At 70.8% G+C, this 111,839-nt stretch carries 114 protein-coding genes (2 of these 114 cut by a window edge); 64 read left to right on the top strand and 50 right to left on the bottom strand.

The genetic code is table 11. The features are described from left to right. Positions 1-325, bottom strand: the 5' portion of a protein-coding gene (locus ACFO6S_RS05085) for a M23 family metallopeptidase (protein WP_378414732.1). It extends 164 nt beyond the left edge of the window; 325 of the gene's 489 nt are visible here — the first part of the coding sequence; the start codon lies at positions 323-325; the stop codon falls past the left edge of the window. 287 nt (positions 326-612) lie between these two features. Here ACFO6S_RS05085 and rpsB point away from each other — a divergent pair, with 287 nt between their 5' ends. The 8 genes from rpsB (at position 613) to ACFO6S_RS05045 (ending at position 8,320) form a co-directional block, all read left to right on the top strand. After that, positions 613-1,509 (top strand): 30S ribosomal protein S2, encoded by an 897-nt coding sequence (rpsB, locus tag ACFO6S_RS05080; RefSeq protein WP_378414731.1) that lies wholly within the window; start codon positions 613-615, stop codon positions 1,507-1,509. 97 nt (positions 1,510-1,606) lie between these two features. After that, on the top strand, positions 1,607-2,431 hold the full coding sequence (gene tsf, locus ACFO6S_RS05075; RefSeq protein ID WP_378414730.1) for a translation elongation factor Ts: 825 nt from the start codon (positions 1,607-1,609) through the stop codon (positions 2,429-2,431). A gap of 204 nt (positions 2,432-2,635) precedes the next feature. Further along, positions 2,636-3,376: a UMP kinase gene (gene pyrH, locus ACFO6S_RS05070; protein ID WP_378414729.1), complete on the top strand. Its 741-nt coding sequence runs from the start codon at positions 2,636-2,638 to the stop codon at positions 3,374-3,376. A 55-nt stretch (positions 3,377-3,431) separates the two neighbouring features. Next, entirely contained in the window at positions 3,432-3,989 is a 558-nt protein-coding gene (frr, locus tag ACFO6S_RS05065; protein ID WP_378414727.1) for a ribosome recycling factor, read from the top strand. Between the two features lie 3 nt (positions 3,990-3,992). Beyond that, complete coding sequence (locus tag ACFO6S_RS05060; protein ID WP_378414725.1) at positions 3,993-4,865, top strand: phosphatidate cytidylyltransferase; 873 nt, start codon at positions 3,993-3,995, stop codon at positions 4,863-4,865. 4 nt (positions 4,866-4,869) lie between these two features. Next, the gene (locus ACFO6S_RS05055; protein ID WP_378414723.1) at positions 4,870-5,595 is read left to right on the top strand and encodes a class I SAM-dependent methyltransferase; all 726 of its coding nucleotides are present in this window, start codon (positions 4,870-4,872) and stop codon (positions 5,593-5,595) included. A 134-nt stretch (positions 5,596-5,729) separates the two neighbouring features. Then, positions 5,730-6,902 carry a glycoside hydrolase family 27 protein gene (locus ACFO6S_RS05050; RefSeq protein WP_378414722.1) on the top strand — a complete coding sequence of 391 codons (1,173 nt, stop codon included), beginning with the start codon at positions 5,730-5,732 and terminating at the stop codon, positions 6,900-6,902. Between the two features lie 32 nt (positions 6,903-6,934). Then, the gene (locus ACFO6S_RS05045) at positions 6,935-8,320 is read left to right on the top strand and encodes an MFS transporter (RefSeq protein ID WP_378414720.1); all 1,386 of its coding nucleotides are present in this window, start codon (positions 6,935-6,937) and stop codon (positions 8,318-8,320) included. A gap of 15 nt (positions 8,321-8,335) precedes the next feature. Here ACFO6S_RS05045 and ACFO6S_RS05040 read toward each other — a convergent pair whose 3' ends face one another. Beyond that, positions 8,336-8,740 carry a lipopolysaccharide assembly protein LapA domain-containing protein gene (locus tag ACFO6S_RS05040; protein ID WP_378414718.1) on the bottom strand — a complete coding sequence of 135 codons (405 nt, stop codon included), beginning with the start codon at positions 8,738-8,740 and terminating at the stop codon, positions 8,336-8,338. Between the two features lie 93 nt (positions 8,741-8,833). Between ACFO6S_RS05040 and rlmN the strand changes: the two genes are divergently transcribed. Next, positions 8,834-9,943 carry a dual-specificity RNA methyltransferase RlmN gene (gene rlmN, locus ACFO6S_RS05035; protein ID WP_378414716.1) on the top strand — a complete coding sequence of 370 codons (1,110 nt, stop codon included), beginning with the start codon at positions 8,834-8,836 and terminating at the stop codon, positions 9,941-9,943. A 91-nt stretch (positions 9,944-10,034) separates the two neighbouring features. Here the strand turns inward: rlmN and ACFO6S_RS05030 are convergent, their stop codons facing one another. Beyond that, on the bottom strand, positions 10,035-10,340 hold the full coding sequence (locus ACFO6S_RS05030; RefSeq protein ID WP_378414715.1) for a DUF2631 domain-containing protein: 306 nt from the start codon (positions 10,338-10,340) through the stop codon (positions 10,035-10,037). A gap of 36 nt (positions 10,341-10,376) precedes the next feature. After that, positions 10,377-10,730 carry a zinc ribbon domain-containing protein YjdM gene (locus tag ACFO6S_RS05025; protein WP_378414713.1) on the bottom strand — a complete coding sequence of 118 codons (354 nt, stop codon included), beginning with the start codon at positions 10,728-10,730 and terminating at the stop codon, positions 10,377-10,379. Between the two features lie 108 nt (positions 10,731-10,838). Between ACFO6S_RS05025 and dxr the strand changes: the two genes are divergently transcribed. The 6 genes from dxr (at position 10,839) to ACFO6S_RS04995 (ending at position 17,974) form a co-directional block, all read left to right on the top strand. After that, entirely contained in the window at positions 10,839-11,996 is a 1,158-nt protein-coding gene (dxr, locus tag ACFO6S_RS05020; protein WP_378414711.1) for a 1-deoxy-D-xylulose-5-phosphate reductoisomerase, read from the top strand. Between the two features lie 7 nt (positions 11,997-12,003). Beyond that, positions 12,004-13,224 carry a M50 family metallopeptidase gene (locus tag ACFO6S_RS05015; protein ID WP_378414709.1) on the top strand — a complete coding sequence of 407 codons (1,221 nt, stop codon included), beginning with the start codon at positions 12,004-12,006 and terminating at the stop codon, positions 13,222-13,224. Positions 13,225-13,269: 45 nt separating this feature from the next. Next, positions 13,270-14,427: a flavodoxin-dependent (E)-4-hydroxy-3-methylbut-2-enyl-diphosphate synthase gene (ispG, locus tag ACFO6S_RS05010; RefSeq protein WP_378414708.1), complete on the top strand. Its 1,158-nt coding sequence runs from the start codon at positions 13,270-13,272 to the stop codon at positions 14,425-14,427. Positions 14,428-14,490: 63 nt separating this feature from the next. Next, positions 14,491-15,327 (top strand): GNAT family N-acetyltransferase, encoded by an 837-nt coding sequence (locus ACFO6S_RS05005; protein WP_378414707.1) that lies wholly within the window; start codon positions 14,491-14,493, stop codon positions 15,325-15,327. A 56-nt stretch (positions 15,328-15,383) separates the two neighbouring features. Further along, on the top strand, positions 15,384-17,195 hold the full coding sequence (locus ACFO6S_RS05000; protein WP_378414705.1) for a penicillin-binding transpeptidase domain-containing protein: 1,812 nt from the start codon (positions 15,384-15,386) through the stop codon (positions 17,193-17,195). A gap of 47 nt (positions 17,196-17,242) precedes the next feature. Further along, positions 17,243-17,974 carry a hypothetical protein gene (locus ACFO6S_RS04995; RefSeq protein WP_378414703.1) on the top strand — a complete coding sequence of 244 codons (732 nt, stop codon included), beginning with the start codon at positions 17,243-17,245 and terminating at the stop codon, positions 17,972-17,974. A gap of 211 nt (positions 17,975-18,185) precedes the next feature. Here the strand turns inward: ACFO6S_RS04995 and ACFO6S_RS04990 are convergent, their stop codons facing one another. The 4 genes from ACFO6S_RS04990 to ACFO6S_RS04975 all read right to left on the bottom strand — a co-directional run bounded on the left by ACFO6S_RS04990 (position 18,186) and on the right by ACFO6S_RS04975 (position 22,968). Continuing rightward, complete coding sequence (locus ACFO6S_RS04990; protein ID WP_378414701.1) at positions 18,186-19,649, bottom strand: HNH endonuclease signature motif containing protein; 1,464 nt, start codon at positions 19,647-19,649, stop codon at positions 18,186-18,188. Between the two features lie 122 nt (positions 19,650-19,771). Next, positions 19,772-20,545 (bottom strand): transporter, encoded by a 774-nt coding sequence (locus tag ACFO6S_RS04985; protein ID WP_378414699.1) that lies wholly within the window; start codon positions 20,543-20,545, stop codon positions 19,772-19,774. A 90-nt stretch (positions 20,546-20,635) separates the two neighbouring features. Further along, positions 20,636-21,997 (bottom strand): APC family permease, encoded by a 1,362-nt coding sequence (locus ACFO6S_RS04980; protein WP_378415227.1) that lies wholly within the window; start codon positions 21,995-21,997, stop codon positions 20,636-20,638. A gap of 104 nt (positions 21,998-22,101) precedes the next feature. Continuing rightward, entirely contained in the window at positions 22,102-22,968 is an 867-nt protein-coding gene (locus ACFO6S_RS04975) for a LuxR C-terminal-related transcriptional regulator (RefSeq protein ID WP_378414697.1), read from the bottom strand. A gap of 104 nt (positions 22,969-23,072) precedes the next feature. Between ACFO6S_RS04975 and ACFO6S_RS04970 the strand changes: the two genes are divergently transcribed. Then, positions 23,073-24,698, top strand: a complete 1,626-nt coding sequence (locus ACFO6S_RS04970) for an AMP-binding protein (protein WP_378414696.1) — start codon at positions 23,073-23,075, stop codon at positions 24,696-24,698. A gap of 22 nt (positions 24,699-24,720) precedes the next feature. On the opposite strand, the gene ACFO6S_RS04965 is transcribed toward ACFO6S_RS04970, so the two are convergent. The 9 genes from ACFO6S_RS04965 to ACFO6S_RS04925 form a co-directional block, all read right to left on the bottom strand. Then, the gene (locus ACFO6S_RS04965; protein ID WP_378414694.1) at positions 24,721-25,014 is read right to left on the bottom strand and encodes an antibiotic biosynthesis monooxygenase; all 294 of its coding nucleotides are present in this window, start codon (positions 25,012-25,014) and stop codon (positions 24,721-24,723) included. Continuing rightward, positions 25,011-25,829, bottom strand: a complete 819-nt coding sequence (locus ACFO6S_RS04960) for a dienelactone hydrolase family protein (RefSeq protein ID WP_378414693.1) — start codon at positions 25,827-25,829, stop codon at positions 25,011-25,013. The genes ACFO6S_RS04965 and ACFO6S_RS04960 overlap by 4 nt, the downstream gene beginning before the upstream one ends. Before the next feature lie 120 nt (positions 25,830-25,949). Further along, positions 25,950-26,933: a GlxA family transcriptional regulator gene (locus ACFO6S_RS04955; protein WP_378414691.1), complete on the bottom strand. Its 984-nt coding sequence runs from the start codon at positions 26,931-26,933 to the stop codon at positions 25,950-25,952. A gap of 51 nt (positions 26,934-26,984) precedes the next feature. Then, complete coding sequence (locus ACFO6S_RS04950; RefSeq protein ID WP_378414689.1) at positions 26,985-27,773, bottom strand: ABC transporter permease; 789 nt, start codon at positions 27,771-27,773, stop codon at positions 26,985-26,987. Further along, positions 27,748-28,656 (bottom strand): 2-aminoethylphosphonate ABC transporter permease subunit, encoded by a 909-nt coding sequence (locus ACFO6S_RS04945; protein WP_378414687.1) that lies wholly within the window; start codon positions 28,654-28,656, stop codon positions 27,748-27,750. The genes ACFO6S_RS04950 and ACFO6S_RS04945 overlap by 26 nt, the downstream gene beginning before the upstream one ends. Then, a complete protein-coding gene (locus ACFO6S_RS04940) occupies positions 28,653-29,828 on the bottom strand; it encodes an ABC transporter ATP-binding protein (protein WP_378414685.1) in 1,176 nt (391 codons plus the stop codon). Before ACFO6S_RS04940 ends, ACFO6S_RS04945 begins: the two co-directional genes overlap by 4 nt. A 1-nt stretch (position 29,829) precedes the next feature. Next, entirely contained in the window at positions 29,830-30,876 is a 1,047-nt protein-coding gene (locus ACFO6S_RS04935; RefSeq protein ID WP_378414683.1) for a 2-aminoethylphosphonate ABC transporter substrate-binding protein, read from the bottom strand. Positions 30,877-30,942: 66 nt separating this feature from the next. Then, positions 30,943-31,623: a phosphonatase-like hydrolase gene (locus ACFO6S_RS04930; RefSeq protein ID WP_378414681.1), complete on the bottom strand. Its 681-nt coding sequence runs from the start codon at positions 31,621-31,623 to the stop codon at positions 30,943-30,945. A 49-nt stretch (positions 31,624-31,672) separates the two neighbouring features. Further along, positions 31,673-32,800 carry a TIGR03364 family FAD-dependent oxidoreductase gene (locus tag ACFO6S_RS04925; RefSeq protein ID WP_378414679.1) on the bottom strand — a complete coding sequence of 376 codons (1,128 nt, stop codon included), beginning with the start codon at positions 32,798-32,800 and terminating at the stop codon, positions 31,673-31,675. Positions 32,801-32,967: 167 nt separating this feature from the next. Between ACFO6S_RS04925 and ACFO6S_RS04920 the strand changes: the two genes are divergently transcribed. Then, complete coding sequence (locus tag ACFO6S_RS04920) at positions 32,968-33,684, top strand: GntR family transcriptional regulator (protein WP_378414677.1); 717 nt, start codon at positions 32,968-32,970, stop codon at positions 33,682-33,684. A gap of 40 nt (positions 33,685-33,724) precedes the next feature. Beyond that, entirely contained in the window at positions 33,725-34,579 is an 855-nt protein-coding gene (locus tag ACFO6S_RS04915; RefSeq protein ID WP_378414675.1) for a type 1 glutamine amidotransferase domain-containing protein, read from the top strand. Here the strand turns inward: ACFO6S_RS04915 and ACFO6S_RS04910 are convergent. Together ACFO6S_RS04910 and ACFO6S_RS04905 are read right to left on the bottom strand one after the other, a co-directional pair. Beyond that, on the bottom strand, positions 34,572-34,931 hold the full coding sequence (locus tag ACFO6S_RS04910; protein ID WP_378414673.1) for a hypothetical protein: 360 nt from the start codon (positions 34,929-34,931) through the stop codon (positions 34,572-34,574). The genes ACFO6S_RS04915 and ACFO6S_RS04910 overlap by 8 nt on opposite strands. 62 nt (positions 34,932-34,993) lie before the next feature. Continuing rightward, a complete protein-coding gene (locus ACFO6S_RS04905) occupies positions 34,994-35,446 on the bottom strand; it encodes a MarR family winged helix-turn-helix transcriptional regulator (RefSeq protein ID WP_378414671.1) in 453 nt (150 codons plus the stop codon). Positions 35,447-35,632: 186 nt separating this feature from the next. On the opposite strand from ACFO6S_RS04905, the gene ACFO6S_RS04900 reads away from it, so the two are divergent. The 3 genes from ACFO6S_RS04900 (at position 35,633) to ACFO6S_RS04890 (ending at position 39,589) form a co-directional block, all read left to right on the top strand. Continuing rightward, positions 35,633-37,081 carry an MFS transporter gene (locus ACFO6S_RS04900; RefSeq protein WP_378414669.1) on the top strand — a complete coding sequence of 483 codons (1,449 nt, stop codon included), beginning with the start codon at positions 35,633-35,635 and terminating at the stop codon, positions 37,079-37,081. A 94-nt stretch (positions 37,082-37,175) separates the two neighbouring features. After that, complete coding sequence (gene map, locus ACFO6S_RS04895) at positions 37,176-38,033, top strand: type I methionyl aminopeptidase (protein WP_378414668.1); 858 nt, start codon at positions 37,176-37,178, stop codon at positions 38,031-38,033. Further along, on the top strand, positions 38,030-39,589 hold the full coding sequence (locus ACFO6S_RS04890) for a cobyric acid synthase (RefSeq protein ID WP_378414666.1): 1,560 nt from the start codon (positions 38,030-38,032) through the stop codon (positions 39,587-39,589). Before map ends, ACFO6S_RS04890 begins: the two co-directional genes overlap by 4 nt. Here the strand turns inward: ACFO6S_RS04890 and ACFO6S_RS04885 are convergent. From ACFO6S_RS04885 to ACFO6S_RS04870, 4 genes are read right to left on the bottom strand one after another with little or no spacing between them, the layout of a single operon-like run. Beyond that, complete coding sequence (locus ACFO6S_RS04885) at positions 39,528-40,865, bottom strand: ankyrin repeat domain-containing protein (RefSeq protein WP_378414664.1); 1,338 nt, start codon at positions 40,863-40,865, stop codon at positions 39,528-39,530. The two genes, ACFO6S_RS04890 and ACFO6S_RS04885, sit on opposite strands and share 62 nt — an antisense overlap. Continuing rightward, a complete protein-coding gene (locus ACFO6S_RS04880; protein ID WP_378414662.1) occupies positions 40,862-41,605 on the bottom strand; it encodes an ABC transporter permease in 744 nt (247 codons plus the stop codon). The genes ACFO6S_RS04885 and ACFO6S_RS04880 overlap by 4 nt, the downstream gene beginning before the upstream one ends. Beyond that, positions 41,602-42,531: an ABC transporter ATP-binding protein gene (locus ACFO6S_RS04875; protein WP_378414661.1), complete on the bottom strand. Its 930-nt coding sequence runs from the start codon at positions 42,529-42,531 to the stop codon at positions 41,602-41,604. The genes ACFO6S_RS04880 and ACFO6S_RS04875 overlap by 4 nt, the downstream gene beginning before the upstream one ends. After that, on the bottom strand, positions 42,528-42,890 hold the full coding sequence (locus tag ACFO6S_RS04870) for a GntR family transcriptional regulator (protein WP_378415225.1): 363 nt from the start codon (positions 42,888-42,890) through the stop codon (positions 42,528-42,530). The genes ACFO6S_RS04875 and ACFO6S_RS04870 overlap by 4 nt, the downstream gene beginning before the upstream one ends. A 132-nt stretch (positions 42,891-43,022) precedes the next feature. Here ACFO6S_RS04870 and ACFO6S_RS04865 point away from each other — a divergent pair, with 132 nt between their 5' ends. The 6 genes from ACFO6S_RS04865 to ACFO6S_RS04840 all read left to right on the top strand — a co-directional run bounded on the left by ACFO6S_RS04865 (position 43,023) and on the right by ACFO6S_RS04840 (position 49,011). After that, positions 43,023-43,568, top strand: a complete 546-nt coding sequence (locus ACFO6S_RS04865) for an alpha/beta fold hydrolase (RefSeq protein WP_378414659.1) — start codon at positions 43,023-43,025, stop codon at positions 43,566-43,568. Positions 43,569-43,627: 59 nt separating this feature from the next. Beyond that, positions 43,628-45,121: a SulP family inorganic anion transporter gene (locus ACFO6S_RS04860; RefSeq protein ID WP_378414657.1), complete on the top strand. Its 1,494-nt coding sequence runs from the start codon at positions 43,628-43,630 to the stop codon at positions 45,119-45,121. 328 nt (positions 45,122-45,449) lie between these two features. Continuing rightward, entirely contained in the window at positions 45,450-46,448 is a 999-nt protein-coding gene (locus ACFO6S_RS04855; protein WP_378414655.1) for an isopenicillin N synthase family dioxygenase, read from the top strand. 30 nt (positions 46,449-46,478) lie between these two features. Next, a complete protein-coding gene (locus tag ACFO6S_RS04850; RefSeq protein WP_378414653.1) occupies positions 46,479-47,312 on the top strand; it encodes a MetQ/NlpA family ABC transporter substrate-binding protein in 834 nt (277 codons plus the stop codon). Beyond that, complete coding sequence (locus tag ACFO6S_RS04845) at positions 47,312-48,346, top strand: methionine ABC transporter ATP-binding protein (RefSeq protein ID WP_378414651.1); 1,035 nt, start codon at positions 47,312-47,314, stop codon at positions 48,344-48,346. Before ACFO6S_RS04850 ends, ACFO6S_RS04845 begins: the two co-directional genes overlap by 1 nt. Next, entirely contained in the window at positions 48,343-49,011 is a 669-nt protein-coding gene (locus tag ACFO6S_RS04840; RefSeq protein WP_378414649.1) for a methionine ABC transporter permease, read from the top strand. Before ACFO6S_RS04845 ends, ACFO6S_RS04840 begins: the two co-directional genes overlap by 4 nt. A 62-nt stretch (positions 49,012-49,073) precedes the next feature. Here the strand turns inward: ACFO6S_RS04840 and mtr are convergent, their stop codons facing one another. Further along, the gene (gene mtr, locus ACFO6S_RS04835) at positions 49,074-50,444 is read right to left on the bottom strand and encodes a mycothione reductase (RefSeq protein WP_378414647.1); all 1,371 of its coding nucleotides are present in this window, start codon (positions 50,442-50,444) and stop codon (positions 49,074-49,076) included. Beyond that, positions 50,441-51,442 (bottom strand): alpha/beta hydrolase, encoded by a 1,002-nt coding sequence (locus ACFO6S_RS04830; RefSeq protein ID WP_378414645.1) that lies wholly within the window; start codon positions 51,440-51,442, stop codon positions 50,441-50,443. The genes mtr and ACFO6S_RS04830 overlap by 4 nt, the downstream gene beginning before the upstream one ends. A gap of 118 nt (positions 51,443-51,560) precedes the next feature. Here ACFO6S_RS04830 and mqo point away from each other — a divergent pair, with 118 nt between their 5' ends. From mqo to ACFO6S_RS04795, 7 genes are all read left to right on the top strand, one after another. Further along, on the top strand, positions 51,561-53,096 hold the full coding sequence (mqo, locus tag ACFO6S_RS04825; RefSeq protein WP_378414643.1) for a malate dehydrogenase (quinone): 1,536 nt from the start codon (positions 51,561-51,563) through the stop codon (positions 53,094-53,096). Positions 53,097-53,370: 274 nt separating this feature from the next. Next, complete coding sequence (locus tag ACFO6S_RS04820; RefSeq protein WP_378414641.1) at positions 53,371-55,341, top strand: magnesium chelatase subunit D family protein; 1,971 nt, start codon at positions 53,371-53,373, stop codon at positions 55,339-55,341. Positions 55,342-55,374: 33 nt separating this feature from the next. After that, a complete protein-coding gene (gene cobO, locus ACFO6S_RS04815; RefSeq protein WP_378414639.1) occupies positions 55,375-55,995 on the top strand; it encodes a cob(I)yrinic acid a,c-diamide adenosyltransferase in 621 nt (206 codons plus the stop codon). Beyond that, entirely contained in the window at positions 55,989-57,374 is a 1,386-nt protein-coding gene (locus ACFO6S_RS04810; protein ID WP_378414638.1) for a cobyrinate a,c-diamide synthase, read from the top strand. The genes cobO and ACFO6S_RS04810 overlap by 7 nt, the downstream gene beginning before the upstream one ends. After that, positions 57,367-57,732, top strand: a complete 366-nt coding sequence (locus tag ACFO6S_RS04805; protein ID WP_378414636.1) for a cobalamin biosynthesis protein — start codon at positions 57,367-57,369, stop codon at positions 57,730-57,732. Before ACFO6S_RS04810 ends, ACFO6S_RS04805 begins: the two co-directional genes overlap by 8 nt. Positions 57,733-57,761: 29 nt before the next feature. After that, positions 57,762-58,988 (top strand): uroporphyrinogen-III C-methyltransferase, encoded by a 1,227-nt coding sequence (gene cobA / locus ACFO6S_RS04800; protein WP_378414634.1) that lies wholly within the window; start codon positions 57,762-57,764, stop codon positions 58,986-58,988. A gap of 86 nt (positions 58,989-59,074) precedes the next feature. Further along, positions 59,075-60,478: an MFS transporter gene (locus ACFO6S_RS04795; RefSeq protein WP_378415223.1), complete on the top strand. Its 1,404-nt coding sequence runs from the start codon at positions 59,075-59,077 to the stop codon at positions 60,476-60,478. A 75-nt stretch (positions 60,479-60,553) separates the two neighbouring features. On the opposite strand, the gene yaaA is transcribed toward ACFO6S_RS04795, so the two are convergent. The 4 genes from yaaA to ACFO6S_RS04775 form a co-directional block, all read right to left on the bottom strand. Then, entirely contained in the window at positions 60,554-61,297 is a 744-nt protein-coding gene (gene yaaA, locus ACFO6S_RS04790) for a peroxide stress protein YaaA (RefSeq protein WP_378414633.1), read from the bottom strand. 130 nt (positions 61,298-61,427) lie between these two features. Beyond that, positions 61,428-62,039, bottom strand: coding sequence for a hypothetical protein (locus ACFO6S_RS04785; protein ID WP_378414632.1), 612 nt, complete (start codon positions 62,037-62,039; stop codon positions 61,428-61,430). Between the two features lie 514 nt (positions 62,040-62,553). Next, positions 62,554-62,703, bottom strand: a complete 150-nt coding sequence (locus tag ACFO6S_RS04780) for a hypothetical protein (RefSeq protein WP_378414631.1) — start codon at positions 62,701-62,703, stop codon at positions 62,554-62,556. An 18-nt stretch (positions 62,704-62,721) separates the two neighbouring features. After that, on the bottom strand, positions 62,722-63,171 hold the full coding sequence (locus tag ACFO6S_RS04775; protein ID WP_378414630.1) for a hypothetical protein: 450 nt from the start codon (positions 63,169-63,171) through the stop codon (positions 62,722-62,724). On the opposite strand from ACFO6S_RS04775, the gene ACFO6S_RS04770 reads away from it, so the two are divergent. The 3 genes from ACFO6S_RS04770 (at position 63,161) to ACFO6S_RS04760 (ending at position 67,631) form a co-directional block, all read left to right on the top strand. After that, positions 63,161-64,717 carry a hypothetical protein gene (locus ACFO6S_RS04770; RefSeq protein WP_378414629.1) on the top strand — a complete coding sequence of 519 codons (1,557 nt, stop codon included), beginning with the start codon at positions 63,161-63,163 and terminating at the stop codon, positions 64,715-64,717. The genes ACFO6S_RS04775 and ACFO6S_RS04770 overlap by 11 nt on opposite strands. Before the next feature lie 190 nt (positions 64,718-64,907). Next, entirely contained in the window at positions 64,908-65,768 is an 861-nt protein-coding gene (locus tag ACFO6S_RS04765; RefSeq protein WP_378414627.1) for a hypothetical protein, read from the top strand. A gap of 117 nt (positions 65,769-65,885) precedes the next feature. Beyond that, complete coding sequence (locus tag ACFO6S_RS04760; protein WP_378414625.1) at positions 65,886-67,631, top strand: proline--tRNA ligase; 1,746 nt, start codon at positions 65,886-65,888, stop codon at positions 67,629-67,631. Positions 67,632-67,670: 39 nt separating this feature from the next. On the opposite strand, the gene ACFO6S_RS04755 is transcribed toward ACFO6S_RS04760, so the two are convergent. From ACFO6S_RS04755 to ACFO6S_RS04730, 6 genes are all read right to left on the bottom strand, one after another. Further along, the gene (locus ACFO6S_RS04755; protein WP_378414623.1) at positions 67,671-68,228 is read right to left on the bottom strand and encodes a hypothetical protein; all 558 of its coding nucleotides are present in this window, start codon (positions 68,226-68,228) and stop codon (positions 67,671-67,673) included. A gap of 63 nt (positions 68,229-68,291) precedes the next feature. Then, positions 68,292-69,107, bottom strand: coding sequence for an SDR family NAD(P)-dependent oxidoreductase (locus ACFO6S_RS04750; protein WP_378414621.1), 816 nt, complete (start codon positions 69,105-69,107; stop codon positions 68,292-68,294). After that, the gene (locus ACFO6S_RS04745; protein ID WP_378414619.1) at positions 69,104-70,663 is read right to left on the bottom strand and encodes a succinic semialdehyde dehydrogenase; all 1,560 of its coding nucleotides are present in this window, start codon (positions 70,661-70,663) and stop codon (positions 69,104-69,106) included. Before ACFO6S_RS04745 ends, ACFO6S_RS04750 begins: the two co-directional genes overlap by 4 nt. Before the next feature lie 28 nt (positions 70,664-70,691). After that, complete coding sequence (locus tag ACFO6S_RS04740) at positions 70,692-71,285, bottom strand: TetR/AcrR family transcriptional regulator (RefSeq protein WP_378414618.1); 594 nt, start codon at positions 71,283-71,285, stop codon at positions 70,692-70,694. A gap of 21 nt (positions 71,286-71,306) precedes the next feature. After that, positions 71,307-72,650, bottom strand: coding sequence for a cytochrome P450 (locus tag ACFO6S_RS04735; protein ID WP_378414616.1), 1,344 nt, complete (start codon positions 72,648-72,650; stop codon positions 71,307-71,309). Between the two features lie 9 nt (positions 72,651-72,659). After that, positions 72,660-73,592: an oxygenase MpaB family protein gene (locus tag ACFO6S_RS04730; protein ID WP_378414614.1), complete on the bottom strand. Its 933-nt coding sequence runs from the start codon at positions 73,590-73,592 to the stop codon at positions 72,660-72,662. 205 nt (positions 73,593-73,797) lie between these two features. On the opposite strand from ACFO6S_RS04730, the gene ACFO6S_RS04725 reads away from it, so the two are divergent. Together ACFO6S_RS04725 and ACFO6S_RS04720 are read left to right on the top strand one after the other, a co-directional pair. After that, on the top strand, positions 73,798-75,549 hold the full coding sequence (locus ACFO6S_RS04725; protein WP_378414612.1) for an acyl-CoA dehydrogenase family protein: 1,752 nt from the start codon (positions 73,798-73,800) through the stop codon (positions 75,547-75,549). Positions 75,550-75,594: 45 nt separating this feature from the next. After that, positions 75,595-76,047 (top strand): hypothetical protein, encoded by a 453-nt coding sequence (locus ACFO6S_RS04720; RefSeq protein WP_378414610.1) that lies wholly within the window; start codon positions 75,595-75,597, stop codon positions 76,045-76,047. Between the two features lie 3 nt (positions 76,048-76,050). On the opposite strand, the gene ACFO6S_RS04715 is transcribed toward ACFO6S_RS04720, so the two are convergent. Further along, positions 76,051-77,832, bottom strand: a complete 1,782-nt coding sequence (locus ACFO6S_RS04715; protein ID WP_378414608.1) for an alpha/beta hydrolase family protein — start codon at positions 77,830-77,832, stop codon at positions 76,051-76,053. A gap of 224 nt (positions 77,833-78,056) precedes the next feature. Between ACFO6S_RS04715 and ACFO6S_RS04710 the strand changes: the two genes are divergently transcribed. Then, positions 78,057-78,599 carry a YaeQ family protein gene (locus ACFO6S_RS04710; RefSeq protein WP_378414606.1) on the top strand — a complete coding sequence of 181 codons (543 nt, stop codon included), beginning with the start codon at positions 78,057-78,059 and terminating at the stop codon, positions 78,597-78,599. A gap of 89 nt (positions 78,600-78,688) precedes the next feature. Here ACFO6S_RS04710 and ACFO6S_RS04705 read toward each other — a convergent pair whose 3' ends face one another. Continuing rightward, a complete protein-coding gene (locus ACFO6S_RS04705; protein ID WP_378414604.1) occupies positions 78,689-79,186 on the bottom strand; it encodes a hypothetical protein in 498 nt (165 codons plus the stop codon). Positions 79,187-79,384: 198 nt separating this feature from the next. Between ACFO6S_RS04705 and ACFO6S_RS04700 the strand changes: the two genes are divergently transcribed. Further along, the gene (locus tag ACFO6S_RS04700) at positions 79,385-80,245 is read left to right on the top strand and encodes an LLM class F420-dependent oxidoreductase (RefSeq protein WP_378414603.1); all 861 of its coding nucleotides are present in this window, start codon (positions 79,385-79,387) and stop codon (positions 80,243-80,245) included. A 16-nt stretch (positions 80,246-80,261) separates the two neighbouring features. Here ACFO6S_RS04700 and ACFO6S_RS04695 read toward each other — a convergent pair whose 3' ends face one another. Genes ACFO6S_RS04695 through ACFO6S_RS04670 form a run of 6 tightly spaced genes read right to left on the bottom strand, consistent with a single transcriptional unit; the run spans position 80,262 to position 86,358 of the window. Continuing rightward, a complete protein-coding gene (locus ACFO6S_RS04695; protein WP_378414601.1) occupies positions 80,262-81,209 on the bottom strand; it encodes a pyridoxamine 5'-phosphate oxidase family protein in 948 nt (315 codons plus the stop codon). Positions 81,210-81,248: 39 nt separating this feature from the next. Then, positions 81,249-82,715, bottom strand: coding sequence for an FAD-dependent oxidoreductase (locus ACFO6S_RS04690; RefSeq protein ID WP_378414599.1), 1,467 nt, complete (start codon positions 82,713-82,715; stop codon positions 81,249-81,251). A gap of 57 nt (positions 82,716-82,772) precedes the next feature. Next, positions 82,773-83,210: a carboxymuconolactone decarboxylase family protein gene (locus ACFO6S_RS04685; protein WP_378414598.1), complete on the bottom strand. Its 438-nt coding sequence runs from the start codon at positions 83,208-83,210 to the stop codon at positions 82,773-82,775. Continuing rightward, positions 83,207-84,055, bottom strand: coding sequence for an NAD(P)-dependent oxidoreductase (locus ACFO6S_RS04680; protein ID WP_378415222.1), 849 nt, complete (start codon positions 84,053-84,055; stop codon positions 83,207-83,209). Before ACFO6S_RS04680 ends, ACFO6S_RS04685 begins: the two co-directional genes overlap by 4 nt. 47 nt (positions 84,056-84,102) lie before the next feature. Next, positions 84,103-84,852: an SDR family oxidoreductase gene (locus ACFO6S_RS04675; protein ID WP_378414596.1), complete on the bottom strand. Its 750-nt coding sequence runs from the start codon at positions 84,850-84,852 to the stop codon at positions 84,103-84,105. A 33-nt stretch (positions 84,853-84,885) separates the two neighbouring features. Then, positions 84,886-86,358 (bottom strand): aldehyde dehydrogenase, encoded by a 1,473-nt coding sequence (locus ACFO6S_RS04670; protein ID WP_378414594.1) that lies wholly within the window; start codon positions 86,356-86,358, stop codon positions 84,886-84,888. A 270-nt stretch (positions 86,359-86,628) separates the two neighbouring features. On the opposite strand from ACFO6S_RS04670, the gene ACFO6S_RS04665 reads away from it, so the two are divergent. The 9 genes from ACFO6S_RS04665 (at position 86,629) to ACFO6S_RS04625 (ending at position 93,529) form a co-directional block, all read left to right on the top strand. Continuing rightward, on the top strand, positions 86,629-87,486 hold the full coding sequence (locus ACFO6S_RS04665; protein ID WP_378414592.1) for a mycofactocin-coupled SDR family oxidoreductase: 858 nt from the start codon (positions 86,629-86,631) through the stop codon (positions 87,484-87,486). A gap of 102 nt (positions 87,487-87,588) precedes the next feature. Continuing rightward, positions 87,589-88,158: a TetR/AcrR family transcriptional regulator gene (locus tag ACFO6S_RS04660; RefSeq protein ID WP_378414590.1), complete on the top strand. Its 570-nt coding sequence runs from the start codon at positions 87,589-87,591 to the stop codon at positions 88,156-88,158. 4 nt (positions 88,159-88,162) lie between these two features. Further along, positions 88,163-89,380, top strand: a complete 1,218-nt coding sequence (locus ACFO6S_RS04655) for a cytochrome P450 (RefSeq protein ID WP_378414588.1) — start codon at positions 88,163-88,165, stop codon at positions 89,378-89,380. Further along, the gene (locus ACFO6S_RS04650; protein WP_378414586.1) at positions 89,380-90,186 is read left to right on the top strand and encodes an SDR family oxidoreductase; all 807 of its coding nucleotides are present in this window, start codon (positions 89,380-89,382) and stop codon (positions 90,184-90,186) included. Before ACFO6S_RS04655 ends, ACFO6S_RS04650 begins: the two co-directional genes overlap by 1 nt. Before the next feature lie 115 nt (positions 90,187-90,301). After that, entirely contained in the window at positions 90,302-90,733 is a 432-nt protein-coding gene (locus ACFO6S_RS04645; RefSeq protein WP_378414584.1) for a hypothetical protein, read from the top strand. A 264-nt stretch (positions 90,734-90,997) separates the two neighbouring features. After that, positions 90,998-91,426 carry a hypothetical protein gene (locus ACFO6S_RS04640; RefSeq protein WP_378414582.1) on the top strand — a complete coding sequence of 143 codons (429 nt, stop codon included), beginning with the start codon at positions 90,998-91,000 and terminating at the stop codon, positions 91,424-91,426. A gap of 201 nt (positions 91,427-91,627) precedes the next feature. Beyond that, positions 91,628-92,059: a hypothetical protein gene (locus ACFO6S_RS04635; protein ID WP_378414580.1), complete on the top strand. Its 432-nt coding sequence runs from the start codon at positions 91,628-91,630 to the stop codon at positions 92,057-92,059. Between the two features lie 86 nt (positions 92,060-92,145). Further along, positions 92,146-92,460 carry a hypothetical protein gene (locus ACFO6S_RS04630; protein WP_378414578.1) on the top strand — a complete coding sequence of 105 codons (315 nt, stop codon included), beginning with the start codon at positions 92,146-92,148 and terminating at the stop codon, positions 92,458-92,460. Between the two features lie 61 nt (positions 92,461-92,521). After that, entirely contained in the window at positions 92,522-93,529 is a 1,008-nt protein-coding gene (locus tag ACFO6S_RS04625) for an alpha/beta fold hydrolase (protein WP_378414576.1), read from the top strand. Here the strand turns inward: ACFO6S_RS04625 and ACFO6S_RS04620 are convergent, their stop codons facing one another. The 3 genes from ACFO6S_RS04620 to ACFO6S_RS04610 form a co-directional block, all read right to left on the bottom strand. After that, a complete protein-coding gene (locus tag ACFO6S_RS04620; protein WP_378414574.1) occupies positions 93,530-94,150 on the bottom strand; it encodes an FHA domain-containing protein in 621 nt (206 codons plus the stop codon). 92 nt (positions 94,151-94,242) lie between these two features. Next, complete coding sequence (locus ACFO6S_RS04615; RefSeq protein WP_378414572.1) at positions 94,243-95,076, bottom strand: SDR family NAD(P)-dependent oxidoreductase; 834 nt, start codon at positions 95,074-95,076, stop codon at positions 94,243-94,245. After that, positions 95,073-95,585: a nuclear transport factor 2 family protein gene (locus ACFO6S_RS04610; protein ID WP_378414570.1), complete on the bottom strand. Its 513-nt coding sequence runs from the start codon at positions 95,583-95,585 to the stop codon at positions 95,073-95,075. Before ACFO6S_RS04610 ends, ACFO6S_RS04615 begins: the two co-directional genes overlap by 4 nt. A 219-nt stretch (positions 95,586-95,804) precedes the next feature. Between ACFO6S_RS04610 and ACFO6S_RS04605 the strand changes: the two genes are divergently transcribed. Together ACFO6S_RS04605 and ACFO6S_RS04600 are read left to right on the top strand one after the other, a co-directional pair. Continuing rightward, positions 95,805-97,088 carry a PucR family transcriptional regulator gene (locus ACFO6S_RS04605; RefSeq protein ID WP_378414568.1) on the top strand — a complete coding sequence of 428 codons (1,284 nt, stop codon included), beginning with the start codon at positions 95,805-95,807 and terminating at the stop codon, positions 97,086-97,088. A 64-nt stretch (positions 97,089-97,152) separates the two neighbouring features. Next, a complete protein-coding gene (locus tag ACFO6S_RS04600) occupies positions 97,153-98,400 on the top strand; it encodes a cytochrome P450 (protein WP_378414566.1) in 1,248 nt (415 codons plus the stop codon). Between the two features lie 56 nt (positions 98,401-98,456). Here the strand turns inward: ACFO6S_RS04600 and ACFO6S_RS04595 are convergent, their stop codons facing one another. Together ACFO6S_RS04595 and ACFO6S_RS04590 are read right to left on the bottom strand one after the other, a co-directional pair. Beyond that, positions 98,457-98,918 carry a ferritin-like domain-containing protein gene (locus ACFO6S_RS04595; RefSeq protein ID WP_378414564.1) on the bottom strand — a complete coding sequence of 154 codons (462 nt, stop codon included), beginning with the start codon at positions 98,916-98,918 and terminating at the stop codon, positions 98,457-98,459. Next, positions 98,915-99,430, bottom strand: coding sequence for a hypothetical protein (locus tag ACFO6S_RS04590; protein ID WP_378414563.1), 516 nt, complete (start codon positions 99,428-99,430; stop codon positions 98,915-98,917). Before ACFO6S_RS04590 ends, ACFO6S_RS04595 begins: the two co-directional genes overlap by 4 nt. Before the next feature lie 140 nt (positions 99,431-99,570). On the opposite strand from ACFO6S_RS04590, the gene rimP reads away from it, so the two are divergent. The 12 genes from rimP to ACFO6S_RS04530 all read left to right on the top strand — a co-directional run bounded on the left by rimP (position 99,571) and on the right by ACFO6S_RS04530 (position 111,498). Next, positions 99,571-100,200, top strand: a complete 630-nt coding sequence (gene rimP / locus ACFO6S_RS04585) for a ribosome maturation factor RimP (RefSeq protein ID WP_378414561.1) — start codon at positions 99,571-99,573, stop codon at positions 100,198-100,200. Beyond that, entirely contained in the window at positions 100,197-101,228 is a 1,032-nt protein-coding gene (gene nusA / locus ACFO6S_RS04580; RefSeq protein WP_378414560.1) for a transcription termination factor NusA, read from the top strand. Before rimP ends, nusA begins: the two co-directional genes overlap by 4 nt. A 17-nt stretch (positions 101,229-101,245) precedes the next feature. Continuing rightward, positions 101,246-101,668, top strand: a complete 423-nt coding sequence (locus ACFO6S_RS04575; RefSeq protein ID WP_378414558.1) for a YlxR family protein — start codon at positions 101,246-101,248, stop codon at positions 101,666-101,668. A 69-nt stretch (positions 101,669-101,737) separates the two neighbouring features. Next, the gene (gene infB, locus ACFO6S_RS04570; protein WP_378414556.1) at positions 101,738-104,656 is read left to right on the top strand and encodes a translation initiation factor IF-2; all 2,919 of its coding nucleotides are present in this window, start codon (positions 101,738-101,740) and stop codon (positions 104,654-104,656) included. Between the two features lie 112 nt (positions 104,657-104,768). After that, positions 104,769-105,059 (top strand): DUF503 domain-containing protein, encoded by a 291-nt coding sequence (locus ACFO6S_RS04565; protein WP_378414554.1) that lies wholly within the window; start codon positions 104,769-104,771, stop codon positions 105,057-105,059. A 109-nt stretch (positions 105,060-105,168) separates the two neighbouring features. Further along, the gene (rbfA, locus tag ACFO6S_RS04560) at positions 105,169-105,663 is read left to right on the top strand and encodes a 30S ribosome-binding factor RbfA (protein WP_378414553.1); all 495 of its coding nucleotides are present in this window, start codon (positions 105,169-105,171) and stop codon (positions 105,661-105,663) included. Between the two features lie 28 nt (positions 105,664-105,691). Further along, the gene (locus tag ACFO6S_RS04555) at positions 105,692-106,681 is read left to right on the top strand and encodes a DHH family phosphoesterase (protein WP_378414551.1); all 990 of its coding nucleotides are present in this window, start codon (positions 105,692-105,694) and stop codon (positions 106,679-106,681) included. Positions 106,682-106,690: 9 nt separating this feature from the next. After that, positions 106,691-108,022 (top strand): MATE family efflux transporter, encoded by a 1,332-nt coding sequence (locus ACFO6S_RS04550; RefSeq protein ID WP_378414549.1) that lies wholly within the window; start codon positions 106,691-106,693, stop codon positions 108,020-108,022. Further along, positions 108,019-108,945 (top strand): metallophosphoesterase family protein, encoded by a 927-nt coding sequence (locus tag ACFO6S_RS04545; RefSeq protein WP_378414547.1) that lies wholly within the window; start codon positions 108,019-108,021, stop codon positions 108,943-108,945. The genes ACFO6S_RS04550 and ACFO6S_RS04545 overlap by 4 nt, the downstream gene beginning before the upstream one ends. Then, entirely contained in the window at positions 108,942-109,622 is a 681-nt protein-coding gene (npt, locus tag ACFO6S_RS04540) for a 4'-phosphopantetheinyl transferase Npt (protein WP_378414545.1), read from the top strand. The genes ACFO6S_RS04545 and npt overlap by 4 nt, the downstream gene beginning before the upstream one ends. 11 nt (positions 109,623-109,633) lie before the next feature. Further along, on the top strand, positions 109,634-110,554 hold the full coding sequence (gene truB, locus ACFO6S_RS04535) for a tRNA pseudouridine(55) synthase TruB (protein WP_378414543.1): 921 nt from the start codon (positions 109,634-109,636) through the stop codon (positions 110,552-110,554). Positions 110,555-110,691: 137 nt separating this feature from the next. Further along, positions 110,692-111,498 carry a crotonase/enoyl-CoA hydratase family protein gene (locus ACFO6S_RS04530; protein WP_378414541.1) on the top strand — a complete coding sequence of 269 codons (807 nt, stop codon included), beginning with the start codon at positions 110,692-110,694 and terminating at the stop codon, positions 111,496-111,498. On the opposite strand, the gene ACFO6S_RS04525 is transcribed toward ACFO6S_RS04530, so the two are convergent. Beyond that, entirely contained in the window at positions 111,495-111,701 is a 207-nt protein-coding gene (locus tag ACFO6S_RS04525) for a hypothetical protein (protein WP_378414539.1), read from the bottom strand. The two genes, ACFO6S_RS04530 and ACFO6S_RS04525, sit on opposite strands and share 4 nt — an antisense overlap. Beyond that, a protein-coding gene (locus tag ACFO6S_RS04520; protein WP_378414537.1) for a metal-dependent transcriptional regulator crosses the window boundary here: on the bottom strand, positions 111,698-111,839 show its end. 590 nt of this gene lie beyond the right edge of the window; 142 of the gene's 732 nt are visible here — the last part of the coding sequence; the start codon falls outside the window, past its right edge — the gene reads right to left on this strand; it ends in the stop codon at positions 111,698-111,700. Before ACFO6S_RS04520 ends, ACFO6S_RS04525 begins: the two co-directional genes overlap by 4 nt.

Below are 111,839 nucleotides of genomic sequence, written 5' to 3'. Positions count from 1 at the left end.
GCAGGCCCGGTCGCACCGTCGCCCGCACCGGTTCGTAGGTGGTGCGCAGGCCGCCGGGGTGGTCCACCGAGACCACCGGCCGGCCGGCGACGTCCCCGGCGAAGACCACCACGCCGTCGCCTGCGGCCAGCACCGGACCGCCCGGCGTGCCGACCAGGTCGACGCCGCGATGGCCGGGCAGCCAGTCCTGTTCGGGCGGGTCGAAGGCGCGGCCCAGTGCGGGGCGTGGGCTCAGCGGCCAGCCGAACGCCGCGGCGGCGGCGACGGGGTCGGGTCCGGCGAGCAGGATCAGGACCGCGAGTGCGGCGGCGGCGGGCAGGCGCATCCCTCCACGGTCGCCGGTCGTGGGCGCCTGCGGAACCCGTCCGGCGCGGCCTGTGGACGGGCGGCCGGGCTGTCCACAGGCGGCGGGGCACCGGTTATGACCCGCGGCGGGCAGGCCGTACACTTACCACGCGGTCTGTACTCGTGCAGTCCGACTTCGCGCGTCCGCGCATGAACAACCGGCCTTCGGCTGGTCCTGCATTCGTGCAGGTCCGACGGCCGTTCGGACGCCAGGGCAGGGGTCACCCGACCGCCTGCGTCAACCGGCAATGAAAGAGGTACACAGCCATGGCTGTCGTAACCATGAAGCAGATGCTCGACAGTGGTACCCACTTCGGGCACCAGACCCGTCGCTGGAACCCGAAGATGAAGCGTTTCATCTTGACGGACCGCAACGGCATCTACATCATCGACCTGCAGCAGACCCTCACGTACATCGACAAGGCGTACGAGTTCGTCAAGGAGACCGTTGCCCACGGCGGCACCGTCCTCTTCGTCGGCACCAAGAAGCAGGCGCAGGAGTCCATCGCCGCAGAGGCGACCCGCGTCGGCATGCCGTACGTGAACCAGCGCTGGCTCGGTGGCATGCTCACCAACTTCACCACCGTCCACAAGCGTCTGCTGCGCCTCAAGGATCTCGAGGCCATGGAGCAGAGCGGTGGCTTCGAGGGTCGTACCAAGAAGGAAATCCTCATGCTCACGCGTGAGATGACCAAGCTCGACCGCACCCTCGGCGGCATCCGGGACATGGCCAAGGTTCCGTCGGCCATCTGGGTCGTCGACACCAACAAGGAGCACCTCGCGGTCTCCGAGGCGCGCAAGCTGAACATCCCGGTCATCGCGATCCTGGACACCAACTGCGATCCCGACCTGGTCGACTACCCGATCCCGGGCAACGACGACGCCATCCGTTCCGCCGCGCTGCTGACCAAGGTTGTCGCGTCCGCCGTCGCCGAGGGCCTGCAGGCCCGCGCCGGCCGCAACTCCGGTGACGACGCCAAGCCCGAGGCCGGCACCGAGCCCCTCGCCGAGTGGGAGCAGGAGCTGCTCTCCTCCGCGGCCCCCGCCGCCGACGACGTCATCACCGAGGGTGGCCCCGAGTCCACCCGCGAGGCCGTCGCCGAGTCCGACGAGAAGCTCGCCGAGGCTCCCGCAGAGATCGCGGACGCCGAAAAGCAGGCCTAGTCGATCCGGCCCTGACCCGTCATCTCGACTGGGTCAGGGCCGTTTCGCCCCCTGCACCACCCCAGGCATCGAAACTCACTCAAGGAGGCTCGCCCCGATGGCGAACTACACCGCCGCTGACGTGAAGCGGCTCCGCGAGCTCACCGGCTCCGGAATGATGGACTGCAAGAACGCGCTCGTCGAGACCGAAGGCGACTTCGACAAGGCCGTCGAGCTGCTCCGCATCAAGGGCGCCAAGGACGTGGGCAAGCGCGCCGAGCGCACCACGGCCGAGGGCCTGGTCGTCGCCAAGGGCGGCGTCATGCTGGAGATCAACTGCGAGACGGACTTCGTCGCGAAGAACGCCGAGTACCAGGAGATGGCCGAGAAGGTCGTCACCGCCGCCGCCGCCGCCAAGCCGGCCGACCTCGACGCCCTCAAGGCCGTCGCGGTTGACGGCAGCACCGTCGACGAGACCGTCGCCGCCCTCTCGGCCAAGATCGGCGAGAAGCTCGAAGTTCGTCGCGTCGTGTCCTTCGACGGCCCGGTCGCGATCTACCTGCACAAGCGCAGCTCCGACCTGCCCCCCGCCGTGGGCGTGCTGGTCGAGTACACCGGTGAGGGCGAGGCCGCCGAGGCTGCCGCTCGCGCCGCCGCGATGCAGGTCGCCGCGCTCAAGGCGAAGTACGTCACCCGCGACGAGGTCCCCGCGGACATCGTCGATGCCGAGCGTCGCATCGCCGAGCAGACGGCCAAGGAGGAGGGCAAGCCGGAGGCTGCACTCCCCAAGATCGTCGAGGGTCGCGTCAACGGCTTCTACAAGGACGTCGTGCTCACCGAGCAGTCCTCCGTCTCCGACTCGAAGAAGACCGTCAAGGCGCTTCTCGACGAGGCCGGCGTGACCATCACCCGCTTCGCGCGGTTCGAGGTCGGCGCCAGCTAGTTTCGGCGCACACAGGCACCGACAGGGCCCCGTCTCCACTCGTGGAGGCGGGGCCCTGTCGCGTTCGCCGCGCCGGGTGACCCGACACCGTGTATCGGGAGCCGATAAGGCAAGATGGACAAGCAATCCATGACCATTTCGCGTCGGGAATGCCGATTCATGCTGGCCGCACCATCCCACGCGGCACAGAGACCGAGGAGAGCCATGACCGAACCCGCCCCAACCGACACGGCAAACCGCGACGGCTTCTCACGCGTCCTGCTCAAGCTCGGCGGCGAGATGTTCGGTGGTGGTGGGGTCGGCCTCGACCCGGACGTGGTGCAGACGATCGCCAAGCAGATCGCCGAGGTCGTCGCGACCGGTGCCCAGGTCGCCGTCGTCATCGGCGGTGGCAACTTCTTCCGCGGCGCCGAGCTGCAGCAGCGTGGCATGGACCGGGCCCGCTCGGACTACATGGGCATGCTCGGCACCGTGATGAACTGCCTGGCGCTGCAGGACTTCCTGGAGAAGGCCGGCGTCGACACCCGGGTGCAGACCGCCATCACCATGGGACAGGTCGCCGAGCCGTACCTGCCGCTGCGGGCGCGTCGCCACCTCGAGAAGGGCCGCGTCGTGATCTTCGGCGCCGGCATGGGCATGCCCTACTTCTCCACCGACACCACCGCCGCCCAGCGCGCCCTCGAGATCGGCGCCGAGGTGGTGCTGATGGCCAAGGCCGTCGACGGCGTCTACACCGCGGACCCCCGGGTGGACCCCACCGCCACCATGTACACCGACATCACCCACCGCGAGGTGATCGAGCAGGGCCTGAAGGTCGCCGACGCGACCGCGTTCAGCCTGTGCATGGACAACCAGATGCCGATCATGGTCTTCAACCTGCTCACCGAGGGCAACATCGCCCGCGCGGTCGCCGGTGAGAAGATCGGAACACTGGTCAAGTCGTGATTTCCGGTGACATCGTGAATGACACCGCCGTACCCGCCGAGCATGGAGGAACACCGTGATTGATGAAGCACTCTTCGACGCCGAGGAGAAGATGGAGAAGGCCGTCGCGGTGGCCAAGGAGGACCTCGGCGGCATCCGCACCGGCCGGGCGAACCCGAGCATGTTCAACCGCATCGCGATCGAGTACTACGGCTCGATCACCCCGATCACCCAGCTGGCGAGCATCAGCGTGCCCGAGGCGCGGATGGTCATCATCAAGCCGTACGAGGCCACTCAGCTGAACCCCATCGAGAACGCGATCCGCAACTCGGACCTGGGCCTGAACCCCAGCAACGACGGCAGCATCATCCGCATCTCGGTGCCGCAGCTGACCGAGGAGCGCCGCCGCGAGTTCGTCAAGCAGGCGAAGGGCAAGGGCGAGGACTCCAAGGTCGCCATCCGCAACGTGCGACGCAAGACGATGGACGAGCTCTCCCGCATCCAGAAGGACGGCGAGGCAGGCGAGGACGACGTCGCCCGTGCGGAGAAGGAGCTCGACAAGACGACGGCCAAGTACGCCGCGGTCGTCGACGAGCTCGTCAAGCACAAGGAAGCCGAATTGATGGAGGTCTAGTCGGTGTCTACCGAAGACACCGGACCCGGCCTGCAGGCGGGCGCGGTCACCGCGCCGCCGTCGAAGGCCGGCCGGAACCTGCCGGCCGCCATCGCGGTCGGAGGGGGGCTCGGGGCATTCCTGATCGCCACCCTGCTCTTCCTGCCGGATGCCTGGTTCGTCATCGTCGCCGCCGCGATGGCCGTCGCGACCTGGGAGGTCGCCAAGCGGCTGCGCGAGAGCGACATCCTGGTGCCGAGGATCCCGCTGATCCTCGGCGGGCAGGCGACGATCTGGCTCGGCTGGCCCTACGGCACCACCGGGGTACTGGCCGGCTTCGCGGGCACCGTGCTGGTGTGCATGGTGTGGCGGCTGCTGGACCAGGGCCTGCGGGCCACCCCGCAGAACTACCTGCGGGACGTCTCGATCACCGTGTTCGTCGCGGCCTGGATCCCGCTGCTGGCGTCGTTCGCGACGCTGATGGTGCAGCAGGACAACGGACCCGGACGGGTCTTCGTGCTGATGATCGGCATCGTGTGCTCGGACGTCGGCGGATACGCGGCCGGCGTGCTGTTCGGCAAGCACCCGATGGTCCCGGCGATCAGCCCGAAGAAGTCCTGGGAGGGACTCGCCGGATCGCTGGTGTTCGCGGTGATCGGCTCGATCCTGACCGTCACCCTGATCCTGGACGCGAGTCCACTGACCGGCGCCCTGCTCGGCGTGGTGCTGGTGCTGGTGGGCACCCTCGGCGACCTGATCGAGTCCCAGGTCAAGCGCGACCTCGGGATCAAGGACATGGGCACGTTGCTGCCCGGGCACGGCGGCATCATGGACCGCCTGGACTCGTTGCTGCCCGCCGCGTTCGTGACGTGGCTGGTACTCACCGCCCTGCTCTGACGCCGTGAGTCCCGCGCGCCCGGCCTCCGGACCGATCCCGAGCCCCAACATCTGGCACTGGCCGGAGATCTACGAGGTGGAGAACCGGGCGCAGGACGCGGACGGCGCGGTCTTCGCGGCGCTCCGGGACGTCGCGGACTGGTCCGACCGCGACGTCCTGGACCTCGGCTGCGGTACCGGCTTCCATCTGCAGACGTTCGCCGAGACCGCTCGCTCGGTGACCGGGGTGGAGCCGCATCCGCCGCTGGTGGCCCGGGCCCGTGACCGGGTCCGGGTGGTCACGCCGCCGATCACGGTGCTCGCCGGGTCCGCCGAGCGGATCCCGCTGCCCGACGACAGCGTCGACGTGGTGCACGCGCGCACCGCGTACTTCTTCGGCCCCGGTTGCGGCGCCGGCATCGTCGAGTCGATGCGGGTGCTGCGGCCGGGGGGCGTCCTCGCCGTGGTGGATCTCGACGCCACGGTCGGCGGCTACGGCGACTGGATGCGCGCGGACCTGCTGCACTACGACCCGGCGCGGGTGGAGGCGTTCTTCGACGCCCAGGGCTTCGACCTGGTGCGGGTGCGGACCCGCTGGGAGTTCGACAGCCGGGAGGCGATGCGGTCGGTGCTGGGCATCGAGTTCACCGAACGCACCGCGGAGCGGGCGTTCGCGCAGACCCCCGGGCTGGCGCTCGAGGTCGGCTACCGGATCCACACGCGGCGCGCGCCGGTCGGCCTGGTGCTCTGAACGCCGAGTCCGGGGAACCGACCTGACCGCAGGCAATCAGCGTCCATCGGACGCGGCGGCAGAGTCCGGTCGCTACAGTTCGGCCTGGACTCCGACGGGTCCGTCGAAAGTGTCATAGCGCCAAGGAGTCCCGCGTGAATGCTGGCAACACCGTCGGGCGGACGGCGCCGGGGAAGGACCCGGCCCTCGCGCCCACCCCGCCGATGGGCTGGAACAGCTGGAACCGCTTCCGCTGCTACGACCTGACCGAGGAGGTAGTCCTGGCGACCGCGGACGCGATGGTCGAGAGCGGGATGCGCGACGCCGGCTACCGGTACCTGGTGGTCGACGACTGCTGGCAGGCCTTCGCCCGTGGCGACGACGGCAGGCTGCGCTCGCACCCGGCACGGTTCCCGAGCGGGATGGCCGCCCTCGGCGAGCAGATCCACGCGCGCGGACTGAAGTTCGGTCTCTATCTGGCACCCGGGCGCAAGACGTGCGCGATGATCTACGACCGCTACCCGGCCCGCGACATCGGATCCTTCGGGTACGAGCAGCTGGACGCGGACACCCTCGCGGGCTGGGGCGTCGACTACCTCAAGTACGACTGGTGCCGGGCCGGTCGCGGCGGCACCGGACTCGACCACCGGGCGGCCTTCGAACGGATGGCCGCGGCCCTGGCGGCCACCGGCAGGCCGATCGTCTACAGCATCTCCGAGTACGGCAGCACCCGGCCGTGGGAATGGGCGGGGGAGTACGGGCACCTGTGGCGCACCACGCCGGACATCGGTCCGAGCTGGCGTTCGGTGCTGCGGCTCGTCGACCGCCAGCACGGGCTGGCCCGGTACGCAGGTCCCGGCGGCTGGAACGACCCCGACATGCTCGAGGTGGGCAACCGGGGGCTCGGCGAGCTGGAGTCCCGCAGCCACCTGATGCTGTGGGCGATGCTGGCGGCGCCGCTGTTCGCGGGCAACGACCTGCGCACGATGACCGAACAGACGCGTGGGCTGCTCACCCACGCCGGGGTGCTGGCGATCTCCCAGGACTCGCTCGGGCGGCAGGGGGAGCGGATCGCACGGTTCGGACGCGTCGAGGTGTGGCGTCGCGAGCTGAGCGGGGGCGTGGCGTACGGGGTGCTCAACCGGGGCCGTCGCGAGACCTCGCTCGAGGTTCGCGACGACGCGCTGGTCCTGTCCGGCGGAAAGGTGCTGTGCCCGCTCGCCGCCGACAGCGTCGACGTGTGGTCCGGGCAACCGGTCCGCGACCGGAAAGGTATGTGGCCGCTGCGCTCTCGTGAGATGGTGCTGGTTCGTTCCCCGTCCGGATGACGCGGGCACACCGTCGCCCGAAGGGACTCCCGATGCCCGTTCTCCCGCCCGAGTCCGCCGCGCCCACCGCGCCGCTGCCCGTCGCGGCACCGTCGACCGCGCCGCTGCCGGTCGCGTCGCGGTCCGTCGCGGCACCGTCCGCCCGGGCGTCCCGCGGCTGGATCGCCATGTTCACCCTCGCGTACGTGGGCATCAACATCGCGTGGTCCGGCCCGACGCAGGTGCTGATGTCGCCTCAGGTGGAGCGGCTGACGGACGGTGCGCCGTGGTTCTTCTCGGCCACCAGCAAGGAGACCAACCTCGCCGTCATCGGCTTCATCGCGGGCATCTTCGCGCTGCTGTCGACGCCGCTGTGGGGCGCCCTGTCCGATCGCACGGCATCCCGCTGGGGTCGGCGCACGCCGTGGATGGCCGGGGGCATGGTGGTGGTGGCGGCCGGGCTGGTGGCCACCGGGTTCGCGCAGTCGCTGCCGGCGGTGCTGTTGAGCTGGGTCGCGATGCAGACGGCGATCAACGCCGTCATCTCGCCGATGTCGGCCTCGGTGCCGGACCACGTTCCGGTCGCCCAGCGCGGCGTGGTCTCCGGCTGGTACGGATTCGCCTACACCCTCGCGGTCGTCGCAGGCACCGCGCTGGGCACCGTCGCGACCGCGGTGTGGGCGGGACCGACGGGGATCACGGTGGGGTACCTGCTGTGCGCGGCCGCCTGCGTCCTGGCGATGCTGCCGTTCGTCTTCTCGCGCTGGGAGACGCCGATCGCCCCGGTCGACCGGCCGCCGTTCCGGTTCGCCGAGCTGCTCGCCTGCTACTGGGTGGACGTGCGCAGGTACCCGGACTTCGGCTGGGCCTGGCTGACCCGGTTCCTCGCCACCCTGAGCACCGCGACGGCGCTGTTCTACCTCTTCTACTACCTGCAGGACGAGGTGGGGCTGACCCGCGACGACGCCGCGACCGGCGGCGGGCTCCGGGTCAGCGACGGGGTCCTGGTCCTCACCGTCGTCTACGCACTGTCGGTCTTCGTCACGGTGGTCCTGGCAGGCGTCATCTCCGACCGCGTCGGAAAGCGCCGGGTCTTCGTGTCGGCGTCGGCCCTGTTCATCTCGGTGGCGACGCTGCTGATGGCCTTCGTCCCGAGCTTCCCGGTGGTGGTGCTGGCGGCGGTGATCCTCGGTCTCGGCACCGGGGTGTTCACCTCGGTCGACTTCGCCCTGGTGACGGAGGTGCTGCCTGCGGCCGAGAGCAACGGCAAGGACATCGGCATCATCAACCTGGCGATCGCGCTGCCGAACGTGCTCTCGCCGGTGGTCGCGGCGGTCATGGTCAACTCGTTCGGCGGCTACACCGGGCTGTACCTGCTCTCCGGTGCGCTGTCGGTGCTCGCCGGGGTGCTCGTCTACCGGATCAAGGGAGTCGCCTGAGCCCAGTCCTGACGGTCAGTGCGCTGCGGAACGGGACCGTTTGGCGACGCGGCGGATCTGCACGATGCGGACCCCACCGGCGAGGGCCATGATCAGGGCGCCGGCGATGGCGGCGAGCAGCAGGCTGACCCCGAGCGGCAGCGAGAACTCCCACAGGAACAGGTTGAGCGTCACCTGGTCGAGGTTCTGCAGGATGAACACCAGCAGCAGCACCAGCACCAGTGCGCCGATGACCAGGCCCGTCCAGGTGGCGGCGGCCTTGGTGTGTCCCAGGCTCGTGTGCCGATCGAGCGCGGCCTGTTCAGGCGTCACGCCGGGCTCCCGTTCGACCACGGGCTCGGGCGTCACCGGGGCCGGGTCGGGTGTGTTGTCGGTCGGGCCGTGGCGAGGGTCCGGGCCGGGTCCTTCGGTCTGTGCCATGGCCACATCATCACGCACCGGATGTGTGATTGCACGCTCATCTCGCCCAGAATTCGCATGTCGCGGGCTTTCGATGGGACACTGGGAAACACTATGTCTGTTCCTGTCCCGCTCGTGTTCGATGCCCCGCGTCGCGGCATGCCGCCCAAGCACCTCGCCGATCTCGACGCGGAGGGCCGCCGCGCGGCCGTCAAGGAGCTCGGACTGCCCGCGTTCCGCGCCGACCAGCTGGCCCGCCACTACTACGGCCGGTTGGAGGCGGACGCCGAGAACATGACCGACCTGCCGGCCGCCGTGCGGGAGAAGGTCGGGTCCGCGCTGTTCCCGACGCTGCTGAGCCCGGTCAAGCACGTCTCCTGCGACGACGGGACCACCCGCAAGACGCTGTGGAAGGCGAACGACGGCACGCTGCTCGAGAGCGTCCTGATGCGGTACCCGGATCGCGCGACCCTGTGCATCTCGAGTCAGGCCGGCTGCGGCATGGCCTGCCCGTTCTGCGCGACCGGTCAGGCCGGGCTCACCCGGAACCTGTCCACCGCGGAGATCGTCGACCAGGTGCGGGCGGCGGCCGCCGCGATGCGCGACGGCGAGGTCGCCGGCGGCGCGGGCCGACTCTCGAACGTGGTGTTCATGGGCATGGGTGAGCCGCTGGCCAACTACAAGCGGGTCGTCGACGCGGTCCGCAAGATCACCTCGCCCGCGCCGGAGGGCCTCGGGCTCTCGCAGCGCTCGGTGACGGTCTCCACCGTCGGGCTCGCGCCCGCCATCCGCAAGCTCGCCGACGAGGGCCTGTCGGTGACGCTCGCGGTGTCCCTGCACACCCCGGACGACGAGCTGCGCGACACCCTGGTCCCGGTGAACAACCGGTGGTCGGTGGCGGAGGTGCTCGACGCCGCGAAGTACTACGCCGACCAGACCGGTCGCCGGGTGTCGATCGAGTACGCGCTGATCCGTGAGATCAACGACCAGCCGTGGCGTGCCGACCTGCTCGGCAAGAAGCTGCACAAGGCGCTCGGGTCCCGGGTGCACGTGAATCTGATCCCGCTGAACCCGACGCCGGGCAGCAAGTGGGACGCGAGCCCGAAGGACGTCGAGCGCGAGTTCGTGCGTCGGGTCCTCGCGCAGGGCGTCTCCTGCACGGTCCGCGACACCCGCGGACAGGAGATCGCCGCCGCCTGCGGTCAGCTGGCCGCCGAGAACTGACGCCGCCGACCGGCGGCACCGACAGCAACGACTGCGGCCGCGCAGTTCCCCGAGGGGAACCGCGCGGCCGCAGTCGTGTGTGTCTTGGTCGCTACCGCGGCTTGCGGCGCTGCAGGATGTCACGGACCAGCAGGAACACCATGAAGGCGGAGATGCCGACGAGCCAGAGGTCCTCGACCTTGCCCTCGTGGTTGCCGATCGTGTACACGAGCAGGAACGCGGCGAAGAACCAGCCGAGGAAACGGAACAGCCGGGGCGCCTCACCGCTCCAGCCCCACGCTGCGGACGGAACTTCTGCGGTGTCGACGTGTGCGGCGACGAGGGGCTCGTTGACGCTGGGGTCCAGCTCGGTGGCCACGGTCGATCCTCCTGCTCGTACGGGTGAAAGTGTAGGCATATCGTGGCATACGACTATGTGTCGTAGCCAGCTGGGTCAGGCCTTCCGGACCACACTCGACTTGAGCTGCATCGGGCCGATGCCGTCGACCTTGCAGTCGATGTCGTGGTCGCCGACCCCGTCGACCAGTCGGATGTTGCGCACCTTGGTGCCCGCCTTGATGCCCGTCGGGCTGCCCTTGACCTTCAGCGTCTTGATCACCGTGACCGTGTCGCCGTCGGCGAGGACGTTGCCGACGGCGTCCCGGATGACGCCGTCCTCGGCGCCGGCCGGGTCCGCGTCGGACGCCGGTGCCCACTCGTGCGCGCACTCCGGACAGACCAGGAGCGGGCCCATTTCGTAGGTGTACTCGCAGGAGCACTGGGGGCAGGGCGGCAGGGTCTCGTCCATGCCGGACATCGTAGGTCAGCGCCCCGCGCGGGCCCGCCGCGCCGACCGCGGCGTAAATCTGTGTGTACCTGTGCAATTCTCTCAGGCTTCGTCAGGAACAATGGACACGTGGCTGACAACCAACCGACTCGCGTCCTGCTGCTGGGCAGCACCGGCTCCATCGGCACCCAGGCCCTCGAGGTGATCGCCGCCAACCCCGACAAGTTCGAGGTGGTCGGCCTCGCCGCGGGCGGCGGCAACATCGACCTGCTGGCCGCGCAGATCCGCGCGACCGGCGTCACCCGGGTGGCCGTGGCCGACCCGGCCGCGGCCGCGCGGCTCGACCTGCCCGGGGTGCTCGCCGGGCCCGACGCGGTCACCGAGCTGGTCCGCGGCACCGAGGCGGACGTGGTGCTCAACGCACTGGTCGGCTCGCTCGGCCTCGCGCCGACCCTGGCCGCGCTCGAGTCCGGCGCCCGGCTGGCGCTGGCCAACAAGGAGTCGCTCGTCGCGGGCGGCCCGTTGGTGACCGCCGCCGCGGCACCCGGTCAGATCGTGCCGGTGGACTCCGAGCACTCGGCGCTGGCCCAGTGCCTGCGCGGCGGCCGCGCCGAGGAGGTGGACCGGCTGGTGCTCACCGCCTCGGGCGGTCCGTTCCGCGGCTGGAGCGCCGCGGCCCTCGAGTCGGTCACCCCGGAGCAGGCCGGCGCCCACCCGACCTGGTCGATGGGCCCGATGAACACCCTCAACTCGGCCACCATGGTCAACAAGGGCCTCGAACTGATCGAGACGCACCTGCTGTTCGGCATCGACTACGACCGCATCGACGTCACCGTGCACCCGCAGTCGATCGTGCACTCGATGGCCACCTTCACCGACGGCTCCACGCTGGCGCAGGCCAGCCCCCCGGACATGAAGCTGCCGATCGCGCTCGCCCTCGGCTGGCCGGACCGGGTGGCCGGCGCCGCCGCGGCCTGCGACTTCACCCAGGCCGCCACCTGGACCTTCGAGCCGCTGGACTCGGCGGTGTTCCCGGCCGTCGACCTGGCCCGCGCGGCAGGCAAGGCGGGTGGCTGCATGACCGCCGTCTACAACGCCGCCAACGAGGTGGCCGCCCAGTACTTCCTGGACGGCGCGCTGGCGTTCCCGGCGATCGTGCGTACCGTCGAGCGGGTCCTCACTGGTGGTGACGGGTGGACGGCGGCACCGGCTACCGTGGACGACGTGCTCGCCGCCGACGGCTGGGCGCGGGCGCGGGCACACGAGCTCGTCGAGCAGGAGGGCTAGAGCGCAGATGGTGTTCGTACTGGGAGTGGTGCTGTTCGCGCTCGGCATCACCATCTCGATCGCGCTGCACGAGGCGGGCCACATGTGGACCGCCCGGGCGCTGGGGATGAAGGTCCGCCGCTACTACATCGGCTTCGGGCCGAAGATCTTCTCGTTCCGCCGCGGCGAGACCGAGTACGGACTCAAGGCCATTCCGGCAGGCGGGTTCTGCGACATCGCCGGCATGACCATGCACGACGAGCTCGCCCCCGACGAGGTCGACCGGGCGATGTACAAGCAGAAGACCTGGAAGCGCTTGGTCGTGATGTCCGGCGGCATCGTGATGAACTTCGCGCTGGGCACCGTGCTGGTCTTCGTGCTCGCGATGGGCTGGGGGCTGCCGAATCCGGAGACCCGGGCCGTGGTGGAGGGCGTGACCTGCGTGTCCCCGACGCAGGGCACGAAGGAGCAGGACTGGGCGCTCGCGTCCTGCACTGGTGTCGGTCCGGCGCAGGCCGCCGGCATCGAGAAGGGCGACGTGGTGATCGCGGTCAACGGCACGCCCACCTCGACGTTCTCCGACGTGGTCAAGGCCACCCAGCCGCTCTCCGGCACCGCCGAGTTCACCGTCGACCGCGACGGGGAGACGGTCACCGTGCCGGTCCAGGTCCAGCAGGCCCAGCGCTGGGTGAACAACCCGGAGTCGACCGACCTGCCGCCGATCTCCAAGGAGGTCGGCGCGATCGGCATCCAGGCGCCTCCGCCGCTGGTGAAGTACTCGGCGCTGGCCGCGGTGCCCGCGGTCGCCGACTTCTCCGGCGACATCTTCGCGCGCAGCGTCGAGGGCCTGGTGCAGATGCCGAGCAAGGTCGCAGACCTCTGGACGGCCGTCACCGGCGGCGAGCGCGGCCTCGACACCCCGGTCAGCGTCGTCGGCGCGTCGGTGATCGGCGGCCAGGCGGCCGAGGCCAGCAACTGGGAGACGTTCGTGCTCCTGCTGGCGACGCTGAACTTCTTCCTCGGCATCTTCAACCTGGTGCCGTTGCTCCCGCTCGACGGCGGGCACATGGCCGTGGCGATCTACGAGAAGATCCGCAACGCGCTTCGATTCCGTCGTGGGCTGCCCGCGGGCGGGCCGGTCGACTACGCGAAGCTGATGCCGCTGACCTACGTGGTTATCGTCCTCGGTGGCGCGTTCATGCTGCTCACGCTCACGGCGGACATCGTCAACCCGATCAAGATCTTCTAGTAAAAGCTAGACTTTTCCCTGTAGCGACGAAAGAAGGCACCACCCGTGACTAGCTCCGTTGGACTGGGCATGCCGGCCGGCCCGGCCGCCGTGCTCGCCCCCCGCCGCAAGACCCGCCAGCTGATGGTCGGCAACGTCGGCGTCGGCAGCGAGTCCCCGATCTCGGTGCAGTCGATGTGCACCACCAAGACTCACGACATTAACGCGACCCTGCAGCAGATCGCCGAGCTCACCGCGTCGGGCTGCGACATGGTCCGGGTCGCGTGCCCGCGCCAGGAGGACGCCGACGCGCTGGCGACCATCGCGCGCAAGAGCCAGATCCCGGTCATCGCGGACATCCACTTCCAGCCGCGGTACATCTTCGCTGCGATCGACGCCGGCTGCGCCGCGGTGCGGGTCAACCCCGGCAACATCAAGGAGTTCGACGGCCGGGTCAAGGAGGTCGCCAAGGCGGCCGGTGACGCGGGCATCCCGATCCGGATCGGTGTGAACGCCGGTTCGCTGGACCCGCGGCTGATGGAGAAGTACGGCAAGGCCACCCCGGAGGCCCTCGTCGAGTCCGCGCTGTGGGAGGCGGGCCTGTTCGAGGAGCACGGCTTCGGCGACATCAAGATCTCGGTCAAGCACAACGACCCGGTGATCATGGTCGAGGCCTACCGCCAGCTCGCCGCCAAGTGCGACTACCCGCTGCACCTCGGCGTGACCGAGGCGGGCCCGGCCTTCCAGGGCACGATCAAGTCGGCCGTCGCGTTCGGCGCGCTGCTGGCGGAGGGTATCGGCGACACCATCCGCGTCTCGCTCTCGGCCCCGCCTGCGGAGGAGATCAAGGTCGGCACCCAGATCCTGCAGTCGTTGAACCTGCGCCCGCGCAAGCTCGAGATCGTCTCCTGCCCGTCCTGCGGGCGCGCGCAGGTGGACGTCTACACACTGGCCGACCAGGTGACCGCAGGGCTCGAGGGCATGGACATCCCGCTGCGCGTCGCGGTGATGGGCTGCGTCGTCAACGGCCCCGGTGAGGCCCGCGAGGCCGACCTGGGCGTCGCGTCGGGCAACGGCAAGGGGCAGATCTTCGTCAAGGGCAAGGTCATCAAGACGGTGCCGGAGGCGATGATCGTCGAGACGCTGATCGAGGAGGCCATGCGTATCGCCGAAGAAATGGGTGACGGTTCCGACTCGGGTGCGCCGGTCGTGACTGTCAGCTAGAACCACACCGTATGGTGGGCGTCACGTCCACTGGACATTTCGATCGGACCCGGGGGTGACAGGGTGCTCAAGCTCCTCGGTGCCAGGCAACTCGGCACGCGAGACCGCGCTGACGTGCAGGCGGTACTCGAGGCCGACCCTGTCGCGTCGTGCATGGTGGCGGCCCGGGTCGAGGATCTCGGCGTGGAGCCGCGGGCGATCAACGGCGAGCTGTGGAGCCGGGGTGGGCCGACGGAGTCGCTGTGCTTCTCCGGCGCGAACCTGGTTCCGCTGCTCGGCGGTGTCAACGACCTGAGGGCCTTCGCGGACCGGGCGTGCCGGGTGCCGCGGATGTGTTCCTCGCTGGTCGGCCGCGCCGAACTGACCATGCCGCTGTGGGAGATGCTCGAGGCGGACTGGGGCCCGGCCCGGGAGGTGCGCGCTGATCAGCCGCTGCTCGCCCTGTCGGGACCGCCCACCATCGACCCGGATGCACTGGTTCGCCCGGTGCGGATGGAGGAGCTCGACGCGTACCTGGTGGCCGCGATTGCGATGTTCATCGAGGAGGTCGGTGTCGACCCGCGGACCAGCGACGGGGGCCGCGGCTACCGCAGGCGGGTCGCCGGGCTGATCGGGTCGGGACGGGCCTGGGCCCGGTTCGACGCGGGCACCGTGGTCTTCAAGGCCGAGGTCGGCTCGTTGTCCTCGCAGGTCGGTCAGATCCAGGGGGTGTGGGTGCACCCGCGTTACCGTGGCCAGGGCCTGGGTGCCGGCGGTACCGCGGCGGTGGCCGCGGCGGTGGTCCGGACCGGACGGGTCGCGAGCCTCTACGTCAACTCGTACAACCACGCCGCCCGCAAGACCTACGAGCGGATCGGCTTCACCCAGGTCGGCACCTTCGCCACCGTCCTGCTGGACTGAGTGCCGGGCGCGCGCCTCGACCAGTCTGTCCGGGCGCGCACCTAGGATGGGCGGCGATGATCTCCCGTACCGCCCGCCGCCGCTTCCGCTCGCCCGTCGTCCTGGTCGTGACGGGCGTCCTCGCCGTGGGACTCGCGGCCTGCACCCCCAAGCCGGCCGGCCCCGATCCGGTTGCGCAGCAGTTCCTCTCCGCAGTCGCCGAGCGCGACACCGCCGCGGCCGCCGAGCTCTCGGACCGTCCGGCCGACGCTCAGGCCGCGCTCGACTCGGCCTGGGAGAACCTGCAGGCCCAGTCGCTGACCGCGTCCACCGGCGCGGTCCGGATCAACGGCGACACCGCCACCGTCGACTACACCTACGAGTGGCACCTGCCCAAGGACCGGGTGTGGACGTACACCGGCGAGCTGCAGATGGGCCGCCGCGACGGGCAGTGGGGGGTGCGGTGGAGCGCGACTGACATCCACCCCAAGCTGGGCGACACCCAGACGATGTCGCTGCGGGCCACCCCGGCGCCGCGGGCCCGGGTGAACGAGCGGGCCGGCTCGGACGTGCTGGTGCCCGGCGTGGTCCAGCGGGTCGGTTTCAACCCGCGTGAGGCCGGCAACGCGGCCGCCGTCGGTGCGGCGCTCGCCGCGGCGTTGGCGCCGTTCGACAAGACGTTGACCGCGCAGTCGCTGGTGGAGTCGGCGACCGCGGTCGGCGGCACCTACCCGGTGATGGCGCTGCGTCAGGAGGACTACGAGCCGATCGCGGCGACGTTGGCAGGGTTGCCGGGCGTCTCGGTGGTCGAGGAGGCCGACCTGGTTGCCACCGACAGGTCCTTCGCGCCGGACCTGATCGGTCAGGTCAAGAAGCGGGTCATCGACGAGGTGGACGGCAAGGCCGGCTGGAGCGTGGTGACGATGAACAAGAACGGCGTCGACATCGACGTGCTCACCGACACCAAACCCCAACCGGCGCCGTCGTTCTCGGTCACCCTGGACCGTCCCGTCCAGGTTGCAGCGCAGAACGCCGTGGACGCCCGGAGCGACCAGGCGATGATGGTCGTGGTGCAGCCGTCGACCGGCGCGATCCTGGCGGTGGCACAGAACAAGGCCGCCGACCGGGACGGGCCGGTGGCGTCGACCGGCCTGTACCCGCCGGGCTCCACCTTCAAGATCATCACCGCGGGTGCGGCAATCGACGGCGACCTGGCCCAGCCGGGGAGCATGGTCGGCTGCCCGGGCCGGATCGAGATCGGCGAACGGACGGTGCCCAACTACAACGAGTTCGCGCTGGGCACCGTCTCGATGAGCACCGCGTTCGCCCGCTCCTGCAACACCACCTTCGCCAAACTCGCCAGCGAGATGCCTGCGGACGCGTTGACGGTGGCCGCGGCCAAGTTCGGTGTCGGACCCGACTACACGGTGCCCGGGCTGCCGACCGACTCCGGTTCGGTGCCGCCTGCGTCGGACCTGGTGCAGCGCACCGAGGACGGCTTCGGCCAGGGCAAGGTGGTGGTGAGCACCTTCGGGATGGCGCTGGCCGCCGCCACGGTCGCGAACGGGTCGACGCCGGTGCCGCACCTGATCGTCGGTGAGGACACCGAGATCTCGGGTGCGCACCCGGAGATCAGCCCGGCGATGGTCGACGGCCTGCGCGGGATGATGCGGGAGGTGGTCACCAGCGGCACCGCCGAGCGGATCGCCGACCAGGGCGAGGTGTACGGCAAGACGGGGGAGGCCGAGGTCGACGGCGGATCGCACGCCTGGTTCGTCGGCTACCGCGGCGACCTCGCGTTCGCGACGCTGGTGGTGCGGGGCGGCAGCTCCGACAACGCCGTCGCAGTGACCCGGGAGATGTTCGCGGCGCTGCCGGACGGGTACTGAGCGAAACTCGTTCGACCGGAGGGGCATCGAGGGCCACACTGGTGGCCGTGTCCGATGCATTGGTACCCCGACCGGAGTCGTTCCGCGCGCTCGCGCGTTCCTCGCCGTGGCGCTGGACGATGCTCGAATTCGAGCTGGACCGGTCCGGTGAGGTCGAGCATGCGTGGATCCGGCGACCCGATCAGCTGCGGGTCGAGGACCGGTCCGGCGCGGTGCTGTACACCACCGCCGGCGTCACCACGACGGCGTCGCCGGTGGCGCGGTACTCCGACGGTGGCGGCGAGCGCGTCACGCGGGTCTGGCCGACGGACGTCGAACCCGTCTACGGTGCAGACGGATTGGTCCTCGAGCGACCCGGCGGATTCGGCATCGAGTATGACGAGCCGTTTCACGAAGACTACTTCTGGGTCGCGCTGCTCGATCCCGCAGAGTTGGCTGCGGGCGTCGAGATACGTGAGGTGACGGCGGTGGAGCACCACGGCAGGCCGGCGTGGGAGGCGACGGTATGGCCGACGGGCGAGTACGAGCCTCGGTGCTCGTGCTGTTCGTTGCTCTGCGGTGACGGTGAACCGGGTACCGGCCCGTGGCCGCGTACGGCCGAGTCGGTGGTCCGGCTCGACGTGCAGACCGGAGTGTGCGTGTCGGTCCGGCACGTCGGTGGGACCGGTGCCGGGGCCGGCCCCCAGCGGGCGGACATGCGGATTGCGACGGTGGACGCACCGATCGCCGACGAACTGTTTCGTCGGCGTCGCTGGTTCGGGCACCGCGGGGGTCGATGACGGCGACGTGCGCTGCGGGCGACGTGCGCTGTGGATGACGGAAGCTGCGGGCAAGTACCCGATCAAAGCGTGCGAGCCGGCGCTGCACCGCGCTGAAACTCACACGGGACAGCGCAGACCGGTTGCAGCCGAGGGTGTCTCGGCGCAACCGGTCCGGTTGTGGGTGGTGCAGGTCTTCGCCGGGTGACGGTGTGTGGCCTGTGCCTGCGGGTCAGGCCGTGTCGGTGGTGCGCCGGTTGTGGGCCGGCCGGGGTCTTCGCGCCGGGTCGACCCAGGCGGGTGGTGTGAACCACGGGTGGCCGTCTGCTTCGATCTTCACGGCCCAGTGGTTCTTGTGGATGATCGTGTGGTGCTTCTTGCACAGCAGCACCAGGTTCGACAGTGCGGTCTTGCCGTCGTCGGACCAGTGGATGATGTGGTGGGCGTCGGTCCAGGCGGCGGGGCGTCCGCAGCCGGGGAACGCGCATCCGCAGTCTCGTGCGACGAGTGCCTTGCGCAGGCTTGGTGTGACGAAGCGGGTGCTGCGGCCGACGTCGAGCGGGTTGCCCTCCTTGTCGACGAACACCGCGGTGACCTTCGCGTCGCAGGACAGGCGGGCGGCGATGGCGGCGGACACGGGTCCGGCCCACGGCATGCTGGCGTGCCGGACGCGGCGGTAGTGCCGAGGCGGCCGGACGTCTGAGCAGTTCTCACCGTGTGTGGATCTGGTTGCGCCGATGGGTCCGGTTGCGGCGATGGGTCCGGTTGCGTTGTCGGAGTGGTAGTCCCACCCGTTCTTCGTCCAGGCCCCGGTCGCGGGCGACTTCGCGGTCTTGGCGACAGCTTCTTTCAGTGCGTCGAGGTCGATGGTGACGGTGACGTGTGGTTGTTCGCCGCCCTCGACCGGTCCGCGGGCGTTGTCGAGGTGGCCGCGGATGATCTGCTCAAGCGCGTCGGCGCGGCGCTTGGCGGCGGAACGGGGGTCGCGGATTGGGTTTCCGTCGTCGTCGGTGCTGGGGTGCGGCTTGGACAGTCCGGAGAGTGCGGTGTTGAGGGCTTCGCCGACTTCGGCGTCGAAACTGCCCTTCACGTGCACTCGTCCGCCGAGTGTGGCGGAGGCGTGGAATTCGTTGAGTTCGGGGTTCTCTCCGTCCGGTGGGACGGTTCCGTCGAGTTGCAGGAGCAACTCCAGTGCGCGGGCGCGGCGGCGGAGGACGGTGGCGTTCTCGAGTTGGGCGGCGATGAGGAGGTAGGCCTGGCAGTCGTCCGGGCGCCCGGTTTCTGGGTCGGGGTGGTTCCAGTCCGTCTCCACCGGCGGGCCAGGCTGGCCGACGGTGAGTCGTTCGAGTCGGGCGAGGAAGTCGACGATCACCTGAACGTGGCCCAACTCGATTCGCCCGGCATCCAATGCGGCGGCCATTCGCGGGTGCAACGGCAGTTCCCGGCCGAGCCGGACGATCCTGCCAGCGTGGCCTGCGGACATGTGTGTGGTGTCGGAGAGCCAGGAGGTGGTGTCGGCGGCACCGAGGTGGTTGGGCACGCATCGCTGGTCGGCCTCGTGCACCAGCCGGACCCGCAGAGCTTCCAGCTCGAGGATCTTCGATGACAGCTCCGGAACCGTCGAAGCCAGTTCGGTTTCGTCGAGTCGCCATGCCTCGACCCCGGTGGGGTCGGTGAGTATGGCGTCGAGTTCCATACATCAAACAATACTAGAACACATATTCGATCACAATGATGTTTCGCCAGGTGAACGGCCTTTGCCTCGTGCGCGCTTGTGTTCCCGTGGGGCCGAAAGCGCGCACGAGTGCCGGAGGCGTCTCAGGCGGAGGGGGCGTACACGCGGGCGTCGATGACGCGCATGTCCTTCCGGTTCAGGTAGGCGAACAGCACGGCATGGCGACCGTCGACGGTGCAGGACGCGGTGACCGTGTCGCCGGCAGCGATGGTCTTCGTCAGGTCGGTGACGACGCGGCCGCCGAGCATCCGCAACGCCTCCTCGTTGCCGCCCGCCGCGGACTCGACGAACCGCTGCACCGCGCGCTTGCCGGGCGCGCCGACGCTGCGGACGGCGGCGCCGAACGCGAGCGAGCCGCCGAGGCCCTGCAGCCGGAGCATCCGCGCACCCATCCCGGCGCCGACCCGGAGTTTCGCGGGCGAGACCCCCGCCACCTGGGCGAACATCGGTCCGACCTCCCAGTGCGCGGCGATCCGGCGGATCCGCGGCTCGCCGTCGTCGAGGGTGGCCTCGTAGAGCAGGTGCATCGGGGCCTTCGCCGTGACGCCGCCGGCCAGCCCGGTCTCGATGGTCACGTCGCGGATCACGTTCAGCCCGTCGACGATGTCCTCGCGCTCGATGTGGAAGCGGATGTCGTTGGGGGCGATGAAGGTCTCCCAGAACCGGTCCAGGGGCGCGTTGCCGCGCTCGCCGCTGCGGCGGTCGTAGAGCCCGCCGTGCACGGGGCGCCCGCCGACCGGGTCCTCGACCACGTGGCGGTAGGCGAAGAGGTCGAGCCAGGCCTGTTTGTCCTTCGCGGCGACCGCGGCGGGGGAGGCGTGGGCCAGCGCCAGGAGGGTGTCGGTGGTCGCGGTCATGGCTCTCCCGTGGTCGGCGGTGTCGGTACCACGGAGTATGCCAGGAATGCTAGAACGTGTTCCAGAATTGCCGCCGTCTACGTTCCCGGATCAGTTCATCGGTCCGGGCGGGACGCCTTTCTCGCCGAGGTACTCCGGGTGCAGTTCCGCCTTCACGCCGAGGCGCTTGTTGACGGCCACCGTGACGAACCACAGCACCACCCCGACGGCGAGCAGTACGCCCGCGATCTTGTACTGCACCGGGTCACGGTCGGTGAGCGGGGTGGCCAGGAACGCGCAGCTCACCGCGCCGACGATCGGCAGCACCGTGGGCGCACGGAAGTGCTTGTGGTCCACCGTGTCCCGGCGCAGTACCAGGACCGCGACGTTGACCACGGTGAACACGCAGAGCAGCAACAGTGCGGTGGTGCCGCCGAGTTGGGGCACCTCACCCACCACCGTGATCAGCGCGAGCGCCAGCACCGTGGTGAAGCCGATCGCGACGTACGGGGTGCGCCGCGACGGGTGCACCCGGCCGAGCGCGGAGGGCAGCACGTGCTGGCGGGCCATGCCGTAGAGCAGGCGGCTGGCCATCAGCATGTTGATCAGCGCGGAGTTGGCGACCGCGAACATGGTGATGAAGGCGAAGATCCCCAGCGGGAACCCCGGCGCGCCCGCCTCGACCACCTTCAGCAGCGGGGTGTCGCCCTCGCCGAGTTCGTTCGTCGGCACCAACGCGACCGCGGTCACGGACACCAGGACGTAGATCAGGCCCGTCGAGACGAGGCCGATCAGCAGCACCTTCGGGAAGATCCGGCTCGGGTCCTTGCACTCCTCGGCCATGTTGACCGAGTCCTCGAATCCGACCATGGCGTAGAAGGCGAGCGTGGTCGCGGCGATCACCCCGCCGAGAGCCGAGCGGTCCCCGGTGTCGAAGGTGGCGGCGCGGGAGAAGTCGCCGTCGCCGACACCGAGCGCCCACATGCCGATGAAGATCACGATCAGCAGGCCCGACAACTCGACGCAGGTGAGCACCACGTTCAGCTTCACCGACTCGCTGACCCCGCGGAAGTTCACGGCCGCGACCGCGAGCATGAAGATGATGCCGATGACCGTGATGCCTGCGCCGGTGCGCACGTCCCAGTCGAAGGCCTCGGCGAAGTTGGAGGCGAACGCCCGGGACGCCGTCGACGCCGAGGTGATGCCCGAGCACATCACCGCGAACGTCACCATGAAGGTGAAGAACTGGATGCCGAAGGCCTTGTGCGTGTACAGCGCGGCCCCGGCCGCCTGCGGGTACTTCGTCACCAGTTCGAGGTAGCTGAACGCGGTGATCAGGGCGACCAGGAAGGCCACCAGGAACGGCAGCCACACCACACCGCCCACGTCGTTGGCGATCTGGCCGGTGAGGGCGTAGATGCCGGTGCCGAGGATGTCGCCGACGATGAACAGCAACAGCAGCCACGGGCCCATCACGCGTCGGAGGGTGGGTTCGTGCGTGCCGGCGTCCTCGGTGGGTCGCGGAGTGGTCACGTCCGGCTCCTCTCGCTGTGGGCCACCCGGTCGGTGGCGCCGAGCTACGGCAGCAGTCCCAGTCGCCGGGCGGTGACCACGGCCTCGTGGCGCGAGTGCGCGTCCAGCTTGCCCATCGCGGTGCGCAGGTAGCTCTTGACCGTCTCCGGGCGCAGCGAGAGCCGGTGGGCCACCTCGTTGTTGGTGCAGCCGAGCGCGATGTGGGCCAGCACGTCCAGCTCGCGGGGCGAGAGGGTGACCGTGTCCGGTGCCGCGGTGTCGCGCTCGCCGGCGAGCGACGCCAGCTTCTCGGCCACCGCCCGCAACCGTTGGCGCAGCGGACCCTCCGGCACCGACTGGGCGATGCCGCGCAGGTCGGCGTGCACGTCGCGAATCCCCTCGGCGACGGCGGCGTCCACGGCGGGTCCGGCGGTGTCGAGTACGGCCAGCATCCGTAGCCGGCGGTCCACCTCGTCGCGGACGGTGATCTCGGCGGCGAGCCGGCGGCCGGCCTGGATCAGCGCCTCCGCGGTGCGGTCGCCGATCGCGGTTGACTCGCGGACCGCGGCGTAGAGCACCGCCCGGGAGGCGCCGTCGACCATCACCGGCACCGCGAGCACCGAGCGCAGGCCCTCGCCGAGCACCGGGGCGTCGTAGTGGTGGGTGATGGTCCGGTCGCTGCCGTAGTCGGGCACCGCGGACGGCCGCCGCAGGTGCACGACGCGGCCGCCGAGTCCCGACGCGGGCGGGACCACCAGGCCCCGGAGGCCGTTGGTCCGGGTGCCGAGGAACTCGGTGAGGTGCAGCGCCCCGTCGTGCACCTCGCCGCCGAACAGCACCGGGACGGCCGTCAGCGCGGCGGTGTGCCGCAGCTCGGCCCGCAGCGCGTCGCCGTCTCGGGGGCGCAGGAGCGACGGCGTGCCGGGGACCATGTCGGCTACCCCTTTCCGGGGGTGGTGGAAGTGTCTTGTGAGCTAGATCATATGTCCTGACGAGGGTCCGGTCCGAACCGGACCACTGCGAGAAGGAGTTGGACATGGGCGTCGACGCCACTGCGCGGGTGCGCGAGCTGTTGGAGCGGTACGACACCCCGGAGGCCTGCGCGGCAGAGCTGTTGTGCGACCGGCACCCCGCGACCGACGTCGCGTTCACGGTGATCGAGGGCGACCTCTCGTCGCGGGACCTGACGTACGGCGAGCTGCGCGCCGAGTCCGCCCGGTTCGCCGCGGCCCTGGCGGACCTCGGCGTCCAGCCCGGCGACTGCGTGGCCACGCTGATGGGCAAGTCGGCGGAACTGGTCGTCGCGCTGCTCGGCATCTGGCGTCGCGGCGCGGTGCACGTGCCGCTGTTCACCGCGTTCGCCACGCCTGCCATCGCGTTCCGGCTCGGGGCCAGCGGCGCCAAGGCGGTCGTCTCGGACCGGGACCAGCTGGCCAAGCTGGCGCCCGGCGAGGACATCCCGGCCGACGCGTCCTGGCGGGTGATCGTCGCGGCCGGCGAACCCGAGTCCGACGACCAGCTCCGCTTTCAGGACCTGCTCGACGCGCACGCCTCCGACGACCCGGCCGGCACGGCGGTCGCGGTCGGCGGCGCCGCACCGATCGTGCAGCTGTTCACCAGCGGCACCACCGGTACCCCGAAGGGTGTGCCGGTGCCGCTGCACGCGCTCGCGTCGTTCCACGGCTACCTGGAGTTCGGGCTCGACGTCCGTGAGGACGACGTCTTCTGGAACGCCGCCGACCCGGGCTGGGCGTACGGGCTGTACTACGCGCTGCTGGGCCCGCTGGCCGCAGGCCGCCGCAGCCTGCTGCTGCACTCCGGGTTCTCGGCGCAGCTGACCTGGCAGGTCATCGAGAAGTTCGGCGTCACCAACTTCGCGGCCGCGCCGACCGTCTACCGGAGCCTGCGGGCGGACACCGGGCCGGTGCCGGAACTGACCCTGCGCCGGGCGTCGTCGGCGGGCGAGCCGCTGACCCCGGACGTGGTGGCGTGGTCGCGGGAGGTCCTCGGCTGCGAGGTCCGCGACCACTACGGCCAGACCGAGCACGGCATGTTCATCGTCAACGCGTGGGCGGACGGGCTGCGCGAGGACGTGCCGGCCGGGTCGATGGGCCGCCCGCTGCCCGGCTGGTCCTGCGCGGTGCTGCGCGACGACGCGGACGAGGTGGCGCCCGCGGGCACCGCGGGCCGGGTCGCCATCGACACCGCGGCCAGCCCGATGATGTGGTTCGCCGGGTACGTCGACGCCCCGGTGAAGACCGCGGAGCGGTTCAGCGAGGACGGCCGCTGGTACATCACCGGCGACGCAGGCAGCACCGACGAGAAGGGGCGCTTCTTCTTCTCCTCCCGCGACGACGACGTGATCATCATGGCGGGCTACCGCATCGGCCCCTTCGACGTGGAGTCGGTGCTGGCGATGCACGGGGACGTGGTCGAGTCGGCCGTGGTCGGCATGCCCGACGAACTGCGCGGCGAGGTGCTCGAGGCATTCGTGGTGCTGCGGGACGGCGTCGCGGGCACCGACGCGCTCGAGGCGGAGCTGCAGACGCTGGTGAAGAAGAAGTTCGCCGCGCACGCCTACCCGCGGACGGTGCACTTCGTGCCTGCGCTGCCGAAGACCCCGAGCGGCAAGGTGCAGCGCTACCTCCTGCGCAAGGGGTAGGCGGCTCCGCCGCCGGTGCGCCTCAGAGGATTCCGTCCTCCAGGTTCTCCAGGTAGCGGAACGTCGGCGCCCGGACGCCGGCCTCGGCCCGGATTCGGACGAGGTCGGGGGACTCGAAGAAGGTTCTCGCCGCGGCCAGCGTCGTCCACCGTGAGAAGTGGACGACCTGGTTGGCGTCGTGTTCCTGTCGCAGCACCCGGTACTCGATCTCGCCGGCCGCCTTGCGCATCGGCGCCGCGTCGTCGAACACCGCCTTCCACGCGGCGTAGTCGGCGACCTCGTGGACGATCAGGACGTAGTGCGCGTGGCCGGTCACCGGGCGAGCCGTTCGGCGAAGAAGGCCAGGATCTCGTCGCGGGCGGCGACGGTCGGCTCGCCGGCTCCGTCGACCAGGTGCGCGGTGACCACGCTGTGCGGGCTCGCGACCACCTCCGCGAAGAACGGTGCCGGGGCGGGGTTGGCGGCGCTGTCCGGCAGCACCCTGCCAACGAACCGGTCGCCGAGCGCCTCGGTGTACGCGGCGAATCGCTCGGCGCGGCACCACTTGTCGCCTGCGAAGCGGTACGCCAGGACCGTCAGGTCGTCCCGGTCGAGGCGCTGCGCGACGGCCCGCAGGTCGTCCGGCGCGATCTCGAGTCCGGCGGGGTCGTCGAGCGGCAGGGACGGTTGGCACACCACCGGCGCGAGCACCGACTCCTCGAGCACCATGGTCAGCGCGAAGTTCCCGGTGAAGCACATGCCGATCGCTCCGACGCCCGGTCCGCCGCACTCCTCGTGTGCCAGCCGCGCCAGCGCCCGCAGCCACCGGGTGACGGGGCTGGTCCGGTTGGCGCCGAAGGCGCGGAACTCGGCGCTGACGCAGGCCCGCTGCATGACCGCGGTGCCGTCCTCGACCCGCGGCACCGCGCCGTCCCGCCCGAACAGCGAAGGCAGGTAGACGGTGAAGCCGGCCTCGCGTACCCAGCGGGCGAAGCGCGCGACCTGCGGACTGATGCCGGGCATCTCCGGCAGCACGATCACCGCCGGGCCCCGGCCGGTCACCCGGACGACCTTGGCGACGCCGTCCAGCGTGACGGCGCGGGCCTCGAAGTCTTCGAGCGGGTCGTCCTCGGTCATCTGACGGGTCGGCATTCGGCGGCGCTCCCTGATCGTCGAATCGGTCTGCTCGGTGCGAGCATGACGATCCTGTCTGCCTCCGGGGCCGGTTGGCGAGGGGCCAGGCCGCCACAATTGCGGCCGATCTCGCCATCCCTAGGGCCGCGGACGCGACCGGCCGAACTGCCTGCGGTACTCGGCGGTGCTGATGCCCACCCGCTCGAGGAACATCCGGCGCAGCGCGCCCGGGTCCCGGTAGCCGATTCGTCGGGGGATGTCGCCCAGCGGCACGTCGGTCTCGGCGAGGAGGTGTTTGGCGGCCCGGACCCGGGCCTCCAGGAGGAAGGCCAACGGCGACCGGCCGGCCTCGGCGCCGAACCGGCGCAACAGTGTCCGGCCGCTGACGTGGAACTCGCCCGCCAGGCGCGAGAGGTCGTAGGGCTCCGTAAGGTGCTCGACCAGCCACCGTCCGACCTCGTCGGCGAACGGTCCGCCGACCGTCGGGACCATGGACTCGACGATGTACGGGGCCTGACTGGTCCGGTTCTCGGACACCAGCGTCACCCGGGCGGTGGCGGTGGCGACCTCGTCGCCCAGGTGTTCGCGGACGAGGGCGGTCGCGAGATCGAGCGAGGCACTGAACGCCGCCGTCGTGGTGATGTGTCCGTCGCGGACGATCAGCGACTCCACGCACACCGTCGTCGACGGATGTCGCCGGCCCAGCTGCGCCGCGTACAGCCACGAGGTGGTCGACCGTCGCCCGTCGAGCGCCCCGGCCTGCCCCAGCAGGAAGGCGCCGACGCACACCGATGCGATCCGGGTACGACGCGCCGCGGCCGCGCGGAGGAAGTCGACCTCGAGTGCCCACCCGGCGAGCCGGGTGTCGGTGTCCTCGGCGGGCACGAACTCGAATCCGGGCACCACGAGCAGGTCGAACCCGTGGTGCCACCGCGCCACCCCGATCGGGAACCCGCCGGCGGCGGTCACCGGGGAATTCGATGCCCCGATCACCGACACCTCGAACGGGTCGTCCGCGCTGCCGCGCTGCCGGGCCACGCGGTTGGCGATGCGGAGGATGTCGGAGAAGACGAAGATCTCCGCCGCGAAACAGCCCTCGTAGGCCAGGATTCCGATCCGCATGGCCGCCATTGTCCACCAGCGACACAGGCGGCGCGCACGAGTGCGCAGCGCCTACTGGCGGCGGCGGATCCGCCCGACCACCAGCAACGCGACCAGGGTGACGGCGAGCAGCAGCGTGGTGTCGGCCGCGGCCTGGAACACCTGCCCGCGGTCGGTGAGCCCGAAGATGGTGACCGGCAGGGTCTTCCAGGTGGCCGGGTACACCATGACGGTGGCGCCGAGTTCGCCCATCGACAACGCGATGGACAGGCCGGCGGCGGCGCCGAGCGCGGGCAGCAGCAGCGGCAGGGTGATCCGGGTCAGCACCCGCGCCGGGCCGGCGCCGAGCGACTCTGCGGCCTGCCGGTAGGCGGGGTCGATCCGGTCCAGGGCCGCGGACACCGCGCTGAACGCGAAGGCGAGCACCAGCACCGTGTGCGCGAGGATCACGATCCACTTGGTGCCGCCGAGCAGCAGCGGCTTGGAGTTGAACGCGATCAGCAGGCCGAGCCCGATCGCCACCGACGGCACCGCGATCGGCAGGTGGAAGACGGCGTCGGTGCTCTTGCGGAGCCAGGCCGGCGCCTCCCGGGCGGCCAGCGCCGCCCAGGTGCCGACGAACAGCGCGATCCCGCCGGCGATGAAGGCGGTCTGCAGGCTCACCGAGAGGCTCGCCAGGTTCTCGTTCGAGAGCGCCGCGCCGAGGTGCTCGCTGCCCAGGTCCGACGGCAGCGGCCCCGTCCACGAACCGGCGAGGGCGGCGGCGATCACGGTGGCGATCGGGGCGACGAACACCACCGCCACCACCAGGGCGAACACGGCCAGCGCGGTGCCCCTAGCGCGGGTTGTCCACAGCAGCACGGCTGCCTCCCATCAGTCGGGCGAAGAGGAATCGGTAGCCGCCGTACAGGGCGAGCGAGAGCGCAACCTGGACCGTCGCGATCACCGCGGCACCGGGCAGGTCGAAGGTGACGATCCCGCGGGTGTAGATCAGCACCGGCAGCGTCACCACGTCCTTGGCGCCGGTGAACAGCACGATGCCGAACTCGTTGAGGGTCAACAGCAGCACCAGCGAGCCGCCCGCCATCAGCGCAGGCCACGCCTCGGGCAGCACCACTGTCCGCAGCACCCGCAGCGGCGACGCGCCCAGGCTGGCGGCGACGTCGAGTTGCTCGCGGGGCAGCTGGGTGAAGGCGGCGAGCAGCGGCCGGACCACGAACGGGGTGAAGAAGGTGATCTCCGCGGCGATCACGCCCCACGGGGTGGCCAGGAAGTTCAGGGGGCCGTGCTCGGCGCCGGTGATCCGGGCGATCATCGCGTTGACGGCGCCCGCGGTGCCGTAGAGGAACGTGAACGCCAGCGTGATCAGAAACGACGGCAGCGACAGCACCGTGTCGATCAGCCGGCCGACGATCTTCGAGCCGGGGAACGGCACGAACGCCAGCACCAGCGCGAGGAAGGTGCCCAGCAGCAGGCAGCCGAGGGTGGAGATCGCGGCCACCTCGACGGTGCGCCACAACGCGTTCCGGAACATCGACGAGCCGAGGACCGAGCCCCAGGTGGACAGCCCGCGTCCCTCGTCGGTGACGGTGGACTCGGCCAGCACCCGGGCCATCGGGTACACCGCGAACCCCAGCACCAGCAGCAGCGGCGGCAGCGCCCATGCGACGGACCGCCAGTTCCGCGGCGCCCTCCGCGTCGGCGGCGGCGCGTCCAGTCGGGGCGCCTCCAGGACCGCGGTCACGACGCCGACCCGGGCTCGGGCACCAGCACCGCGCCGCCGTCCGGGAACCGCACGCCGACCGCGGTGCCCACCGGCCGCTCGTCGTGCCCGGGGACGTCGACGTCGATCGGGTACTCGGGCAACCCCACCAGGGCCACCGACAGCCGGGTGGTCGAGCCGCGCCACACGCCGCCGACCACCCGCGCGGCCAGGGTGCCGCGCTCGGACGGCGAGGTGAGGGTGACCGCGTGCGGACGGATGCACAGCAGGGCGCCGCTGTCGGACTCCCAGTCGGTCCGGCCGATCGCCGGCTGCGGGGCCAGGGCGGTGACCGGGGTGCCGCCCACGGACACCAGGGCCGAGGTGCCGATCACCCGGGTGACCGTGCAGGGCAACAGGTTTGCGCCGCCGAGGAAGGCGGCGGTGAAGCTGCTGGGCGGGCGCTTCCAGAGGTTCTCCGCGGTGTCGACGTCCACCAGCCGGGCGTCGCGCATCACGGCGATCCGGTCGGCCAGCGCCAGCGCCTCGCTCTGGTCGTGGGTGACGTAGAGCATCGCGGTGTCCGGCAGTGCGGCCCGCAGCTGCTGCAGTTCGGTGAGCATGCTCTCGCGCAGCTTGACGTCGAGCGCGGCCAGCGGCTCGTCGAGCAGCAGCACGCCGGGCCGGATGGCCAGCGCCCGGGCGATCGCCACCCGCTGCTGCTGCCCGCCGGAGAGCTCGCGCGGAAAGCGCTTGCCGTACGCGGACATTCCCACCATGGCGAGCGCGTCGGAGACCCGACCGCCGATCTCGGCGCGCGGCACCCGCTGCGAGCGCAGCCCGAAGGCCACGTTCTCCGCGACCCGCAGGTGCGGGAAGAGCGCGTAGGACTGGACCACGACGCCGAGCCCGCGCCGGGCCGGCGGCAGGTCGGTGACGTCCCGCTCGCCGAGGCGGACACCGCCGGAGACCGGCCGGACGAAGCCGGCCAGCGCCTTGAGCGCGGTGGACTTGCCGGAGCCGCTGGGGCCGAGCAGTGCCACCGTCTCGCCGGGGGCCACCCGCAGGTTGAAGTCGATCAATGCGCGGGTGGCGCCCCTGCCGCGGCCGTAGGCCACGTTGACGCGGTCGAACGTGATGGCCGGGGCGGTGACGTCGCCGCGGGTCCCGGTGTCGGCCGAGTCGATGGCCCGGCGCAGGCTCAGTCGTGCCATGTCAGTTCCCGGTGGCCTTCTGGTAGGCGGCGACGTCGCCGTCGAGTTCGGTGATCACGGTGTCCCAGTTCGGCGTCCAGACGGTGACGCCGTCGAGCAGGCCGGCCGGGGTGCCCTTGTCGGTCACGTCGCCGGCGGACTGCAGGTCCGAGCGCACCGAGACGCCGAGCGCGTCGGGGCCGACGGTGCGCTGTGCCTGCTCGGAGAGCAGGAACGCCATCAGCTTCTTCGCCGGTTCGGTGCTCGGCGCGCCCTTGGCCAGGCCCATCACGTACGGCAGGGCGACGGTGGTGCGGGCGCCGGCGGCGTCGGCGGGGAAGAAGACGCCGAACTTGGAGCCGTCGTCCTTGATGGAGGCGAGGTTCATCTGGACGTCGCCGTTCGCGACCAGCAGCTCGCCGTTGCTCACCTTCGGCTGCAGCTTGCCGGTGGACGAGGACGGACCGACGTTGTTGGCCTGCAGCCTGCCGAGGTAGTCCAGCGCACCCGGCTTGCCCATCAGGTGCTGCAGGAGCAGCAGTACCGCGGTGCCGTCCCCTGCCTGCCCGGGCGTCGAGTACTGCAGCTTGCCCTTGTACTGCTCGGTGAGCAGGTCGTCCCAGCGGACCGGCGCCGGGTTCGCGCCCGGGTTGGCGATGAACGAGAGGTAGTTGTTGACCACCGGCACGTACCGGCCGGCCGGGTCCTGCTCGGCCGCGGGCACCGCGGAGGTGTCGATGCCGCTGGGCTGCAACAGGTCCTGGGCCGCGGCCTTCTGGATGAACGGCGGCAGGGTGACGACGAGGTCGGCCTGCGGGTTGGACTGCTCCTTCTCGACCCGGGAGACCACCTCGCCGGAGCCGGCCTCCACCAGGTTGACCGCGACGCCGGTCTCCTTGGTGAACGCGTCGAACTGGGTCTTGTACCACCCGGCGAGCCCGTCCGCGCTGTAGACGGTGACGGTCTCGGTACCGGAGTCTGTGGCGGTGCCGGTGCCACCGCACGCGGTGGTCACGGTGAGGACGGTCGCGGCGAGGGCGACGGCGGCGAGGCTGGAGCGGAGGCGCATCGGATTCCTGACTGGGGGTGAGGGAGTCGAGCAGGGTCGGGGGTGGTGCGGTGGCGGGAGGTCGGGTCAGCGGTCGAGCAGCAGGTCGGCGAACTCGCGGACCGACGGCACCACGTGGGTGGCGCCCGCGGCCCGCAGCTGCGTCTCGTCGTGGGCGCCGGTCAGGGTGCCCGCGACGACGCCGGCGCCGGCCCGCAGTCCGGTGGTGATGTCGCTGGCGGTGTCACCCAGCACGGCAACCTCTCTCACGTCGTCGACGCCAAGGCGGAGCAGCGAGGTGAGGACCAGGTCCGGGTAGGGCCGGCCGCGGCCCGCCTCGGCGGGGGAGAGGGTGAGGTCGGCGAGGGTGTGCCAGCCGAGGGCGGCGAGCAGCTTGTCCTGGGTGCCGCGGCTGAAGCCGGTGGTCAGCGCGACCTTGATGCCGGCCTCGCGCAGCGCGGTGATCGACTCGGCGGCGCCGGGGATGGGCGCGGCGTTGCCCTCCTCCACGAGGCGGTCGTAGGCGGCCTCGAAGGCGGCGTTGGCGGCCTGGGCGCGGTCCTCGTCGCCGAACAGGGCGCGGAAGACGACGATCTTGGACTGGCCCATGGTGTCGAGCACGTAGCGGCGGGCGGCGTCGGCCTCGGGTCCCTCCGGGGGCAGCCCGCCGGCCTCGGCGGCGGCGGCGAAGGCCCGCAGGACGAGTCCGTCGTCGGCGACGGTGGTGCCGGCCATGTCGAGCACGGCGAGGGTGATGCGGGTGGTCACGGTGACTCCTTGGGGGTGAGAGGTGTTGGTGGGCAGTGCCTCAGCGGTGTCAGAGGCCCAGCTGGTCGGCGGTCTGCTCGGCGAGGGCGGGACCGAGGGTCATGCCCCGGCCGCCGGGACCGGCGACCACCCAGACGTTGTCGGCGGGCCGGCCGCGGTGCACCAGCTCGCCGGTGTCGCGGCACTGGCTGTAGACACCCGCCCAGCGCTTGACGATCGGCGGCAGCCGCCGGCCGAGCAGCTCCTCGGTCACGCCGGTCAGGTGCCGGTAGGGCTCCTCGTCCACGTCGAAGTCGAACGGCTCGTCGTACTCGTGGGTGTCGCCGATGGTCAGCCCGCCGTGCAGTCGCTGCACGCACAGCAGCTGCATCCGGTGGGTCTCGGCGGTCGGCGCCTGCGGCTGGGCCGTGCGCAGCGCGTCGAGGGCGGTGCCGGCGAATCCGGGGTAGTAGCGCAGGCTGTCGCCGTCGGCGATCGCGGTGGTCAGTGCCTCGCCGAGCGGGGCGGTCTGCATCATCTGCAGCCGGACGCGGCGCAGCGGCAGCTCGCCGGCCAGGTCGCGGGCCAGGCCGCCGAGGGTGGCGCCGGGGCAGACGATCGCGAGGTCGGCGTCGAAGGTGCGGCCGTGGTCGTCGCGGATGTGCACGCCGTGCTCGTCGCTGCGGACCTCGCGGGCCTCGGTGGAGGAATGGAAGGTGTAGCGCCCGCTCGCCTCGAGGTGGCGGCGGATCGCGGGCAGCGCCACCCGGGACTCGACGGCGCCGTCGCGGGTGCAGTGCAGGCCGGCGAGGAACTTGCCGCGCAGTGCGGGGTTCACCGCGAGCACCTGGTCCGGGTCGAGCATCGCGAAACCGCGGGCCTGCGCGTCCGGTCGGGCGGCGGCCTGCTCGGCGACGGCCACCTCCTCGGGGGTGCGCAGCAGCGTCATCGAGCCGGCGGCGCGGAAGCCGACCCCGGGCACCCGGGCGGCGAGGTCGGCCCACAGCTCGCGGGATCGCAGGGCCGCCTCGAGCTCGTGCTCGGCCCTCCCGGACACCCACACCAGGCCGAAGTTCCGTACCGTCGCACCGCGTGCCTCGGGTTCGCGCTCGAGCTGGACGACGTCGTGTCCGCGGCGGATCGCCTCGTCGGCGTGCGCCGTTCCGAGGATTCCTCCACCCACAATTGCAATTCGCATGGGCAGATCGTGGGCTTTGGTCTAGACCAGTAGGCGACCGCCGGGTGAACTACGGGACAACGGCGGAGGAAGATTGGTACAGACCAATTGTCGAGTACGCTGACCTGCATGAACGATCAAAGTTCCGATTCCGTCCGTGCTGTTGTCGCCGCTCGGTGCGGTCGCCGGTGAGGGCCGCAGAGGCCGCCGTGCACCTGCCCAAGTCCTACCGGGTGCGGGCCGAACTCGAGCAGTTGCTCGTCGGGCTGGGGGAGGGCGACGCCGTCCCGGCGGAGCGCGAACTCGCCCTCCGTTGTGGGGTCTCCCGGGAGACCGTCCGGCAGGCGATGCACGAACTGCTCGTCGAGGGCCGGGTCGAGCGACGAGGCCGCGGCACGGTCGTCGCCAGTCCCAAGCTCGTGCAACCACTCTCGCTCCGCTCGTACACCGAGGGGGCACTGAGTCAGGGGCGGGTGCCCGGCCGCGAGCTGGTCTCACTCGGTCGGCTGGAAGCCGACGAGGAGCTTGCCGCCGAGCTGGACCTGCCGGTCGGGGCCCAGGTCGTCCACCTGGAGCGGGTGCTGCTGGCGGACGGCAACAAGATCGGGCTGGAGAGTACGTACCTGCCGGCCGGGCGGTTCGGCGAGATGGCCGAGACCTTCGACCCCGCGGAGTCGCTGTACGCGGCCATCCGCGCGACGGGGGTGGTGTTCACCTCGGCGACCGAGCGGATCGAGACCGTGCTGGCCTCACCCCGCGAGGCCGCGCTGCTGGACTCGGCCGCGTCCATGCCGATGCTGTTGCTGCACAGGACTTCCCTGGATGCCGGCGGGGTGCCGATCGAGCGGGTGCGGTCCCTGTACCGGGGCGACCGGGTGGCGTTCGTCGCGGCGCTGCGCGAGTAGGCGGCTCCGCGGAGCGGTCGATCGGGGCTACCCTCCGGGAATGGGTACGGTGCTGATCCCGCTCCCGGCGCAGGACTTCGACCCCACCGAGGTTGCGGTCAGCTGGCAGGTGCTGCGACGCCTCGACCACGAGGTCCGGTTCGCGACACCCGTCGGCGCGCCCGCCCGCGCCGACGACCTGATGGTCACCGGGCGTGGCCTCGACCCGTGGGGCGCGGTTCCCGGCCTCGACCGCCTGGTGCTGGTCGGACGCGTGTTGCGGGCCGACGCCGACGCCCGCGCCGCGTATGCAGAACTGGTGGGGGATCCCGCCTTCACCGATCCCCTGAGCTGGGAGTCCATCGACCTCGATGCCGTCGACGCCCTGCTGCTGCCCGGCGGCCACCGGGCCCGGGGGATGCGCCGCTACCTCGAGAGCGAGCGGCTGCAGTCCGTCGTCGTCGACGCCTTCCGCCGGGACCTTCCGGTCGCCGCGATCTGTCACGGGGTGTTGCTCGCGGCGCGCAGCGTCGACTCGGAGACGACGCGGTCGGTGTTGCACGGTCGCCGCACCACCGCCCTGACCTGGACCCTGGAGTCCCGGGCCTGGCGGGTCGCCCGGGTCACCCGGTTCTGGGACCGGGACTACTACCGCACCTACCGCGAGTCGCAGGGACAGCCGAGCGGCTACATGTCGGTGCAGCAGGAGGTGACGCGGGCGCTGGCCCGGCCGGGCGACTTCGTCGACGTCGACCGGGCCGACCCCGAGGCGCGGCGCAAGTCGAGCGGCCGCGCCCGCGACACCGTCGACGACCCTCGTCCGGCCCTGGTGGTGCGGGACGGGAACTACCTCTCTGCGCGTTGGCCCGGCGACGTGCACACCTTCGCGCGCCAGTTCGCCGCAATGCTCAGGTGAGCAGGAATCCCGATCCCATGCTGGCGAACACCAGCATCAGCGTCATCAGGATCCAGCCGGCGCCCTGCCAGATCGGCCAGGTGCCGTCCGACTTCCACACCGTGTAGGTGCGCACGAAGGCGCCGAGACCGCCGAGCAGCAGGATGGCCGCGGGCGCCACCGCGAGGACGTATCGGTCGGGGTTCTGGCACACGAACTGCTGGGCGGCCGCGCACGCGTCACGGTTCGTCGCGGCCCACGCGAAGGTCAGTGCCACGACGGTCAGGGATGCGGCGATGACCGCGACGGTGTAGCGGGTGGCCTGCCGCATCGTCGGGGGATCGTTCCATCGCTTCTCGACGTCGTCCGACATCTCGCATCACCCGGTCCGGTTCCTGCCGTCACCCCAATTGTGCCCTTCAGGGGCGCAGGGCTTCAGGATTGGCGTCTTCGCGGCCACGGGCGGCCGGCGCGGCGCTCGATGTCGAGGTTGAACCGTTCGAGCATCGCGGCGAAGGCGGCGACGTCGTCGGGTTCCCAGTCGGCCATCACCAGGTCCAGCCCGTCGATGTTGCCGGCCCGCTCGGTGTCCAGCCGTTCGCGGCCCTCGGCGGTGACCCGGAACTTCCGGGCCATGCCGCCGTCCGGGTCCGGGATGCGTTCGACGAGGCCGGAGTTGAGCATTGCGGTGCTCTGGCGGCTGATGGTGGAGGTGTCCAGGCCGAACGCCTCGCTGAGTTCCCCGACGGACATCGGGCCGTCGATGCGGAGGCGGCTCAGCAGTGCGTAGGCGCTGGCGTCCAGGTGGCCCGTGCCGCGGCGGGGCCGGGTGAGGTGCCGGCCGAGCAGCATGGTCTCGAACTCGATTCGGTCCGTGGGCCTGTCCAATGCCGAGCCTTTCGTTTGTGCCCGTTCGGGGCGGGTGAGTGCACCCCGTGTGACGTTTTGTCCGTATTGCACGATACATAACCCTTGTCGAGTGCAAGGTGGTTGCATCATGCAACTTGTGTGTATTGTGCAACACCTGTGTATCAGGCACATCCGTGCCGCCGTGAACAATCGAGGAGATCCTCCGTGTCAGGTCCCAGTCCAACCGCCAACCCGAACGGCCTGGTCGGCGTGCTGGCGTTCACCGGCATCGTCGCCGCGCTCATGCAGACCCTGGTCGTCCCGCTGATCGGCGACCTGCCGCAGATTCTGGACACCTCCGCGTCCAACGCCAGCTGGGTCATCACCGCGACCCTGGTGGCAGGCGCGGTGTTCGTCCCGATCACCGGTCGCCTCGGTGACATCTACGGCAAGCGCCGGATGCTGCTGATCTGCACGATCCCGCTGATCGCAGGCTCCGTGGTGTGCGCGCTGGCGAGCTCGGTGGTGCCGATGATCGCCGGTCGCGCCCTGCAGGGCATCGGCATGGGCCTGGTCCCGATCGGCATCAGCGCCCTGCGGGACCTGGTCCCCGCCGAGCGACTGAACTCCTCGATCGCGCTGATGAGCGCGTCGATGGGCATCGGCGGCGCGCTCGGTCTGCCGATCGCGGCGGCCGTCGCGCAGGGCTCGAGCTGGCGGGTGCTGTTCTGGGGCGCGACCGCCCTCAGCGTTCTGGTCGCCGCACTGATCTGGAAGATGGTGCCGGCCACGCCGGTCGCGCCCGGCGCGGGCCGCTTCGACCCGGTCGGCGCGGTCGGGCTGGGCATCGGCCTGGTGTGCCTGCTGCTCGGCGTCTCCAAGGGCGGCGACTGGGGCTGGACCAGCGCCACCACCCTCGGACTGCTCGTCGCCTCGGTCGTCGTCCTCCTGGTGTGGGGCTGGTGGGAGCTGCGCGCCACCGATCCGCTCGTCGACCTGCGCACCACCGCTCGTCCGCAGGTGCTGCTGACCAACGTCGCCGGCCTGGTGGTCGGCTTCTCGATGTACGCGCAGTCGCTGATCCTGCCGCAGTTGCTGCAGCTGCCGGAGTCCACCGGGTTCGGGCTGGGCCAGTCGATGCTGGCGATGGGTCTGTGGATGGCGCCCGGCGGATTCGTGATGATGGCCTCCGCCGCCGTCGGTGCCAAGGTGTCCTCCGCCCGCGGGCCGAAGATCACGCTGATCATCGGTTCCCTGGTCATCGCCCTGGGCTACGGATCGTCGATGCTGCTGATGGGCTCGGCGTGGGGCCTGATGATCGTGGTCGCGATCTGCGGAGCAGGCACCGGCTTCGCCTACGGCGCGATGCCCGCCCTGATCATGGGGGCGGTGCCGCTGTCGGAGACCGCGGCCGCGAACGCCTTCAACACCCTCACCCGTTCCCTCGGCACCTCCCTCGCGGCGGCGGTGGTCGGGGTGGTGCTCGCCCAGATGAGCGTGCAGGTGGGCGAGTACACGCTGCCCACCGAGAACGGCTTCCGCACCGGCCTGCTGATCGGCTGCGGCGTCGCGCTGGTGGCCGCCGCCGTCGCCTCGTGCATCCCCACCGGACGCCCCGCCCCCGTCGCCCCGGCGGCGGCGCCCGACGACGAGTTGGTTCCGGCCCGCGGCTGACCGGCCCGCGCCCGCCCCGCCCCGGCGGACATCGATCGTCGATGTCCGCCGGGCTCGTCCGGGGCGACGGCGGGCGGCGCGTAGCCTGAACCGCATGTCTGTGCGCTCCCCGTTGGTCCCCGGAACCGTCTCGCCCGTCCTCGCCGTGCCGTCGAACATCGACCGCCCCGAGTACGCGTGGAAGCCCACCGCCAACGAGGGCAACGAGCCGTGGGTGCAGACCCCCGAGACGATCGAGAAGATGCGGGTGGCCGGCCGGATCGCCGCCCGGGCCCTCGCCGAGGCAGGCAAGGCGGTCGCGCCCGGCGTCACCACCGACGCCCTGGACCGGATCGCGCACGAGTACATGCTCGACCACGGCGCCTACCCGTCGACGCTCGGCTACCGGGGCTTCCCCAAGTCCTGCTGCACCTCGCTCAACGAGGTGATCTGCCACGGCATCCCGGACTCGACCGTCATCCAGGACGGCGACATCGTCAACATCGACGTCACGGCCTACATCGACGGCGTGCACGGCGACACCAACGCCACCTTCCTCGCGGGCGACGTCTCCGAGGAGCACCGACTGTTGGTCGAGCGCACCCACGAGGCCACCATGCGGGCGATCAAGGCCGTCAAGCCAGGCCGCGAGCTCAACGTGATCGGCCGGGTCATCGAGGCCTACGCCAACCGCTTCGGCTACGGCGTGGTGCGCGACTTCACCGGCCACGGCATCGGCGAGACGTTCCACAACGGACTGGTGATCCTGCACTACGACCAGCCGAACGTGGACACGGTTATCGAGCCCGGCATGGTCTTCACCATCGAGCCGATGATCAACCTCGGCACGGTCGACTACGAGATGTGGGAAGACGACTGGACCGTCGTCACCGCGGACCGCAAGTGGACCGCGCAGTTCGAGCACACCCTCGTCGTGACCGAGACGGGTACGGAAATCCTCACGCTGCCGTGACGGATGCTGCGGTGCGGGGCGCACTACTGGTCGCAGGCACCACCTCCGACGCCGGCAAGAGCGTCCTGGTCGCCGGGCTCTGCCGGATGCTGGCCCGGCGCGGGGTCTCGGTGGCGCCGTTCAAGGCGCAGAACATGTCGAACAACTCCGTCGTCACCCTCGACGGCGGCGAGATCGGTCGAGCGCAGGCGCTGCAGGCGCAGGCCTGCGGGCTCGAGCCCAGCGTCCGCTTCAACCCGGTGCTGCTCAAGCCCGGCAGCGACCGCACCTCGCAGCTGGTGGTGCGCGGGAAGGCCGTCACCACGGTCGGCGCCCGCGACTACGTCGAGCACCGGCAGTGGCTGCGCGAGGTCGTCGGCGCGGAACTGGCGTCGCTGCGCGAGCAGTACGACGTGGTGATCTGCGAGGGCGCGGGCTCTCCCGCCGAGATCAACCTGCGGGCAACGGATCTGGCGAACATGGGGCTCGCGCGGCAGGCCCGTCTGCCGGTGCTCGTGGTCGGCGACATCGACCGCGGGGGAGTGCTGGCGCACCTGTTCGGCACCGTGGCGGTGCTCTCACCGGAGGACCAGGAACTGATCTCCGGCTTCGTGGTCAACAAGTTCCGCGGCGACGTCGGCCTGCTCGAACCCGGGCTCGATCAGCTCCGGGCGATGACGGGCCGGCCCACCCTCGGCGTCGTGCCGTTCGCCGAGGGCCTGTGGATCGACGCCGAGGACTCGCTGTCCACCGTGGCCGACGCACCGGTCGGCCGTCCGCGCCCGCCGCTGGGCCGGGACTGGTTGCGGGTAGCCGCGATCCGGCTGCCGCGGGTCTCCAACGCCACCGACGTCGAGGCGCTGGCCTGCGAGCCCGGGGTGTCCGTGCACTGGGTCGCCGAGCCGTCCCGGCTGCAGGACGCGGACCTGGTGGTGGTGCCCGGCAGCAAGTCCACCGTCTCGGACCTGGCGTGGCTGCGGGCCAGCGGGATCGCCGACGCGCTCGCGGCCAGGGCCGCCGCCGGCCGGCCGATCCTCGGCATCTGCGGCGGCTACCAGATGCTGGGCCGCACCATCGTCGACGACGTCGAGTCCGGGACCGGTGCGGTCGACGGGCTCGGCCTGCTGGACCTCGACGTCGTGTTCGAGGCGGAGAAGGTGCTGCGACAGGCGACCGGGACCTCCGAGCGGCCCGTCCCCGGCGAGGCAGTCGCGGTGTCCGGCTACGAGATCCACCACGGCCGGGTGGTCCGCACCGGTGACGCGCCGTTGCTGCGCGGGTCCGACGGTGTCGGCGAGGGCAGCGTCCGCGGCGCGGTGCTGGGCACCCACTGGCACGGGCTGCTCGAGTCCGACGAGTACCGGCGCGGGCTGCTGACCTGGGTGGCGGCGCGGACCGGCCGCGCGTTCACCGTCTCGCCGGACACGTCCGTCGCCGCCGAGCGCGCCGCCCAGCTGGACCTGCTGGCGGACCTGGTGGAGCGGCACCTGGACGTCGACGCGGTGCTGGCGTTGATCAACGACGGTGCGCCGCAGGACCTTCCGGTCCTGGAGCACTTCCTGGCCCTGGATCGGTAGCCTCGGCCAGTTCGCCGACCGGGTGGCCGAAGTACTCGGCCCACTGCGCCGCCGTCGCGTCGAAACGCCGGTCCCGCAGGGTCGGGTCGGCACCCAGGCGCAGCAGCAGAGTCACCAGTTCCCGGTCGCCGGCGCCCGCCGCCTCGTGCAGCGCGGTCTCCCACGGCTGCTCGATCGGCAGGTCCGAGCGGCCGAGGGCGTTGACGTCGAAGCCGAGGTCGGTGAGCAGTCGCACCACCGAGTCCTTCTCTGCCGCAGGACTGTGCGCGGCAACGGCCCGCAGGATCGCCGAGGGGTGCCGTCGCCGGGCGTCCGCCGCCAGTTCCGGGTCCGTGGCCGCGAGCGCGATCGCGGCGACCCGGTCCGCGGTCATCGCCGCGGCCATCAGCAGGTCCGCCGGGTCCAGGTCCGGTTCTCGGGCACCCGCGGCGCGCAGCGCGTCGGCGGCGACGGTCCTGCCGTAGACGAGCGCCAGCACGAGCGGCGTGCGTTCGCCGCGCAGTGGTCGGTCCGGGTCCGCCCCGTTGCCCAGCAGCAGGTCCACCCGGTCGTGGTGCCCGTGCAGGATCGCCCAGCCAAGCTGGTCGCCGAGCAACTCGGCGGGGGAAGGGAGGTCGACGCCCAGACGAGTCGACCACGGTTCGCGGTCGCCCCGGCCCAGGCCGAACTCGAACAGCAGGCGCAGATGGGTGTCGTCCCGGTCGAACATCCGGTTGTACAGGGCCTGGCCGTCGTTGGGGTTCGCGCCGGCCTCGAGCAGCACCCGGGCCAGGGCGTCCGCGTGCGGGTGCGGCGGCTGGTCGGCGCTGCCCCGTTCGCCGTTGCCGAAGGCGCCGGTCAGCGCGGTGAACGGGGGCTGCTCACCGGCCCAGAGGTAGCCCGCATTCGGGTCCGCCCCCGCGGCCAGCAGCAGCCGGGCGGCGGTGACGGTCGCGGCCTCGGTGACGGCCGCGTCGTGCCGGGCGTAGGCCAGGTAGAGCAGCGGCGGCCAGCGCAGTGGGCCGCCCTCGGCGCCGGCCGAGGCCGGGTTGTCGGACAGCAGCGCCCACAACGCGTCGATGTCGGCGCACGCGGCCGCGGTGTGCACGGTCCGGGCGGCCAGCGCCGGGTCGGCGGCCAGCAGGTCGCGGGCCCGCTGGCGTCGGGCGTCGCCGTCGTCGGGGGAGTAGAGCAGGCAGGCGGACAGCAGGAACTCGTCGGCGGTGGTCACCGCCACCGCTCGATCGGGGTGGCGGGTGCGGCCCTCGGCGCCCACGCTCACGCGTTCGTCGCTCACGGCGTCGCGCGGCGCAGCGCCACCCACCCGCAGGCGAGGGCGAAGACGGCCAGCGTCAGGGGCAGTGCCACCAGCGGGACTGCGCGTGGTACGTCGACGAACCACGATCCGATCTCCGGCCACCAGCGAGCCCAGGTGATCACGACCGCCGCCAAGCCCACTGTGCAGAAGAGGGTCGTTCCGGCCGCGAGCAGGCCCGTGGTGCGCCACCGTTGGTAGATCGCGCCGGCGACGACGGCGATCCCGGAGGTGAGCAACAGGATCGCGAAGCCCGAGAGCAGTTGGAGGACCGGATTGTCGGTGACGTAGCGCGCCAGCCCGAACATTCGCATGTACACACCCCACCCGTCGGTGGCGCTCTCGATCACGGACAGCACCTGCACCGCGACCGCGAAGATCGCCGACTGACCGAGGGCCATCAGGAGCGTCGCGGTGTAGAACTCGCGGCGGGTCACGCTCAGCCCCAGGGCGAACGGAAAGCTCTGGGTCAGTGCCTGGACGTAGAACGCGATGACGAAACCGAGCAACGCCGCGATGCTGCCGGTGAACCCGGCGCCCTCGTCGGTCCCGATGAGGTAGTAGATCGTCCAACTGATGGCGAAGGACACCGCGAGGAGGCCGACGGGCCAGGCGACCAGCAGGGGCCAGGCGACAGTGTGCAGGCGTAGGACCGAACCGATCCGGGAAGGTCCGGGGGCGGCGTTGGCGTGCACCGCGGGGGAGACGGTGGCTGTGGTCATGGCGTCGACTCCTGGGTGGTGGTACGGATGACGAGTTCCTGCAACGACGCCGGCTCGATCGTGCCGCCGGCGTCGAGCAGTCGGGCACGGTCAGCCACGTCCGCGGTGACCTGCACGGTGGCCCGGGCCTGGGATCCGAGCGAGTCCCGGTGCAGGACCGTGCCTTTCGCGCCGAATGCGTCGACGGCCGCGGTGGGGCCGGTCACCACCACCGCCCGTCTGCGCAGCTCGTCGGCGTCGTCGTCGAGCAGAACCCGGCCGCGCTCGACCACGATGACGTGCTCGAGCAGGTTCGCGACCTCGTCGATCAGGTGGGTGGACAGCACCACCGTGCGCGGGTGCTCGGCGTAGTCGGCGAGCAGTCGGTCGTAGAACATCTGGCGGGCCACGGCGTCGAGTCCGAGGTACGGCTCGTCGAACAGGGTGAGCGGTGCCCGCGACGCGAGACCGATGATCACCCCGAGGGCGGACTTCATGCCTCGGGAGAGCTTCTTGACCCGGCGGCCCAGTGGAAGCTGGAAGTCGTCGAGCAGGAGTTCGGCGAAATCGCGGTCCCACCGCTCCATCAGGTGCCCGGCGGTGGACAGGACGTGCTTGACCCGGAGGTCGTCCGGATAGGTCTGGCTCTCCTTGATGAAACTCACTTCCCGCAGCACCCGTGCGTTCTCGAACGGGGTGGCGCCGAAGACCGTGACCTCGCCGGACGTCTGGACGCCCTGGCCGGTCAGGATTGACATGATCGTGGTCTTGCCGGCCCCGTTGCGTCCGAGCAGGCCGTAGATCTTGTCGCGTTCGAGGTCGAACGAGACGTCCGCGAGCGCATCGAAGTCCCCGTAGCGTTTGGCGACGTCACGCATCGAGGCAACGACGTCGCGTCCGGTCGGCGATCGGTCGGTGATCTGGGTGACGGTCAGGCTCCGGGTCATCGGGCCACCTCCCTGGTGTCGAGCATGGACTTGAGTTCGTCGACGGGAATGCCGAGTCGGGCGGCTTCCGCGACGAGTGGCTCGATGTACTGGCGCGCGAATGCTTCTCGGCGCCGGAACCGGAGGGCGTCGCGCGCCCCGACGGTGACGAACATTCCAATTCCCCGTTTCTTGTAGAGGATTCCCTCGGATACCAACTGGTTCAGCCCCTTGGCCGCGGTCGCCGGGTTGATGCGGTGGAAGGCAGCGAGCTCGTTGGTCGATGGAACCTGGCCGTCCTCCGGCAGCGAGCCGTCGATGATCGATCCCTCGATCTGTTCGGCGATCTGCTGGAAGAGCGGCCGGCCGTCGTCGATCACTTGAATCCCCACCCACCGAGGCTCGCTGGTTCATTACTCATGTAACGAACCATAGAACCGGCGGGTGGTGGGACGCAACCCCTGCCCGCGGATTTCCCGGCCGGGGCGCGGCGGCGTGTACCGTCCGTTGCCATGGAGTTGACGGAAGTGTCGGTCGGCGAGGTCGTCTACAGCGTGCGCATGGACGGTCCCGAGAGTGCTCACGTGGTGGTTCTGCTGCCCGGCGCCGGCGAGGACGGTTCGGTGTTCGACGCCGTCTGCGAGCGACTGCACGGCTCCGACCTGCGCACCGTGGTGCCGGACACTATCGACGGCCTCGACGTGGCGGGCCTGATCGCCGTCCTCGACGGGCTCGGTCTGAAGTACGTCAACCTCGTCGGCGACCGCGAGGGCGCGACGCTTGCCTGGGAGGCCGCCGCCCGCACCTTCGGCCGGTTCAAGAGCCTCGTCGTCGCCGACGGCCCGCACCCCGCGGTGGCGGGCGCGGACTGCCCGGCGGTCGAGATCCCGGCCACGATGGTGGTCGGCGGGTCCGCGGCCCGGCCGGCCGCCGACGCCAGCGGCCGCCGCTGCTACTCCGACTTCCGGGTCGTCGAGCTCGACGGCGTCGACTCGGTGCCGCGGGCCGCGGCCGCCGCGTTCGCCGCGGAGATCTCCATGCGTACCAGCATGTGGTGAGGCCACCCGCGGGCGCCGGCGACTCCCGTGGCGGGTGCCCGGCGAACTAGGCTCTGCCGGTGCTCGACACCCTCCCCGTTGCCGCCGACGCCACGTCGGTCCGCTCGGCCCTGAGATCCCCGCGCCGGCTCACCACGGAGATCCTGGCCGGCCTGGTGACGGCGCTCGCCCTGATCCCCGAGGTGATCTCGTTCGCGGTCATCGCGGGCGTCGACCCGAAGGTGGCGCTGTACACCTCGTGCATCATGGCGATGACGATCGCGTTCGTCGGCGGCAGGCCCGCGATGGTCTCGGCCGCCGCCGGGGCCACTGCGCTGGTGGTGGCGCCGCTCGTCGCCTCGCACGGCATCGACTACCTGATCGCGGCCGTGTGGCTGGCCGGCGCGCTGCAGATCGCGTTCGCCCTCGCCGGTCTCGCGCGGCTGGTGCGGTTCATCCCACGGTCGGTGATGATCGGGTTCGTCAACGCGCTGGCGATCCTCATCTTCGGCGCCCAGCTGCGGCACCTGGTCGACGTGCCCTGGTTGGTGTACCCGCTCGTCGCCGCCGGTCTCGCGATGATCGTGTTCGTCCCGAGGCTGACGCGGTCGGTGCCTGCGCCGCTGATCGCGATCGTGGTGCTCACCGCGGTGGTCACCCTGTTCCACCTGGACGTGCCCGACGTCGCCGACCAGGGCGAGCTCCCGGCCGGCCTGCCGACGTGGATGATCCCGGACGTGCCGTGGACGTGGGCGACCCTGGCCGTCGTCGCGCCGTTCGCGATCGGTCTCGCGCTGGTGGGTCTGCTCGAGTCGCTGCTCACCGCGAAGCTCGTCGACGACATCACCGACACCCCCTCGGACAAGACCCGCGAGTCCTGGGGCCAGGGCGTCGCGAACATGGCCGGCGCGCTCTTCGGCGGCATGGGCGGCTGCGCGATGATCGGGCAGACCATGGTCAACGTGAAGGAGGGCCGGGCGCGTACCCGCATCTCCACGTTCCTGGCGGGGTCGTTCCTGCTGGTCCTCTGCGTCACCGCCGGCGACGTGGTCGGCGCCATCCCGATGGCCGCGCTGGTGGCGGTGATGCTGGTGATCGCCGTGACCACCTTCGACTGGCGCAGCGTCGCGCCGCGCACGTTGCGGCTGATGCCGCGCAGCGAGACGCTGGTGATGGCGGTGACGGTCGTCGGCACGCTCGCCACCGAGAACCTCGCCGTCGGCGTCTTCCTCGGCGTGGTGACCGCGACGGTGGCGTTCGCGCGCCGGGTCGCCCAGACGGCCACGGTCACCGCCGGCGACCGCGACCGCGACGGTCGGGTCGAGCGGGTTTACCGGGTCACGGGACAGCTGTTCTGGGCGTCGAGCAACGAGCTGGTCCACCGGTTCGACTACGACGCCGACCCCGACGCGGTGGTCGTGGACCTCACCGACGCCGAGGTCTGGGACGCGTCGACCGTGGCCACGCTCGACGCGGTGCGCGAGAAGTACGAGGCGCGGGGCAAGTCCGTCCGGATCGTCGGGCTCTCCGGTGCCGGGCTTGACCGGCTGGAACGGTTGTCCGGGAGGCTCTGACCGTTCGTCGCGCCCGCGGCACCGCTTGCCGTCGCGCGGGAGGGTGATTTGAACACCCCACCGCCGACGGGTTAGCGTTCAACAACTGCCGAGTCATATGCGGCGGTAACGACTTCGTCCGGAAGGGATCTCGATGCGCGGCCCCGCAGCAACCGCCACCACGATGCACATGCGTGGTTGTTGTTGCATGCGTCAGCGCTGAGACGAGATCCCGCGCGACGGCACATCGAAGGCCGTCCGTACCCCCCGTGCGAATTCCTCCCACCGGGCACCCACACGTCGCAGCGCCACAAGTCCGCAGGTGCCCCGTGGGGAAAGGACCCGTTCCATGTCCGCCCGCTCACTCCCGATCATCGACCTGGAGAACCTCGACGTCGACGCTCTCCGTGCGGTCACGCACGAGATCGGATTCTTCTACCTGACCGGTCACGGCATCGACCAGCAGCTCACCGACGACCTGATCGCCGCGTCCCGGGAGTTCTTCGCGCTGCCCGAAGTCGACAAGCTCGAGATCGAGAACAGCAACTCGCCGAACTTCCGCGGCTACACCCGCGTCGGCGGCGAGCGCACCCAGGGCTACATCGACTGGCGCGAGCAGCTCGACATCGGGCCCGAGCGCGCCGCGGTGCACCCGATCGACCCGGACCGCCCGTGGGACGTGCTGAACGGACCCAACCTGTGGCCTGCCCGCGTCCCGCAGCTGCGTGACCTGGCTCTCGACTGGTCTGCCCAGGCGCAGTCCGCGGGGCTCCGCCTGATCAGCGGCTGGGCGGTCTCGCTCGGCGCACCCGCCGACTTCTTCGACGCCGCGTTCGCCGATCCCGATCCGCTGCTGAAGATTGCCCGCTACCCGGGCCACGACGGCTCGGTCACCGACCAGGGCGTGGGCAGCCACAAGGATGTCGGGGCGCTGACCCTGCTCTACCCGGAACCCGACAGTGCGGGTTTCCAGGTGGAGACGGGCAACGGCTGGCTCGACGTCGCACCGATCCGCGGACACCTGCTGGTCAACATCGGCGAGCTGCTCGAGGTGGCCACCGGCGGCTACCTCAAGGCCACCGTGCACCGGGTGCTGCCGCCTGCCGCCGGCACCGACCGGGTCTCGCTGCCGTTCTTCCTCAACCCCGGCTACGACCACGCACTGCCCACCGTGCCGCTCTCGCCCGAACTCGCCGCCGAGGCCGCCGGTGTCGGACCCGACCAGCACGGCGGCACCCTGCACGCCCGTTACGGACTCAACGCCCTCAAGTCGCGCCTGCGCGCGCACCCGAACGTCACCGAGCGGTACCACCGCGACCTGCTCGACCTGCCCGCACTGCGCGGCTGACCATCTCCACCCCACCGGAAGGTACCTCCAATGTTCTTGCGCCGCACCGCCGTTCTCTCCGTCGCCGCCTTGCTCACCGCGGGTCTCGCCGCCTGCTCCTCGGGCGGTGACGGCGAGAAGCTGGTGATCTCCGCGTCGAGCACGCCGCACGTCGAGATCCTCGAGCACATCGCCGAATCCGGCGCCCTCGGCGACGTCAAGCTCGACATCAAGCCCGTCACCGGCGAGATCGACCCGAACGAACTGCTCGTCGCCGGCGACGTGCAGGCCAACTACTTTCAGCACGCCCCGTACCTCGAGGACTGGCAGCAGCAGAAGGGCGTCGACGGCCTCGTCTCCGTCGCCGACGTGCACCTCGAGCCGATGGGCCTGTACTCGGAGAAGGTCACGGCCGTCGACCAGATCGCCGACGGGTCGACCATCGCGCTGCCCAAGGACACCACCAACTTCGCGCGCGGCCTGTACCTGCTCTCCGCGGCCAAGCTGATCGAGATGGACGTGCCGTTCGCCGACGCCGACCTGTCCGTCGTCACGCAGAAGAACATCAAGGCCAACCCGAAGAACCTGAAGTTCGTCGAGATCGAGCGATCGCAGATCGCCCGCAACCTCGGCGACCCGCAGATCACCGCGGCCGTCATCAACTCGAACTACGCGATCGAGGCCGGCCTGGTGCCTGCCGAGGACGCGCTGCTGTCCGAGAACGTCGAGAACAACCCGTTCGCGAACCTGCTCGTTGTCCGTGCCGCGTCGGAGAGCGATCCCGGCGTCAAGGCCCTCGCCGACGCCCTCGTCTCCCCGGCGACCGCCGCCTGGATCCAGGAGAACTACAGCGGCTCCGTCGTCCCGGTTCACGCGGCCGGCTGATGATCGTCGTCGAGAACCTGGTCAAGACGTTCCCCGCCGCCGCGGGCGCGGGGGAGGTCTCGGCCCTGCGCGGCATCGACCTCGAGATCGCCGAGGGCGAGATCTTCGGCATCGTCGGACCGTCCGGTTCGGGCAAGTCGACGCTGCTGCGGTGCCTGAACCTGCTCGAGAGTCCCACCGATGGGCGCATCGTGCTCCGCGGCGACGACGTCTCGCGGCTGACCGGCGCCGGCCAGCGGCAGGCGCGTCGCCGCATCGGTACCGTGTTCCAGCAGTTCAACCTGCTGCACTCGCGGACGGTGCGGGCCAACATCGAGTTCCCGCTCGAGCTGTCCGGGCTGGACCGCAGGCAGCGCAGGGCCCGCGCCGACGAGCTGATCGAACTGGTCGGGCTCGCCGGCAAGGAGAAGGCCTTCCCCTCGCAGCTGTCCGGCGGGCAGCAGCAGCGGGTCGGCATCGCCCGCGCTCTCGCGTCGGAGCCGGACGTGCTGCTGTGCGACGAGGCGACCAGTGCCCTCGACCCCGACACCACCGATCAGGTGCTGGACCTGCTGGCCGAGCTGAACCGCCGGATCGGCGTCACCGTCGTGCTCATCACCCACGAGCTGGGGGTGCTGCGCCGCATCTGCACGTCCGCCGCCCGACTCGACGACGGCCGGATCGCCGAGACCGGACGGATCCTCGACCTCGTCGGTAGGCCCGGCTCGGTCCTGGGGTCGGCGATCGTCCCGGTCGGGGACGACCCGTCCGCGGGGGACGACGCGGACACGGCGCTGGTCACCACGATCGGGGACGAGGCGCACGGACCGTGGCTCGCGCAGCTCGTCCGCAAGCTCGACGTCGACATCTCCGTGGTTGGCGGTCGCGTCGAACAGGTCGCCGGCGTCACCGTCGGCCGGCTGCGGCTGCGCTTCGGCCCCGATGTGGACCGGGCCGACGTCGAGGCGTTCGTGGAGGCGCAGCCGGGCACCACGCTGGCCTGGGGTGAGGCGCCGCAACCGACCGGCGCCGTGACGCAGGGGGCAACCGCATGAACAAGCTGACCTGGCAGGACTCGCTGCCCGAGGTGTGGGAGGCGACGCAGGAGACCCTGTACATGGTGTCGATCTCGTTCCTGCTCACCGTGATCGGCGGAATCGTGCTCGGTGTGGTGCTGCACGTGACCTCGCCGAGTGGCCTGTGGCCGCAGCGTGTCGTCAACGGCGTGCTCGGTGCCGTCGTCAACGTCTTCCGGTCGCTGCCGTTCCTGATCCTGATGATCGCCCTGATCGGCGTCACCCGGCTGATCGTCGGCACCGCGATCGGACCGACCGCGGCGATCGTGCCGCTCACGATCGGTGCGATCCCGTTCTACGCACGCGTGGTCGAGTCGTCGCTGCGCGAGGTCCCCGTCGGCCGGGTCGAGGCCGCACAGGCAATGGGTGCGACCAACGGCCAGATCGTGCGCAAAGTGCTGCTGCCGGAGTCGATCTCGTCGCTGGTGGCGGGCGCGACCCTGACCGTGGTGCTGCTCGTGGGGTACTCGGCGATGGCCGGGGTCATCGGCGGCGGCGGGCTCGGCGACTTCGCGATCGTCTACGGCTACCAGCGGTTCAACACACCGGTGCTGCTGGTCGCGGTGGTGGTGCTCGTCGTGCTGGTGCAGATCCTGCAGTCCATCGGCGACGGCGTCGTGCGGGCGCTGGCCCACAGGCGCTGACGCACTCGTGCGCGGTTGACGGGTCCATGGACCCGTCAACCGCGCACGAGCGGCGGAGCCGCCTAGAGGCCGAGCAGGGCGTTCTCGACCACCTCGGTCAGTGCCGGGTGGATCCAGTACTGGCCCAGCGCCATCTCCCGCGCCGGCAGCCCGAAGCTCATCGCCTGGATCAGCGGCTGGATCAGCGTCGATGCCTGCGCCCCGATCAGGTGCGCGCCCAGCAGCAACCCGGTGCCGCGGTCCGCGATCACCTTGCACAGGCCCTCGTCGTCCTCCATCGCCCAGCCGTAGGCGACGTCGGAGTACCGCTGCACCTTCACCGTCACGTCGTACCCGCGCTCGCGGGCCTGCAGCTCGGTCAGCCCGACGGCGGCGATCTGCGGGTCGGTGAACACCGCCGACGGCACGAACCGGTGGTCGGTGGCGACCAGATCCTGGCCGTCGCCCCACGCGTCGCGCAGCAGGTTCGCCTGCACCACCCGGGCCTCGTGGTTGGCCACGTGCTTGAGCTGGTGCGGCGAGGAGACGTCTCCGAGCGCGAAGACGCCCTCGGCGGTGGTGCGCTGGAACTGGTCGACCACGACGCGGCCGTCGGCGCCGACCTCGATCCCCGCGGTCTCCGCGCCGATCCGGTCGCCGTTCGGGGTCCGGCCGGTGGCCACCAGCAGGGTGTCGCCGGTGACCACGGTGCCGTCGGTCAGCGTCACCCGGATCTCGCCGGGCCCACCGCTCACCTCGGCAACCGGATTGCCCAGGTGCACATCCCATTTGCCGCGGGCGAGGTCGGTGAACTGCTGCGAGATGTCGGCGTCGAGGTCGCGGAGCAGTCGGTCGCCGCGGCCGATGATCGAGACCCGGGATCCGAAGGCGGAGAAGACGTGCGCGAACTCGGACGCGATGAACCCGCTGCCGAGGATCACCAGGTGCTCGGGCAGTGCGGGCAGCCGCATGATGTCGTCGTTGGTGCGGTACGGAACCCCGCTGCGGGTGACCTCCGCCGGGATCACCGGCCGCGAGCCGGCCGCGACCACCACCTGGTCCGCGCTGATCACCTCGCCCGTCCCGGTCCGGATCTGTCGCGGGCCGACGAACGACGCGTATCCGGAATACAGTGTGGTGTTGGGACTTTCGTCGCGGCGGTAGCGTTCCCCGCCGGCCGCGATGGGGTCGATCCGGTCGAACACCCGGTCGACGATGTCCGACCAGCGCACCTTCTCGACGTGCGCGTCGACGCCGTACCGGCCGGCGTGCTGGATCGCGCGCGCGACCTCGGCGGCGTAGACGAACATCTTGGTCGGGATGCAGCCGACGTTCAGGCAGGTGCCGCCGAAGGTGCCGCCCTCGAGGATCGCCACCCGTTGGTCCGCGAACCGATCGTCGAGAATCGTGTTGCCGGAACCGGATCCGATGATCGCAAGGTCGTAGTGGGTCATCCGAGTCGTCCGTTCAGCCAGTCGAGCCATTGGTCCACCTCGGCGAATGCCTGCTTGCGCGGCACCTCGGTGGAGAGGAATACATCGTGCCGGGCGCCCTCGATCGGGACGATGGTGGTGCGGTCGCCCAGGCAGCCCGCCCACCGGGCGATCTGCGTCACGTCGAGCACCAGGTCCGCCGCGTCGGACTTGTCCGTCGTCTTCCGGGAGAAGTGCGACTCCTTGGAGCGCAGGATCAGCGAGGGCACCCCGACGTCCAGACCGCGGTGCAGGCGGGCATGGCCGGCGCGCACCGCGCGCAACCAGCCGAAGGTTACCGGGAACCCGGTCAGCGGCTTCCACTCGAGGTTGTAGTCCCACTCGCCGCGGGCCTCGCGGTGCAGGCTGCGGCCGTAGGCGTCCGAGATCCCCAGGTTGACGGTCAGTCTGTCGCGGACCCGGCCGATCGCGTCGACGGCCAGCGTCCCGACGCTGCGCAGGTACGACGGGCCCTGCAGGTCGAACCACGGACTGTTGAGGACGAGGCCGGTCAGGCCGGCGTCCGCCGCGCCCGCGGTCCGGGCCCGGAGCCGGTCCGCCCACAGCGGCACGATCAGCCCGCCGGTCGAGTGGGCCACCGCGAGCACCCCGCCGCCGCCGACCTGCTCCCGCACGATCTCGAGTGACCGGTCCAGTTCCTGGTCGTACTCCGTGAGATCCGTCACGAAGTGCGGTGTCTGGCCGGGACGCAGCGAGCGTCCGCACTTGCGCAGGTCCAGCGCGAAGAACGCGTAGCCCTGCTCGTGGAAGTGCTGGGCCAGGTGCTCCTGGAAGAAGTAGTCGGTGAATCCGTGCACGTAGAGCACTGCGCGGCCGAGGCGTTCGGGGTCCGGGCCCTGCGGCGGCCGGTACCGGACCAGGGTGGCTTCGACCGTGCCCTCGCCGTCCGGATCGGTGCCGAGGGGGATGGTCAGCTGCTGATAGTCGTCGCCGAGGACGTCCGGTGCCCAGGTAGTCACAGATCACAATGTAATCGGCGAGAATGTGATGCGCAGTGGCGCACAATTGGGTGCAGTGAACTGTGCTCGTGAGCGCAGGTAACCTATCCGCTGCAGTCGGCGCGACTGCCCACTGCCAATGGACAAGGAAGTCGATTTTCCGGTGTCAGACAATAATGCGGTAGAGACCAAGACCGATGTAGTGCTCGTGGGTGCGGGCATCATGAGCGCGACCCTGGGTGCGCTCCTGCGACAGCTGCAGCCGGACTGGTCGATCAGTGTCTTCGAGCGGCTCGACGCCGCAGCGGCCGAGAGCAGCGACCCGTGGAACAACGCGGGCACCGGCCACTCGGCGCTGTGCGAGCTCAACTACACGCCCCAGAACAAGGACGGCTCGGTCGACATCGCCAAGGCGATCACCGTCAACGAGCAGTTCCAGGTGTCCCGGCAGTTCTGGGCGCACGCGCTCGAGAACGGCATGCTCACCGAGGCGCGGGAGTTCATCAACCCGATCCCGCACGTGAGCTTCGTGCACGGCGCGGACAACGTCGAGTACCTGCGCAAGCGGTACGACGCACTCGCCGGGAACACACTCTTCCCCGGCATGGAGTACACCGAGAGCCCGGACGAGTTCGCCAAGCGGCTCCCGCTGATGGCCGAGGGCCGGGACTTCTCCGACCCGATCGCGTTGAACTGGTCCGACGGCGGCACCGACGTCGACTTCGGCGCGCTCACCAAGCAGCTGCTCAACCACGTCGCGTCGTCGGGCGGCACCGTCCACTTCGGGCACGAGGTCACCGGCATCTCGAAGCAGTCCGACGGCAGCTGGACGCTGAAGGTGCACAACCGTCGCACCCGGGCGACCAAGACCGTCAACGCCAAGTTCGTCTTCGTCGGCGCAGGCGGCGGCGCCCTGCACCTGCTGCAGAAGTCGGGCATCGCCGAGGCCAAGGGCTTCGGCGGGTTCCCGGTCAGCGGCGCGTTCCTGCGCTGCACCAACCCCGAGCTGATCGACCAGCACCGCGCCAAGGTCTACGGCAAGGCTGCGGTCGGCGCCCCGCCGATGTCGGTGCCGCACCTCGACACCCGCGTGATCAACGGCAAGCCGGGCCTGCTGTTCGGCCCCTACGCAGGCTGGTCGCCGAAGTTCCTCAAGGAGGGTCGGATCACCGACCTGCCGGGGTCGGTCAAGCCGAACAACCTGTTCTCCATGCTCGGCGTCGGCCTGACCGAGTTCGGTCTGACCAAGTACCTGATCTCCGAGCTGATGCAGTCGCCGGAGGACCGGATCGCCACCCTCGGCGAGTTCGTCCCCGAGGCGAAGGGCGGCGACTGGGAGCTGATCACCGCCGGCCAGCGCGTGCAGGTGATCCGGCGCAAGGGCAGGGGCGGGGTGCTCGAGTTCGGCACCGCCGTGGTCAGCGCCGCGGACGGCTCCATCGCAGGCCTGCTCGGCGCGTCCCCGGGCGCCTCGACCGCGGTCCCGGCGATGCTCGACGTGCTGCAGCGCTGCTTCGGCGACAAGTTCGCCTCCTGGGAGCCGCAGCTCAAGCAGATGGTGCCGTCCCTCGGCGTCAAGCTCGCGGACAACGAGTCGCTGTTCACCGAGGTCTGGGACTGGACCAACCGGGTGCTGCAGCTCGAGGCCGACCAGGTCGCCGCCGTCACCGCCTGACGCTCACCGCTCCGCCGCGCGTGCGCGGTCGACGGGTCTTTGCCGAGACCCCGTTGACCGCGCACGAGTGCGTTGTGGGGCCGGGATAGAGTTCCCTACGAAACACTCTCTCGACATCTCGTTCCCTGCCGCGGGGAAGCCCTGTGAAATTCAGGTACGGTCCCGCCACTGTGACGGCCCGGGCTCCGCCCCGGACCGAAGTCAGATCACCGCGGCAGCGACGCATCTCGTCCGTCTCCCGGCGCGGAAACCGGGTAGTGAAGGGAAAATTGCTGTGGCACAAGTCGGTTCAGGCATCGATGCGGGGTTCCCGTTCAGTGCGGTGGTCGGTCAGGACCAGCTGAGGCTGGCGCTGACGCTGTGCGCCGTGCACCCCGGCATCGGGGGAGTGCTGGTGCGCGGGGAGAAGGGCACCGCCAAGTCGACGGTGGTCCGCGCCCTGGCCGCGCTGCTGCCGCCCGTCGACGACCGCCCCGCGCGCCTCGTCGAGCTGCCGGTCGGCGCCACCGAGGACCGGGTGGTCGGCTCACTGGACCTGGAGAAGGTGCTGCGCGACGGCGAACGCGCCTTCCAGCCCGGCCTGCTGGCCGCCGCCCACGACGGCATCCTCTACGTCGACGAGGTGAACCTGCTGCACGACCACCTGGTGGACGTGCTGCTCGACGCCGCCGCGATGGGCCGCGTGCACATCGAACGCGACGGCATCTCGCACTCGCACCCGGCCCGCTTCGTCATGGTCGGCACGATGAACCCCGAGGAGGGCGAGCTCCGTCCGCAGCTGCTGGACCGCTTCGGTCTGGCCGTGGACGTGGCGGCCTCCCGCGACGTGGACACCCGCATGCAGGTGGTCCGTCGCAGGCTCGACTACGAGGCGGACCCGGCCGGGTTCGCCGCCGGCTTCGCCGAGCAGGACGCCGCGCTGGCCCGGCGCATCGCCGCCGCCCGCGACGCGCTCGCCGGGGTGCGGCTCAGCGACACCGAGCTGCGCCGGATCGCCGCGCTGTGCGCGTCCTTCGACGTCGACGGCATGCGCGCGGACCTGGTGCTGGCCCGGACCGCCACCGCGCACGCCGCCTGGCGGGGCGCCGACGCCGTCGCCGAGGAGGACGTGCGGGTGGCCGCCGAGCTGACCCTGCCGCATCGCCGCCGGCGCGACCCCTTCGACGAGCCGGGCCTGGACCCGCAGCAGCTCGAGGACGCGTTGCGGGACGCGGCCGAGCAGGCGGGGCCGCCCGAGCCCGACCAGGACCCCGACCCCGACCCCGAGCCCGATCCCGACGGTCCCGGCGGTGGACCGGCGCCCGACGAGACGCCGTCCCCGCCCGCGGGGCAGGCCCCGGACGCACCGGCCGGCGACGCCGAGGCAACGGACGGCGAGACCCGTCGTCAGGCACCCGGCGCCCCGGGTTCGGCGCCGGAACGCAAGGTCGGGGCGCCGGCGGCGCAGTTCCGGGCCCGGCTGCTGCAGATCCCCGGCGTCGGCGAGGGCGCGCCGGGCCGGCGTTCCCGCGCGCGAACCGCGCAGGGGCGCACCGTGCGCCAGACCGCCGAGCGCGGCCACGGCCTGCACCTGGTCGGGACGCTGTTCGCCGCGGCCGAGCACCAGGCGACGCGTGGCCGAACGGCGGGTCGAATGAAGTTGGCTCCCAGCGACATCCGTGGCGCACACCGCGAGGGCCGCGAGGGCAACCTGGTGCTGTTCGTGGTCGACGCGTCCGGCTCGATGGCGGCCCGGGACCGGCTCTCCGCGGTCACCGGCGCCGTCGTCTCGCTGCTGCGCGACGCCTACCAGCGCCGGGACAAGGTCGCCGTGATCACCGTCCGTGGCAGCTCCGCCGAACTGGTGCTGCCGCCGACCTCGTCGGTGGACGTCGCGGTCCGGCGCCTCGCGTCGCTGCGCACCGGCGGCCGGTCCCCGCTCGCGCAGGGCTTCCTCGAGGCCCGCGCGGTGGTGCTGCGCGAGCGGGTCCGCGACCCGCGACGTCGACCCCTGGTGGTCGCCCTGACCGACGGCCGCGCCACCGGCGGCGTCGAGCCGGTCCACCGCGCCAGGGTCGCCGCGGGTCTGCTGGCCGACACCTCGGCCGCGGCGGTGGTCGTCGACTGCGAGACCGGGATGATCCGGCTCGGCCTGGCCCGCGAGCTGGCCACCGCGCTGCGCGGGGCGTACGTGCGCCTGGACGAGCTGTCGGCGGAGCAGGTCGCAGGCGTGGTCCGGGCCGGCACCTCGACGTTCGCCGCCTGAGAATTCCAAGCCAGAAGTAGAAGGAGTACGACGATGCCTCAGGGAATCCCGCTTCCGGAGAACGTCCCCGACGACGGCCTGACCACCCGGCAGCGCCGCAACGCGCCGGTGCTGGCCGTCCACACCGGACCCGGCAAGGGGAAGTCGACCGCCGCGTTCGGGATGGCGCTGCGCGCCTGGAACCAGGGCTTCGACATCGGGGTGTTCCAGTTCGTCAAGAGTGCCAAGTGGAAGGTCGGCGAGGAGGCCGCGTTCCGGGCGCTCGGCGACCTGCACACCGCCACCGGCGCCGGCGGCCCGGTGCAGTGGCACAAGATGGGCGAGGGCTGGTCGTGGACCCGCAAGAAGGGCAGCGACGAGGACCACGCGCAGATCGCGTTGGAGGGCTGGCGGGAGATCGCCCGCCGAATTGCCGACGAGGAGCACCGGTTCTACGTCCTCGACGAGTTCACCTATCCGCTCAAGTGGGGCTGGGTGGACGTCGACGAGGTGGTGACGACGCTGCGCGAGCGGCCCGGCAACCAGCACGTGGTGATCACCGGCCGGGACGCGCCGCAGGCCCTGATCGACGCCGCGGACCTGGTCACCGAGATGACGAAGGTCAAGCACCCGATGGACGCCGGACGCAAGGGCCAGCGGGGTATCGAGTGGTAGCCGCTCCCGCCGTGGTGATCGCGGCGCCGGCGTCCGGCAGCGGAAAGACAACGGTCGCAACGGGACTGATCGGTGCGCTGCGCGCCGCGGGGGACACGGTCGCGCCGTTCAAGGTCGGCCCGGACTACATCGACCCCGGCTACCACGGCCTCGCCGCGGGCCGGGTCGGGCGGAACCTCGACCCGGTGCTGGTCGGCGCCGAACGCGTCGGACCGCTGTACCGGCACGGCTCGGCCGGCTGCGACATCGCCGTCGTCGAGGGCGTGATGGGCCTGTTCGACGGCAAGATCTCCGAGGTCGCGCCCGACGGCGCCGCCGAGGGATCCACCGCGCAGGTGGCCGCGCTGCTCGGCGCGCCGGTGGTGCTGGTCGTCGACGCCCGCGGGCACAGCCAGTCGCTCGCCGCGACCCTGCACGGGTTCGCGACCTTCGACGCCAGCGTCCGGATCGGCGGGGTGATCCTCAACCGGGTGGGCAGCGCCCGGCACGAACAGGTGCTGCGCCAGGCCTGCGAGCGGGTGGGGGTGCCGGTGCTCGGCGCGCTCCCGCGACTCGGTGAGCTCGCCGTCCCGTCCCGGCACCTGGGCCTGGTCACCGCCGTCGAGCACGGCGCCGCCGCCACCGAGGCGGTGGCGGCGATGACCGCGTTGGTGGCCAGGCACGTGGACCTGGCCGCCGTGCGCGCGCTGGCCCGCGCGGGCTCGTCCGGCCCGGCCTGGGACGCCGTCACCGAGGTGGGCGGGTCCGGTGCAGGCACGCCGGTGGTGGCGGTGGCCGGCGGCGCGGCCTTCACCTTCGGCTACGCCGAGCACCGCGAGCTGCTCACCGCCGCAGGCGCGCGGGTGGTGGTGTTCGACCCGGCCTCGGAGCAGCTGCCCGATTCCGCCGCGGCACTGGTGCTGCCGGGAGGCTTCCCCGAGGAACACGCCCCGCAACTCGCCGCGAACACCGAGTTGCTGACCGCGGTGCGGGACGCGGCCCGCCGCGGCATGCCGATCCACGCCGAGTGCGCCGGCCTGCTGTACCTGGCCAGGCGGCTCGACGGGCACCCGATGGCGGGCGTGATCGGCGTGGACGCCCAGTTCGGCACGGCGCTGACCCTCGGTTACCGTGAGGCGGTGGCACTGGGGTCCTCCGCGCTCTTCGAGGCCGGTGACCGGGTGGTGGGACACGAGTTCCACCGGACCCGACTCGAGGCCACCGAGGTGGACGGCTGGACGCCCGCGTGGGGGTGGCGCGCGGCGGGGAAGTCGACCCGGGAGGGCTTCGCAGGCGGCGGTGTGCACGCGTCGTACCTGCACACTCACCCGGCGGGCAGCCCGCGATCCGCTCGCCGATTCGTAGACGCGGCAACAGAATTCGAGGCTTCGCATGGGTGACCTGGTGGTAGGAATCGGCGTCCGGGACGGCATGGACCCGGATGTCGTGCTGGCCGCGATCAGCGAGGTGATCGACGACCCGGACGAGCTGTACGCCCTGGCGACGCTCGAACGCAAGGCCACCGAGTCGTCGATCGCGGTGGCGGCCGCCGAGCTCGGGGTGCCGGTGCTCGGCTTCACCGCCGCCGAGCTCGAGGCGGTCGAGGTGCCCAGCCCGTCCGGCCGGGTCCAGGCCGCGGTGGGCACGCCCAGTGTGGCCGAGGCCGCGGCGGTGCTCGGGTCCGGCGGCGGCGACCTGCTGGTGCCCAAGCGCGCCCGCAATGGCGTCACCGTGGCCGTCGCCCGTAATGTCTGGTGACTCTAGTGCGAACGACTAAGGAGACCGAATTGCCTGCAGTGGCAGCGGACGAGCACAACTACCTCGTCGGCCTCAACCTGACCGACCGGCGGGTGGTGGTCGTCGGCGGCGGCACCGTCGCGCAGCGTCGCCTGGGACTGCTCGTCGCGTCCGGGGCCCGCGTGCACGTGGTCAGCCGCGCGGTCACCCCCGCGGTGGAGGCGATGGCCACCGGCGGCCAGCTCACCGTCGACCTGCGCGACTACGCCGAGGGTGACCTCGACGGCGCCTGGTACGCGATCGCCTGCACCGACGAGCCGGAGACCAACGCCGCCGTCGTCGCAGAGGCCGAGCGGCGCCGGGTCTTTTGCGTGCGCGCCGACAGCGCCCGGCACGGCACCGCCGTCACCCCGGCCACCGCCACCTTCGACGGACTCGAGATCGGCGTGCTGGCCGGCGGCGTGCACCGCCGCTCCGCCGCCGTCCGCACCGCGATCGTCGACGCCCTGCAGTCGGGGGCGCTCTCCGACGACGCCGAGCCGCACGTCGCCGGCGTCGCGCTGGTCGGCGGCGGTCCCGGCGACCCGGACCTGATCACCGTCCGGGGCCGACGGCTGCTGGCCCGCGCGGACGTCGTGGTCGCGGACCACCTGGCGCCGCAGGAACTGCTCGCCGAGCTGGCCCCGCACGTCGAGGTCATCGACGCGTCGAAGCTGCCGTACGGCCGGGCGATGGCGCAGCAGGCCATCAACGAGACGATGATCGAGGCCGCGAAGGCCGGCAAGTTCGTGGTCCGGCTCAAGGGCGGCGACCCGTACGTGTTCGGTCGGGGTTTCGAGGAGCTCGAGGCATGTGCGGCCGCCGGCGTGGCGGTCACCGTGGTGCCGGGCATCACCAGTGCCATCTCGGTGCCGTCGGCGGCGGGGATCCCGGTCACCCATCGCGGCGTCACCCACGAGTTCGTGGTCGTCAGCGGCCACGTCGCGCCCGGTCACCCGGACTCGCTCACCGACTGGTCGGCGCTGGCGCGGCTCAAGGGCACCCTGGTCCTGCTGATGGCCGTCGAGCGGATCGAGAAGATCGCGACCACGCTGATCGAGGGCGGCCGGGACGGACAGACCCCGGTCACCGTGATCCAGGAGGGCACCACCCGCGCCCAGCGGGTGCTGCGGGCGGACCTCGCGACCGTCGCGACGCGGATCCGCGAGGAGGAGATCCGGCCGCCGGCGATCATCGTGATCGGCCCGGTGGCGGGCTTCGCCGTCGACGCTGGGTAACGTGACCGCCCGTGGCTGACAACACCGCAGTGAAGTACCCGGTGACGACGCGCGCCTTCGGGCTCGCGATCGTCGTGCTCGGCGGCATGCAGCTGATGATGGTGCTCGACGGCACCGTTGCCTCGCTGGCGCTGGCCCGGATCCAGGATGACCTCGGTCTGAGCGACTCCGGCCGGAACTGGGTGATCACCTCCTACGCGCTGACGTACGGCGGGCTGATGCTGCTCGGCGGCCGGCTCGGCGACGCGTTCGGACGCAAACGGGTCTTCATCGGCGGCGTCGCGCTGTTCACCCTCGCCTCGCTGTTCTGCGGGCTCGCCGTCGGCGAGTTCACCCTGATCGCCGCCCGCGCCCTGCAGGGCGTCGGCGCCGCGATCGCCTCGCCGACCGCGCTGGCCCTGGTCGCGACGACGTTCGCGCCGGGCCCCGTCCGGAACCAGGCGATCGCCATCTTCGCCGCGATGACCGGGATCGGCTCGGTCACCGGACTGATCGTCGGCGGTGCGTTGACCGAGGTGTCCTGGCGGTGGATCTTCCTGATCAACGTGCCGATCGGGTTGCTGATCATGGTGCTGGCGTTCGGCTCGCTGATCGAGACCGGCGCCGAGCGGCTGAAACTGGACGTCCCCGGCGCGATCCTCGCGACCCTGGGCGCCACCGGCATCGTGTTCGGCTTCACCGAGGGTGCCGAGCTGGGCTGGGGGAGCCCTGCGGTGATCGTCGCCCTCGTCGGCGGCGCGGCGCTGCTGGCGGCCTTCCTCCTCGTCGAGCGCCGGGCCGAGAACCCGCTGCTGCCGTTCTCGCTGTTCCGCAGCCGGGACCGGGTGGCCACCTTCGTGGCCATCGCCCTGGTCGGCGCCGTGATGTTCAGCCTGGCACCGTTCGTCGCGCTGTTCGTCCAGGACATCCTCGACTTCACCCCGCTGCGTGCCGGCCTGGCGTTCGTGCCGTTCGCCTTCGGGCTCGGCACGGCGGCCTTCGTCGCGTCCAAGCTGGCGGTGCGGATCCAGCCGCGCTGGCTGGTGGTGACCGGCACCGTGATCACCGCGCTGGGACTGCTGTACGGCTCCACCCTGGACTCCTCGTCGAGCTACCTGCAGGACATGTTCGCGCTGGTCGTGGTGATCGGCTTCGGTATCGGCCTGGCCGTGGTGCCGCTGCCGCTGTGCGCGATCGCCGGGGTGGGCCAGCACGAGATCGGCCCACTCGCCGCGATCGCCCAGGTGGCGCAGGTGCTGTTCGGCCCGATCGGGCTGGCGATCGTCGGCGCGATGGCCACCTCGCGGACCCTCTCCCTCGGTGGCATCTCGGGGCCGGCGTCCGACATGACGCCGGCCCAGCTCGACGCGCTCGGCTCCGGCTACACCTTCGCGCTGCTCGGCTGCGCGATCTTCGCCGCGCTCGCCGCCGTGGTCGCGCTGTTCATCCGGTTCACCCCGGAGCAGGTCGCGCAGGCGCAGGCCGCGGAGAAGGCCGCGCAGGAGGCGTAGGCGGCTCCGCCGCTCGTGCGCGGACAGCGGGTCTCCGGACCCGTCAAACGCGCACGAGCAGCGCAGCTGCCTGGGTCAGGTCAGGATGACCAGTTCGTGTGCCGACGCGATCTCCACGGTCAGGCCCGCCTTCGCCGCCACCCGGGCGACGCCCTTGACGTCGCTCGGCTCGGCCCGCGAGACGACCAGCGCGCGGGCCAGCAGGCCCTTGTGGTGCTTGTTGAAGTGGCTGACCACCTTGCGGGTGCCGTCGGGCTGCTCGGTCAGGACCGTCGCGACGACCGCGCCCGGCACGGGGCCGAGCTGCTGGTAGCTGCCCGAGCGCAGGTCCACGACCAGTTCGCCGTCGGTCTCCGCCTCGAGTGCCGCGGTCAGCTCCGGCTTCCACAGCGCCGCAAGGGTGCCCATGCCAGGAAGCTTCGAGCCGCCGGACAGGCGGTACGCGGGGATCGGGTCGTCGGCCCGCACCACACCGAAGAGCGCCGAGCCGATCGCGAGCCGGGTCGCGGCCTTCGACTTCTGCGCCCGGGTGAACGACCGCGCGTCGAGCGCGTCGAAGAGCACCCCGGTGTACCGCTCGAGCGCGGACCGGGTGGGCGAGGTCCACAGGGCGGCGTTGCGGGCGATCTCGTCGGCCTGCCCGGAGCTCAGGCCCAGGGCCAGGCTCGACGCGTCGACATCGGCTGCCAGGTCCACCAGGGTCCGCACCAGCAGCTCACGGGTGGCCGTCAGCTTCGGCAACGACAGTTCGCCGAGGTCCAGGGGGAGGCCCCGGCCGCCGTCGGACTTGGTCTCGGAGGGAGGCAGCAGTACCAGCACGAGCGGCAACGGTACCGGGTGGTGACGGCGTGTATCCCGAGTGGATCGGGCTGGGTCCGGTCGGGGCCGCCGAACGACTCTGGCCTCCGCTCGGGAGGGAGCGGAGGCCAGGGCCGGGGTGTGCGGGCAATCAGCCCTTGAAGGTGACCGGGGTCTTGGTGTCCTGGGTGCGGTCGGCCGAGCCGTGCGCGGCGACGGTGTAGATCGAGCAGGTGTTGACGAGGCAGTCCGAGCCGTTGAGGGCGGCGGCGACGTCGATGGTGGCGGTGAAGCCGCCGTCGACGATCTCGGCGGACTTGAGCCACTTGGTGGTCATCCACGCGCCTGCGTCGGTGGCGGAGTACTTGTCGTCCTGGACCAGGCCGACGTACAGGCCGAAGCCCTCGCCGGAGAATCCGCTACCGGTGACGGTGACGGTGTCGCCGGCGGCGGTGAGGTCGGCGCTCTTCGACAGCGTCACCACGGGACCGGTGGGCTCGGGGTTCTCCGTGCCGGGGTTCTCGGTGCCCGGGTTCCCGGTGCCGGCGCTGCCCGTGCCGAGATCGCTCAGCGAAGCGGTGTCGAGGCCGGCCAGCAGCTCGTTGTCGAAGCTCGCCAGCAAGCCGGCCACCTCGTCGGTGCTGATGCTGACGCTCGACCCGAGCTCGATGTTGGCCGGTGCCGCGGTGGCGATGCCGGCCGGGATCGCCGTGACGAGGGCGGTGGCGGTGGCAGCTACGACGGCCTTGGTGAACGCGCGCATGGTCCTACTTTCGGGTTTGGGGCGGGAATTGAGAATGAAGATAGGTAATGCTTGCCTAATATGCAAGCCCGTGGAAGTTTCGCGGTGTGGTGGCGAGGCGGCCGTGCCGCGACTCGATCTCGTTCTCCGCCTTGGGCTTCCGGCCTCCGGGCGAGAGTGGATCCGGTTTCCCTGCAGGGGTCCGACATGGTGTACCTTAGCCTAACCTTGGCGAATATAGCCTAACCTCACTCCGAGCTGGGTCGTCCAGGGTGCCGTGTCTGCGGCTGTGACCAGGAAGAAGGAAAATGCGCGCGTTCAGCAGAGCTGCCGTCTCGGCCATGGCGGTCGCTATGGCACTGGCGACGCCGGCGGGCATCGCCAGCGCCGACCCCGACACGTCAGGTGACGGCGGCGCCGCCGTTGCGACTTCCGGCAACCCGGTCACGTCCCTGTCCAAGGCATCGGGTCTCGCCGCCGACGGCGAGACAATCACCGTCTCGGGCAGCGGATTTGCCACCGGTGGCCCCGGCATCTACGTCGGACTCGCGCAGGACAACATGTTCTCCAGCACCAATGCCGATGCCTGGATGTCGAGCGCATTCATTCCGTCGGGGCAGATCTCCGGCGGTTCCTGGTCGGCGTCGGTCGAGGTGATGGCGGTCGGTGCCGGCTCGGACTGCACGGTCAACTCCTGCTCGATCTACACCGTCGCCGCGCACGGTTCGTCGGACCGTAGCCAGGACACCCGGACCCGGGTGAGCTTCGCCGCGGCCCCGACCACGACGGTGCCGCCGACGACCACCACGACGGTGCCGCCGACGACCACGACGGCCAAGCCGACCACGACCACCACGACGGTGCCGCCGACGACCACGACGGCCAAGCCGACCACGACGACGCCGAAGCCGACGACCACGACGGCCAAGCCGACGACCACGACGCCGAAGCCGACGACCACGACGCCGAAGCCGACCACGACGACGCCGAAGCCGACGACCACGACGGCCAAGCCGACCACGACGACGCCGAAGCCGACGACCACGACGCCGAAGCCGACGACCACGACGGCCAAGCCGACCACGACGACGCCGAAGCCGACCACGACGACGGTGCCGCCGACGACCACCACCACGGCTCCGGTGCCGACCACGACCGTCGCCAAGCCGCCGACCACCACCCCGCCACCCGCGGGCAAGGGGCCCAGCGTCAGCGCCAATCGGACCAGTGGACTCAATCCCGCCGGCGACTCGATCACGCTCAACGGTCGCGGCTTCTCCACCTCGGGAACCGGCATCTACATCGGTGTCGCCCAGATGAACCGGTACTCGACCACCGATGCCTCGGTCTTCCAGGACGCGAAGTTCATCAAGCCCACGGAGATGCCGGGCGGGTCCTGGTCGGCCAAGCTCGACGTCTCCGCCGCCTTCCCGGGTAGCGACTGCCTCGCCAACGCCTGCGCCGTCTACACGCTCGCCGCTCACGGCTCGTCGGACCGCAGTCAGGACACCGTCACGCGGATCGCCTTCGCCGGCGGCGCGGCCGGGACCGACACCCCGGTCGGGCCCGGAGTCGGCAACCCCGGCAACCCCGGCAACCCCGGCAGTCCCGCAGGCCCCGGAGCGCCGGGAACTCCCGATGCGCCCGGCACCCCCGCAGGAGCGGGCGGCGGTGGCGGCGGTGTCTCCACCGTGACGTCCAACGGCAACCTGTCGGTGTCGCTGTCGAAGAGCTCCAACCTCAACCCGGGTGAGACGGTCACGATCTCCGGATCCGGGTTCTCCGGAGCAGCGCCGGGCCTCTATGTCGGCATGGTCCAGGACGACCGGTTCTCCGCCACCGACGCCTCGGCCTGGATGACCACCGCCTTCCTCAAGCCGGACGCCATCGCCGGCGGCAGCTGGTCCGTCTCCATGGAGCTGCCCGCCGTCGTGGGTGATTTCGACTGCCTGAAGAACACCTGCTCGATCTACACCGTCGCCGCCCACGGTTCGAGCGACCGCAGCCAGGACTCCCGCACGCCGGTCGGCTTCGCCGGCGGTGTCGCGCCCGACACCAGCGGCGGGGTCGGGGCAGGTCCCGGCGCGGCCGGTGCCGGCGGCGCGGGTGGCGCGGCGTCCGCTGCCGTCAAGGGTGAGGTGGGCAAGGGGAACAGCGTGGTGGTGACGCTGTCCAAGTCGAGCGGCCTCAAGGTCGACGGCGACACGATCACCGTCTCGGGCACGGGATTCTCCAGCAGTGGCCCCGGCATCTACGCAGGCCTCATCCAGGACGACAAGTTCACCACGACGGATGCCGGAGCCTGGATGACCACGGCGTTCATCACGCCGAACAAGATCGTCGACGGAGCCTGGTCCACCACCATGGACGTGATGGCCGTCAAGGGCGACTCGGACTGCACCAAGAACGCCTGTTCCGTCTACACCATCGCCGCGCACGGTTCGAGCGACCGCAGCCAGGACAGTCAGACGCCGGTCACCTTCGGTGACGGCGCCGGCGGCGAGACGTCGGAGGCGCAGGCCCTGGCCGCCGAGGGCGGATCCGGATCGGGTGGCTCGAAGTCGGGCTCGGCCGGGATCCGCAACCTCTCCAGCTCGTTCACCGAGGGCTCGGGCTGGGTCCTGCCGCTGCTGCTCGGCGGCGGCATCGGCGCCGGGATCGCCGTCGCGACGACAGTGGCAATGCGGCGCCGTAGCTGACGTCGCCCGAGCATCCTTCGGGGTGCGTCCGCCGACGGACGCACCCCGGAGTGGCGCTTCGATTTCGCTGTGACCTGTGGATATGGCGTGTCCTGCCGACCCGAAAATGATTTCGGGGAACCCCTGGACAGGCGCAAGTGCTTAGTTTAGCCTTCCCTTAGTTTCGCACCTCACACACGAAAGCAGGACAATGCGCACGATCAACAAGGCAGCAATCGCGGCGGTCGCCGCCACCATCGCGTGGTCCATGCCGGTCGGCATCGCCGGAGCGATTGCCCTGCCCTTCGGCCTCGACACCGGGTCGCTGGGCGGTTCCAGCGCGCCGGAGCCCGAGAACCCCGAGCCGGCAGGCGCGGCCGTCACGCTGTCGAAGAGCGCCGACCTCACCGCCGCCGGCGACACCGTCACCGTCACGGGCACCGGGTTCTCCGGCGCCGGATCGGGCCTCTACGTCGGCCTGATCCAGGACAACAAGTACTCCGCGACCGACGCCTCCGCGTGGATGACCACCAAGTGGCTCAAGCCCGCCGAGATCGTCGACGGCGGCTTCACGGCCACCATCGACGTCGCCGCCATCGTCGGCACCTCGGACTGCCTGCAGAACACCTGCTCGATCTACACCGTCGCCGCGCACGGCTCGGCGGACCGCACCCAGGACACCAAGACCCCGGTCACCTTCAAGGCGCCCGTCGTCGTGCCGGTCGGCCCGGCCGTCACGCTGTCGAAGAGCGCCGGCCTCACCGCAGCCGGTGAGACCGTCACCGTCTCGGGCACCGGGTTCTCCGGTGCGGGCTTCGGTCTGTACGTCGGCCTGGTGCAGGACAACAAGTACTCCGCCACCGACGCCGGCGCGTGGATGACCACCAAGTGGCTCAAGTCCGCCGAGATCGTCAACGGTGCCTGGACGGCGAACATCGACGTCGCCGCCGCCCTCAACGGCTCGGACTGCCTCGTCAACACCTGCTCGATCTACACCGTCGCCGCGCACGGCTCGGCCGACCGCACCCAGGACACCAAGACCGCGGTGACCTTCGCGGGCGCGCAGAACTAGTACTCAGCACCACCTCGGTCCGGCGTCCGCTCTCACGAGCGGGCGCCGGACCTGTTTTCGTCGTGGGCCGGACGTGGACGACCGGCGGGCGCCACCGACCGACTAGGCTGATGCCTCGTGATCACCCGCCTTTCGCACCTGTTCCTCCGCACGCTGCGTGACGATCCCGCCGACGCCGAGGTTGCCAGCCACAAGCTGCTCGTCCGGGCCGGCTACGTTCGCCGGATCGCGCCGGGTGTGTACTCCTGGCTGCCGCTGGGCCTGCGGGTGCTGCGGGAGGTCGAGCGGGTGGTCCGCGAGGAGATGGACGCCTTCGGCGCACAGGAGATCCTGCTGCCTGCGCTGCTGCCGCGCGAGCCCTACGAGGCGTCGAACCGCTGGACCGAGTACGGCGCCGGCCTGTTCCGCCTCAAGGACCGCAAGGGCAACGACTACATGCTCGGCCCCACCCACGAGGAGCTCTTCGCGCTCACCGTCAAGGGCGAGTACAACTCGTACAAGGACTTCCCGGTCACCCTCTACCAGGTGCAGACCAAGTACCGCGACGAGGAGCGCCCGCGCGCCGGCATCCTGCGCGGTCGCGAGTTCGTGATGAAGGACTCGTACTCCTTCGACCTCACCGACGAGGGCCTGACCGCGTCGTACCAGGCGCACCGGAACGCCTACGAGCGGATCCTGGCCCGGCTCGGCGTCAAGTACGTCATCGTCTCCGCGACCTCGGGCGCGATGGGCGGCAGCGCCTCGGAGGAGTTCCTGGCCGAGTCCGAGATCGGCGAGGACACCTACGTCCGCTGCCTCGAGTCCGGCTACGCCGCGAACGTCGAGGCCGTCAAGACCCTCGCACCCGAGCCCATCCCGTTCGACGGGCAGCCGGACGCCACGGTCCACGACACCCCCGGCACCGAGACCATCGAGACCCTGGTGGACTGGGCCAACGGCGCCGACCTCGGCCGGACCGTGACGGGCGCGGACACCCTGAAGAACATCATGGTCAAGACCCGCGTGCCGGGCGGCGAGTGGGAGCTGCTGGCGATCGGCATCCCCGGTGACCGTGAGGTCGACGAGAAGCGTCTCGAGGCGGCGCTCGAGCCGGCTGAGTTCGTGATGATCACCGAGACTGACTTCAAGAACAACCCGTTCCTGGTCAAGGGCTACATCGGCCCCAAGGCGGTGCAGGCCAACGGTATTCGCTACCTCGTCGACCCGCGGGTGGTCGACGGCACCAGCTGGATCACCGGTGCCGACGAGGAAGGCAAGCACGTCGTCGGGCTCGTCGCCGGCCGTGACTTCACCCCGGACGGCACCATCGAGGCCGCCGAGGTGCGCGACGGCGACCCGTCGCCCGACGGCGCCGGACCGCTGGTCGCCGCCCGCGGCATCGAGGTCGGCCACGTCTTCCAGCTCGGCCGCAAGTACACCGACGTGTTCAACGTCGACGTGCTCGGCGAGAACGGCAAGCCGGTCCGCCCGACCATGGGCTCCTACGGCATCGGTGTCTCGCGCCTGGTCGCCGTCATCGCCGAGCAGATGCACGACGAGAAGGGCCTGCGCTGGCCGGCCGAGGTCTCCCCGGCCGACGTGCACCTGGTGATCGCGAACAAGGACGACGCCGCCCGCGAGGGCGCCGAGGGCCTGGCCGCCGAGCTGGACCGCGCCGGGTTGTCGGTGATCCTCGACGACCGCAAGGCCTCGCCGGGCGTGAAGTTCAAGGACTCCGAGCTGCTCGGCGTCCCGCTGGTGGTCGTCGTCGGCCGCGGCTGGGCCGACGGCAAGGTCGAGCTGCGCGACCGCTTCACCGGCGAGGCCCGTGAGGTCGACGCCGACGGCGCGCTGGCGGAGATCCTGGCGGTCGTCCGCGGCTGACCCGCGCCCGCGCGCACCCCCGCCGACTGGACCGGGTCGTCAGCCGACGGCCCGGTCCAGTGCGTCGAGGCGGTCGTCCTCGGCCGTGATCCGTCGCCGCTGGAGCGCCACGTGCGTCGCCCCGGCCGCCGCTGCGGTCACGGCCAGCGTGGGCAGCAGCCACCGCGCGGCCGAACCGTGTTGTGAGAGTTCGCCGGTCAGCTCGACCACGCCGCGGAAGCCACCGATGCAGAAGTAGGCGACCGCGGCGCCTGCCACCCACCGCGCCTGCAGCGCGGCGGCGTTGACCAGCGTCCGGCGCGGCGCCAGGCCGAGCTGGGCGCGGCGGCGGGACTGCGCGATCGTGGCCCGGTCCAGGGCGGTGGCCCGCTTCGCCAGCGGCAGGACGGCCGCCGCGGCGAGGGCGAGGACCAGTGCGGTCTCCCCGGTCGGACCCTTGCGGACTGCCGCGACGGCGAGCACCGCCAGTCCGATCGCCAGCGCGTAGGTCCGGACCCTGGCCCAGACGTCGGCGCGCAGCGCGGCGTCGGCGCGCAACCGCCGGTAGCCGACGTACCCCGCCGCGGACAGGGCGAGCAGCAGGACGGCGGTGAACAATTGGACGTGGCCCCTCGGGTCGGTGTGGCGAAGGACTGGATCGTCCCACAGTCGGCCGGCGGGTCAGCGGCGGAGGCGGGCGTCGTACTCGGCGCGGTCGGCGTCGACGTCCAGGAACACCCGGTCGAGCCCGGTGACCGTCCGCATCCGGCGGGCGAGCGGCCGCGGCAGCAGCGGCCACGCCAACACCGCGGACAGCCGGCCCGGCACCACGGCGCGGCGACGTCCGGTGCGCAGCACCGACACCACGGCGTCGGCCACCCGTTCCGGCGGTATCGGCGCGATCAGCCGGCCGGGGTGGGTGCCGGTCAGCAGGCCGGTGTCGGTGAACGACGGCAGCACCGTGCTCACCCGCACCCCGAGCGGCGCCAGTTCGGCGTCGGCGGCGTCACCGAAGCACAGCACCGCGGCCTTGGTGGCGTTGTAGACGGCCATGCCCGGCACCGGGATGCAGCCCGCCACCGAGGCGACGTTGACGATCCGGCCGCCGCCGGCCGCCGCCATCGCCCGGCCCGCGGCACGGGTGCCGTTCAGCACCCCACGCAGGTTGACGTCGACGGTGGTGTCGACGATCTCGTCGTCCTGGTCTAGCAGCGGGCCGAGCGGCATCACCCCGGCGTTGTTCACCCAACCCCACGGCTGCCCGAGCGTCGACTGGACACCGGCGAGGAAGGCCTGCACCGACGCGCGGTCGGTGACGTCGAGGACGGCGCCGTACAGGCCGTCGGCCTCGGCGGTGCGCCGCACCGCGGCCTCGTCGATGTCGCCGATGGCGACCCGGGCACCGGCCTCGCGCAGCGCCTGCGCGGTCGCCCGGCCGATGCCCCGCGCCCCGCCGGTGACCACGACGACCCGGTCGGTGAGGTCGGTTCTGCTCATGTGTGGATCTCCCTCGGGTCGTGGATCCTTCGGTGCCGCACCGCGACCAGCGCGCGGGTGCAGGCGTTCATCGCCCGCAGCAGCGGCCCGCGGAACCGGTCCGGGTAGGCGGTGGCGACACGCTGGGTGGTGACGGTCTGCGGTTCGGTGTAGCGAACGATTCCCTCGCGGCCGTGCCGACGGCCGGACCCGCTGGTGCGCATGCCGCCCATCGGGGCGCCGAGCGAGGCGATCGCGGACAGGTACCCGTCGTTGACGTTCACCGATCCGGCGACCACCTCGGCCGCGATCCGGCGGCCGCGCCGCAGGTCCCGGGTCCAGACGCTGGCGCTGAGGCCGTACTCGCCGGCGTTGGCCAGCCGGACCGCCTCCGCGTCGGACGCCACCCGGTGCACGGAGACCACGGGGCCGAAGGTCTCCTCGGCGTACACCGCCATCTCCGCGGTGACGCCGGTGAGCACGGTCGGCTCGTGGAAGAGCGGACCCAGGTCCGGCCGGGCCCGGCCGCCGGTGAGCACGGTCGCGCCCTTGGACACCGCATCCGCGACGTGCTTCTCGGTGGCCTCGAGCTGACGCAGCGAGGTGAGCGAGCCCATGTCCACGTCGTAGCCGTACCCGGCGCCGACCCGCAGCCGGGCGGTGCGGTCGGTCAGTTCGGCCAGGAAGCGCTCGAACACCTTCTCGTGCACGTAGATCCGCTCGATCCCGATGCACATCTGGCCGGCGTTGGAGAACACCGCCTGCACCGCGCCGCGGGCGGCCGCGGTCACGTCGGCGTCCGCGCACACGATCATCGGGTTCTTGCCGCCGAGCTCGAGCGAGGCGCCGATCAGCCGGTCGGCGCAGCGCCGGGCGATCTCCCGGCCGGTGGCGGTCGACCCGGTGAAACTGAGGTAGTCCACCGCCTCCACCAACGCGGGCCCGAGCAGCCGCCCGGGGCCGGCGACCACCTGCCACACGGGGTCGGGCAGCCCGGCCCGCACGGCCAGCTGCCGGGCGTAGAGCAGGGTCAGCGGGGCCTGCGAGTCCGCCTTGCTGAGCACGGCGTTGCCGGCCAGCAGCGCCGGGATCACGTCCCCGACGGCCAGGAACAGCGGGTAGTTCCACGGCGCGATCACCCCGACCAGGCCCTTGGGTCGGTAGCCGACGCGGGCGCGGACCAGGCCGGGCACCGCGCCGCGGACGCGGCGTTCGCCTAGGTAGCCGGCGCTGTGCGCGGCGTAGTGAAGCGCGGTGGCGACCACGCCCTGCACCTCCACCGCGGCGTGGATCCGGGCCTTGCCGGTCTCCCACTGCATCAGGTCGCAGAGCCGGTCGTGGTGCTCGACCAGCAGCCGTGCGAAGCGGGCCGCGACCGCCTGCCGGTCCCGGACCGGCCGGGCCGCCCACTGCCGCTGCGCCGCCCGGCCGACGGCCGCCACGGACTCGACGGACTCGACGGGCGTCTGCGGAACCGCTGGGAGCGGCTCGCCGGTGAACGGTGCGGAGGCGCAGGAGAACTCGGTGGATGCGGGCAGCTGGGCCAGCAGGGCGTCGACGGCGGTCGCGTTCAGCACGGCGCACCTGCCGGGCTGCGGTCGGCGGTCACCAGACGAGTCGGGCGAGATACCTCTCGGCGTAGCGGCGCACCGCGGCGGGATCGGCGGTGTCCAACTGTCCGTGGGGGAGCAGCATCAGCGACATCGCGACGCGGATGAGGATCTCGGAGACCGCGAGCAGGTCCTCCTCGGGCATCTCGGCGCCACTGTGCCGCAGCGTCGCGGCGACCCGGACCGAGGTGACCGCGATCGGCGCCCCCTCCGTGCGGGTGGCCACCTCGACCATCAGCTCCGGCTCGCTCTCGAGTATCCGTCCGAGCAGCGGGATCTCGCGCGTCAGCTCGATGCCCCGGGCGAAGCACTCGACCACGGCGCGGGCCGGGTCGAGCTCCCTGGCGACGACGTCGAGCTGGTCGAAGAACAGCCCCGCCTCCCGCAGGATCAGCATCTCGACCAGCGCGTCCTTGTTCGGGAACCGCCGGTAGAGCGTGCTGCGGCTGATCCCCGCGCGCTTGGCGACGTCGTCCATGTTGGTGCGACGGATCCCGTAGCGCTCGAACTCGGCGCGGGCGGCGTCGAGCATCGCCTGCTCCGCGGTCGCGGCGGGCACTACTGCAACGGGGCCGGGTCGGGTTGTCATCGTGAGCCAGCATATCCATCGTCAGATCGCCCGCAGCGTCACCGGCAGGCGGTCCTTCGGGACCGGCAGGGTGGTGTTGTCGAGCTTCCAGGTGTAGCCGTCGGGCACCGACCACTCGTACTCGAGCAGCAGGTTGTGCATGATCGTCTTGATCTCCATCTGGGCGAAGTACAGGCCGATGCACTTGTGCACGCCGCCGCCGAAGGGCATCCAGGCGTACCGGTGCGACTTGTCCTCGGCGCGTTCGGGGGAGAAGCGGTCCGGGTCGAACCGCTCCGGGCCCGGCCAGAGAGCGGGGTTGTGGTGGTTGACCATCGCGATCGCGCTGACGTAGGTGCCCTTGGGCACGAAGTGGCCGTCGATCTCGGTGTCCTCGGTCGCCCTCCGGGCCAGGCCCGGCACCGGGGAGTTCAGCCGCAGCGACTCCTTCATGACGGCGTCGAGGACCGTGAACTCGTTGAGGTTGTCGTAGGTGATCTCGCGGGGCAGTGAACGGGACTGGGCGCGGGCCTTGTCCTGCCACTCGGGATTCTTGGCCAGGTAGTAGGCCATGGTCGTCAGCGTGATGGTCGAGGTGTCGTGCGCGGCCATCAGCACGAAGATCATGTGGTTGACCACGTCCTCGTCGGTGAAGGTGTGGCCCTCCTCCGACCGGGCCCGGCAGAGCACGGAGAACAGGTCCGGGGTCTCGGTGGCCCGCTTGGCCGGCAGGTGCGCGCGGAAGAACTCCTCGAGCACCGCGCGCCCGGCCAGCCCGCGGGCCCACTTGGTGCCGGGAATGTCCTTGCGCACGATGGACATCCCGGCGTTGACGCAGTCGATGAACGCCTTGTTGATCCGGTCGGCCTCGGCGCGGGGCAGGTCGAGGCCGAGGAAGATCTCCAGGGCCAGGTCCAGGGTGAGTTCCTTGAGCCGGTCCAGGAGCAGCACGCGGTCGCCGGTGGGCAGGCCGCGGACCCCCTCGTGCAGCATCGGCTGCATGTCGTCGAGGTAGCCGCGCAGGTGCTTGTTGTTGAAGGCCTGCTGCAGGATCAGCCGGTGGTGGCGGTGCTCCTCGAAGTCCATCAGCAGGATGCCGCGACGGAAGAACGGGCCGATGAGGAAGCCCCAGGCGGGCTCGGCGGCCAGCGCCTTCTGCCGGTTCATGGCCACCGCCTCGGTGCCGTCGGCCGTGAGCGGGATGGCGAAGACCAGGCCGAACGCCTTGACGTAGGTGATGTCCCCGAAGGCCGCGCGGCGGCGGGCCACCAGCTCGATCGGGTTGCGGAAGAACCGGAGGAGTTCGAGCACCCCGGGGTCGCCGGTGCCGTAGATCGGCTTCAGGTCGCTGTCGGCGGGTGGCGGGGCCAGCACGTTGGTGCGCACGTCGATCTCCTAGCGGACGGGGGTGGCGGTGGGGGCGTTCATCAGTGGCCGCGGGTCGACGCCGACGCGGCGCCAGGCGTCGTAGGCCCACGGCAGGTACAGCGCGCGCAGCGGCAGCCGGTTGACGATCGGATTGATCCGCCGGGAGAAGGCGGCGAACCGTTGGAACCGCTTCTCCTTCTTCGGGTTCCAGTCGAGCCCGCAGACCTCGCGCATCTGCGGCGGCAGTGTCCCGACCACCACGGTGCGCAGGAAGCCGTTGATCGGCGCGGACAGCACCCGCCACATCGGCCGCGGGAGCCAGCGGGGACCGGGCACGCCCTTGCGGAGGTACCCGGTGGCGTAGCCGATGGTCGGGTTGGCGACGAACCGACCCAGCATCCGGTCCCAGTACTCGACGAACTCCTCGTAGGTCTGTGGCTGGCTGCGGTCGCTGACCCCGTAGATCTGGTACCAGGTCCGGCCCTCCTCGAAGATCTGCGCCTTCTCCTCGTGTGTGAGCCGCCGGATGAAGGTGTCCGTGACGTAGAGGACCTGGTCCACGAAGGTCGCGTGCGCCCAGTAGAAGAGCTCCGGGTTCAGCGCGTGGTACCGGGAACCGTCGCTGATCGTGCCCTTGATCGGCTTGTGGAAGTCGCGGACCGTGCGACCCCAGTGGTGTGGGTCCTCGGCGTAGACGGTCTTCATGATCGGCGGCCCGCTGCGCCGGGCCCGGCCCAGGGTGTCGGAGAAGATCACCGAGTGGTCCTCGACCGCCTTGCCGAGCTGCTCGATGCAGTTCTCGGTGCCGGCCAGTCGTTGGAAGCCGAGCAGTCCGCGGACGTCGCCGTAGTACTTCCAGGTCAGCGTGTCGGGACCCAGGCGCGGCGAGTCCGCGGTGACCTCCACGTCGACGGGCATGGGGACGGCCTCGCGGATGGCGGATTCGTAGTCGGGCGGCATCGTCGGTTCCTTGTCTGCCTCGGACCTCCGGGACCGGCCCCGGTGGACAGGACCCGAAGGCTGGGACTTTGAAACAAATTTGTCTCGCTGTGTCAGAAAGGTAGCAGTGGGTGACGTGCGCCACAAGTGCTGCCGTTGGAGATGGCCCTTCACGCGGAAGTTACTGGCTGGTAGGTTTGGCTCGACCCCGACGAAAGGCGTGACCGTGGCGAACTCCGGCGGACTGCTGTTCAACCCGCGCACCTACGACCCGAAGCACTTCGACCCGGAGACCCGGCGACTGCTGCGCGCGACGATCGACTGGTTCGAGAACCGTGGCAAGCAGCGCCTTCTCGCCGACGACCTGGACGCGGTGTGGGTGTCGGACTTCCTGCAGTTCGTCAAGGACGAGAAGCTGTTCGCGACCTTCCAGACGCCCGCGGAGTTCGGCGGCGACGACCCGAACCGGCGTTGGGACGCGGCCCGCAACGCCGCGCTGAGCGAGATCTTCGGCTTCTACGGGCTGGCCTACTGGTACGCCTGGCAGGTCACCATCCTCGGCCTCGGGCCGATCTGGATGAGCGAGAACGACAAGGCCCGCCAGCGTGCCGCCGACGAGCTGGCCGCAGGCGGAGTGATGGCCTTCGGTCTGTCCGAGCGCGCGCACGGCGCCGACGTGTACTCCACCGACATGCTGCTCACCCCGGCCGCAGGCGGCGACGCGTCGGGCGACGACGCGGTCGCGTTCCGGGCGACGGGGGAGAAGTACTACATCGGCAACGGCAACGTGGCCGGCATGGTGTCAGTGTTCGGGCGCCGCACCGACGTCGACGGCCCCGAGGGCTACGTCTTCTTCGTCGCCGACAGCCGGCACCCGCAGTACGAGCTCATCGACAACGTCATCCACGGCCAGATGTACGTGAGCACCTTCCGGCTCGAGGACTACCCGGTCCGCGAGGAGGACATCCTGCACACCGGGGTACAGGCCTTCGAGGCTGCGCTCAACACCGTCAACGTGGGCAAGTTCAACCTGTGCACCGGCTCGATCGGCATCACCGAGCACGCCTTCTACGAGGCGATCACCCACGCGCACAACCGGATCCTCTACGGCAACCCGGTTACCGACTTCACACACGTGCGCGCCGCCTTCGTGGACGCGTACAGCCGGCTGGTGGCGATGAAGCAGTTCAGCGCCCGCGCGGTCGACTACTTCCGCAGCGCCAGCCTCGAGGACCGTCGCTACCTGTTGTTCAACCCGATGACCAAGGCCAAGGTCACCTCCGAGGGCGAGCGAGTGGTCGCGCTGCTGCACGACGTGATCGCCGCCAAGGGCTACGAGAAGAACACCTACTTTCGTGAGGCCGTCGAGGTGATCGGCACCCTGCCCAAGCTCGAGGGCACCGTGCACGTCAACGTCGGGCTGATCCTCAAGTTCATGCCGAACTACCTGTTCGCCCCGGCGGAGTACCCGGAGATCGGCACCCGCCTCGACGCCGCGGATGACGAGTTCTTCTGGAACCAGGGCCCCACCCGGGGCGCGGCGAAGGTGCAGTTCCACGACTGGGTCCCGGTCTACGAGCGGCACGCGGACCTGCCGAACGTGGCGCTGTTCCTCGAGCAGGCACGGGCCCTGCAGGTGCTGCTCACCACCGCGGGCCCGGACGCCGAGCAGCAGAAGGACCTGGACTTCCTGCTCAACGTCGGGCACCTCTTCTCGCTGGTCGTGTACGGCCAGCTGATCCTCGAGCAGGCCGAGCTCACCGGCCTCGACCGCGATCTGCTGGACCAGATCTTCGACTTCCAGGTCCGCGACTTCTCCGGCTACGCCGTTGCGCTGCACGGCAAGTCCTCGTCGACGCCGGCCCAGCAGGTGTGGGCGCTCGGCGCGATCCGCAAGCCGGTGGTCGACGACCAGCGGTTTGCGCGGGTGTGGGAGCAGGTGCTCGCCTACGATGGCGCCTACGAGATGACGCCGTAGCGTCGGCTGGGGGCAGGGAACGTGAAACTCATTCGGACAGTTGTCGTGTCGGTCGCGGTGGCGGCGTCGCTGACGGGCGGCACCGCCGCGGCGTCCACCGGGTCGTCCGCCGACCCGGTGGGGATCTCGCCCACGTACACGCTCGGCGGCGGGGCGATCGGGTGCGTCGGGACCGTGGACGCGCGCTTCGAGCCGGTCAATCCCTGGGGCGGCAACGATCCGGTGGTCTGGGTGCGACCGGAGTTCACCTTCGTCCCGGGCGTGTTCACGTCCCCGTACTGCGGGGTCGAGGCCACCCTGAGGTGGAAGAACCTGGACACCGGCGCGAGCGGAGTCTTCCCCGGGCCGCCGGTGCCGCTCGGTGACGACACCCCGCTCTCGCCGACGGACGGGCTGTGGGTGCCGATGACCGCGCCCGTCGGGACCGGGCGGATCGAGATCCAGATCGACACGAACTTCCCGCACGTCCCGGGTCGGGGCACCGTCGTGGTCCCCTGACCTTCACCGCCCGGTCGTCAGATCTGCGTGATCGCTCGGAGTCGGGGCCACCGCACCCACCGGAGCCAGGTCCTCGACAGTCATCGGTGTTTCGTCTCCGACGCTGATCGTCCGTGGTGCGAATCCGTTGGCGATGACGAAGCGCATCAGTCGGGCGAGAGAGTCCTTGACCTCACGCAGCATGGCCAGACGGGGCGACTTGGGATCGCCGAATGCCTCGAGCCTGTTGATCTGGACGGAGACGTTCGTTTCCGCATCGGCGAGCTGATACCAGAGGTCGTGGTCGAACGGCAGATCCAGCATCTTGCGTGCATGTTCGACCGTCACCCGAAGAACAAGCGTCTTGAGATCGAGTGCGGGCCGTGGCTCTGCGCGTCCGCCCGCTACCGCCCCGACGGCGATCGCCCCACCCACACCCGCCAGGCCTCCGAGCACGGCCAGTCCGCCGATCAACCCGACCGGACCTGCCGCCAGCAGTGCGATCCCGGCGGCCGCGCCCAGGACCCGACCCCACGGCACCCCGCCTCGGCGGCCCAGTGCCTTCTGGACATCCTCGATGGCGCCGATGACCTTCACGCCTACGTCCCTATTGAAACCCAGGGCAAAGGCGATCTCGGGTATCGCCCGCGTCGGGGCGCGGTCGACGTCGATCTCGTACGGATCCACCGCGTTCGTCAGTGCGAGCACCACCAGTTCGGAGACGGCCTCGTGAAGTTCCCACCGGTGGGGCACCGGCGGCAGGCCGCCGTCGATCAGTTCGTGAAGTTCGGCGGCCAACGGCTGCTGGCCAGAGGCGGCGAGTTGTTCGATCTCGGCGATCACTTGATCCTGGCCGATGCGCAGCGCACCGGCGTAGCGGGTGGCGGTCTCCTGATCCTTGATGTGACGCGCGACGGCATGCCCGTAGTGGAGCATGAGTAGGACCGATGCCTGTTTGTCGGTCAGCCGCACCGCGATTCCCGGCCTCGTCGTCACCACGCTCTTGCTGGGATGAATGATCTGGGAGACCAGGCCGGCCACTGCGGGGTGTCCGAGATATCTGCTGGCGCGGTGTTCGAAGGGACCGATGTCGACGACGAAGTCCTGGGCTGCGGGGAACGTCGGAGCCAGGCCGCGGCCTCCGGGCACAACGTCGCCGGGATTGAAGATGTTCGACCAGTCGTCGGCCCGGGCATAGGGAAACCTCTTCAGCAGGCGTTCGCTGCCCTCGTGGAGCGAGGGTGCGGAGGCGGGGCTGCCGATCGTGAGGAACCGTCGGACGTGGACGTGTTCGGGGAGGTGGTCGAGCAGGTCGATGGCGACGACACTGCCGAGGCTGTGCCCGATCAGGACGATCTCGTCGCCGAAGTCCTCGATCAGGATGCGGCGCAGTACCGCCCCGCGCAGTGGCTCGTTGCGTACGTATCTGCGTACCTGGGTGAGGTCGTAGAAAGGGAGGTGGTCGACTGCGAAGCCCTGCAACTCATTCAGCGGTGCCGAGGGCACGCGGTGCATACCCATTCCCGACGGCGTGGAACCGAGTCCCAGTTCGCGTTGGATGTGGGCCTGACGGCGCGCGAACCCGAAGCGGTCCTTCGAGTCGTCCTTGACGCGATAGGTCACCGGGGGCATTTTCGCGCTGATCCCGTCGGTAGAGAGGATGTCGCTGTAGCGCGGAGCGAGGGTCTCGGCGACGTCGAGTGGTTCACAGCCGGCCTGTGCCAGTCCACGATTGAGGCCATTCAACCATCCGGCCTGCGGGTCACCGTCGCCGATGCCGTGCAGGAAGACAACCTTGACCGTCACTATCCACCCCATTCATCGTCGTCCGACGTTTCCGCCGGCCAGAAACTACCGCACACGCCAGACACCGGTGCAGCCCAACGGTATTCACCTACGCCGAACTCTCGTGTCCGCACCAAGATGGGCATGTGCCCCTGCAGCGATCCCGACCGCCAGCATCGTCGCGCTCGCGATCGAGCCGACGCGCTGACCGGGGAGGCGCGGCCGCCCGCTAAGCTGCTGCTTTCATGGCACTCAGCGCAACCGTCCACACCTTCACCGTCCAGCTGGCCGACGTCGATCGCGGTGTCTACCAGGACCTGGAGCTGCGGGTCGCCCGCCATCCGTCCGAGACTGCCGAGTTCATGTTGACTCGACTCCTGGCCTACTGCCTCGAATACGAGGACGGCATCGCCTTCAGCTCCGGCGGGGTGTCCAGCACCGACGAACCGGCCGTCCTCGTCCGTGACCTCACCGGCCGGATCACTGCCTGGATCGACATCGGCGCACCGGACGCCGACCGCATCCATCGCGCCGCCAAACTTGCCGACCGCGTCGCGATCTACACCCACCGCGATCCGGAGAAGGTTCTGACTCCGTTGACCGGCAAACGAATCCACCGGGCGGAGTCCATCCCCGTATTCAGCTTCGACCGCTCCTTCGTCGATGCCGCGTCCGCAGCCGTCGAGCGGCGGAACACGGCCACCGTCTCCGTCACCGAACGCGAGCTGTTCCTCGACCTGAACGGAACGGGGTTCGGCACGTCGATCGAGGAGCACAGGATTTCCTAGGCTGAGTATTGTTCTCCGACAACAGGTTCGATCTCAGCCTGGTCCAGGACCCCTAGAGGACTCCCGACTGTCCCTGCGGGTGTGCCCGGTCATGAAACGGATTCCAGGCACTGCCGGGACTTCTTCACCGAGTTGGCGTCTTCCGGAAAGGACATCTCGGTGTCTGGCCAGACGGTGCTCTGCCGCGCGGAACTGTCCACGCTGACAAGTGGTGCGCTGCCGGCAACCACCGTCAGCGCCGGGCCCACTGGGAGCGGTGAGTCTGAGCCCAATCCCCATACTCCGTGGTCGATCGAGCCGTCGCTCCTCCGGAACTGCATGGTGATTGCGTAGTAGTTGTCGAATGGCACGGAGCCCTTGCTGCGGGTCCATGGGTCGTGGACGGCTACTGCCTCGAGCGGCTCGACGGGGTCGGCGGCCGGCCTACTTGCGATCACATCCATCAGGCTGGAGTCGACCGCGATGCAGTTCGCATCGGGCGCCCGGCGAATATCAGCGGCCACGACGGCTCCCAACCAGGTGACCACAGCAGCTGCGGTCAGCGCAACGGCCGCCCCGCGCCAGGACCACCCCTTGCGACCCGTCATCTGCTGCCTCCCACGTTCACACTGCGACAGCCATCGTCACACGGGAACAGTGGAGACCAGGTCCACCACGCATGTCGGAACCCACCGACCGGCGTGGCAGTTCCCGCCGGTACCGCCCATTTCCTTGCCGGACCGACGCCGCGGGCCATAGTGTGCGGGTTCCCCCCTGGCTGGCACACGATTTCGAGGAGTCCGACGATGAAGTTCGGCATCACCCTGTTCACGAGCGACAGGGGCATCACTCCGGCCTCGGCGGCGCGTGCTGCGGAACGTAGCGGGTTCGACTCGTTCTACGTGCCCGAGCACACCCACATCCCGGCCCGACGCGACGCCGCGCACCCGCAGACCGGCGACGAGACGCTGCCCGACGACCGCTACATGCGCACCCTGGACCCGTGGGTGGCGCTGGCGACGGCCTGCTCGGTGACCCAGACGATCCGTCTCGGCACCGCGGTGGCGTTGCCCGTCGAGCACGACCCGATCACCCTGGCCAAGACCATCGCCTCCCTCGACCACCTCTCCGGCGGCCGCGTCACCCTCGGCGTCGGCTACGGCTGGAACCTCGACGAGCTCACCGACCACGGTGTCCCGACGGGCCGGCGCCGGACCATGCTGCGCGAGTACCTCGAGGCCATGGCGGCGCTGTGGTCGCAGCAGGAGGCCAGCTACGACGGCGAGTTCGTGAAGTTCGGCCCCAGCTGGGCGTGGCCGAAACCGGTTCAGCAGCCTCGGGTTCCGGTCATCGTCGGGGCCGCGGGCAACGAGAAGAACTTCAAGTGGATCGCGCGGTCCGCGGACGGCTGGATGACCACCCCGATCGAGCAGGACATCGACGACAACGTGCTGTTGCTGCGCAAGATCTGGCAGGAGGCCGGCCGCGAGGGCGCACCGGAGGTGGTGGTCCTGGCGGGCAAGCCCGACCAGGACAAGCTCGCCCGCTGGGCCGACATCGGCGTGACCGAGGTCGTCTTCGGGGTGCCCGACAAGTCCGAGGACGAGGTGGTGGCCTTCCTGGACCGGCTCGCGGTCAAGGTGGGCCGGACGCCGGTCGCGGGCTGACCCGCGGTGGGCGGGTTCAATCCAGGGCCTGAACCCGCCCCTCCCTGCGGGCCTTGGCCAGCCCGCGCCGCGCCATGAACCCGTTGGCCAGCAGCAGGATCGTCTTGTTCGCCGGTGCACGGAAGCCGAACTCGGTGTGCGGCGCGTAGCGCGCCTCGGTGCCGGTGACCTCGAGCCAGCCGGTGTTCTGGCGGGACTCGAGGCCGACGAGCTGGGCCCGGTAGGAGTGGGCGAGCAGCCCGGCGCGACGGCCGCCGGGCGGCACCCAGTCGGGCACCCGCATCCGGACGCCGGCGGCGTCGGCGCCGATCACCCCGGCCGGTGCGATCACCGGGTACCGGTCGGCGTCGCGGTAGGCGAGCAGTAGATGCGGCAGTCTCGCGGCCCGCTCGCCGGTTCTCGCCGCGTCCACCCGTGGGCCGGTGCCCTTCTTCGGTGGTGACTGTGGCGCGGCGGCGACCTCGGGCCGGGGTGCGCCGAACACCTCGGGCTCGTCGTCGGCGCCGGGCGAGCGCCAGGCCACCACGCGGGTCACGGTCACCGTCACCAGCACCCGGTCCTCGTAGTACGAGTGCAGCCACCGGTCCCAGAACCGTCCCGTCTTCGCCGCGCCCATGAACGGCTCCGCGCGGGTGCCGATCTCGTCGAGCGTCGCGCGGTCGGGGTGTGGGTCGAATCGGGCCTCGCCCTGGACGAGGACGAACCGCGGGTCGGGGCGGTCACCGACGCCGTGCTCGCGGGCGTGGAAGGCCAGCGCGACCCGCGGATCGTCCCTGATGTGCTCGAGTTTGCGGACGAAGCCGAGCGAGGTGGTGAAGCCGACCGTGCCCAGTTCGCGATCGCGCATCCCGAACGGCGACACCGACGTCACCACGGCTCCGCCCGCCGGGGTGAGGCAGGCGAGGCCGCAGGTGAGGTCGCCGCCGAGGATGTCGTCGACGTCGTCCGACCACGTGACCGGCATGATTCGAGGCTACTCGCGAACGGACACCGCGCCTGTGCGTTAGCCCTTGGCCGCGGAGATCCCGGCGCGGCGACCGTAGAAGCTGCCGTCGCCCAGCGAGGTCCCGCTCGCGTAGCCGCCGGCGCACACGCCGGAGGTGCAGCGGCCGGCCGCGTACAGGCCGGGGATCGGCTCGCCGTTCACGTGCAGCACCTCGGAGTTGATCGTGGTGCGCAGGCCGCCGAGGGTGAACCCGGCGGTGAAGTTGCGCAGGTCCAGCGCCGCGACGGGGGAGCCGATCGGCTTGCACCACTCGGCCTTCTTGCCGAGCACCGGGTCCTCGCCGTTCGCGGCGTGCCGGTTGTAGACCTCGACGGTGGCCTGCAGGGTGCCCGCCGGCAGTCCCATCTCGGACTCGAGCTCCTCGACCGTCTCGGCGACCCACTTCGGCTGGAACCGGAAGAAGGGGGTGGAGCTGTCCGCCGCGGAGCCCTCCTCGTAGGCCGCCTCGTCGATGATGAGGTACGCCTGGTTGCCGTTGCGCAGCAACGTCTCCTGGCCGATGCGGCCGGGGTAGGTGTCCTCGTTGACGTACCGCTGACCGCGGGCGTTGACGAGGATGCCGCGGACCATCAGCTGCGGGTCGCCGAAGAACGCGACCTCGGTGGCGTCCATGTGCGCCAGGTCCGCGCCGATCGCCTGCGCCATCTGGATCGACTTGCCGTCGTGCTCCTCGATCGAGGCGCCGGGCTTGCCGATCAGCTGCGGCGCGAACGACTGCACCATTTCCTTGTTGTAGGCGAAGCTGCCGGTGGCCAGCACCACGCCGGTGCGGGCGCGGATCGCGAGCTCCTTGCCGTAGTGCTTGGCGACGATGCCGACGACCTTGTCGCCGTCGACGATCAGTCGCTGCACCCGCATGTCGTACTCGTGACGCACGCCGAGGCTCTCGGCGGTCTCGACCAGCGGCTTCATCAGCATGTAGCCGCCGCCCTTCTCGCCGGTGCGCTTGCCGCTCATCTGCGGCACGTGCCCGCGCGGCGCCGGGGTGGCGACCGTGTTGAACGGTGCGGCGTTCTCGCCGCCGGAGTACATCAGCCCGTCGTCGTACGGGGTCTCCCAGCCGGGCTGGCCGTAGAAGCTCTCCTTGAACGGCACACCGTTGTCGACCAGCCAGTTGTAGTGCTCGACGCTGCCGTTGCAGTAGTCGGTGATCTTCTCCTCGTCGGCGCCGGGGCCGAGCGCCGCCATCATGAATGCCTTCATGTTCTCGGGGGAGTCCTCGAACCCGAGAGCCTGCTGCAGCGGGGTGCCGCCGCCGAGGTAGATGAAGCCGCCCGCGAGGGCGGCCGCGCCACCCCATCCGCTGGTTCGCTCGAGCACCAGCACGTCGGCCCCGGCTCGGGCCGCCTCGATCGCGGCGCTGACGCCGGCGATGCCGTAGCCGGCGATCACCACGTCGGCCTCGTGGTCCCAGGAAAGCACCTGGTCGACGGACAGTGGACGGATGGGGGTGGCCTCGGCCATGGATCGGGTCCTTCTCTCGAGGGTTGTTGCCTTGTGTGCAGTATTTCCGTTGCGGCCTCAGCCCGTGGTCGAAACGGCGGACTCCGCGGCCGCCGCCTGCTCCGCCTCGCGGGCCGCCCGGCGCCGGTCGGCCTTCACGGCGACCAGCGCGTTGTTCAGGCCGGTGCCCAGCGGCCAGCCGACGTAGTGGCACAGGAAGATCGCGGCCTCCTCGCACTGCTGCTCGGTGAGCTCCTCGTTGTGCAGCGCCGCATTGAGCTGGATCTTCGCGACGTCGCCCTGCCCCTGCGCGGTGATCGCGCCGAGCAGCAGCAGACGACGGTCGCGCACGCTCAGGCCCGGTCGGGTCCAGATGTCGGCGAACAGGTGGTCCGCGGTGACGGCGAAGAAGTCGCCGGGCACGTCGGACGGCATCTCCCAGCCGTACACCTGGTTCATCATGGCGACGCCGCGCTTGCGGGCCTCGGTGGGGTTCGAGCCGTTCTGGTCGGTCATGCGTGCTCCTTCACGGTGGATTCTTCGATGGTTCCGGTGCCGACGCCCAGCCCCGGACCCAGCCCGGTGAGTGCGCGCAGCGCCAGCGGCAGGTCGACGCCGAGTCGCGCGCCGAGGTCGAGTGCGAGGGCGAGGTCCTTCTCGCCGAGGTTGCGGACGTGGCTCAGGATCGAGAACCAGCCGTCGGACTCGGCGACCGGGGCGGTGGTTTCGCGCAGCATGATCGCCCCGGCGCCGCCGGTGATGGCGTCGGTGTGCCGGACGACCTTGCCGAGGGTGCGGATGTCGAGGCCGGCGGCCTCGGCGAGTCGCTGTGCCTCGGTGGCGGCGGTGAACGAGATGAAGTGCAGCAGGTTGCGGGCCAGCTTCATCCGCGTCCCCGCGCCGACGTCGCCCGCGTGCACCACCAGTTCGGCGAAGGCGCCGAACGGCTCGCGGACCGCGGCGAACGCCTCCTCCGGGCCGCCGACCATCACCGCGAGGCGGCCCTGCTGGGCGCCAGGCGCGCCGCCGCTGACCGGTGCGTCGATCAGGTGCACGCCCGCCTCGGCACAGGTGCGGGCGAGTTCGACCGCGGTGACGTCCGAGATCGTCGAGTGCACCGCGATCACCGTCCCCGCCCGGGCGGTGGACAGGATGCCGTCCGGCCCGGTAACCACCTCGCGGACCTGGGCGTCGTCGAGCACCGTCACGGAGATCACCGTCGCCTCGGCGGCGACCGCAGCGGGGGCGGCCGCGACCCGCGCGCCGGCCGCGGCGAACGGCTCGGTGGCCTCGGGCCGGGCGTCGCAGACCACCAGGCCGCCGGGCCAGTCGAGCAGCCGCTTGGCCATCGGCGCGCCCATGTTGCCGAGGCCGATGTAGCCGAGTGTCACGTCGGTCGCTGCCGCGGTCACGAGCGGTACACCTGTCCGCCGTCGACGTTGAATATCTGGCCGGTGACCCAGCCCGCCTCGTCGGAGAGCAGGAACAGGCACATGCCCACCAGGTCGTCGGTGGTTCCCATGCGCTGCAGCGGAATTCGCTTGACCATGTCCTTGACGATGTTGCCCGGGGTGACGGTGCGGGTGGCCTCGGTGTCGATCGGGCCGGGCGCGATCGCGTTGATGCGGATGTTCGACCAGCCGAGTTCGGTCGCGAGCTGCTGGGTCAGGCTGTTGACCCCGGCCTTCGCCAGGCCGTAGTAGTTCGAGTACAGCCAGGCGGCGGTGGAGGACTGGTTCACGATGGAGCCGCCATTGGCGCGCATGTGCGGTACCACGGCCCGGCAGACCTGCAGCGCGCCGTCCATGTTCACGCTCATGAACCTGCGGTAGTAGTCCCAGTCGACGGTCAGCAGCGAGTCGATCTTCATGTCGCCGTAGATCGCGGCGTTGTTGACCAGGTGCTCGATGCCGCCGAACTTCTCGACGGTGAAGTCGGCCAGCGCCTGGGTCGACGCGCCGTCCGCGACGTCGACCTCCTTGAACACCGCGCTGCCGCCGTCCGCGGCGATCTGCTTGGCCACGGTCTCGCCGAGCTCGCAGTTCAGGTCCGCGACCACCACGTTGGCGCCCTCGGCGGCCAGGGCCTTCGCGTACCCCTCGCCGATGCCCTGCGCCGCGCCGGTGACGATGGCGGTGCGTCCGTCGAAACGTCCCATCTGAAGTCCTGCCTTCTGCTGTCGTGGAATGAACTACGCGGTTGCGGGTGCGGCGACGAGCTTGGTCTCCAGGTACTCCTCGAAGCCGGCGACGCCCATCTCGCGTCCGATCCCGGACTGCTTGTAGCCGCCGAAGGGTGCGTCGGCGCTGTACCAGACGCCGCCGTTGACGCTCAGGGTTCCGGTGCGGACGCCCGCAACCACCCGACCGACCCGATCGGGGTCCGTGCCCCAGACCGCGCCCGAGAGTCCGTACGGGGACTCGTTGGCGATCCGGACGGCGTCGTCGTCGCCGTCGTGCGGGAGGACGACGAGCACGGGACCGAAGATCTCCTCCTGCGCGACACGGGCGGAGTTGTCCAGGCCGGTGATCAGCGTCGGCTCGACGAAGAACCCACGGCCGAAGTCGGCGGGGCGACCGCCGCCGGTGACGAGGGTGCCGCCCTCCTCGACCGCGAGCCGGAGGTATCCCTCCACGCGGTCTCGCTGGCGCGCCGAGATGAGTGGGCCGCACACGGTTCCGGGTTCGGTGGGATCGCCGGGCCGGATGCCGGCCATGGTCCTGGCGGCAGCCGCCACGGCCTCGTCGTAGCGCGCCCGCGGGACCAGCAGGCGGGTGGTCAGCGCGCACCCCTGACCGGCGTGCATGCACACCGAGAACGCCGCGTAGGAACTGGCGCCGGCAATGTCGGCGTCGTCGAGAACGATGAAGGCGGACTTGCCGCCGAGTTCGAGGAACACCCTCTTCAACGAGTCCGCCGCCGCCCGCATCACTGCCTTTCCGGTCGCGGTGGACCCGGTGAACGAGACCAGGTCGACGCGCGGGTCCTCGGCGAGCTGGGCGCCGAGCCGGTGGTCGGTGGAGGTGACGACGTTGACCACGCCGGGCGGGATGTCGGTCTCCTCGGCAATCACCTTGCCGACCAGGGCGGCACACCACGGGGTGTCGGGGGCCGGCTTGAGCACGACGGTGTTGCCGGCGGCCAGGGCCGGGCCGAGCTTGGCGAAGTTGATCTGGTGCGGGAAGTTCCACGGGGTGATGGCGCCGACCACGCCGACCGCCTCCTTGAACACCCGCCGCCGGGTGGCGATGCCCATCGGGGTCGCGGTGCCGAGATCCGTTTCCCAGGAGTAGCCCTCGGCGAGGTCCGCCCAGTACCGCAGGTCGGCGACGGGTCCCTCGAGCTGCGGTCCGCTGGTGAGCAGGGCGGGGGCGCCGACCTCGGCGATGGTGATCTCGCGCAGCTCCTCGAGGTGGGACTGCAGCGCGTCGCAGAGCTGTCGCAGGCACCGGGCCCGGAAGGCGTGGTCGCGGCTCCAGTCGGTGGTGTCGAAGGCGCGTCGCGCGGCCCCGATCGCGGCGTCCATGTCCGATGCGGTGCCCTGGGCGGCGAGGCCGACGACCTCCTCGGTGGCGGGGTTGAGGACCTCGAAGGTGCCCCCGGACCCCGGAATCAGCTTTCCGTCGACGAGCAGTGCCGAGCTGTCGGCTGGTCGGAGCGTCATGCGCAAACCCTTCCTCTTCTGGACAGGCGTCTGGACTATAGTTCGCACAGTTGTCACGCGCAATGAGATTCGGGCAGAAGAGATTTCGAAGTCGGTATCGACAAACGACGGACTTCGTGTCTACTGTTCGTCACACCGCCGCGGCGCCGGAAAGTCGGCGCCGGGACGGTCGCCATCGCTCGCGGGACTCGTGCTCCTTTGGTGTCCTCGGGTGGGTGCGGCGTGTGCCCGATCACCGTTCCCCTGTTCGTTCGTTCGAAGGGAGATGCAATGAGTCGAGTTGCAGGCAAGGTCGCGTTCGTCACCGGTGCAGCCAGGGGGCAGGGCCGCAGTCACGCGGTCCGGCTGGCCGGGGAGGGGGCGGACGTCATCGCCTTCGACATCTGCGAGGACATCGCCACCAACGAGTACCCGCTCGCCGGCGAGTCGGATCTCGCCGAAACCGCGAGACTGGTCGAGAAGGCCGGCCGCCGGGTGGTCGCCGCCAAGGTCGACGTCCGTGACCGGGCGGCGATGGAGGCGAGGTTGGCCGAGGCGGTGGCCGACCTCGGCGGTCTCGACATCGTGGTGGCCAATGCCGGAATCTGCCCGCTGGGCAACCACATTCCGATCATGGGCTTTGTCGACGCGTTCGACGTCGACTTCGTCGGCGTGGTCAACACCGTGCATGCGGCGATGCCGCACCTGGGTGCGGGCGCGTCGATCATCGCGATCGGGTCCGTCGCCGGCCTGGTGCCGCAGACCGGGTTGAACGGCCAGCAGGCGCTGCAGGGGCCGGGCGGGGACGGGTACGGACTGGCCAAGAAGATGATCGCGACGTACACGAGTTCGCTCGCCCTGACCCTCGGGCCCAGTTCGATCCGGGTCAACGCGATCCATCCGACCAACTGCAACACCGACATGCTGCAGAGTCCGCCGATGTACAAGACGTTCCGTCCGGACCTCGAGAACCCCACCGGCGAGGACGCGGCGGTGACCTTCCCGTTCATGCAGGCCATGCCGATTCCGTGGGTCGAGCCGGAGGACATCTCGCACGCGGTGCTGTTCCTCGCCTCGGACGAGTCCCGGTACGTGACCGGACAGCAGTTGCGCGTCGACGGCGGCGCAGGCATGAAGATCGGGCTGTAGGGCGCGCCGCCCTGCTGACCAGCCGTGACGACGAGTGAGACGGGCCGGGGTGCCGTCCGGCTGGACGGTTTCGGACCTCGAACTGTAGTAGTGTCTGGACATGTGTCTAGTCAAAGTTTCGAGTCCACCCGCCGGCGCCTGACCCCCAAGCAGGCCGACACCGTCGACAGGCTGTGCGCGGCCGCCGTGGACGTGCTCCGCGAGGAGGACTTCGCGGGCCTGACGGTGCGCACCGTCGCGTCACGGGCCGGTGTCGGCCCGGCCACCGCCTACACCTACTTCTCCTCCAAGGAACACCTGGTGGCCGAGGTGTTCTGGCGCCGGCTCTCGGGCTCGCCCCGGCCCGAACCCTCGGAGTCCGGCCGGACCGGTCGGGTGGTCGCGGTGCTGCGTGACATCGCGCTCCTGCTGGCCGACGAGCCGGGCCTGTCTGCCGCCGTCACCAACGCCCTGCTCGGCGGCGATCCGGACGTCGAGCACCTGCGCGGCCGGATCGGGCTCGAGATCCGGGGGCGCCTGGAGGGCGCACTGGGTGCCGGAGCCGACCCCGACGTGCTGGAGACACTCGAACTCCTCTATGCCGGCGCGCTGCTCCGCGCCGGCATGGGATACGGCTCCTACGAGCAGCTCGCCGATCGGCTCGAGCGTTCCGCCACAATGATTCTGGAGTGATTCCATGCCCGAGGCCCTGATCGACCCGGTGGTGTTCAATCCGTACGACTACGGCTTCCACGACGACCCCTACCCCGTCTACGGACGGCTTCGGGAGCAGTCACCGATCTACCACAACCCGGACCTCGGGTTCTGGGCGCTCTCGCGGCATCGCGACGTCGCGGAGGCGTTCAAGGACGGTCGGCGCCTGTCGAGCGCCAATGGCGTCTCGCTCGACCCGGCGGCCTACGGTCCGCACGCGCACTACGTGATGTCGTTCCTCGCGATGGACGATCCGAGGCACATGCGGCTGCGGCAGTTGGTCTCTCGTGGATTCACCCCGCGCAGGGTGGCGGAGCTGGAGGGGCGCATCCGGGAACTGACGAGACTGCACCTGGATCCGGCGCTCGCGGCGGGGGAGTTCGACGCGATCTCGGACTTCGCGGGCAAGCTGCCGATGGACGTCATCTCGGAGCTGATGGGCGTGCCCGAACCCGACCGCGCCGAGCTGCGCAGGATGGCGGACCTGGTGGTGCACCGGGAGGACGGTGTCCAGGACGTCCCGCCGGCCGCGGTGGAGTCCTCGATCACCCTGATGACCTACTACAAGGACATGATCGCGCAGCGTCGACGCTCGCGCACCGAGGACCTCACCTCGGCGCTGCTGGACGCGGAGGTTGACGGGGACAAGCTGTCCGACGCGGAGATCCTCGGGTTCCTGTTCCTGATGGTGGTGGCGGGCAACGAGACCACCACCAAGCTGCTGGGCAACGCGCTCTACTGGGGCGCCCGCAATCCCGACCAGGTCGCGCCGCTCCTCGGCGACGCGGGTCGGGGGTCCGTCGACGTGTCGCCGTGGACGGAGGAGACCCTGCGCTACGACACGTCGAGCCAGATCATCGCGAGGACCACCACGGAGGATCTCGAGTACTACGGCGAGACGGTGCCCGCCGGGGAGAAGATGCTGCTCCTGGTCGGCTCGGCCAACCGTGACTCCGAGGTCTTCGAGGACGCCGACGAGTTCCAGATCGGCCGGAGCTCGACCGCCAAGCTGGTCAGCTTCGGGGGCGGGGTGCACTTCTGTCTCGGTGCTCACCTGGCCCGGCTGGAGACGAACATCGCGCTCGCCGAGTTCGCCCGACAGGTGTCCGGCTTCGAGGTCGACGAGTCCGGGATCGAACGCGTCCACTCGACCAGCGTGCGGGGCTTCGCCGCCCTGCCGGTGACGGTGCGGGTGCGCTGATGCCCAGATTCGAACCCCATCCCGCCCGGCGTCCCGCGCTGATCAGCGGCGCGTCCTCGGGGATCGGCGAGGCAACCGCCCGTGCGCTGGCCGAGCTCGGTCACCCGGTCGCGCTCGGCGCCCGGCGGGTGGAGCAGAGCGAGGCGATCGCCGAAACGATCCGCGCCGGCGGGGGAGAGGCGTTCGCGCACTTCCTCGACGTCACCGACATCGACTCGGTGGACGAGTTCGTCACGGCCGCCGAGCGGGCGCTCGGTCCCGCCGAGATCGTGGTCTCGGGGGCCGGCGACCTCGAGTTCGGCGCCGCGGACCGGATGGACCCGGCCTGTTTCGCCAGGCAGATCGACGTGCACCTGGTGGGGGCGCAGCGTCTGGCCCACCGGGTCCTGCCCGGGATGCGTGAACGCAGGCGCGGCGACTTCGTACTGATCGGATCCGACTGCGCGGACCGTCAGCGGCCGCTGATGGGCGCCTACGACGCAGCCAAGGCCGGCCTCGAGGCGATGGGCAGGCAGATGCGAATGGAGCTCGAGGGCACCGGGATTCGCGCCTCCGTCGTTCGGCCCGGCCAGACCCTGACGGGCATGGGAATGGATGCCACGCCGGAGGTCATCGGTCCGTTGGCAGAGTCGTGGAAGACCTGGGGCTTCGCGCGGCACGGCTACTTCCTGCGCGCCTCGGACATCGCGAACGCCATCGTCGCGGTGGTGACCGCGCCACGCGGCGCGCACCTGGTGCTCGTCGAGGTGCAACCCGAGGCGCCGCTGACCGATCCGGCGCCCGCGGCGGCCTCCAGGGCGGTGTAGCGCCCCCCACCGGGGGTGAGGGTGTCGCCACCTTGGGTGCCTGTCGGCGGGGGCCGTGAGGTCGGAAGCTTGTGTGACCAAGCAAGACCAACCCCCACCGAACGAGGAGCACACCATGTCGAACACCATCAAGCGCGCTTTCGCTTCCGCCGCCATCGCCGCCTTCGCCCTGGCCGCCGGAGCGGGCATCGCCTCCGCTGACGCGAACGGCGGTACGGGCGCACCCGGTGGCGCCGGCGGCGGCGCCCAGTCCGGTAACGCGACGACCGGCAACGGTGGCAACGCCACCGGCGGTCAGGGTGGCAGCGGCAACGTCGGCATCGGCGGCGTGAACATCGGCAACGGCAACCAGGGCGGGGTCTCCTCCGGTAACGGTGGCGGCGCGCAGGGTGGAAACAGCGGCAACGCGACCACCGGTAACGCGACCGGCGGCCCCGGCGGGGCCGGTGGAGCAGGCGGCGCGGGCGGGACCAACAACCCGACCACGAACACCACCACGACCACGACCACCGAGCAGGACTGCAGCTTCCCGTACATCTTCTGCTGACGGTCGGCGGCCGACGCGCCCGCTGCAATCGCAGCGAGCGGTGGAGCCCCACTCGATCTCGGGCCGGTACCCCGCCACACGGCGGGTGCCGGCCCGAGATCGTGCGACGGGTTGCTCCCTCATGGGGGTGATTCCGGTAGTCGCGGGGGTGGTCGGGTTGCCACCTCGGGTGCCTGTCGGCGACGCCGGTGACGGCGGAAGCTTGTGTGACAGAACGAAATCAACCCCATCGAACATCAACCCCACCGTACGAGGAGCTCCGAAATGTCGAACACCATCAAGCGCGCTTTCGCTTCCGCCGCCATCGCCGCCTTCGCCCTGGCCGCCGGAGCGGGCATCGCCGCCGCCGACGCGAACGGCGGTGCGGGCGCACCCGGTGGTGCCGGCGGAACCGCCCAGTCGGGCGACGCGACGACCGGCAACGGCGGCAACGCGACCGGCGGTCAGGGTGGCAGCGGCAACGTGGCCATCGGTGGCGTGAACATCGGCAACGGCAACCAGGGCGGCGTGTCGTCCGGCAACGGCGGCGGCGCGGTCGGTGGCAACAGCGGCAACGCGACCACCGGTGGCGCGAACGGTGGCGCAGGCGGGGCCGGTGGGGCTGGCGGCGCGGGCGGGACGAACAACCCGACCACGAACACCACCACGACCACGACCGAGCAGGACTGCAGCTTCCCGTACTTCTTCTGCTGACGCGTCGCTCGATCTCGGGCCGGTATCCCGCCGAACGGCGGGGTACCGGCCCGTTTCCGTGCGCAGGGTCCTCCCGCGGGGTGGGTTCGGCAGCCGCAGGGGTGGTCGGGTTGCCACCTTGGGTGCCTGTCGGTGACGGCGCCCAGGCCGGAAGCTTGTGTGACAGAACGAAACCAACCCCACCGAACAAGGAGCTTCGAAATGTCGAACACCATCAAGCGCGCTTTCGCTTCTGCCGCCATCGCCGCCTTCGCCCTGGCCGCCGGAGCGGGCATCGCCTCCGCCGACGCGAACGGCGGTGCGGGCGCACCCGGTGGCGCAGGCGGAACCGCCGAGACCGGCGACGCGACGACCGGCAACGGCGGCAACGCCACCGGCGGTCAGGGCGGCAGCGGCAACGTCGGCATCGGCGGCGTGAACATCGGCAACGGCAACCAGGGCGGCGTGTCGTCCGGCAACGGCGGCGGCGCGGTCGGCGGCAACAGCGGCAACGCGACCACCGGTGACGCGAACGGTGGCGCCGGCGGGGCCGGTGGGGCAGGCGGCGCGGGCGGGACCAACAACCCGACCGACACGACCACGACCACGACGACCACCGAGCAGGACTGCAGCTTCCCGTTCATCTTCTGCTGACCACAGGCACACCCCGACCACCAAGGGGCCGGCACCACATCACCACGCCGGTGCCGGCCCCCTCCACACTCCGAAGGGATCATCAAATGTTCGACACCACAATCGCCCGGCGCACCACCATGGCAGCGGCCGCGGCCTTCCTCATGCTCTCCGCCGGTGCGGGCATCGCCGCCGCCCAGGCACCGGACCTCGGCTTCGGGGCACCGCAGAACGGGGCACCGGCGAACGGTGCGCTCCCGACCGGCGGCGCCGGCACGACCGGCGCCCCCGGATCGAACGGCAACGTCGCCATCGGCGGGGCCAACGTCGGACCGCTCGGCGTCGGCGGGATCGGTGCGGGTCCCGGCGGGGTGAACCTCGGCAGCGGCCCGAGCATCCCGGGACTGCCGCCGATGAAGTAGCGATCCGGGTGTAAGGAACCGCGGCGCCGAACCGATACATCAGGTACGTGAGGAGGACACCATGTCGAACGAGGACAGCAGGTCGAAGACTCTCCCCTCCGGCGGGCGCCGGGTCACTGTCCCTGCCGGCGGGCGCCGGGTCACGGTCACTGCCGACGACGGCGTCCCCCTCGCCGTCCGCGAGTACGGCAGCCCCGACGCCGCGGTCACCGCCGTCTTCGTACACGGGCACTGCCTGCACTCGGAGTCGTGGTCGGTCCTGCGGGAGCAGTTGGCCGGTTCCTGGGGCGACGACGTGCGGATGGTCTTCTACGACCACCGCGGGCACGGCGAGTCCGGTCACGCCCCCGCGGCGGCGTACACGATCGAGCAACTCGGCCGCGACCTCGGCGCGGTGCTCGCCACGGTTGCCCCACACGGGCCGGTGGTGCTCGTCGGACACTCGATGGGCGGGATGGCCGCGCTGACCTACGCGCGGCAGAATCCGCGGCTGGTCGGCGACCGACTGGTGGGCCTCGCCCTGATCTCGACGGCGGCGGGCGGGCTGGCCGACACCGGCCCCGGACGGCTGTTGCGCGGCCCCGCGCTGTCGGTGCTGCAGGCGGCGGTCCGGTGGGCGCCGCGGATCGCCCAGGGGTCGCGGCGGCTGGGCCACAACCTGTGCGGCGCGCTCGTCCGCGTCGCGGCCGTCGGAAACCTCAGCGTGGACCCACGCATCGTGGCGGTGGCCGCGGCGATGGTGAACGACACCTCGGTGGCGACGATGTGTGGCTTCCTGGCGTCGTTCGCCGACTACGACGAGACCGGGACGTTGACGACGTTGGCATCCATCCCGTCCGTCGTGGTGTGCGGTAGTGCGGACCTGCTGACGCCGTTCTCGCACTCGACCGAGATGGCGAGCCGGATGCCTGCCGCCGAGCTGGTACGGATCGAGGGCGCCGGGCACTCGGTGATCCTCGAACGCCCCGCGGAGGTCGCGGGCGCGATCGCGGCGCTGCTGGCGCGGGTCGGTGCGGCGGCCCGCGGACCGCGCACCGCCGACCGGGAGCTGGCCGCGGCGGCCGGTTGATCAGAGGTCGCGGGCGTTGATGATGCCGCTGTGCATCGCCAGCTCGGCGAGCCGCACCCGCTTCTGGTTCTGCGGCAGGTCCTCGACCCCGAACTTGCCGAACAGCGTGCGCAGGTGCGTCTTGATGGTGTCGACGCTGAGGAACAGTTCCGCGGCGATCTGCTGGTTCGACGCGGGATTCGCGAACATCGCGCCGTGCTTGTACGGCCGGCACAGCGCCATGAGGATCGAGCGCTGCGTCGGCGTGAGTGAGCGGGCGGTGGGGGTGTTCGAGGCCACCATCGTCGCCTCGACCGGTTGGCCGCCGAATTCCTGGTAGGTCAGCACGGTGCCGCCGATCCGGATGCTGTCCCCGGCGGTGAGCCGTCGCCTGCCGACGATGCGGTCACCGTTGACGAAGGTGCCGTTGCGGGAGAGCCCGTCGTCGACGATCGTCCAGTGCGCCCCGACGCATTCGATCACCGCGTGCAGCCGGGACACCTCGTCGTCGTCGCCGAGCCGCAGGCCCGACGTCGGGTCGCGTCCGACGGTGACGCGGGGCAGGTCGGGCGACAGGTCCACCAGGTGCCGACTGCCGTCGGGACCGGCGAAGACCAGTCGAGACTCAGCGGGTCTGTCCATGGGCACCTCCGAGGGCACGGGTCAATCGTGCCCCCCGGCCCCGCCGTCGGGCAAGGGCGGGGCCGGGGAGAGCCCGGGTGTGAGCCGCGCGGTCAGTACAGCGCGCCGCCGCCGAACGCCGCTCGGTGCGAGGCCGGCTGGGCGCCGTCGACGTCGGTGATGCCGTACTCCAGCGCGGTCTCGGCCACGATCTGGGTGTGTCCGCTGCGCTCGCCGACCTTCGGGTCGTTGGCCAGCGCGACGATCACCCGCCCGATGAACTCGGGGGTCTCGGCGTCCGAGAGGGAGAACCCCTCGAAGCTCTTCATGCCGCTGGCGATCATCCGCTCGTTGCGGACCAGTCCCGGCCAGAAGGACAGCGCGCTGACCCCGGTGCCCTTGAGCTCGACTGCCATGTCCGCCGCCATCTTGTCCAGGCCGGCCTTCGACATCCCGTAGAGCACCGAGTGCAGGTAGCCGCGGGTGCCGAAGGACGAGATGTTGCCGATCAGTCCGCTGCCGCGCGGCACCATCAGCTTCGCGGCCTCGACGCTGGCGACGTAGTGCGCGCGCAGGCCGATCCCGATCAGCGAGTCCCAGTCGTCGACCGGTCGCTTCCAGAACGGCTGCGAGAACCCGGCGTACCCGTCGGACGGGCCCGCCCAGGCGTTGTTGACCAGCAGGTCCAGCCGGCCGTCCTGCTCCTCGGCGATCCGGGCGAACAGTTGCTCGATCTGGGCGTCGTCGGTGTGGTCGCACTGGACCGCGATGCCCCGGCCGCCGCGCGCGTCGATCTCCTCGACGGTGGCGTCGAGCGGGCCGCCGGTGCCCACCTCGCCGCGGGCGGTGACGTAGACGGTCCAGCCGTCCGAGCCGAGGGCCAGGGCGACGCCCTTGCCGACACTGCGGCTGGCACCGGTGACGAGGGCGACCTTGCGTTCGCTCATCGCGTCGCCGCCTTCTCGTGGGTCGCCGGGAAGTCGCCGGTGATGACGGCGTCGGGCGACAGCGGGCGGGTGATCGACCAGGTCGTCACGCAGTGGCACTTGGACATCTTCCAGGCGCCGTCCTCGATCACGTACTCGTCGTCGTACTCGCCGGTGGAGAGGGTCTCGGTGTTGTCGATCAGGTTCACCTGCCGGAAGCGCAGCGTCCAGCGGCCGGTGGCGGTGTGCTCCCCGGTCACGGTGATGTCCGGGTGCATGCCGTGGTGCATGTCGTAGATGACGTGCTTGCCGTCGACCTTGTGGAGGGCGATCCGGGTGAAGATCTCCGTCATCGGGTCGGCGTCCTGGAACGCCCCGAGCGGGCCGTAGTCGATGTCGGCGCCGGTGCGCACGAAGCTGGCCCGGAAGCCGACCGGGTCCTTGGCGTCGCAGGCCCGCCAGTACCCGTACTTGAGTTTCTTGATCGCCTCGATCTGTTCGAGGTTGTCGATCCGCTGCGCGAGGTCCAAGATGCCCGTCCCGTCTGTGGCTGTTGTTGCTTATGGACAGACCCTAGGGTGTGCCCCGTCACACTCGCACCGGGTCCTCCCGATCAGCGGGCGGTGACCGCCGGCCGCGGTCGGGTCGGAGCGCCGCGACCGAATCGCGATCGCCGGGCTGGGGCACTGAATACGCTGGGCGGTCCGTCAGGAGTTGTCCGCACACGACTCCGTCGTCCGAGGAGGGGCATGGACACGCCGAGTACCACCGCGGCCGGACAGTGGATGCGCAACTACGTCGCCGAAACCCTGTCCCGCGCCGATCTCGAAAGGTTCATCGACAAGGTCGGGCGGTCCATGGGGGCGGACGTCCCGGAGCTGTCCACGGACGCCGAGATCCAGCGTGACCTCCAACTCGCCGTGCGCAGCCAGTTCCGGCTCATCCTGGTGGTGCGGCGCGCGGACGCCGACCCCGACTGGTCCGTCCCCGTCGCCGACGAGGCCCGTTCGCTGGCACGCACCATCGCGCGCCGCGGCCTGGAGTTGCGGTTCCTGTCGCAGCTCTATCACGCCGGTCACCGGGCGGTCTGGCGGTTCGTCACGGACTTCGTCAACGACGCCGAGGTGCCCGCGGACTTCAAGGTTCAGCTCGTCGTCATGATGTGGGAGCAGACGAGTGAGGTCATGAACTCCATGCTCACCGAACTCGCCGCCACCTATACGCAGGAACGCGAAAGACTGCTCAGCGGAGCATTCTCGATGAGGGTCAACACGGTGCGCGAGATCCTGGACGGCACCGAGAACAGCCTCGACGACGCATCCGTGCGGCTCGGCTACCCGGTCCACCGGGTCCACACCGCACTGGTGTTGTGGACAACCGATCACGCCATCTCCATCGACTCGCGGATCTTCGAGCCGCTCGCGCTGAGGCTCGCGCGGTCCGCATCCTCGGCCGAGATCCTCTGCGTCCCATCGGGTGCACGGGGGCTGTGGGCCTGGATGGTGACCGGCGTCGACGAGGAACCCGCGATCAATCCGGACCTCGTGCCCCCGGGCATACGGGTCGCGGTGGGCCGGCCGGGACAGGGCATCGACGGGTTCCGGCGCACCCACCGCGAAGCCCAGGCGGCGCAACAGATCGCCACGCGCGCCCAACGGAGCCAGCCCGTCACCAGCTACCGCGACGTCGAGCTCGTCTCGATGCTGGCGTCCCGCCCGGACGCCATGGACACCCTCGTCGAACGGGAGCTCCACGGGCTGCTGGGGGAGGACGAGCCCGCCGCCAGGCTCCGGGAGACGCTCGGGGCGGTCCTGTCGCACCACGGGAACTTCGAGGCCGCAGCTCGCCATCTCGGCGTGCACAAGAACACCGTCCGGTACCGCGTGCAACAGATCGAGGAGCGACTCGGTCGGCGAATCAACCACCGCACGCTGCATCTGGAGTTGGCACTGGACTACTTCGACACCTTCGGCGGCCGAACCGACGCGGATGTGTCGACCGGACAAAGCGGCCGGGGGTCCTTGGACAACTAGGCCAAGCCGCAAAGCTGTTCTCCGGCAAGGCTGGATGTCGACGGTCCGACACGAGGAGATCACAGTGACCATTCCGAACCTGCCCGACGGATTCGACCCCACCGACCCGGACATCTACTCGACGCGCGTGCCGCACGCGGAGTTCGCCGAGCTGCGCAGAGCCGCGCCGGTCTGGTGGTGCCCGCAACCACCGAGCACCGGCGGGTTCCAGGACGACGGCTACTGGGTTGTCACCCGGCACGAGGACGTCAAGGAGGTCTCCCGCGACGGTGACGTGTACTCCACGTGGGAGAACACCGCGATCGTCCGGTTCAACGACGACATCCCCCGTGAGGCCGTCGAGTCGCTGCGTCACATCCTGCTCTTCAAGGACGCGCCGGAACACACCAAGCTGCGCAAGATCATCGCGCGTGGCTTCACGCCCCGTGCGGTGGGCATGCTCGAGGGCGCGCTGTCCGAGCGTGCGGAGAAGATCGTCACCGAGGCCGCGGCGGCCGGCGCAGGTGACTTCGTCACCCGCGTTGCCAGTGAGCTGCCGCTGCAGGCGATCGCGGAGCTCATCGGCATCCCCCAGGAGGACCGGGGCAAGGTCTTCGACTGGTCCAACCGGATGACCGGCTACGAGGACGCCACGTCCGAGAGCGACCACGAGACCGCGACGATGGAGCTGCTCGGGTACGCGTACGGGATGGCGGCGGAACGGAAGCGGTGCCCGGCCGACGACATCGTCACCCGGTTGCTGCAGGCCGACGTCGACGGCGACGAACTCAGTCCCGAGGAGTTCGGGTTCTTCGTCCTCGTGCTCGCGGTCGCGGGCAACGAGACCACCAGGAACGCCATCACCCACGGGATGATCGCGTTCCTCGAGAATCCGGAGCAGTGGGAGCTCTACAAGCGGGAGCGCCCCCGCACCGCCGCCGACGAGATCGTCCGTTGGGCCACCCCCGTCACGGCCTTCCAGCGGACCGCGCTGACCGACACCACGCTCGGTGGCCGGCAGATCAGGAAGGGGGACAGGGTTGCGATGTTCTACGCCTCGGCCAACTTCGACGAGGACGTCTTCGACGACCCGACGACGTTCGACATCACCCGAGACCCCAACCCGCACCTGGGCTTCGGTGGCACCGGCGCGCACTTCTGCATCGGCGCGACCCTGGCGCGACTCGAGATCGACCTGATCTTCAACGCGATCGCCGACCACCTGCCCGACATCGCCAAGCTGGGTGACCCGAAGCGACTGCGCTCGGGTTGGCTCAACGGAATCAAGGAGTTCGAAGTGGACTTCACCGGACGGTGCCCCGTCACGCATTGACGGCCGGTGCCGGGAGCGGCCGGTGTGGCGCGCGCCGCACCGACCGCTCGGGCCGGCTACGCGGGCTGGCCGGGGAACGCCGTGGTCGGCGGCGTCACGCCGAGGACCACCTGCCAGTTCGCAAGCCGCAGTGCGCTTTCGGTGAGCGCATCGACGCCGACCCCGCGAGTGTGCTCGGACCGGGCGCGCTCGATCACCGACCGCCACGCCACCGCGGTGTCCGCCTCGACCCGGGCGGCCAGCTGGGCCGCGGAGATCGGATCGGTCACCGGGAACGGGACGGTGTAGCCGGGCTCGGCGCCCGGCGGGGTCACGCTCGCCGAGACGAGCGCATCGGCGGTGGCGTCCCGTCGGGCCCGGTGTGCCGCGGCGTCGGCCGAGACCTGACCGATCCGCGTCGGGTTGGCGAAGGCGGCGATGAGGCCGTACGCGTAGACGGCGGCGTGCTCGGCGCGCAGGGCGTCGACCAGGGCCTGCTGCTCCGCGCCGAGGGTCGGCGTGGGGGTGGGGGAGGTCACGGCAGCAACACCGCCTGCTGCGCGGCGACGGCGGCGCTGATCGAACCGAGGAGTCCGGCCCGGTAGCCGTCCAGGCGGCGGGCCAGGTCCGCCGCACCGCGCTGCGAGTCGGCCAGGCCGGCGCGGACCACGTCGACGGTCGGCGGCGCGGCCGGGGACGCGGCCGAGGTGCTCGGGGCCGCGGTAGCGGTCGTGGTGGCGCCGGCGGCCCGGTCGATCTCGGCGCTCAGCGCGTCCGCGTGCGCGGTGCGTTCCTGTGCGACGACGGCCAGGGCCCCGGCGCGATCCGGTGCCAGCGCGACGGCGGCCGCGGCGTCGGTCGCGTCCCGGCGGGCCGCGGCCAGCGGGACGAGCAGTGGATCCGGCTCCCGGGCGGCATCGTCCGAATCGGATCCGGCACATCCGGCGCTCGCGCCGAGTGCGGTGAGGCCGAGGGCGGCGGCACCGAACATCCGGAAGGCGCCGCGCCGTGAGAGCGCGGGACGGGTGAGGGCAGCAGGCACGGGACACATCCTGTCAGGTGAACCGCAGGCGGCTCGAACCCAGCCTGGTCACCGGTGCGTCGAATGCACGATATCCTTGAGGCGTCGCGCCGAATGCTCGTGATCCGAACACCGCTGATCCGAACACAACTGAACGAGGAGTTCCACTGATGCCGGTTCCGTCGAAGGAGAAGGTTGTCGAACTTCTCTCCGGGCTCGTCGAACGCCAGGGCTACGACCTGGAAGACGTCACCGTCACCCAGGCCGGCAAGCACAGTGTCGTCCGCGTGATGGTGGACGGCGACGCGGGACTCGGTCTGGACGCGGTCGCGGAACTGAGCCGGGTGATCTCCGAGGTGTTCGACGGCGTCGCCGAGTTCGGTGAGACGCCGTACACCCTCGAGGTCACCTCGCCGGGCGTCGACCGTCCGCTCACCGAGCTCCGGCACTGGCGGCGCGCGCGTGGACGCAAGGTCGCGGTGGAGCTGGCGGACGAGGAGCTGACCGCCCGGGTGGGTGCGCTCGGCGACGGCGTCGTGGCGCTGGTCCTGCCCGGCAAGGGCGGCCCGACGGTGCGCGAGGTCGCGCTGAGCGACGTGCTGAAAGCGGTAGTGCTGGTGGAGTTCTCGAAGCCCAGCCCGGCGGAGCTCGAACTTGCCGGCGGGGTCGCCGAGGGCCGGGTGCTGCCCGCCGAGATCGCCGACGAGGTAGTCGGTGCGGGTGACGAGACAGACGACGACGATGACGAAATAGACGACGAGACAGACGAAGAGATTCAGGCAGAAGGGTCGGACAAGTGAATATCGACATCGCAGCGCTGCGCGCCATCGAGGAAGACAAGGGCATCTCGGTGGCCACCATCATCGAGACCATTCAGGCTGCGTTGCTTACCGCATACCGCCACACCGACGGGCATCAGTCGCATGCCCGCATCGACGTCAACACCAAGAGCGGCGTCGTCCGGGTGATGGCCCGTGAGGTCGACGCCGACGGCAACCTCGTCGGCGAGGAGTGGGACGACACCCCCGAGGGCTTCGGCCGGATCGCCGCCACCACCGCCCGCCAGGTGATCCTGCAGCGGCTGCGCGACGCCGAGCACGAGAAGTCCTTCGGCGAGTACTCCACCCACGAGGGCGAGATCGTCGGCGGCATCATCCAGCGCGACACCCGCGCCAACGCCCGCGGCATGGTCGTGGTGCGGATCGGCAGCGAGGCCAACGGCGCCGAGGGCGTGCTGCCGGCGGCCGAGCAGGTGCCGGGGGAGAACTACGAGCACGGCGAGCGGATCAAGTGCTACGTCGTGGGCGTCACCCGTGGACAGCGCGGGCCGCAGATCACACTCTCGCGGACCCACCCGAACCTGGTGCGCAAGCTGTTCGCGCTCGAGGTTCCCGAGATTGCGGACGGCTCGGTCGAGATCGTCGCGGTGGCACGCGAGTCGGGCCACCGCACCAAGATCGCGGTTGCCTCCCGGGTGCAGGGCCTCAACGCCAAGGGTGCCTGCATCGGCCCGATGGGCCAGCGGGTGCGCAACGTGATGAGCGAACTGGCCGGCGAGAAGATCGACATCATCGACTTCGACGACAATCCGGCACGCTTCGTGGGCAATGCGCTCTCGCCCTCGAAGGTTGTGTCCGTCACAGTCGTCGATGCCGACGCGCGCGCGGCGCGGGTGGTCGTCCCCGACTTCCAGCTGTCGCTGGCCATCGGCAAGGAGGGGCAAAACGCCCGCCTGGCTGCACGCTTGACGGGCTGGCGGATCGACATCCGATCCGACGCCGCGCCGGTTGAGGACGCGCCGTCCGGACCTGCGTCAACCCGCGTCTAGACCCGTCATGCAAGGAAATGTTGGTATCAGCGGTAGAGTGGTCGATGGCTCAGCATGAGTTTTCGGCACAGGCGCGCGAAAACACCGGTCAACCGGTGCGTACGTGTGTCGGTTGCCGTAAGCGCGCGCTGGCCGCGGATCTGCTACGGATCGTCGCACGTGAGGTTCGGCCGGAGGGCTGGGTCGCGGTGCCCGATCCTCGGCGCAGACTCCCCGGGCGCGGTGCGTGGTTGCACCCCGATCCGAGTTGTCTGAGCCTGGCGGAGAAGCGCCGAGCATTCGGCAGGGCGCTGCGAGTGTCCGGAAACCTGGACACGGCGGCCCTCGACCTCGGGATCGACCAAGATCCCGGGTGCGAGCCGCATCCACCACAGAGCAGTACCTCTCGAGAAGAGTTAGGCAAACGCACTCATGAGCACACCGTGAAGCACCAACGATGATCGTCCATCGGAGTTAACCCGAGGTCGTGCGGGCGCCAGCCGCGCTCGACCTCACCAGTGAGGAGAGCAGTGGCAGGCAAGGCCCGTGTACACGAGTTGGCTAAGGAACTCGGTGTCACCAGTAAGGAACTACTCGCACGGCTCAAGGAGCAGGGCGAATTCGTGAAGTCGGCGTCCTCCACCGTTGAGGCGCCGGTTGCGCGGCGGGTCCGGGAGTCGTTCCCGTCCGCACAGTCGTCCGATTCGTCGGCGGCCCCCGCGAAGCCCCAGGCGTCCAGTGGCGCCAAGCCGGGCGGCCCGCGGCCCGGCCCCAAGCCGGCGGCACCCGCCCCGGCGGCACCCGCTCCGGCAGCTCCGGCTGCGGCGGCACCCGCCCCGGCGGCACCCGCTCCGGCAGCTCCGGCTGCGGCAGCGCCCGCCCCGGCGGCGCCCGCACCGGCTCCGAAGCCGGCCACGTCGGCGCAGCCCGGACCGCGTCCCGCGGCTCCGAAGCCGGCACCCGCCGCCCCGGCGGCACCCGCAGCTCCGGCCGCACCCGCGGCCCCCGCAGCGAGCGCCGCACCGGCACCGTCCGCCCCCGGCCCGAAGCCGGGTCCGAAGGCGCCGCGCGTTGCCAACAACCCGTACTCCTCGGCCCCGGCCGAGCGTCCCGCCCCGCGTCCGGCACCCGGTGCCCCGCGTCCCGGCGGCCCGCGTCCGGCCCCCGGCCAGGGCGGTCCCCGTCCGGCTCCGGGTTCCGCGCGTCCCGCCGCAGGTGCGGGCGGTCCGCGTCCGGCTCCGGGTCAGGGCGGTCCCCGTCCCAGCCCCGGCTCCATGCCGCCTCGGCCCAACCCGGGCGCGATGCCCGCACGGTCCGCACGGCCCGCACCGGGCGCAGGTCGTCCCGGTGGTGGACGTCCGGGCGGTCCCGGTGGCGGCGGCGGTCGTCCCGGTGGCGGTGGCGGCGGTTACCGCGGCGGCGGCGCTCCCGGTGCTCCCGGTGCAGGTGGCGCTCCCGGAACTGCCGGCGCTCCCGCCGGTGGATTCCGTGGTCGTCCCGGCGGCGGTGGCCGTCCCGGTCAGCGTGGTGCCGCGGCAGGTGCCTTCGGTCGTCCCGGCGGCGCAGTCCGTCGTGGCCGCAAGTCGAAGCGGGCGAAGCGCGCCGAGTACGAGAGCATGCAGGCTCCCGCAGTCGGCGGCGTCCGGCTGCCCCGTGGCAACGGCGAGACCATTCGCCTTGCCCGTGGTGCCTCGCTGTCCGATTTCGCGGACAAGATCGACGCGAACCCGGCAGCACTCGTGCAGGCGCTGTTCAACCTCGGCGAGATGGTCACGGCCACCCAGTCGGTGAACGACGAGACCCTCGAGCTGCTCGGCGGCGAGATGAACTACGTCGTGCAGGTCGTCAGCCCGGAGGACGAGGACCGCGAGCTGCTCAGCAGCTTCGACCTCACCTACGGCGAGGACGCCGGCACCGAGGAAGACCTCGAGCAGCGTCCGCCGGTGGTCACGGTCATGGGTCACGTCGACCACGGCAAGACCCGCCTGCTCGACACGATCCGTAAGGAGAACGTCGGCGAGGGCGAGGCCGGTGGCATCACCCAGCACATCGGTGCCTACCAGGTGCTCACCTCGCTCGAGGGCAACGAGCGTCTCGTGACGTTCATCGACACCCCGGGTCACGAGGCCTTCACGGCCATGCGTGCGCGTGGTGCGAAGGCCACCGACCTCGCGATCCTCGTGGTCGCGGCCGACGACGGCGTCATGCCGCAGACGGTCGAGGCGATCAACCACGCCCAGGCGGCCGACGTGCCGATCGTGGTCGCGGTGAACAAGATCGACAAGGAAGGCGCGAACCCGGACAAGATCCGGCAGCAGCTGACCGAGTACGGACTGGTGGCCGAGGAGTACGGCGGAGACACCATGTTCGTCGACATCTCGGCGAAGCAGGGTCTGAACATCGACCAGCTGCTCGAGGCCGTGCTGTTGACCGCGGATGCCTCGCTGGATCTGCGCGCCAACCCGGACATGGAAGCGCAGGGTGTCGCCATCGAGGCGCACCTGGACCGCGGCCGTGGACCGGTGGCGACCGTGCTCATCTCGCGCGGAACGCTGCGGGTCGGCGACTCGATCGTGGCCGGCGACGCCTACGGACGTGTCCGTCGGATGGTCGACGAGCACGGCGAGGACGTCATCGAGGCACTGCCCTCGCGTCCCGTCCAGGTCATCGGTTTCACCTCGGTGCCCGGCGCAGGCGACAACCTGCTCGTGGTCGACGAGGACCGGATCGCCCGGCAGATCGCGGACCGTCGCAATGCGCGCAAGCGCAACGCGCTGGCCGCACGCAGCCGCAAGCGGATCAGCCTCGACGATCTCGATGCAGCGCTCAAGGAGACCAGCCAGCTCAACCTCATCCTCAAGGGTGACAACTCGGGCACCGTGGAGGCGCTCGAGGAGGCCCTGCTCGGCATCCAGATCGACGACGAGGTGCAGTTGCGCGTCATCGACCGCGGTGTCGGTGGCGTGACCGAGACGAACGTGAACCTGGCCTCGGCCTCGAACGCGATCATCATCGGCTTCAACGTCCGGGCCGAGGGCAAGGCGACCGAGCTGGCGAACCGCGAGGGCGTCGACATCCGGTACTACTCGGTGATCTACCAGGCCATCGACGAGATCGAGAAGGCCCTCAAGGGCATGCTCAAGCCGATCTACGAAGAGGTCGAGCTGGGTCGGGCCGAGATCCGCGCCATGTTCCGGTCCTCCAAGATCGGCAACATCGCGGGCTGCCTGGTCACGTCGGGCGTCATGAAGCGCAACGCCAAGGCGCGCCTCATCCGCGACAACGTGGTCGTCGCGGAGACCATCACCATCTCCTCGCTCAAGCGGGAGAAGGACGATGCGACCGAGGTCCGCGAGGGCTACGAGTGCGGTCTGACGGTGACGTACAGCGACATCAAGGTCGGTGACGTGATCGAGGCGTACGAGCTGCGCGAGAAGGCACGCGACTAACGAGGTCGTCTGTCGTACGGTGTGCGTCCCGCGGGTCACTCGACCCGCGGGACGCACACCCCGCTCGGGTCCGGTCCCGATACGACCGGCTGTCAGTCGGAAGTGAGGACTCGTGTACCTGGGTGCACTGGAACTGGACATCCTGCTCGGTGACGTGCGCTCCCTCAAGGAGAAGCGCTCGGTCATCCGGCCCGTCATCGCGGCGCTCGTGAAGTTCGGGGTGTCCGTCGCGGAGGCCGGTGAGCACGACCGCTACCGGCGCTCGTTGATCGGGGTGGCCGTGGCCAGCCCCGACGTCGATCACCTCAACGAGGTGCTCGACACCTGCGAACGTCACGTCGCCCAACGACCGGAGTTGCAGTTGTTGGCCGTGCGGCGCAGGATCTTCGGTCCCGAGGACTGAACAAGACACACATTCGACGGCCGCTGCCGTTCGGCGAGAGCTCCGACGGCGGGTCGCCGTCTCGAAATCACTGACGGCACTGGCCGTCGCAGAGAAGGGACATCCGGTCATGGCAGATCCGGCGAGGGCACGGAAGCTGGCCAAGCGAATCTCGACGATCGTCGCGACGGCCATCGGCGGCGAGATCAAGGATCCCCGCCTGGACTACGTCACCGTCACCGATGTGAAGGTGACGGCGGACCTGCACGACGCAACCGTCTACTACACGGTGCGGGGCGTGGACCTCAACACCGAACCCGACATGGAGGCCGCCGCGGCCGGCCTGGCAAAGGCCAGCGGTTCGCTGCGGTCCAAGGTCGGCGCCGGCACCGGCGTGCGGTTCACCCCGACGCTGACCTTCGTCGCCGACAAGGTGCCCGAGGTTGCCCGGCACATGGAGGAGCTGCTGGCCCGCGCGCGCGCCAGCGACGACGAGCTGGCAAAGGCCCGGGAGAACGCGACGCCCGCCGGTGACGCCGATCCGTACAAGGAGCCGCGCGTCGTCGACGCCGGCGACGACGCGGACGACGAGGACGACCGGGTCGGCACCGGCGAAGCCGACTAGGACCCTCGGTGACGACAGGACTTCGCGGATGAGCGAGACCGGAACGCGGACGGCCGGTACCGAGATCGACCTCGGCGCGGCGCTCACGCTGCTGACCGAGGCGACCTCGGTGACGGTGCTGTGCCACGTCCACCCGGACGCGGACACCATCGGCAGCGGGCTAGCCCTCGCCCTGGTGCTGCGCCGCCGGGGAATCCCCGTTCAGGTCTCCTTCGCGGAGCCCGAGTCGCTGCCCGGCTCGATGCGCGACCTGCCCGGCGTCGACCTGTTGGTGCCGCCGGAGCAGGTGGCCGCCGAGGTGGACCTGGTGGTCACCGTCGACTGCGGCAGCCGCGGTCGGCTCGGCGTGCTCGGAGACCGTCTGGACGGTGCCCGGACCAGCCTGGTCCTCGACCACCACCGGTCGAACACCCGGTACGCGCAGTTCAACCTCGTCGACGAGTCCGCCGAGGCCACCACCGCGATCCTGGCTCGGCTCTTCGACGCCTGGGGCGTCGAGATCGACGCCGACCTGGCGCACTGCCTGTACGCCGGCCTGGTCACCGACACCGGCTCGTTCCGTTGGGTTCAGCCCGGGACCCACCGGTTGGCCGAGCGGCTGATCGCCACCGGTATCGACTCGACGTCGATCGCGCGGCGCCTGCTCGACACCCATCCGTTCGGCTGGCTGCCGATGCTCTCGACGGTGCTCGGCACCGCCCGACTGGTGCCCGACGCCGTCGGCGGGCTCGGCGTCGTCTACGCGCTGGTGCGGCATGCCGACACCGAGGGCATGGGCGCCGAGGAGGTCGAGTCGATCATCGACATCGTCCGGACCACCGCGCAGGCCGAGGTCGCGTCGGTGCTCAAGGAGACCCGCCCCGGACTCTGGTCGGTGTCGCTGCGCTCCAAGTCCGCGGTCGACGTGTCCGCGGTGGCCGGCTCGCTCGGCGGCGGCGGGCACCGATTCGCCTCCGGCTACACCGCGGACGGCGACGCCGAGACCGTCGTCGCGGGGCTGCTCGCCGCGCTCGGCTGAGCAGACCCGTTGACCGAGCCGTCCTCGCGCCGGATTCTCGGGCTGGCGCTGCCCGCCCTCGGGGTGCTGGCGGCCGAGCCGCTCTACCTGCTCTTCGACATCGCGGTGGTCGGCCACCTCGGTGCGTTGCCGCTCGCCGGGCTCGCGGTCGGCGGACTGATCCTCGCGATGCTCAGCACCCAGCTGACCTTCCTGTCCTACGGCACCACCGCGCGCGCGGCCCGGCTGCACGGCTCCGGCGACGAGCGCGGCGCGGTGGCCGAGGGCGTCCAGGCCACCTACCTCGCGGTGGGTATCGGCCTGGCGGTGGTGGCCGCCGTGTACGCCGTCGGGGGCCCGGTCACCTCGGCGATCGCCGGTGACGCCGAGATCGCCGCCGCGGCGCTGTCCTGGCTGCGTATCGCGGTGTTCGGCGCGCCGCTGATCCTGGTCGCGATGGCAGGCAACGGCTGGATGCGCGGGGTGCAGAACACCTTGCGGCCACTGCGGTTCGTGCTCGTCGGGTTGGCCGTCTCCGCGGCGGCGTGCCCGGTGCTGGTACACGGGCTGCTCGGCGCGCCGCGGTGGGAGCTCGAGGGGTCCGCGGTCGCGAACGTGGCGGGCCAGAGCGTGACCGCCGCGTGCTTCGTGGTGGCGCTGCTGCGCGAGCGGGTGCCGCTGCGTCCGCACGCGACGGTGATGCGGGCCCAGGTGGTCCTCGGCCGGGACCTGATCCTGCGCAGCCTCGCGTTCCAGGCCTGCTTCCTCTCCGCCGCCGCGGTCGCGGCCCGGTTCGGCGCCGCCGCCGTCGCGGCACACCAGGTGGTGCTGCAGCTGTGGAACCTGCTGGCGCTGACGCTGGACTCGCTCGCGATCGCGGCTCAGACCCTGGTCGGGGCGGCGCTCGGGGCGGGCAACGCGGCGCAGGCCCGGCAACTGGCGGGCCGGCTGGCCCGCTGGTCGACGGTGTTCGCGGTGCTGCTCGCCGGGGCCTTCGCGCTGGGCGTCTCCGTGCTGCCGGGCCTGTTCACGGCCGACCCGGAGGTGCTCGACCAGATCGGGGTGATCTGGTGGTTCTTCGTGGCGATCATCCCGGTGGCCGGGGTGGTGTTCGCGCTGGACGGGGTGCTGCTCGGGGCCGGTGACGTGGCCTTCCTGCGCACCGCGACGCTCGGCTGCGCGCTGGTCGGGTTCCTGCCGCCGATCTGGTTGTCGCTGGAGTTCGACTGGGGTCTCGCCGGAATCTGGGCGGGGCTTACGGTGTTCATGATGCTGAGGATGCTGGCCGTCGTGTGGCGGACCGGTTCGGGGCGCTGGGCAGTGACCGGCGCAGACACACAGGCGGGAAGGCGGAGCGAGTGACGCGCAAGTTGTGGGCGGTGAGCGACACCCACGTCGGGCATCGCGGGAACCGGCCGATCACCGAGGAGCTGTACCCGGATTCTCCGGAGGACTGGCTGATCCTCGCCGGTGACGTCTCCGAGAAGACGGACGACATCGCGTGGGCGCTCAAGACCCTGCGGAGCCGGTTCGAGAAGGTCATCTGGGTGCCGGGCAACCACGAGCTGTGGACCACGGCGAAGGACCCGGTGCAGATCCACGGCGCCGCCCGCTACGACTACCTGGTCAACATGTGCCGGGAGCTCGACGTGGTGACCCCCGAGGACCCGTACCTGGTGTGGGAGGGCGAGGGCGGCCCGGCGACGCTGGTGCCGATGTTCCTGCTCTACGACTACACCTTCCGGCCGGAGGGCACCACGAACAAGACCGACGCCCTCGCCTTCGCGCGGGACAAGAACGTGGTGGCCACCGACGAGTTCCTGCTCTCGAGCGAGCCGTACGCCTCCCGCGAGGCCTGGTGCCAGGCCCGCGTGGAGTCGACCAGGGCCCGGCTGGACGCGCTCGACCTCAGCATCCCGACGGTGCTGATCAACCACTTCCCGCTGGTCCGCGAGCCCACCCGGGTGCTGTACTACCCGGAGTTCTCGCTGTGGTGCGGCACCGAGCTGACCGCGGACTGGCACACCCGCTACAACGCGATCTGCAGCGTCTACGGGCACCTGCACATCCCGCGCACCACCTACTACGACGGCGTCCGGTTCGAGGAGGTCTCGCTCGGCTACCCACGCGAGTGGCAGAAGCGGGGGCTCCCGGAGAAGCTGCTGCGGCAGATCCTGCCGGTACCGGAGTACCCGCCGGGAACCCTCAACAAGTGGGGTGGGCACTTCCACATCACCCCCGAGCAGGAGGCCGAGTTCGAGGCGATGAAGGCGGCCCGGAAGTGATCGAGCAGATTCTGCCCCCCGGCGTCGTTGCCTCGGAACTGTTCGAGGACCCGCCCGGACTGACGGTGCACCCGCAGGAGGAGGCGTTGATCGCGCGCGCGGTGGACAAGCGCCGCCGCGAGTTCACCACCGCCCGGCACTGCGCGCGGGTCGCGCTCGGCAAGCTCGGCGTGGAGCCGGCACCGATCCTGCGCGGCGAGCGGGGCGTGCCCCGGTTCCCGCGCGGGGTGGTCGGCAGCCTCACCCACTGCGACGGCTACCGCGCCGCCGTGCTGGGGTTCTCGATGCAGGTCCGGTCGGTGGGCATCGACGCCGAGCCGCACGGGCCGCTGCCCGACGGCGTGCTCGACGCGGTGAGCCTGCCCGAGGAGCGGGCCGTTCTCGCCCAGCGAGCGGCCGCCGCCGACGGCGCGGTGCACTGGGACCGGCTGCTGTTCTGCGCCAAGGAGGCCACCTACAAGGCCTGGTTCCCGCTGACCGAGCGGTGGCTGGGCTTCGAGGACGCCCTGATCACGTTCGCGACCACCGAGTCGGCGGTCGCCGGACGGGTCGAGGGGACCTTCCACTCCGAGCTGCTGGTGCCCGGGCAGACCCTGGACGGGGCGCCGCTGGTGTCCCTCGACGGTCGCTGGCTGGTTGCCGACGGCCTGGTGATCACCGCGATCACGGTCCAGTAGGCTCGAAAATCGTGTGTGCCCACCGTAAACCGTCCTCCGGCCTCGTAGGTGCCGGGTTGCTCGTCATCGACAAGGATGCCGGGGTCACCAGCCACGATGTCGTCGCGCGCTGCCGGAAGATCCTCAACACGCGCAAGGTCGGTCACGCCGGCACCCTCGATCCGATGGCCACCGGGGTCCTGGTGCTCGGCGTCGAACGGGCCACCAAGATGCTCGGGTTGCTGGCGCTGACGACCAAGGCGTACTCCGCGACCATCCGGCTCGGTCAGGTGACGACCACCGACGACGCGGAGGGCGAGCTCGTCTCGCAGGCCGACGCCTCCGGGGTGTCCGACGCGGAGATCGCCACGGTGATGGCGACGCTGACCGGCCCGATCGAGCAGGTCCCGTCCAGCGTCAGCGCCATCAAGGTGGACGGTCAGCGCGCGCACAAGCTGATCCGGGCGGGGGAGGAGTTCGAGCTCAAGGCGCGTCCGGTGACCGTGGACCGCTTCGAGCTGACCGACACCCGCCGCGTCGACACCTTCGTCGACCTGGACGTGGAGGTCGAGTGCTCGTCGGGCACCTACGTCCGCGCGCTGGCCCGGGACCTGGGCGCGACCCTCGGCGTGGGCGGTCACCTGACCGCGCTGCGACGCACCCGGGTGGGGCCCTTCACCCTCGAGCACGCCCGGACCCTCGAGCAGCTCGCCGAGGACCCGACCGTCAGCCTCGACATCGACCACGCGGCGCAGACCGCGTTCCCGCACCGGCAGATCACCGCCGAGCAGGCCGAGGCGATCAGCCAGGGCCGCTGGCTCGACACCGTCGGGATCTCCGGGGTGTACGCGGCCATCGACCCGACCGGGCACACGATCGCGCTGCTGCAGGAACGCGGCAAGCGGGCCAGCTCGGTGATGGTGGTGCGGCCCGCGACGCTGCGCGGTCTCTGAGCCGTCGCCCCCGCGCGGGCACACACCCCTTCGCCGCGTCACACCCGCGTTGTACGTGGAACCGGGGTGTGATCGCGACAACGGGTGTGTGCCGAGATTGCTCGGGGATCGTGGGGCCGGTCGCTAGGCTGCCCGCCATGACCTCTCCCCGCGTCCTGGTCGAGATCGACGGCGCCGTCGCCCACGTGATCCTGAACCGTCCCGACAAGCTCAACGGCGTCGACCTCGAGATGCTCCGCGGACTGGTCGCGGCGGCGACGTCGTTGCGTCGGAACCGGGAGATCCGGGCGGTGATCCTGCGGGGCAACGGCGACGCCTTCTGCGCCGGCCTGGACTTCGCGTCGGTGATGGAACGCCCGGCCGGGGTCGTGCGGTCCTTCCTGCCGTCCCCGCTGCGCGGCACCAACCTGTTCCAGCGGGCGCACTGGGTGTGGCGGGAGCTGCCGGTACCGGTGCTCGCCGTCGTGCACGGTCGTTGCTACGGCGCGGGCCTGCAGCTGGCGGCGGCTGCGGACTTCCGTTACTCGACGCCGGACTGCGAATGGTCCGTCCTGGAAGCGAAGTGGGGTCTGGTGCCGGACATGGCCGGCACGGTGCCGCTGGGCGAGCTCGTCGCGCCCGACGTCGCCAAACGGCTGACCATGACCGGGGAGATCGTCAGCGGGACCCGCGCACGGGAACTGGGGCTGGTCTCCGAGGTCGACGAGAATCCGCTCGCGGCCGCGCTGTCGTTCGTCGACGTCCTGGCCACCAGGTCACCGGACTCGGTCGCCGCGTCGAAGAAGCTGCTGAACGAGACGCGAGGCGGCCGACCGCGCCGGGCGTTCCGGATCGAGCGTCGGCTGCAGTTCGCGATGCTCCGGTCGGCGAACGCGAAGATCGCCCGGACGGCCAACTTCGCCAAGCGGGATCCGGAGTTCGGCCCGCGGAAGTGGAGGCGCTAGCTGCCCGGCACGTCGGCCGGTGCAGGCGCGGCCGCCAGCCGTCGACGGTCGGCCCGCCAGTCGAGCAGGAACCAGACCAGCACCAGCGCGTAGACGGCCGTCCACCAGCTGCCCTCGACGATCCCGGAGATCAGCAGGAACGCCAGCGCCGCCAGGAACACGCCACGAAAGAGCGACGATCCCAGGGTCGGGCGGGCCGTCACGGCTCCACCAGCCAGATCGCCTCGGCGGCCGGCGTGCCGAGGTCCACGGTCGCGATCGTCTCGCCCGCCGCGTCGCCGAGCCGCACCGACACGGTGCCGGCGTAGTCCCGCCGCTCGACCACGGTGACCGTCACGTCC

The sequence above is a fragment of the Rhodococcus kronopolitis genome, assembly GCF_042654025.1.
Classification (GTDB): domain Bacteria; phylum Actinomycetota; class Actinomycetes; order Mycobacteriales; family Mycobacteriaceae; genus Rhodococcus_G; species Rhodococcus_G kronopolitis.
The sequence above is the reverse complement of the archived record's forward strand: the minus strand, read 5'-3'. Positions and strand labels throughout refer to the sequence as shown.

Coding starts and splice junctions, on each gene's coding strand:
- ACFO6S_RS04975 (WP_378414697.1), bottom strand. CDS start 22,968: ATGGTCCCCGGCACGCCGTCGCTCCTGCGCCCCCGAGACGGCGACGCG.
- ACFO6S_RS04630 (WP_378414578.1), top strand. CDS start 92,146: ATGTTCGACACCACAATCGCCCGGCGCACCACCATGGCAGCGGCCGCG.
- ACFO6S_RS04635 (WP_378414580.1), top strand. CDS start 91,628: ATGTCGAACACCATCAAGCGCGCTTTCGCTTCTGCCGCCATCGCCGCC.
- ACFO6S_RS04750 (WP_378414621.1), bottom strand. CDS start 69,107: ATGAGCAGAACCGACCTCACCGACCGGGTCGTCGTGGTCACCGGCGGG.
- ACFO6S_RS04935 (WP_378414683.1), bottom strand. CDS start 30,876: ATGCGCCTCCGCTCCAGCCTCGCCGCCGTCGCCCTCGCCGCGACCGTC.
- ACFO6S_RS04685 (WP_378414598.1), bottom strand. CDS start 83,210: ATGACCGACCAGAACGGCTCGAACCCCACCGAGGCCCGCAAGCGCGGC.
- ACFO6S_RS04655 (WP_378414588.1), top strand. CDS start 88,163: ATGCCCGAGGCCCTGATCGACCCGGTGGTGTTCAATCCGTACGACTAC.
- ACFO6S_RS04960 (WP_378414693.1), bottom strand. CDS start 25,829: ATGCCGACCCGTCAGATGACCGAGGACGACCCGCTCGAAGACTTCGAG.
- rlmN (WP_378414716.1), top strand. CDS start 8,834: ATGTCTGTTCCTGTCCCGCTCGTGTTCGATGCCCCGCGTCGCGGCATG.
- ACFO6S_RS04680 (WP_378415222.1), bottom strand. CDS start 84,055: ATGGGCGCGCCGATGGCCAAGCGGCTGCTCGACTGGCCCGGCGGCCTG.
- ACFO6S_RS04590 (WP_378414563.1), bottom strand. CDS start 99,430: ATGTGTCCCGTGCCTGCTGCCCTCACCCGTCCCGCGCTCTCACGGCGC.
- ACFO6S_RS05025 (WP_378414713.1), bottom strand. CDS start 10,730: ATGGACGAGACCCTGCCGCCCTGCCCCCAGTGCTCCTGCGAGTACACC.
- ACFO6S_RS04605 (WP_378414568.1), top strand. CDS start 95,805: ATGGACACGCCGAGTACCACCGCGGCCGGACAGTGGATGCGCAACTAC.
- mtr (WP_378414647.1), bottom strand. CDS start 50,444: ATGACCCACTACGACCTTGCGATCATCGGATCCGGTTCCGGCAACACG.
- tsf (WP_378414730.1), top strand. CDS start 1,607: ATGGCGAACTACACCGCCGCTGACGTGAAGCGGCTCCGCGAGCTCACC.
- ACFO6S_RS04850 (WP_378414653.1), top strand. CDS start 46,479: ATGTTCTTGCGCCGCACCGCCGTTCTCTCCGTCGCCGCCTTGCTCACC.
- ACFO6S_RS04650 (WP_378414586.1), top strand. CDS start 89,380: ATGCCCAGATTCGAACCCCATCCCGCCCGGCGTCCCGCGCTGATCAGC.
- ACFO6S_RS04845 (WP_378414651.1), top strand. CDS start 47,312: ATGATCGTCGTCGAGAACCTGGTCAAGACGTTCCCCGCCGCCGCGGGC.
- ACFO6S_RS04530 (WP_378414541.1), top strand. CDS start 110,692: ATGACCTCTCCCCGCGTCCTGGTCGAGATCGACGGCGCCGTCGCCCAC.
- ACFO6S_RS04880 (WP_378414662.1), bottom strand. CDS start 41,605: ATGACCACAGCCACCGTCTCCCCCGCGGTGCACGCCAACGCCGCCCCC.
- ACFO6S_RS04645 (WP_378414584.1), top strand. CDS start 90,302: ATGTCGAACACCATCAAGCGCGCTTTCGCTTCCGCCGCCATCGCCGCC.
- mqo (WP_378414643.1), top strand. CDS start 51,561: ATGGACAAGGAAGTCGATTTTCCGGTGTCAGACAATAATGCGGTAGAG.
- ACFO6S_RS04795 (WP_378415223.1), top strand. CDS start 59,075: ATGCAGCTGATGATGGTGCTCGACGGCACCGTTGCCTCGCTGGCGCTG.
- ACFO6S_RS04710 (WP_378414606.1), top strand. CDS start 78,057: ATGGCACTCAGCGCAACCGTCCACACCTTCACCGTCCAGCTGGCCGAC.
- ACFO6S_RS04990 (WP_378414701.1), bottom strand. CDS start 19,649: ATGGAACTCGACGCCATACTCACCGACCCCACCGGGGTCGAGGCATGG.
- ACFO6S_RS04695 (WP_378414601.1), bottom strand. CDS start 81,209: ATGCCGGTCACGTGGTCGGACGACGTCGACGACATCCTCGGCGGCGAC.
- ACFO6S_RS04875 (WP_378414661.1), bottom strand. CDS start 42,531: ATGACCCGGAGCCTGACCGTCACCCAGATCACCGACCGATCGCCGACC.
- ACFO6S_RS04670 (WP_378414594.1), bottom strand. CDS start 86,358: ATGACGCTCCGACCAGCCGACAGCTCGGCACTGCTCGTCGACGGAAAG.
- ACFO6S_RS04665 (WP_378414592.1), top strand. CDS start 86,629: ATGAGTCGAGTTGCAGGCAAGGTCGCGTTCGTCACCGGTGCAGCCAGG.
- ACFO6S_RS05030 (WP_378414715.1), bottom strand. CDS start 10,340: ATGCCTACACTTTCACCCGTACGAGCAGGAGGATCGACCGTGGCCACC.
- ACFO6S_RS04705 (WP_378414604.1), bottom strand. CDS start 79,186: ATGACGGGTCGCAAGGGGTGGTCCTGGCGCGGGGCGGCCGTTGCGCTG.
- ACFO6S_RS04980 (WP_378415227.1), bottom strand. CDS start 21,997: ATGGGCCCGTGGCTGCTGTTGCTGTTCATCGTCGGCGACATCCTCGGC.
- ACFO6S_RS04940 (WP_378414685.1), bottom strand. CDS start 29,828: ATGGCACGACTGAGCCTGCGCCGGGCCATCGACTCGGCCGACACCGGG.
- ACFO6S_RS04805 (WP_378414636.1), top strand. CDS start 57,367: ATGGGTGACCTGGTGGTAGGAATCGGCGTCCGGGACGGCATGGACCCG.
- ACFO6S_RS04575 (WP_378414558.1), top strand. CDS start 101,246: ATGTTGGTATCAGCGGTAGAGTGGTCGATGGCTCAGCATGAGTTTTCG.
- ACFO6S_RS04640 (WP_378414582.1), top strand. CDS start 90,998: ATGTCGAACACCATCAAGCGCGCTTTCGCTTCCGCCGCCATCGCCGCC.
- ACFO6S_RS04740 (WP_378414618.1), bottom strand. CDS start 71,285: ATGACAACCCGACCCGGCCCCGTTGCAGTAGTGCCCGCCGCGACCGCG.
- ACFO6S_RS04690 (WP_378414599.1), bottom strand. CDS start 82,715: ATGGCCGAGGCCACCCCCATCCGTCCACTGTCCGTCGACCAGGTGCTT.
- ACFO6S_RS04910 (WP_378414673.1), bottom strand. CDS start 34,931: ATGTCGGACGACGTCGAGAAGCGATGGAACGATCCCCCGACGATGCGG.
- ACFO6S_RS04970 (WP_378414696.1), top strand. CDS start 23,073: ATGGGCGTCGACGCCACTGCGCGGGTGCGCGAGCTGTTGGAGCGGTAC.
- ACFO6S_RS04865 (WP_378414659.1), top strand. CDS start 43,023: ATGGAGTTGACGGAAGTGTCGGTCGGCGAGGTCGTCTACAGCGTGCGC.
- cobO (WP_378414639.1), top strand. CDS start 55,375: ATGCCTCAGGGAATCCCGCTTCCGGAGAACGTCCCCGACGACGGCCTG.
- ACFO6S_RS04730 (WP_378414614.1), bottom strand. CDS start 73,592: ATGCCGCCCGACTACGAATCCGCCATCCGCGAGGCCGTCCCCATGCCC.
- ACFO6S_RS04985 (WP_378414699.1), bottom strand. CDS start 20,545: ATGACCGCGACCACCGACACCCTCCTGGCGCTGGCCCACGCCTCCCCC.
- rbfA (WP_378414553.1), top strand. CDS start 105,169: ATGGCAGATCCGGCGAGGGCACGGAAGCTGGCCAAGCGAATCTCGACG.
- ACFO6S_RS04765 (WP_378414627.1), top strand. CDS start 64,908: ATGCGCACGATCAACAAGGCAGCAATCGCGGCGGTCGCCGCCACCATC.
- map (WP_378414668.1), top strand. CDS start 37,176: ATGTCTGTGCGCTCCCCGTTGGTCCCCGGAACCGTCTCGCCCGTCCTC.
- rimP (WP_378414561.1), top strand. CDS start 99,571: ATGCCGGTTCCGTCGAAGGAGAAGGTTGTCGAACTTCTCTCCGGGCTC.
- ACFO6S_RS04625 (WP_378414576.1), top strand. CDS start 92,522: ATGTCGAACGAGGACAGCAGGTCGAAGACTCTCCCCTCCGGCGGGCGC.
- ACFO6S_RS05040 (WP_378414718.1), bottom strand. CDS start 8,740: ATGGCACAGACCGAAGGACCCGGCCCGGACCCTCGCCACGGCCCGACC.
- ACFO6S_RS05015 (WP_378414709.1), top strand. CDS start 12,004: ATGGTGTTCGTACTGGGAGTGGTGCTGTTCGCGCTCGGCATCACCATC.
- ACFO6S_RS04785 (WP_378414632.1), bottom strand. CDS start 62,039: ATGCGCGCGTTCACCAAGGCCGTCGTAGCTGCCACCGCCACCGCCCTC.
- ACFO6S_RS04675 (WP_378414596.1), bottom strand. CDS start 84,852: ATGGGACGTTTCGACGGACGCACCGCCATCGTCACCGGCGCGGCGCAG.
- ACFO6S_RS04840 (WP_378414649.1), top strand. CDS start 48,343: ATGAACAAGCTGACCTGGCAGGACTCGCTGCCCGAGGTGTGGGAGGCG.
- ACFO6S_RS05045 (WP_378414720.1), top strand. CDS start 6,935: ATGCCCGTTCTCCCGCCCGAGTCCGCCGCGCCCACCGCGCCGCTGCCC.
- ACFO6S_RS05000 (WP_378414705.1), top strand. CDS start 15,384: ATGATCTCCCGTACCGCCCGCCGCCGCTTCCGCTCGCCCGTCGTCCTG.
- ACFO6S_RS04855 (WP_378414655.1), top strand. CDS start 45,450: ATGTCCGCCCGCTCACTCCCGATCATCGACCTGGAGAACCTCGACGTC.
- ACFO6S_RS04955 (WP_378414691.1), bottom strand. CDS start 26,933: ATGCGGATCGGAATCCTGGCCTACGAGGGCTGTTTCGCGGCGGAGATC.
- ACFO6S_RS04615 (WP_378414572.1), bottom strand. CDS start 95,076: ATGAGCGAACGCAAGGTCGCCCTCGTCACCGGTGCCAGCCGCAGTGTC.
- rpsB (WP_378414731.1), top strand. CDS start 613: ATGGCTGTCGTAACCATGAAGCAGATGCTCGACAGTGGTACCCACTTC.
- ACFO6S_RS04700 (WP_378414603.1), top strand. CDS start 79,385: ATGAAGTTCGGCATCACCCTGTTCACGAGCGACAGGGGCATCACTCCG.
- pyrH (WP_378414729.1), top strand. CDS start 2,636: ATGACCGAACCCGCCCCAACCGACACGGCAAACCGCGACGGCTTCTCA.
- ACFO6S_RS04555 (WP_378414551.1), top strand. CDS start 105,692: ATGAGCGAGACCGGAACGCGGACGGCCGGTACCGAGATCGACCTCGGC.
- ACFO6S_RS04925 (WP_378414679.1), bottom strand. CDS start 32,800: ATGCGAATTGCAATTGTGGGTGGAGGAATCCTCGGAACGGCGCACGCC.
- ACFO6S_RS04915 (WP_378414675.1), top strand. CDS start 33,725: ATGGGTACGGTGCTGATCCCGCTCCCGGCGCAGGACTTCGACCCCACC.
- ACFO6S_RS04620 (WP_378414574.1), bottom strand. CDS start 94,150: ATGGACAGACCCGCTGAGTCTCGACTGGTCTTCGCCGGTCCCGACGGC.